The sequence below is a fragment of the Mesorhizobium sp. WSM4976 genome (genome assembly GCF_029625685.1).
Lineage (GTDB): Bacteria > Pseudomonadota > Alphaproteobacteria > Rhizobiales > Rhizobiaceae > Mesorhizobium.
Genome location: NZ_JARTVT010000008.1, coordinates 1 through 114,571 on the forward strand (window position 1 = coordinate 1; position 114,571 = coordinate 114,571).

Below are 114,571 nucleotides of genomic sequence, written 5' to 3' on the forward strand. Positions count from 1 at the left end.
CCGGGCCGCGGGCCCCAAACAACATTATGTGGTGCGCCACCGCCGCGCGGGCGTTTCCCTCGCCGGTAAAGTAATTGCCGCTCCCCACGGCCTGCGCGCCCACCGCAAAACCGCGCGCGGGGCGGCCACCAGGGGCCGCCACGTCTTGTTTGACGCGTGACGTCCCCCGACCACCATGCTTTCGGCCAATCCGATTTCGATAGTCCGGGTCCTGTCAGGCATCGCATGACGCAACACGGTCCGGGAATGCTCACATGTCGCTGATCGACACCTTCTTCAATCCCGAGGTCATTGCGTCCAGCCTGCCGGCGCTGCTGCGCGGCTTCCTCAACACGCTGCTGCTCGGGGTCATGAGCATCGTCATCGGCATCGCGGCGGGGCTGGCGATCAGCCTGATGCGGCTCTACGCGCCGAAGCCGCTGCGCTGGCTCGCCATCGGCTACACTGACATCTTCCGCGCCCTGCCGGTTCTGGTGGTGCTGATCCTGATCTACTACGCCCTGCCCTTCCTCGGCATCCGCCTGTCATCCTGGGCCTCGGCCGTGACCGCGTTCGCCATCATCATGTCGGCCTATTCGGCCGAAGTGTTCCGCTCTGGCATCGAAAGCATTCCCAAGGGCCAGTTCGAGGCGGCGCAGGCACTCGGCCTCCCCTTCATGCTCACCCTGCGCAAGGTGGTGCTGCCGCAGGCGATCCGCGTCGTCATCCCGCCAATGACTAGCAACTGCGTCTCGATGTTCAAGGACACCTCGCTCGCCTCGACGGTGGCGCTGCCGGAATTGCTCAAGGAAGCGACCAACGCGCAATCGCTCTACGCCAACCCCTCGCCGCTGATCGGCGCGGCGCTGGTCTACCTCATCTTCCTCTGGCCGATGGTGCGCCTCGTCAGCCTGCTCGAGCGCCGCTTCAAGGACGAAAAAGCGCGCTGACCGCCATCGATACCCATCCCCGTCCAAGCACTTCGCAGGAGACTGCCCCGTGAACAAGCACCAGACCGATAGCACCAGCGCCGCCGCATTCCCCGTCGAAAAGATCCGCGCCATGTTTCCCGCCTTGCAGCGGGCCGGCGACTTCATCTTCATGGACAATGCCGCTGGCGCCCAGATCCCGCAAAGCGTGCTCGACGCGGTGACCAACCATCTGGTGGCTCACAATGTGCAGCGCGGCGGCCGCTATGGCCGCAGCGTCACCGTCGACCAGTCGGTCGCGGCGGCGCGCGAGAGCGTCGCGCTCCTGATCAACGCCTACAGCCCGTCCGAAATCTGCTTCGGCATGAACGCCACCTCGTTCATCCGCCTGGTCAGCCTCGGCATCGGCCAGATGCTCGCCAAAGATAGAGACGGGGGACGCGACGAGATCATCGTCACGGACATGGATCACGATGCCAACATCGCCACCTGGCTGGCGCTGGAGCCGGCCGGCGCCAGGTTCAAATGGTGGCGCATGCGCGAGGACGGTAACCTGCATGTCGATGACCTCAAGCCGCTGGTGTCGGAGCGGACCCGCCTGATCGCCTGCACGGTGACGGCACATTCGATCGGCTCGATCGTCGACGTAGCCTCGGTGGCCAGGATCGCGCATGCCGCCGGCGCGGAAGTCTTCCTGGACTGCGTGCATTACGGCCCGCACGGGCTGATGGACGTGCAGGCTTGGGACTGCGATTATCTCGTCTGCTCCGGCTACAAGAATTTCTCGCCGCATATGGGCTTCCTGTGGGGCCGATTCGAGACTCTGAAGCGGCTGCCGACCTTCCGTGAGGATTTCATTCCGGACGAGCCGCCCTACAAGGTCGAGGCGGGCACCTTCATCTACGAGAACGTGTCGGGCATGGACGCAGCGGTGCGCTACCTGGAATCGATCGGCCGCAACTTTCTACCCGAAAACAACCGCTCGCGCCGCGACAACATCGTCGCCGGCATGAACGCCATCCGCGACTACGAGCTGATGCTGGCGCGCGAGATGATGAAAGTGCTGAAGGATTGCGGCGCCACGATCTACGGCGTCGCCGACGAGGCGCGCATCAACGAGCGCGTGCCGACTTTCTGCTTCAACATCGCCAAGCTCTCGCCGCAGCGGATCGTCGAGGAGATGGCCGCCATGCGGATCGGCATCCGCGACGGCCACATGTATGCGCCGCGGCTGATGAAGCGGCTCAACCTGTCGATGGACAGCGGCGCGATCCGCGCCTCGCTGGTGCATTACAATACGGTGGAGGAAGTGCACCGGTTTGGGGAAGCGCTGCGGGCGATCATCGCGAAGCTGTCGTGATCTTGGCCTGGCCTACTGCGTTGCCAAGGTCAATCAGCGGCTTCTGTCTCCAAAACGCCCCTTGGGGCTCGACCACCGTCAGACCGGCGAACCGCTCGATAACGGCCAGGCGATAGGCCATGATGTCGATGAAACAGTTTCGAAAACGCGGCCGTGGTCTCGTAGCCTACACGGGTCGCAATCCGTGCAATTGCCTCGTCTGTTGCTTCGAGTAGAAACGCAGCCTCCGACATCCGGCGTGCGATCAAATAGCGGTACATGGGCTGGCCGACGAGATTGGTGAAACGAGCCGAGAACGCCGAGCGACCGAGCCCTACGCGCTGCCCCAGGTCGCCAAGGGTCCAGGGCTGATCCGGTCGTTCGTGGATCAACTGAAGGGCCGGTCCTATGTGCGGGTCCGCCATCGCTCCCAGCCAACCGCCTTCTCCGGATTTGAGAGACTTGATCCAGCTTCGCAACACCTCGACGAAGAGCACCTCTGTCAGTCGCGAGAGCGCCACGTCCTGGCCGGGTCGCGCAAGCGCCGACTCGCTCACCATGCGTTGCAGAATCGCCTCGAGCCATCCGCCGTCTTCCGCGGGCTTCAGGTGAAGCAGGGGCGGAAGCAATTCCAACACGCTGCCGCGCGAGGGCCGTTCGACGGTGAAATTGCCACAGATCATCGTTGAGAGTGGCTGCGCGTTGCCTCCATGATGAACGACGCCAAGACGTCCGGGTAGCCGATCCAGATTCAGAATCGGTAACGGCTCCGTCCGCCGATCAGAATAAATCAGATGAGACTCGCCGCGTATGATGACGACAAAGTCGCCGGCCGTCATGTGGAGTTCTCGTTCCTGATCGAGCGCGAGAGTCGCTGAGCCACGGCTGAGATAATGGAATAGGGCGTAGGGGCGCGCCGGCAATGCCAAGTTCCATGGATGGCCCAACTCGAAGTGGAAGAGCAGAGTTCCGCCGAGACGAACGCGATCGAGCACTTGGGCGAGAATGTCCATCTTCGCGACGTTAACACTGATGGACGGTAGGACACAATATTCGGACGATTGAGGCCTAACGTCCGAAGGCTCCGCGCAATACGTCATCTCAAGGCGAGCCGCCGGGCTGCGCGGCGGACCATTTCGCAAATCGGCAGATGGAAGAACCGCAACTCTGCCGACACGCCTTCCCCGGACCCGAGTCGTCCGTGATCTTAACAGGAGCAATAAATGCGAAATCTTCTACTCTCTGTCGCCACCGTCCTCATGGCCGGAGCCACACTTGCCGCGCCGGCCCAATCAGCTCAACTGCCCAAGGGGGCGGCTCACAATATTGTCCTTGTCCATGGTGCTTTCGTCGACGAGACGAGTTGGAAGCCGGTTGCCGATATCCTCACGAAGAAGGGCTACAACGTGACGCTTGTCGAAAACCCGCTCACCTCCCTGGCGGCGGACGTCGATGCAACCAAACAGGCGCTTGCGAAACAGAACGGGAAGACCGTTCTCGTTGGCCACTCCTGGGGTGGGGTCGTCATCACGCAAGCAGGTGACGACCCCAACGTCTCGGCGCTGGTGTATGTCTCGGCATTCGCTCCCGACGTGGGACAATCTCTGGCGATCTTAGCCAAGAGCGGTCCGGCAACCGAAGGCGCCGCGGCGATTCATCCCGATGACAAGGGCAACCTCTACATCGATCCCAAAGTGTTTCCTTCGGCGGTCGCGGCTGACCTTCCTCCGGAAATCGCTCAATCCTTGGCAAACCATCAACTCCCGTTGAACCACGCAGCGTTCGAGGCTCCTGTCGATACAGCAGCCTGGCACGACAAGCCGACGTTCTACGTGATCAGCACGAAGGACAAGGTCATCGCACCCGAGGTTCAGAAGATATTCGCCAACAATATGAAAGCCCGGACGACGGAGGTCGCCGGCAGCCACGCCTCCCTCGTCGTCCACGCGAAGGAAGTCGCCGCGGTGATTGAAAAGGCCACGCTGGTGAAGTGACGATCCCGCTCCCGGCGCGCCTTCGTGCCGGGAGCGCCACACGTGCTGGACTAAGCCGCCTTCTTCTTCGCCAGCCTCGTCTTGATGCTGGCGATGTCGGCGCGCGGCGTCGCGGCGAACAGCGTCTTGGTGTAGGCGTGCCTGGGGTTGGAGAAGACCTCGTCGCGCGGACCGTATTCGACCGCTTCGCCGAAATACATCACCATCACGTCGTCGGCGATGTAGCGCACCACCGAGAGGTCGTGGCTGATGAAGACATAGGTCAATTGGAACTCGTCCTGCAGGTCAGCGAGCAGGTTGAGCACCTGCGCCTGCACCGACAGGTCGAGCGCCGAAACCGGCTCGTCCAGCACCAGCAGGCTCGGGTTCAGCATCAGCGCGCGGGCGATAGCGATGCGCTGGCGCTGGCCGCCCGAGAACATGTGCGGATAGCGATTGTAGTGCTCGGGTCCGAGTCCGACCTTCTTCAGCATCTTCATCGCCAGGTCGCGCCGCTCCTCGGCCGGCTTGTCGGTGTTGATCAGAAGCGGCTCGCCAAGCACATCGCCGATCTTCTGGCGCGGGTTGAGGGAACCATAGGGGTTCTGGAACACGATCTGCACCTTGCGGCGCATTTCCTTGGTGAGCCCGTCCCTGGCGATATCGACCTTGTTGCCGTCGATGAACAGCTCGCCAGACGTGGCTGGATCAATCAGCGTGATGATGCGGGCGAGCGTGGACTTGCCGCAGCCGGACTCGCCGACGATGGCCAGCGTCTTACCCTTCTCGACACTGAAGGACACGCCCTTCACCGCATGCACGGTGCGCGCGCCGCGGAACAGGCTGCCGCCGACATGATAGTCGCGCTTGATGTCCTTCCCTTCGACAACCTTGGTCATGCGCCGGCTCCGGAGGGCGCGGCCTCGAACAGCATGTCCGTGACGGTCGGCAGCCGGTCGCCGACCGCGTTCTCCGGCAGCGCCGAGAGCAGCGCGCGCGTGTAGTTGCTCTTGGGCGATTCAAACAGCGACAGCACGTCGGCCTCTTCCATCTTGCGGCCCTTGTACTGCACGATGACGCGGTCGGCGGTCTCGGCCACCACGCCCATATTGTGGGTGATCATGATCAGGCCCATGCCGTATTTGGCCTGCAGCGAGACCAGCAGGTCGAGGATCTGCTTCTGGATGGTGACGTCGAGCGCGGTGGTCGGCTCGTCGGCGATCAGAAGCTTCGGATTGCAGGCGATCGCCATCGCGATCATCACGCGCTGGCACTGGCCGCCCGACATCTGGTGCGGGAAGGAATTGAGCCGATCGGCGGGATCGGGAATGCCGACCTGCCTGAAGAGCTCGATGGCGCGCGCGCGGCGCTCGGCCTTGTCCATGCCCATGTGGAAGCGCAGCACTTCCTCGATCTGGAAGCCGACAGTGAAGCAGGGGTTGAGGCTGGCGATCGGCTCCTGGAAGATCATGGCAATGTCCTTACCGATGATCTTGCGGCGGTCGGCCGGGCTGATCTTCAACAGGTCGCGGCCGTTGAAGCTCATTCGGTCGGCGGTGACGGTCGCCGTCCATGGCAGGAGGCCCATCACGGCCAGCATCGAAACCGACTTGCCGGAGCCGGATTCGCCGACGATGGCGAGCACCTCGCGCTCGTCGACATGGAGCGAGACGCCGTCGACGGCGCGGAACGGGCCTGACGCTGTCTGGAATTCGACGACGAGGTTCTGAATGTCGAGCAGCGCCATCACGACCTCCTGAGCTTGGGATCGAGCGCATCGCGCAGGCCGTCGCCGATCAAGTTGATGGCAAGCACGGTGATGAGGATGGCGAGACCCGGGAAGGTCACCACCCACCAGGCGCGCAGGATGAATTCGCGCGCCGAGGCAAGCATCGTTCCCCATTCCGGCGTCGGCGGCTGGGCGCCGAGGCCGAGGAAGCCGAGAGCGGCGGCTTCGAGGATGGCGTTGGAGAAGGACAGCGTGCCCTGGACGATGAGCGGCGCCAGGCAGTTGGGCAGGATGGTGGCGAGCATCAGTCTGAGATGGCCGGCGCCGGCGACCTTCGCCGCCACGACATATTCGCGGCTTTTCTCGGCCATGACGGCGGCGCGCACCAGGCGCGCGAAATGCGGCTGCAAAACCAGGGCGATCGCCAGCATGGCATTGAACAGGCCGGGCCCGAGGATGGTGACCAGCACCAGAGCCAGCAAAAGCGACGGGAAGGCAAGAATCAGGTCCATGACGCGCATGATCGCGACGTCGACCCAGCCGCGGAAATAGCCTGCCAAGAGGCCGAGCGTGATGCCACCGGTGAGCGCCAGCGTGACCACGACCGCGCCGATGAGCAGCGAGAAGCGCGCGCCATAGAGCAGGCGCGAAAGGATGTCTCGGCCGACCGGATCGGTGCCGAGCAGATATTGCGTCGAGCCGCCCTCCTGCCATGCCGGGGGCCGCAGGAACGCGGTCTTGTCCTGGATGTCGGGCGCATAGGGTGCAAGCAGCGGCGCGAACAGCGCCGCCAGCACCAGCAGGATGAAGACGAACAGGCCAATGACCGCGCCGCGGTTCACCGAGAAATAGTGCCAGAAGGTCTTAAGGCCGGTGAGACGATCCGGGCTGCCGGCGGCCATCGGGGCGATTTCGGTCTGGGTCATTTATGCCGCCCTGATGCGTGGGTTGATGACGGCGTAAAGCACATCGACGATGAGGTTCACCGCCATGACGATAAGGGCGATCAACAGCAGACCCGACTGCACGACGACATAGTCGCGCTTGAAGATGGAATCGACCATCCATTTGCCGATGCCAGGCCAGGCAAAGATGGTCTCGGTGAGGATGGCGCCTGCGAGCAGCGTGCCGACCTGCAAGCCGATGGTGGTGACGACAGGGATCAGCGCGTTGCGCAGCGCATGCACGCCGATGACACGGCCCGCCGACAGGCCCTTGGCGCGGGCGGTGCGGACATAGTCTTCGCCCAGCACTTCGAGCATGGCCGAGCGCGTCTGGCGGGCGATCACCGCCAACGGAATGGTGCCCAGCACTATTGCAGGCAGGACGAGGTGGCTGAGCGCGGAGCGGAACGCGTCCCACTTGCCATGAAGAAGGCTGTCGATGGTCATGAAGCCGGTGATCGGCTTGAAGAAGAACTGCAGGCCGATGCGGCCCGACACCGGCGTCCAGCCGAGATAGCCGGAAAAGAATATGATGAGCAGGAGGCCCCACCAGAAGATCGGCATAGAGTAGCCGACAAGGGCGGTGCCCATCAATGACTGGTCGAACCACGAGCCGCGCTTGACGGCGGCGAAAATGCCGGCGGGAATGCCGATGACCATGGCAAAGATCATGGCGAAGAAGGAAAGTTCCAGCGTCGCCGGGAAGAGCGTCTTGAACTCCTCGAGAACCGGGCGCTTGGACGAGATGGAAACGCCGAAATCGCCGGTGGCGACCTCACCGACATAACGCGCGTACTGCTCCCAGATCGGCAGATTGTAGCCGAACTGTTGCTTGAGCTCTTCGTAGCGGGCCGGGGTGACGCCGTGCTCCCCGGCCATGGCCAGTATCGGATCACCGGGCAACAGCCGGACAAAAGCGAAGGCGCAGATGGTGATACCGACCAAGGTCGGGATCAGGAGGGCGATTTTGTTGAGAAGATATCGGAGCATCGTCAAATGGAAAGGGGCGGCGCCGGAATTAGCGCCGCCCCGTTCGCAATATTATTCGGCCTTGTCAACGCCGTCGAAGCGATGAATGCCGAGCGGGTCCATCTTGAAGCCGCTGACATTCTTGCGAACGACCGCATAAACCTGGCTGTGGGCCAGCAGGAAGGCGGGCGCTTGTTTCGCGAAGATCACCTGCGCCTGCTCGTAGAGCTTGGTGCGCTCGGCCTGGTCGCTGGTCTTCTTGGCCTTCTGGATCAGGTCCTCGAAGTCCTTGTCGCACCAGCTAGAGTAGTTCGAAACGCCGATGGCGGAGCAGGCGAAGAGAGTGGCGAAGAAGTTGTCCGGATCGCCATTGTCGCCGGTCCAGCCGATCTGGAAGGCGCCAGGACGGTCCTTCTTCTTTCCTTCCTCGCGATATTTCGTCCACTCGTAGTTGACGATGGTCGCCTTGACGCCGACCTTGGCCCAGTCCGCCTGGATCAGCTCAGCGGCGCGTTGGAAGTTCGGGTTATACGGGCGCACGCGGTCGGAAGCCCAGAGCTGGATTTCCTTCAAGCCGGCAGCCTCAAGCACCTTCTTGGCCTCATCCGGATTGTAGGCGTCGGTCTTCACATCCTTGTTCCACGACCACATGGTCGGCGGGATCAGGTTCTCAGCCGGCGTGGCGCCGGCATCCTGGAACAGCGACTTGATCAGCGCTTCCCGGTCGATCGCCTGGTTGAGCGCATGACGCACTTCGGGCTTGTCGAGCGGTGGGATCGTGGTGTTGTAGCTCATATAGCCGATGTTGAGGCCGGCCTGATCCATCAAGGTCACGTCCTTGTTGGCCTTGATGGTGGCGATGTCGGCCGGGTTCGGATACGGAGCCACGTCGCATTCGCCGGCCAGCACCTTCTGGATGCGGGCGGTCGCGTCAGGCGTGATGGCGAAGACCAGATCATCTATCTTCTCCTTGCCCTTGAAATAGTCCGGGTTGGCCGCGTAGCGGATGACGGCATCCAGCTGGTAGTCGACGAACTGGAACGGACCGGTCCCGATCGGCTTGGTCGAGAAGTCGGCCATCTTGCCGTCCTTCTGCAGCTGGTCGGCATATTCCTTCGACACGATCGAAGCAAAGTCCATGCCGAGATTGGCCAGCATCGGCGCGTTCGGCTCGGTCAGCGTCAGCTTGACGGTGAGGTCATCGACCTTCTCCCACTTGGCGACATATTTCGGCATGTCCATGCCGGTGTAATAATCCCAGGTGAGGTTCGGCAGATATTTGTCGCCGTTCCACGGATTCTGCTTGTTGAACTGGCGATCGAAGGAGAAGACGACGTCATCGGCGTTGAGGTCGCGCGTCGGCTTGAAATAGTCGGTAGTCTGGAACTTCACGCCCGGATGAAGATGGAAAGTGTAGACCAAGCCGTCGTCGGAAATTTCCCACTTGTCGGCGAGACCAGGCTCGATCTCGGTGCCGCCATGCTTGAACTCGACCAGTCGCGAATAGACGGTGCGCGAGGACGCGTCGAAGTCGTTACCGCCGGTCGTCGTGCCCGGATCGAAATTGGCCGGCGACGCTTCAGAGCAATAAACGAGCGTCTTGGCACTGGCCATGCCGCTGAGGACGCTTGCAGCCAGCAACGCGGCTGCAAAAGTCATTGTCTTTTTCATTGAGCACTCCCTGATGTTCTCTCAAGCCCCTCTATCAGGCTCGCGAAGGGCGCATATAAGCACCGTTTCTTCGCCTTTGGAACACCTCGCGTGCGTACCCCATGGGAAGCAGGAAAAGAATCTAGATTATGCTCAAAAGATAGAAAAAATGAGCATTATTTACTGCTCACGACATTGTTAACGACGGCATTTTTTTATTGATCGGCCGCCTTCCGAAATGGGCGGCGCGAGGCGTGCCAGCAGGGAATCGCCCCCCGCCCAGACCCTATGCGGGGAGGCGATCGCACCCCAGGATTTCGACGGCAAATCTTTCCTCGCATTGCCGCTGGGGCAAGGGTTGCACGGTCGCGGATAGTGGCAATACATAGACGATGGGCGGGGATTTCCCGGAAAATCCGTGACCGGCGTGGAGGTACGCTTCGTCTGGAAGCGGGCGCCTCAGACCGAAGGCGACAGGGAGAGACAGGTGGCAAAAGCAGCCAAGACGACAGGCCCGGCGAAAGCAAAAGCCAAGGCCGCCGAAAGCGATGCGCCCAAGGCTGCCGCCGTGCCAAAGGCGAAGGCGGCAAAGGCAGCGCCCGCCAGGCCGGCGGCAAAGCCGGCCGCCAAACCCGCAGCGGCAAGGACCAAGCCGGCAGCCACGAAGGCAGCGGCCACGAAACGGGCCACCGCCAAGCCTGTCTCGGAGGGCTTGCCGAAAGCGATCACCGAACTCACGGTCGGCCTGCCGGAAAAGCCGTGGCTGAAAAGCTATCCGAAGAACATGCCGGCGGAGATCGGCGCCCTGCCCTACAAGTCCATCGGCGAGTTCCTGGTCGGCGCCTGCAAGCAATTCGCCGGACAGCCGGCTTTCGTATGCATGGGCAAGTCGATCACCTACGCCGAACTCGAGCGGCTGTCGGCCGCGTTCGGCGCCTACCTGCAGGCTCGAGGCCTGGAGAAGGGCGCGCGCGTGGCGCTGATGATGCCGAACGTGCTGCAGTATCCGGTGGCGATGATGGCGGCGCTTCGCGCCGGCTACACGGTGGTGAATATCAACCCGCTCTACACGCCGCGCGAACTGGAACATCAGTTGAAGGATTCCGGCGCGCAGGCGATCGTCATCCTCGAGAACTTCGCCGGCACGCTGCAGGCGGTCATCGCTAGGACGCCTGTGAAGCACGTCGTCGTGACGTCGATGGGCGACATGCTGGGCGGTCTCAAGGGCGCCATCGTCAATCTCGTCGTGCGGCGCGTGAAGAAGATGGTTCCGGCATGGTCGCTGCCCGGCCATGTCAAGTTCAGCGCCGTGCTCAAGACCGGCGCGTCCATTGCCTTCAAGCCGCCCACGGTCTCCGGCGATGACATAGCCTTCCTGCAATATACGGGCGGCACCACCGGCGTCTCGAAGGGCGCTGTGCTGCTGCATCGCAACGTGCTGTCGAACGTGGCGCAGAACTCGCTGTGGGTGGAGGACGCCTATACGGTGAAGCCCAAGCCGGCGCATCAAAACTTCATCTGCGCGCTGCCGCTCTACCATATCTTCGCGCTGACGGTGAACGCGCTGATGGGCATGCAGCAGGGCGCGCAGAATCTGCTGATCCCCAACCCGCGCGACATCCCGGGCTTCGTCAAGGAACTGTCGAAATACCCGATGCACATCTTCCCCGGCCTCAACACGCTCTTCAACGCGCTGCTCAACAATGAGGATTTCCGCAAGCTGGACTTCAAGCCGCTGATCTTGACGCTGGGCGGCGGCATGGCGGTGCAGAAGGGCGTCGCCGAACGGTGGAAGGCGCTGACCGGCTGCCCGATCAGCGAAGGCTACGGGCTTTCCGAAACCTCGCCGGTGGCCACCGCCAACAAGTTCAGTTCTAGCGACTTCACGGGCACGATCGGACTGCCGCTGCCTTCGACGGAAATCGCCATCCGCGACGACGACGGCAACAACGTGCCGCTCGGCGAAGTGGGCGAGATCTGCATCCGCGGCCCGCAGGTGATGGCCGGCTACTGGAACCGGCCCGACGAGACCGCCAAAGTGATGACGAAGGACGGATTCTTCAAATCCGGCGACATGGGTTTCATGGACGAACGCGGCTACACCAAGATCGTCGACCGCAAGAAGGACATGATCCTGGTCTCCGGCTTCAATGTCTATCCGAACGAATTGGAGGAGGTGGTGGCGCATCACCCCGGCGTGCTGGAAGCGGCGGCGATCGGCGTGCCGGACGAGCATTCCGGCGAAGTGCCCAAATTGTTCGTGGTGAAGAAGGACCCGGCGCTCACGGTCGAAGTCCTGATGGCTTATTGCCGCGAGAATCTGACCGGTTACAAGCGGCCGAAATTCATCGAGTTCCGCACCGAACTGCCGAAGACGCCGGTCGGCAAGATCCTGCGCCGCGCGCTGCGGGACCAGGCTTGAGCGATAGCACGGCCAGCCTGAGGCGAGAGCCGGCGAAAGCGCGCGATCCGGCGGAGTTCATCAAGGCGAACATGCGGCTGGCGCCGGTGCCGTCAGTGCCGGAGGTCCGGCTCTATCAGGCGCATCCCGGCAGCGGCCTGCGGCGGCTGCTCGAACCGGACGATGGTGACGAAGGCGAGGCAGAGCTACAGCCGCCCTACTGGGCCTATGCCTGGGCCGGCGGCGCGGTGCTGGCGCGCTACGTCCTCGACAGGCCATCGATCGTGGCCGGGAAGCGCGTGCTCGATCTCGGCGCAGGCTCGGGCCTGGTCGGCATCGCGGCGGCAAAAGCCGGTGCGCGCGCGGTGACCGCGGCAGAGATCGACCGCTATGGCGCGGTGGCAATCCGCCTCAATGCGCAAGCCAACGGCGTCGCCATCCAGATATGCGAGGGGGATGTCACCGCGGGCCCGCCGCCGGCGATCGAGCTGGTGCTCGCAGGCGACGTTTTTTACGCGCAGGATGTGGGGCAAAGGGTGATGCCGTTCCTCGACCGCTGCCTCGCCGCCGGCATCGATGTGCTGGTCGGCGATCCGGGCCGCGCATGGCTACCCCGGCCGCGACTTTGCCCTCTCTGCGAATACCTGGTGCCGGATGTCGGCGGAAACGGCGGCGGCGAGCCGAAGCCAAGCGCGGTTTTCGCGCTTGTGGCCGAACCCGGTTAGCTCGCCGGCACGTTCACTCGCGCGGCGAGAAAATCCGGCAGGTCGGCGACGGAGTCCAGGATGACATCCGCCATCGGCGCCAGCGAGTCTCGCGTGCCCGTGCCGGAAAGGACGCCCACGGCAAGGCCGCAGCCGCCGGCGCGCGCCATTTCGAGATCGTGGCGGTTGTCGCCGACCATGGCGATCTCGCCTGGTTTCAATCCCGTCAAATCGCAAAAAGCAACGACCGTGTCGGGCGCCGGCTTGGAATTTGCGACAGCGTCATAGCCGAAGGCGGCATCGAAGAGCTGCGCAATGCCAAGCGTGGCGAGCGTCTTTTCGGCGCCGCTGGTCGAATCGTTGGTGGCAACGCCCATCCGATAGGATCGGTCGTGCAATGTCCGCAGCGAGTCGACCACACCCGGCAACGCGACCGCCATGGCCGAACCCTGCACCGAAGTGATCTCGTTGAAGCGGGAAACAGCATGCAACTGGTCCTCGTCGGACAGGCGCGGAAACCACAGTTCAACCACGTCCATATTCGAGCCCGAGGCAAAGATCGAATCGGGCTTGAAGCGCTTGCTGACGAAGTCGAATCCCGCGGCGGCGAGCAGGCGATCGGCCTTCCAGCGATCGCCTTCGGCGGCATCCATCGCCATGAAGTCCGCGACACCGAGCCAAGTTGCATTGAAGTCGACAAGCGTGCCGTCCTTGTCGAACAATATTCCCTTGATATCCGCCAACCCTCTTACTCCTTGCCGCGCAGTTGGTGGATATGAGCCACCAGTCCGGCAGTCGAGGCGTCGCGGTTTGCGGCAGTCTCCTTGCCCTCAACGACAGGCAACAGGCCCGTCGCTAGTTCCTTGCCGAGCTCGACGCCCCATTGGTCGAAGGAATTGATGTTGAAGAGAGTCCCCTCGACGAAGACGCGATGCTCATAGAGCGCGATTATGCGGCCCAATGTGCGCGGATCGAGCTTGCGGTAGAGGATGGTGAGCGACGGGCGGTTGCCGGAGAAGACACGGTGCGGCGCGATCCTATCGACATCGGCCGGCTTCATGCCCTTGGCGAGCATCTGCGCGCGCGCCTCTTCCAGCGTGCGGCCCTTCATGAAGGCTTCCGATTGCGCCAGGCAGTTGGCGAGCAGAAGATCGTGCTGGTGCTTCAGTTCTGGCTCGTGGCCGACGGCGGCAGCGAGGAATTCGACCGGGATGAAGTCAGTGCCCTGATGCAGAAGCTGGAAGAAGGCATGCTGGCCGTTGGTGCCGGGTTCGCCCCAGACCAGCGGGCCGGTCGGCGTGGCGACCGCGGTGCCGTCCAGCGTGACGCTCTTGCCGTTCGATTCCATGTCGAGCTGCTGCAGATAGGCCGGCAGGCGCGACAGGCGCTGGTCGTAGGGGATGACGGCGCGAGCCGGATATTTGCAGACGACCCGGTGCCACCAGCCGATCAGCCCCAGAAGCACCGGCAGGTTCTTTTGCAAGGGTGCTGAGCGGAAATGCTCGTCCATCTCATGCGCGCCGTCGAGGAAGGCGCGGAAGTTGCGCGGGCCGACGGAAATCATCACCGGGAGGCCGATGGCGCTCCAGACCGAGTAGCGCCCTCCGACCCAGTCCCAGAAGCCGAAGACGCGGTCCTGCTCGATGCCGAACTTCGCTACCAGATCGAGCGCGGTCGAGACAGCTGCGAAATGCTTGCCGATTGCTTCCTTGCCCAGCGCCTTCTCGACCCATTGGCGCGCCGTCTGCGCGTTCGTCATCGTCTCGACCGTGGTGAAGGTCTTTGAGGCAACGATGAACAGGGTCGTTTCCGCGGACAGGCCCTTCAGCGTGTCATGGATATGGGCGCCGTCGACATTGGAAACGTAATGCGCGCGCGGCCCGTCATGGTAGGGTGCCAGCGCCAGCGTCACCATGGCCGGGCCGAGGTCCGAGCCGCCGATGCCGATGTTGACGATGTCGGTGATCTTCTTGCCGGTGGCGCCCGCAGCCTTACCGGAGCGGATGGCGTCGGCGAAAGCGCCCATGGCGTCCAGCACAGCGATCACATCGGCCTTGGTGTCCTGGCCGTCGACCATCACGCCCTTGCCGGTCAGGTTGCGCAGCGCGGTGTGCAGAACGGCGCGGTTCTCGGTGATGTTGATCTTCTTGCCTTCAAACATGGCGGCGCGGCGCCCCGCGAGGTCGGCCGCCCCCGCGAGCTTCTCCAGCATCGTCATCGTGTCTGCGTCGACGGCGCATTTCGACCAGTCGAGCAGAAGGTCGCCGTCGGTGGCGGAAAATGTCTCGAAGCGCTTGGGATCAGCGGCGAAGGCCTCGCGCATCGAACCCTTGGCCGCCGCGCGCTGATCGCGCAAGGCGGCAAGTTGCTTGTCGAAAGATGACTGGTCCACTGGCGGGCTCCTGGCGGGTTTTTTGACCATTTTAACAAGCCGGATGTTTCCGGCGCGTGTCGGCGCGTCATTCTATTGAGCCGAATTCCATTTCGTTCAAGCGTGGCTTTGCCGCACTGCATCACGCTTTGATGAGGGCGGTATTGGGCGGTGAAGGCGTGTGGATTTCGGCGCTACGAGGCTCCGTGTCGTGGGTAACGGCGCTGCGCATCGCGCGTTGGGACGACGCCGCGACGATGCCGCGCATCGCGGGGCGACGATGCCGCGCATCGCGCCTTGATAGATCACTGGCATAAATCCCAGCGATCAGAAAAATTGATTGGCGCAACCCCTTATGCCACCCATACACTCCACTGGTCCAGCCAAGTGAAAACAGCTGGCCATCCGAGGAAGATTTCCCATGCCACAGCGCTATGACACGGCCATATGGTCCGGCCTGTTCCGGATTTCGGCCGAATCCGGCCAAACCCTCCAGGCGCAGATCCGCCAGGCGATCGTCGCGGCCATTCTCGACCGACAGATCGCCGCCTCGATGCCGCTGCCGTCGTGCCGGATTCTCGCGGAAAAACTTGGAGTTGCCCGCGGCACGGTGGTGCTGGCCTTCCAGCAGCTGGTCGACCAGGGCTTCCTTGTGGCCCGCGAGCGGCGCGGCCATTTCGTCAACCCTGACGTGCTGGCCACCCCCGCCAAGCCGCACCAGAAGGCTCCCGACCAGCAGAACGAGATCGACTGGAAGGCGCGCCGGCAGATCGCCGCCAGCGACATGCCGCCGCCGGCCAAGCACGACAACTGGATCAAGTCCTCCTATCCGTTCGTCTACGGCCAGTTCGATCCGGCGCTGTTTCCCACCGCCGAATGGCGCGAGTGCAACCGCATGGCGCTGGCAGTGCTGGAGATCCGCAACTGGGCGTCCGACATGGTGGACCGCGACGACCCGCTGCTGATCGAGCAGATCCAGGCCAGGCTCCTGCCGCGCCGCGGCATCTTCGCCAATCCCGACGAGATCATCGTCACGCTGGGCGCCCAGAACGCGCTTTATATGCTGGCTTCGCTGCTGATGACCAAGGGCTCGAAGGTGGCAATGGAGGATCCCGGCTATCCCGACGCCCGCTCGATCTTCCGGCTGGCCGGCGCCGACATCCAGGCGGTCCCGGTCGACCAGTCGGGCATCGTGACCTCGTCGATTCCCAGCGATTCCGGCTTCGTCTTCGTCACGCCGAGCCACCACTGCCCGACCATGGTGCCGCTGTCGGGGGAACGTCGGCAGGACCTTCTGGCGCGCGCCAACCGCAACAACCAGATCATCATCGAGGACGGCTATGACAGTCAGCTGCTCGACGAGGCGCCGCAGCAGGCGCTGAAGAGCCTCGATCGCTCGGGCCGCGTCATCTACGTCGGCTCGATGTCGAAGACGCTGGCCCCGGGCCTCAGGCTTGGCTACATCGTGGCCTCGGCCGGGCTGATCGCCGAGCTGCGCGCGCTGCGCCGCTTCATGCTCAGGCACCCGCCGGCAAACAACCAGCGCGCCGTCGCGCTGTTCCTGTCGCTCGGCCATCACGAGGCGCTGGTGCGCAGGCTCTCCGCCGCTTTCGACGAGCGGCGCAAGCGGCTGGTCCATGCGATTTCCGCTTTCCTGCCAGAATGGCGCTCGACTGACTCGGCGGGCGGCACATCGCTCTGGCTGGAAGGGCCGCGCGGCACCGATTCGCGCGGCCTGGCCGAAGCCGCCGCTTCGCGCAGCGTCATCATCGAACCCGGCGACCGGTTCTTCGACCGCAGCGAAAAGCCCTCTCGTTTCATGCGCTTGGGCATTTCCTCGATTTCGCTGCAGCATATCGAGCCGGGCATCCGCGAGCTCGCCACTGCCGCCGGCCGCAGGCCCGCGGCCGCCTGATCCCTACGGACTTTCCAAAAAAGAGCCGGCAGCCGCCGGCTCTTTTTGTTTGGGCGCATGCTAGCCGCTTTAGCACTCTGGCATATTCGACGGGATTGCTTGGCTCATAGGCTGTACCAATGCTGGCGGCATAGTCGGGGCCATAAGGGGACGAGGCAGGCCGATGGTGGACCAACCGCCGCGGACCGCGTCGCAAATAAAGACAAAAGGTGGAGTGCTTCCATGTCAGTGGCTCTCGAGAAGCAGGAAGCGTCGTCGGACCAGCGTTCGCGGCGTTCCGGCGGGCGCGAAGCGCGCCGCGCGATGCGGGCGGCGCCCTTGGCCGACGACATCCGCCCGGTGCGGCCGGGGCTTGAAGGCGGCAGCTACGGGCCGTTGAGCCGGAACGACCAGGAACGCATCCACGAAGCGGTGCTGACGCTGCTGGAGACGGTCGGCTTCGCCAATGCCATCCCGTCCTGCATCGAAGCGCTGACCCGGGTCGGCGGCATTTATGGCGACGACGGCCGCATCCGGCTGCCGCGCGCGCTGGTGCTGGACACGATCAAGAGGGCGGCGCGCAACTTCACCCTCTACGGCCAGGATCCGAAGCACGACATGCTGATCCAGGGCAAACGCGTGCATTACGGCACGGCGGGCGCGGCGGTGCATCTGGTCGATGTCGAGAAGCGCGAATATCGCGAATCGCTGCTGCAGGACCTCTATGACGCCGCCCGTCTCGTCGACGGGCTGGACAACATCCATTTCTTCCAGCGCACCATGGTGCCGCGCGACATTCCCGACCCGCTCGATATGGATTTCAACACGCTCTATGCCTGCGTGATGGGGACATCCAAGCATGTCGGCACCTCGTTCACCGTGCGCGAGAACGTCAAGCCGGCGCTGGAGATGCTCTATGCGATCGCCGGCGGCGAGGAGAATTTCCGGGCGCGGCCCTTCGTGTCGAACTCGAACTGCTTCGTCGTGCCGCCGATGAAGTTCGCCGAGGACGCCTGCGGCGTGCTCGAAGCCTGCGTCGAGGGCGGCATTCCGATCCTGCTTCTGTCGGCCGGCCAGGCCGGTGCCACGGCACCCGCGGCGATTGCCGGCGCCGTGGTCCAGGCGGTGGCGGAAGTGCTGATGGGCCTGGTCTATGTCAACGCAATCAAGCCCGGACATCCGGCGATCTTCGGCACCTGGCCGTTCGTCTCCGACCTCAGGACAGGCGCCATGTCCGGCGGCTCGGCCGAGCAGGCGGTGCTGACGGCTGCCTGCGCGCAGATGGCGCAATATTACGACCTGCCTGGCGGCTCGGCCGCCGGCATGTCGGATTCCAAGCTGCCCGACATCCAGGCCGGCTACGAGAAGGGCATCACCAATGTCATGGCGGGGCTGTCCGGCCTCAACCTGGTCTATGAATCGGCCGGCATGCATGCCTCGCTGCTCGGCTTCTGCCTCGAAAGCCTGATCATCGACAACGACATGCTCGGACATTGCCTGCGCTGCGTGCGCGGCATCGAGGTGACCGACGACGCGCTGTCGATCGACACCATCGCGGAGGTCTGCCTCAAGGGTCCCGGACACTATCTCGGCAACGACCAGACGCTGAAGCTGATGCAGACCGAATACTTCTATCCCGCGGTCGGCGACCGTTTCTCGCCCAAGGAATGGAACGAAAAGGGCCGGCCCGACATCCTGTCGCGGGCAATCGCGGAGAAGAAACGCGTGCTGGCCGAGCGTTTCCCGCGCCACGTCTCGCGCCTGCTCGACGACAAATTGCGCGCCCGCTTCGGCGATATGATCAAATTGCCGCGCGGCGGCATGGGCGGCTGATCTACTCCACACTCAGCCCGTAGCGCTCGACGACCTCGGCGTTGATCAGCTTGGCGTGCAGCGTCATCAGCACGATCTGCGCGTCGAAACTGTCGCCGGCCTCCAGCGCCGCCTCGATGCGGCGCTCGACCGCCAAGGTCAGTTCCCGACCATTGGCCTGCTCGAACACCTGCGGCCCGGCAACGCAATAGCCGCAGAGCTGCGCCACGGAATGATAGGCTTGTGCCGGCGGCTCATCGGGCCAGCGGTCGTTCATCAGATTGACGATGGTCAGCTTGACGCCTTCCGGCACCAGGGCTGGATGCAGATCGGCCTTGCGCAAGGCGTGGTCGAGCTGGCGCAAATCGCTCGAGCGGCCGAACACGCCGAGGAACCCAAGGGAAGAGCGCCGTTTCGCCACGATGGGTCTCCCCTTCGATAGAATCACTTGTATCTCGGATTGACGAATCCCTGAGAGTCAACGGGGTTTGATTATATTGGGTGATAGGCAACCCCCTTTGGCTATCAAAATCGCCCTTTTACGATAGACAAAGCCGATACTCTCTCATATATGCCATTCAAACGCCGTTGACTATCAAACCGAGCTGGCGCTGAGAGACAAGATGGGCAAACCGCCGCAAAACCTCGATTTTTCAGAGGCCGTCAGATATCACTACGGGCAATTTCCCCCGACGCAACTAGCATACGAGCGTCTGATCTCTCCTATTGCAGATTCCGTCGCGGCCCTCGCTCGCTACGATCAGATGCTAAAGGGGATGCACAACAGTGAAATCCTTTTGGCCCCTCTTAGGAGCCAGGAAGCTGTTGTCTCCTCTCGGATGGAAGGAACGGTTAGCACGCTAGATGAAGTGCTACGTTACGAGGCAGACCGCGAAGAAGGCGATGGTGCTGACGCTCGCAACTACCGAACTGAGGCAATTGAGGTCTTCTTATATGGGCGAGCGATGAAGCTCGCCCAGGCTAGCGTTCAAGAGGGGCATCCAATCTCTAGCTTGCTGCTACGGAACGCCCACAAGGTGCTCTTGGGATTTGGTCGCGGTGCAAGTCAGTCTCCCGGCGAACTCAAAACCGAACAGAACTATCTAGCTGACAGAACAAAGCGAAAGGTCTTCTTTATACCTATTAACCCTGAGCAACTTGGTCCAGGGATGGATAGGCTTTTTGACTTCATTCACGATGAAAAAGTTCAGATCCTTATCAGAACAGCCCTTGCACATTTGGAATTCGAAGCGCTTCACCCCTTCAAGGATGGCAATGGTCGCGTAGGCCGTATGTTAATTACGCTGATGCTTTGGCACTACAAAGTTGTCTCTGAACCTCACTTCTACGTGAGTAATTTCTTTGAAAACAACCGAGATGAATACATCGACAGAATGCGTGAAGTTTCGAAGTCTGGAGAATGGACCGATTGGGTATTGTTCTTTCTTAAGGCACTTGAAACTCAAGCTAACGAGAACCTAGCAAAAGCCGAACAGATTAGAAGCTTGTACGAACGTTTGAAGCTCGAATTTAGGGATGCCTTGGCCTCTCAATGGAGCACGACCGCTTTGGATTTCCTTTTCTCGCGGCCAGTCTTTAGGAACAACATCTTCACCGCAAAGTCAGGTATCCCAGCGCCCACAGCGCATAAGTTCTCCCGCTCTCTGGTTGAAAAGGGATTCCTAAACACGCTGGAGGAGTCGGCCGGCCGCCGCGCCGCTCTTTACTCGTTTGAGCCATTGCTGGAGCTGGTCCGGGCCTAGGCCGCCGAGGTCTAGCTTATCTGTAGGTTCCGTGGCGCTGAAACAAGGGCATGAGAAAGGGCGGCCCACCGTCGGCATGCCGCCCATTTGATATCAGTGATTGTCGCGCGGCACGCCGCTGGTATGGGCGACGTCCTGGTATTTCACCGCCGGCTTCAGCACCATGCCGGCCGAGAACTGATCGACCATGCCGCGCTGGATCTCCTGCCACGGCGTCTGGTGCTTGGGATAGTGATAGCCGCCATCGGCCTGCAGCGCGGCGCGCCGTTTGGCGATCTCCTCGTCGCTGACGAGAATGTTGGCCGTGCCCTTCTTCAGGTCGATACGGACGCGGTCGCCGGTCTTGAGCAGGGCAAGGCCGCCGCCGATCGCAGCTTCCGGCGAGGCGTTGAGGATGGATGGCGAGCCGGACGTACCGGACTGGCGACCGTCGCCGATGCAGGCCAGCGAATGGATGCCCTTCTTGATCAAGTAAGCCGGCGGCTGCATGTTGACCACCTCGGCGCCGCCAGGATAGCCGACAGGACCGGCACCGCGCATGAACAGGATCGTGTGCTCGTCGATGCCCTGCGCCGGATCGTCGATGCGGGCGTGGTAGTCCTCCGGCCCGTCGAAGACCATGGCGTTGCCCTCAAAGGCCTCTGGATCGTTCGGATTGGAGAGATAACGCTCACGAAACTCCGGCGAGATGCCGCTCGTCTTCATGATGGCGGAATCGAACAGATTGCCCTTGAGGTTGATGAAGCCGGCATTGGCCTTGAGCGGCTCGTCGGCGCTGCGGATAACCTCGTGGTTCTCGTTGATGGCATCACGGCAATTGTCGCCCATCGACTTGCCGTTGGCGGTGATCGCATCGGGATGCGGCAGGAGCCCTGCCTTCATCAGTTCGGCGACGACCGCCGGCACGCCGCCGGCATGGTGGTAGTCTTCGCCGAGATACTCGCCGGTCGGCTGCAGGTTGACGAGCAGCGGCACGTCGAGGCCGATCTTCTGCCAATCGTCATTGTCGAGCGGCACGCCGAGATGGCGGGCGATCGCGTTGAGGTGGATCGGCGCGTTGGTAGAGCCGCCGATCGCCGAATTGACGACGATGGCGTTCTCGAAGGCTTGGCGTGTCATGATATCCGAGGGCTTCAGGTCCTCATGCACCATGTCGACGATGCGCTTGCCGGTCTCGTAGGCGATCTGGCCGCGCTCGCGATAGGGCGCCGGGATCGCGGCCGAACCGGGGAGCTGCATGCCGAGCGCCTCGGCCAGCGAGTTCATGGTGGTGGCAGTGCCCATGGTGTTGCAATAGCCGGTCGACGGCGCCGAGGAGGCGACGATGTCCATGAACTCGTCATAGTTGATCTCGCCCGCAGACAGGCGCTGGCGCGACTCCCAGACGATGGTGCCGGAGCCCGTGCGCTTGCCCTTGTGCCAGCCATTAAGCATCGGGCCGACCGACAGCGCTATCGCCGGAATGTTCACGGTGGCTGCGGCCATCAGCAGCGCGGGCGTCGTCTTGTCGCAGCCGATGGTCAGCACGACGCCGTCGAGCGGATAGCCGTAAAGCACCTCGACGAGGCTGAGATAGGCGAGGTTGCGGTCCAGCGCGGCGGTGGGGCGCTTGCCGGTCTCCTGGATCGGATGGCACGGGAACTCGAAGGGGATGCCGCCCATCGAGACGATGCCTTCGCGCACGCGCTTGGCAAGCTCGAGGTGGTGTCGGTTGCAGGGCGAAAGATCGGAACCGGTCTGCGCGATGCCGATCAGCGGCTTGCCTGACATCAGCTCGGCGCGGGTCAGTCCATAGTTCAGATAACGCTCGAGATAGAGCGCGGTCATGCCCGGATTGTCGGGGTTGTCGAACCACTCCTGCGAGCGAAATTTCTTCTTCGTGGTGGGGGCGCCTGCCATGGTGGTCTCCGTATTTGTATGACAAATCGATAGGACAACGCGCGAGCGCAAGCAAGAGGCAGACGCTGCCGGGACCCGGACTTTGGTGCGATAGACTTGTTCCAGGCCGCGCGCTACGACCAATCGACAACAGCAATCCGGGAGGTCTTGATGGCTTTGGTGATCGAAGGCGAGGAGCGGATCGCCGCACCCGTCGAAAAGGTGTGGGAGGCCCTCAACGACCCGGAAATCCTGAAAGAGGCGATTCCCGGCTGCCAGAGCCTGGAAAAGAGTTCGGACACCGAGATGGCGGCGACCGTGGTGCTGAAGATCGGGCCGATCAAGGCGACCTTCAATGGCGAAGTGACGCTGAAGAACCTCAAGCCGCCGCATTCCTACACCATCCAGGGCGAAGGCAAGGGCGGGATTGCCGGTTTCGCCAAGGGCGGCGCCGACGTGACGCTGACCGAGGATGGGCCGGATGCGACGGTGCTCAAATACGCCGCCAAGGCCGAGGTCGGCGGCAAGATCGCGCAGCTCGGCAGCCGGCTGATCCAGTCGACATCAAAGAAGCTTGCGGGGCAGTTCTTCTCGACGTTCGGGGAGAAGGTCGGCGCCTGACCCTGCCCTCGAGGACTACTCGAACACGATGCTCGGCACGGCGGCTTCGGCCGCGCCGCGCTCTTCCTGGACCCGGTCCCAGACCTTCGAGGCGATGTCGCGATAGATCTTTGCTTCCGCGCCCTCCGGCTTGGAGGCTACGACCGGCGCGCCGGCGTCCGAGCTTTCGCGGATTCCCATTTCCAGCGGCACCTCGCCGAGGAAGGTGACGCCGAGGCGCTCGGCCTCGCGCCGCGCACCGCCATGGCCGAAAATGTCGTAGCGCTTGCCGGTGTCGGGCGCGAGGAAGTAGCTCATGTTCTCGACGATGCCGAGCAGCGGCACGTCGACCTTCTTGAACATATTGAGGCCCTTGCGGGCGTCGATCAGCGCCAGGTCCTGCGGCGTCGAGACGATGACTGCGCCGGCGAGCGGCACCTGCTGGGCCATGGTGAGCTGGGCGTCGCCGGTGCCGGGCGGCATGTCGACCACAAGCACGTCGAGCGGACCCCAATCGACCTCGCGCAGCATCTGCGTCAGCGCCGACATAACCATCGGGCCGCGCCAGATCATCGGCGTCTCCTCGTCAACGAGGAAGCCCATCGACATGACCTTGAGGCCATAATTCTGCATCGGCTTCAGGATCTTGCCGTCGACCGTCTGCGGCCGGCCATGGATGTTGAGCAGCCTCGGCATCGACGGCCCATAGATGTCGGCGTCGAGCACGCCAACCTTCAAGCCGTTGGCGGCGAGGCCAAGCGCCAGGTTGACAGCGGTGGTCGACTTGCCGACGCCGCCCTTGCCCGAGGCGACCGCGATGATGGCGCCGATGCCGGGCACGCCGCGCTTGCCGTGGCTTTGCGACGCGGGCGCGTGCGGCGCGGGACGCTGCGGCTGCGGTGCGGCAGGACGCGAAGCGGCCGGGCGCGCCGGAACCGCCGCTTCCATGCCGCCGCCCTTCTTCTCAGCCGTCAGCGCGACGACGGCGCTGGCGACGCCGGGGATGGCCTTCACCGCGCGCTCAGCCGCGGCGCGCAGCGGTTCCAGTTCCTGGGCACGCGCGGCGGGGACGGTAATCGAGAAGAAGACCTTGGAATCGGCGATAAATATCTCCGAGACCATGCCGAGATCGACGATGTTGCCGGTGAAGTCCGGCCCGTTCACCGTCTTCAGGCGCTCGACGACGGATTCCTTGGTAATGGACATGAGCTTTTTCCCGGGCGTTTGCGGGGTCAGATAATGCAGTTCCGGGCGAGAACCAAGCTTCGGAACGACATGTGCGGCGACATGCCTTCAAAAACTTGCACGCCCTGTCGGGTTTCGCGTGCGCCTTCCGTCTTCCAGACAGATGCATCCGACTGCGCAAGCTGCAGTCGCCGGAAGACGGCGCAACCCTATTTTCCCGGTTTCCGGCGCGGCGGCCCGAACGGAGCAGCCTGCAGAGAAAGGAGACACTCATGCTCGCAAACAGCAACGCCACTGCCAATATCGCGGTGAAGGACCTGGAAAGGGCCAAGGCGTTTTACGAAGGTACGCTCGGCCTCAGCCAGGTTGACGACATGGGCGGCGAGCTGATCGTCTATAAAAGCGGCGACACGCTCATCAACGTCTACCATTCGCAGTTCGCCGGCACCAACAAGGCGACGGCGGTGACGTGGGCGGTCGGCGACCAGATCGGCGCGATCGTCAAATCGTTGAAGTCGAAGGGAGTCACTTTCGAGCGTTACGACATGCCGGGGCTGACGCTCGAGGGCGACATCCATGTCGGTCACGGCATGAGGGTCGCCTGGTTCAAGGATCCCGACGGCAACATCCTGAACCTGGTGGACAAATAGCCCCGCTACGAGGTTGACCGCCGGCGATCACCCGGCCAACTGTGTGACGAAATAGGTCAACGCCGAAATCGCCGCCGTCGCCGGCAAGGTGATCACCCAGGCGACGACGATGTTGCCGGCGATGCCCCAGCGCACGGCGGAGACGCGGCGGGCGGCGCCCACGCCGATAATGGCGCCGGTGATGGTGTGAGTGGTCGAGACCGGAACACCGAGCCAAGTGGCCGCGAAAAGCGTGATGGCGCCGCCGGTCTCGGCGCAAAAGCCCTGCATTGGGTTCAGCCGCGTGATCTTCGATCCCATCGTGTGCACGATGCGCCAGCCGCCAAGCAGCGTGCCCAGCGCCAGCGCCGACTGGCAGGTTAGGACCACCCACAGCGGCACGTAGAAGCTCTGGCCGAGCATGCCTTGCGAATAGAGCAGCACGGCGATGATGCCCATGGTCTTCTGCGCGTCGTTGCCGCCATGTCCCAGCGAATAGAGCGAAGCGGAGAAGAACTGCAGCACGCGAAACGTGTTGTCGACCGCGAACGGCGTCTGGCGCACGAACAACCAGGAGACCAGGAGAACCAGGACCAGCGCGAGCACGAATCCAGTCGCCGGCGAGAGCACGATGGCCGCGACCGTCTTGCCGAGCCCCGACCAGACGATGGCGCCGGTCCCGGCCTTGGCGACGCCGGCACCGACCAGGCCGCCGATCAGCGCGTGCGAACTGCTCGACGGAATGCCGGCGACCCAGGTGACGATGTTCCAGACGATGGCGCCGACAAGCGCCGAGAAGATCACCGCCGGCGTGACGATGCTGGCGTCGACAATGCCTTTCCCCACCGTCTCGGCAACATGCAGGCCGAAGAACAGGAAGGCGATGAAATTGAAGAAAGCCGCCCAGAACACCGCGTAATGCGGCCTGAGCACCCGGGTGGAGACGATCGTCGCGATCGAATTGGCGGCGTCGTGCAGTCCGTTGAGGAAATCGAAGAACAGGGCCACGGCGACGAGGCCGATCAGCAGCGGAAGAGCGATCGTGGCGTCCATCGCCTAGACGTTCTCGATCACGATGCCGCTGATCTCGTTGGCGACGTCCTCGAAGCGGTCGACCACCTTTTCCAGCTGGCTATAGATTTCCGAGCCGATCAGGTAAGCCATCGGGTCACTGCGGCCGTGATGCCTGAACAGATCCTTGAGGCCCTGCTCGTGCAGGTCGTCGGCGCGGCCTTCGACGCGCATGACCTCCTCGGCGATCGCGTTGAGGCGCGCTGCGTTGGCGCCAACCTTGCCGAGCAGCGGGATCGCCTCCGCGACCAGCCGGGCAGCCTGGACGATGACGCCACCCATATCCCGCATCAGCGGGTCGAACTCTTTCACCTCGAACAGTTTCACCGTCTTGACGGTCTTGTGCATCATGTCGATGGCGTCATCCATCGACTGGATCAGGTCCTTGATGTCGCCGCGATCGAAAGGGGTGATGAAGGAGCGTCTGACCGCAAGCAGGACCTCGGCAGTGATGCCGTCGGCCTCGTTTTCGAGATCGACGATTGTCTGGCACCAGCGGTCGATGTCCTCGCCGTTGAGAAGATGCTGAAGGGCTTCGGCGCCCCCGACCACGGTGCGTGAATGGCGTTCGAACAGTTCGAAGAAGCGATCCTCGCGCGGCAACAGCTTGCGAAACCAGCCCAGCATCTCGTCCTCCTCAATCCGCCCTACCCACATAGCGCCATGTGCGGCGCGGGAAAACTGATAGCCGGCTCAAAAATGTGGACGATGTCCGATTGCGCGTGCGTCTTGCGCGGCAAGGCGATTTCCCCGACCCTGAGCAAAACCGTGGTGGATCGGTATTACATGATCGACAAACTGGAGTTCTTCCTCGCGCTGGCCAAGGAAGAGCATTTCGGCCGGGCGGCGGAGGTGTGCGGCGTCACTCAGCCGACGCTGTCGGCCGGCATCAAGCAGCTCGAGGAGCAGCTCGGCGTCATGCTGGTGCTGCGCGGCTCCCGCTTCCAAGGGCTGACACCGGAAGGCAAGCAGGTGTTGGGCTGGGCGCGCCGCATCGTCGGCGACACAAGGACGATGCGCGAGGAGATGCGGGCGGCGCGCCACGGCCTTGCCGGTCGTATCCGAATCGCCGCCGTTCCGACGGCGCTGGCCATGGTGGCACGGCTGACGACGCCGTTTCGCGAAAAGCATCCGGGCGTCACCTTCTCCGTCCTGTCGCGGACCTCGATCGAGGTGCTGTCGCTGCTCGGCAATTTCGACGTCGATGCCGGCATCACCTATCTCGATAACGAGCCGCTCGGTCGCGTCACCAGCGTGCCCCTCTATGACGAGCGCTACCAGTTGATCACGGCGATCGGGAACCCCTATTCCGATCGCGACAAAGTGACATGGGCCGAAATCAGCCAGTTGCCGCTTTGTCTTCTCACCCCGGATATGCAGAACCGCCGCATCATCGACCAGCATCTGGCGGAAGCCGGCGTGCAGGTGCGGCCCACGTTGGAATCCAACTCGATGATCGTGCTGTTCTCGCATATCCGTACCGGCAAATGGTCGTCGATCATGCCGCTCAACCTAGCGGAAACATTCGGCTTTTCCGAACCGATCCGGGCCATTCCGATCGTCGAGCCGGACGCCAGCCACACGGTCGGTCTGGTGGCAGCGCCGCGCGAGCCGCACACGCCGCTGGTGCAGGCGCTGCTGGACGAGGCGATGGCGCTCGCAGACGATTTCCGTCGTCATCGCTAGGCTAGAGAATGCGAGCCACCGCTTTTCGATAGAGAATTTCTATCGATCGACGGGAGCGCTTTATTGATTTCGGAGGTTTCCTCTGATTTCGTAAGGACTTAGCGATATTGCGCCCTATGGATGTCGTTGCCCCGAAACCGCTCTATATTCGGAGGTGACATACATTGGCCGCCACGACCAGGGAGGGCGCTGCGTGACCATGCAGGCCGCAAGTACCGAGATCGCGTCGCGCACGGCTGCGATCATTGACGAGATGAAGGGCATCGAGGGCCCGCTGTTGCCGATCCTGCACAGCATACAGGACGAGTTCGGATACGTTCCGAAGGATGCACTGCCGGTGATTGCCGATGGGCTGAACCTCTCGCGGGCCGAGGTGCATGGCGTGGTCAGCTTCTATCACGATTTCCGCGCCAAGCCGGCCGGACGGCACGTGCTGAAGCTCTGCCAGGCCGAAGCCTGCCAATCGATGGGCTCGGATGCGGTCGCCGCCAAGGTCAAGCAGTTGCTCGGCATCGATTTCCACGAGACCACGCGCGACGGATCGGTTACACTGGAGCCGGTCTATTGCCTCGGGCTTTGCGCCTGCTCGCCTTCGGCGATGCTCAACGGCGAAGTCATCGGCCGGCTCGATGACGAGAAGATCGAAGAGATCGTCGCGGAGGTGCGTTCATGATCCCGCGCATCTATATCCCGGCAGACTCCGGCGCGCTGGCGCTCGGTGCCGAGAAGGTCGCCAAGGCGATCGAGAAAGAGCTCAAGGAGCGTGGCGTTGAGGCCAAGATCGTGCGCAACGGTTCGCGCGGCGCCTATTTCCTTGAGCCAATGGTCGAAGTGGCGACCGACAAGGGGCGCATCGCCTACGGGCCGGTGAAGCCGTCCGACGTCAAGAGCCTGTTCGACAGCGGCTTCCTCACCGGCGGCCACCACAAGCGCTGGCTGGGCACACCCGACAAGATCCCCTTCCTCGCCAAGCAGACGCGGCTGACCTTCGCGCGCTGCGGCATCAACGACCCGCTTTCGCTCGATGCCTACAAGTCGCTCGGCGGCCTGAGCGGCCTGCAGAACGCCGTCGCCATGGCGCCGGCCGATGTCGTCAAGCAGGTCACCGAGTCCGGCCTGCGCGGCCGCGGCGGCGCAGGCTTCCCGACTGGCATCAAGTGGAAGACGGTGCTGGATACCGCGAGCGACCAGAAATACATCGTCTGCAACGCCGACGAGGGCGACAGCGCCACTTTTGCCGACCGCATGATCATGGAAGGCGACCCCTTCGTGCTGATCGAAGGCATGGCGATCGCCGGCATTGCCACCGGCGCCACCAAGGGTTTCGTCTATATCCGCTCGGAATATCCGCATGCGGTGGCGACGATGAACAAGGCCGTCGCGATCGCCCGCAAGGCCGGCGTGCTGGGCCTCAACGTGCTGGGCTCGCCCAACGCCTTCGACATGGAAATCCGCGTCGGTGCCGGCGCCTATGTCTGCGGCGAGGAAACCTCGCTGCTCAACAGCCTCGAGGGCAAGCGCGGCGTGGTGCGCGCCAAGCCGCCGCTGCCGGCCATTCAAGGGTTGTTCGGCAAGCCGACGGTGATCAACAATGTGATCAGCCTGGCCTCGGTGCCGATCATCATGGACAAGGGCGCCACCTACTACAAGGATTTCGGCATGGGCCGCTCGCGCGGCACGATCCCGATCCAGATCGCGGGTAACGTCAAGCATGGCGGGCTGTTCGAGACCGCCTTCGGCCTGACACTGGGCGAAATCGTCGACGACATCGGCGGCGGCACGGCTTCCGGGCGTCCGGTGAAGGCGGTGCAGGTCGGCGGGCCGCTCGGCGCCTATTTCCCTCGCGCGCTGTTCGACACGCCCTTCGACTATGAGGAATTCGCCAAGCGCGACGGACTCATCGGCCATGCCGGCATCACCGTGTTCGACGACACGGCCGACATGCTGAAGCAGGCGCGCTTCGCCATGGAATTCTGCGCCATCGAAAGCTGCGGCAAGTGCACGCCCTGCCGCATCGGTTCGACGCGCGGCGTGGAGGTTCTGGACAAGGTCGCCGCTGGCATCGAGGCGGAGAAGAACCTCGCTCTGGTCACCGACCTCTGCAACACGATGAAATTCGGATCGCTCTGCGCGCTGGGCGGCTTCACGCCCTACCCGGTGATGAGCTCGATCACGCATTTCCCCGAGGATTTCAAGCCCGCGCCGGCGCGCGTGGCGGCTGAATAGGAGCTGGCAGATGAACATCAAGGCCGACTTCCCGACACTCATCCAGGAGATCGACTACGGAACGCCGGAGTCGAAAGCGACGAAGCAGGTCACCCTGACGGTCGACGGGCAAAGCATCACCGTGCCGGAAGGCACCTCGATCATGCGCGCGGCGATGGAAGGCGGGGTCGAGATCCCGAAGCTTTGCGCCACCGACATGCTGGACTCCTTCGGCTCCTGCCGCGTCTGCCTGGTTGAAATCGAAGGGCGCGGCGGCACGCCGGCCTCCTGCACGACGCCGGTCGGAGAAGGCATGGTGGTGCGCACGCAGTCCGACCGGCTTGACGCCATCCGTCGCGGCGTCATGGAGCTTTATGTCTCCGACCATCCGAGCGGCTGGAACGAAAAGGCGGGAACCGGCGCCAGCGAGTTCGACGCGGTGGCGAAATCGGTCGGCCTGACCGAAAACCGTTACGGCGTCGAGGGCCGCAACCACGTCAAGGAAGAAGGCGGCGTCGCGCCCGGCCATGGCTCGCTGGCGGTCGACTATATCGCCCGTGACGAATCCAACCCCTATTTCACCTATGACCCGGCGCAGTGCATCGTCTGCTCGCGCTGCGTGCGCGCCTGCGAAGAGGTGCAGGGCACCTTCGCGCTGACCATCGAGGGCCGCGGCTTCGAGTCACGCATGGTCGCCGGCATGCATGAGGATTTCATCGCTTCGGAATGCGTGTCCTGCGGCGCTTGCGTGCAGGCCTGCCCGACCGACGCGCTGCGCGAGAAGACGGTGCTGGAAAAAGGCATGCCGGAGCGCTCGGCCGTCACCACCTGCGCCTATTGCGGCGTCGGCTGCTCGTTCAAGGCCGAAGTGAAGGATGACGAGGTCATCCGCATGATGCCCTACAAGGACGGCAAGGCGAACCACGGCCATTCCTGCGTGAAAGGCCGGTTTGCCTATGGCTACGCCACGCACAAGGACCGCATCCTGTCGCCGATGATCCGCGAGAAGATCACCGATCCCTGGCGCGAAGTGAGCTGGGAAGAGGCGATCGCCCACACGGCGAAGGAATTCCGCCGCATCCAGTATCAGTATGGACGCACCGCGATCGGCGGCATCACCTCCTCGCGCTGCACCAACGAGGAGACCTACCTCGTCCAGAAACTGGTGCGGCAGGGCTTCCGCAACAACAATGTCGACACCTGCGCGCGCGTTTGCCATTCGCCGACCGGCTACGGGCTCGGCCAGACCTACGGCACCTCGGCCGGCACGCAGGATTTCGATTCGGTCGAATACACCGATGTCGCCGTTATCATCGGCGCCAATCCGGCTTCCGCCCATCCGGTCTTCGCCTCGCGGCTGAAGAAGCGGCTGCGCCAGGGCGCCAAGCTGATCGTGATCGATCCGCGCCGCACCGAGATGGTGAAATCGGCGCATATAGAGGCGGACTATCACCTGCCCTTGAAGCCCGGCACCAACGTCGCGGTGCTGACGGCGCTGGCGCATGTCATCGTCACCGAAGGCCTGTTCGACGAAGCCTTCATCCGCGAGCGTTGCGACTGGACCGAGTTCCAGGATTGGGCGTCCTTCGTCGCCCTGCCGGAAAACAGCCCGGAGACGGTCGGCAAGCTGTCCGGCGTCGACCCGGAAGTCATCCGGGGCGCCGCGCGGCTCTACGCCAAGGGCGGTAATGGCGCGATCTATTACGGCCTTGGCGTCACCGAGCACAGCCAGGGTTCGACCACGGTGATGGCGATCGCCAATCTCGCGATGGCCACCGGGAATATCGGTCGTCCCGGCGTCGGCGTGAACCCGTTGCGCGGCCAGAACAATGTGCAGGGATCCTGCGACATGGGTTCCTTCCCGCATGAGCTGCCGGGCTACCGCCATATCTCCGGCGATGCCGTGCGCGACATCTATGAGAGCCTGTGGGGCGTGAAGCTGGACGAGGAACCGGGCCTGCGCATCCCAAACATGCTGGACGCCGCGGTAGACGGTTCGTTCAAGGGCATCTACATCCAGGGCGAAGATATCCTGCAGTCCGATCCCGACACCAAGCATGTCGCCGGCGGCCTCGCAGCAATGGAATGCGTGGTCGTGCACGACCTCTTCCTCAACGAGACGGCGAACTACGCGCATGTCTTCCTGCCGGGCTCGACTTTCCTGGAGAAGGACGGCACCTTCACCAATGCCGAGCGCCGCATCAACATGGTGCGCAAGGTGCTGGAACCGAAGGCGCGCTACGCCGACTGGGAGGCGACACAGGAGCTCGCCCGCGCCATCGGGCTCGACTGGAACTATACGCATCCCTCGCAGATCATGGACGAGATCGCCAAGACGACGCCGAGCTTCGCCGGCGTATCGTTCGAACTGCTCGAGCGCGTCGGCTCGGTGCAGTGGCCCTGCAACGAGAAGGCCCCGCTCGGCACGCCGATCATGCATGTCGACGGCTTCGTGCGCGGCAAGGGCAAGTTCATCCGCACCGAGTATGTGGCGACGGACGAACGCACCGGCCCGCGCTATCCGCTGCTGCTCACCACCGGCCGCATCCTCTCGCAGTACAATGTCGGCGCTCAGACCAGGCGCACCGAAAACGTCGCGTGGCATGCCGAGGATCGGCTGGAGATCCATCCGCATGACGCCGAGGTTCGCGGCGTGCGCGAGGGCGACTGGGTGCGGCTGGCGAGCCGCTCCGGCGAAACCACGCTGCGCGCGCTGATCACCGACCGCGTCTCGCCCGGTGTCGTCTACACGACCTTCCACCATCCGGACACGCAGGCCAACGTGATCACCACCGACTTCTCGGATTGGGCGACGAACTGTCCGGAATACAAGGTCACCGCCGTCCAGGTGGCGCCGTCCAACGGCCCGACCGACTGGCAGAAGGACTATAACGAGCAGGCTCGGCAGAGCCGTCGTATCGCCCCGCTGGCGGCGGCGGAGTAGTCTTGACCGGGCGGCGCAAAGCCACGACGCAAATCTCGCGGTTGGCGCATCGCGCCGGCGGCACCGCGGCCGCGAGCCGCATGGTGCCGGAAGAGACGCCGGTGGCGTTCTCTTTTGCCGGCACCACGCATGCGGTGATGATGGCGAGCCCCGCCGACTTCGAGGATTTCGCGCTCGGCTTCTCGCTGACAGAGGGCATCATCGCCGACCCGAAAGAGATCGACGCGATCGAGGTCGAGGATCTCGGCGTCGGCATCGATATCCAGATCCGGCTGAAGGACCAGGCAAACACGCGCTTCCAGGCGCGGCGGCGCCGGCTGGCCGGGCCGGTCGGCTGCGGCTTGTGTGGCATCGAATCCATCGAGGAGGCGATGCGCTCGGTCGACGCTGTTGGTGCGTCACGACTTACGCTTCAAGCGGAAGATATAACGAGCGCCGTCCACCTTCTATCGAAGCAGCAGCCGTTGCACACCGAGACCGGCGCGGTGCATGCCGCAGGGTTCTATGTTCCCGGCAAGGGCATCGTGATGGCGCGCGAGGATATCGGGCGGCACAATGCGCTCGACAAGCTCGCCGGCGCGCTGGCCAAGGCCGGCATCGATGGCGCGAGCGGTGCGGTCGTGGTGACCTCGCGCATCTCGGTCGAGATGGTGCAGAAGACGGCCGCGATCGGCGCCTCCATCATCATGGCGGTTTCGGCGCCGACGGCGCTGGCCATCCGCACGGCGGACGCCGCCGGCATGACGCTTGTGGCGCTGGTGCGCGGGGACGATTTCGATATTTTCACCCACCCGGGACGGGTGGCTTCCGGAGTTGCCAAGCATGTCGCATGACGAAGACCACATCGCCAGCACCGCGGAAAAGCTGGTGCGCATGGCAAACCAGATCGCCACCTTCTTCCATTCGAAGCCGCGGGAGGAAGGCATTGCCGGCGTTGCAGAGCACATCAACAAGTTCTGGGAGCCACGGATGCGGCGGCAGCTCTTCGAGCTGCTCGACGGCGACGCTGAGGATTTCGACGAGTTGGTGATCGCCGCCTCGGCCAAGATCAAGCGGCCGATCTCCCCTGCGGAGGCCGACAGGAAGCTTGGGGTCACAGCCTTTCCGGCCGATATCGCCGCTTCGCAGGAATGATGTAGCGGCCGGACGGCCTTATATTCCTTTCCGCTAAAGTTTAAGCTGCCGCTATCGGCGCGGCTCTGCTATGGTCGGCGACAGGAAATCGTCTGGCCGGCGGGGTAGTTTGCGTGAGGCCGATCGAGACCAGATACGCCCGTAGCGGAGAGGTGCGGATCGCCTATCAGGTGGTCGGCCAAGGCGCGTTCGATCTTGTCTTCGTACCGGGCTTCATCTCCAATCTCGACCTGCATTGGGAAGACGAGGGCTACAGCCGCCTGCTGAAACGGCTCTCCGCCTTCTCGAGGCTGATCCTGTTCGACAAGCGCGGCACCGGGCTTTCCGATCGCGTTGACACCCACCACCTGCCCAGCCTCGAGACGCGCATGGACGACGTGCGCGCGGTGATGGACGCCGCCGGCAGCGGCCGGGCGGCGATCCTCGGCGCCTCGGAAGGCGCGCCGATGGCGATGCTGTTCGCCGCCAGCTATCCGGAGCGGACGCGGGCGCTGGTGCTTTACGGCGGCTATGCGCATTTCCACAAATGGGTGATGCCGCCGGAGCGGCTGGAGACCTTCATTGAGACGGCGGAGACGTCGTGGGGCACTGGCGCGACCTTGCCCAATTTCGCGCCGGGCCGGGTGGATGACACGCATTTTGCGCAATGGTGGGCGCGGTTCGAGCGGCTTTCAGCCAGCCCGACGGCCGCGGCGGCGCTTGCCCGCATGAATGCCGGCATAGACGTGCGCGGCATCCTGCCTATGATCAGCGCGCCGACATTGCTTATCCATCGCCGCAACGATGCCCGCGTCAATCCCGGGGCCAGCCGGTTCCTCGCGAAGAAGATCCCGCATGCCCGGCTGGTCGAGATAGCCGGGCGCGATCATCCGATCTGGACCGGCGATGTCGACCGCGTGGCCGACCTGATCGAGGAATGCCTGACCGGCGAGCCCGCCGTGGCTGACACCGAGCGCGTGCTGGCGGCGCTGCTGGTGACACGTATCTACGATACGGCGAAGCTCGGCGACCGCATGTGGAGCGAGCGCAGCCAGCGTTTCCAGGAAACCTGGCGGCTTCTGGTCGTCCGCCATGGCGGCCGCACGGCAGGCACGCATGGCGAATTGATGATGGCGCGCTTCGATGGGCCGGCGCGCGCCGTTCGCTGCGCCGCGGCGCTGCGCGAGGCGGCGCGGCAGATCGGCGTGGCAAGCGCGCAAGGCGCGCATGTCGGCGAGATCGAAACGCGCGGCCAGCCAGTCGGGCTGACGGCGCGGGTGACGATGCAGCTCGCCGCGCATGCCGGGCGCGGCGACATCCTGGCCTCGAAACTGGTCGCCGACCTCGCGGTGGGCTCCGGCCTGCGTTTCGCCGACACCGGCCGTCTCAGTCTCGACGAGTTGGATGAGCCCCTGCCGGTGGTTCTGGCGACGTCGGAGCAGCATCTGGAACCGGCCTGCCGGCCCAGAGCAAAGCCCGCCGAGCCCGCGGCGCTGACCGCGCGCGAAAACGAGGTTGTGAACTTGATCGCCGATGGCAAGAGCAATGCCGCGATCGCCGCCGAACTCGAGCTCAGCGAGCACACGGTCAAACGGCACGTCGCCAACATCTTGCTGAAGCTCGACCTGCCGTCGCGGGCAGCGGCGGCGGCTTTTTCGGCGAGGCATGCTGGCCCAGATGGGCCATAGGGGCCATGGCGCTTTCGGGGGAAGCGCCGGGGCTGCCGTAAGCGATAGGAATTCTCCCCATGCAGGCCGGGCGATGTCGCCGGAAGGGCGCTGCGGAATGGAGGATGAAATGGTGAAACTCAGTCGCAAGATCGGATTGCTGGCATTTGCCGCAGGCGCATTGCTGGCCATTACCCCGGCGCGGGCCGAAGACGCTTCGGCGACCGCCGCCTACAAGGACATTCAGGCCACGCTCGGCACGGTGCCCGACATGTTCAAGACGCTGCCGGATGTCGCGGTGGCCGGCGCCTGGGCCGAGATCAAGGGCGTGCAGCTAAACCCGAACACCGCCCTCAACGGCAAGACCAAGGAGTTGATGGGCCTCGCGGTCGCTTCGCAGATCCCCTGCCAGTACTGCATCTATTTCCACACGCTGGCGGCCAAGGCGAATGGCGCGAGCGACGAGGAGATCAAGGAAGCCATCGCGATGGCGGCGATCGTGCGCCATTGGTCGACGATGCTCAACGGCAGCCAGGTCGACCTCGCCACCTTCAAGAAGCAGACCGACGACCTGTTCGCGGCCGTCAAGGCCAAGTCCCAGTAGACGAAATTCCTGCCCGGCGATGAACGTCGGGCAGCCCTTCCCTGTCAACAATATGGAGGACGAAATGCTGACCAAGACACAAACCGTGGACGGCACGGCGATCAAGAAGGCGATCGAAGGCCGTGACGGCAAGCTCTTGTCGAGCTTCTACAATGATGATGCGGTGGTGCGGGTGATCGACCGCAACAACCCGCCGAGCAAGCCGCGTGAAATCCGAGGCCGCGCGGCGATCAGCACCTTCTGGGACGACATCTGCAGCCGGGCGATGACCCACAAGGTCGACACCACGATCGCCAACGGCGACAGCCTCGCCTTCACCCAGGCGTGCAGCTATCCTGACGGTACCAAGGTGTTCGCCGCGGCGGTGCTGGAGCTCAAGAACGGCCGCATCGCGAGGCAGACCGTGGTGCAGGCCTGGGACGAGTGAGGCGGCCATGTTCAGCGCGAGGTGGCAGATCGACGCCAAGTTCGGTCACAAGCAGACCGTGATCGACCTGATGAGGAAATGGGAGCGCGAGATCGGTGCGCAGGTTGGTATTGCCGAACTGAAATTCCAGATCATGACGGGATCAATCGGCGCGCGCGAGGCGACGATCGAAACGCATCACCAGGTAGAAACGCTTGCCCAGCTCGAGGAGTTCTTCACCAAGATCGGCAAGATCGACGCGCACGCCAAATGGGGCAAGGAGATGGAGCCCTATGTCGTCTCGGGCACCAGCCAATGGACGATCTTCCGGATCGTGGAGTAGCGGCCAGCTACACCCCATCCACGGGGCGAAGATGTCGTCAGACAGGTGGGGTCCGCGCCGCGCCTTATCGGCCCTTCGGCCACCTTCTCCCCTTGAAACGGGGAGAAGGTAAGACCGACGACGCTACATCAATCCCAGCTGCTTGTAGAAGCCAAGCGCGTCGTAATAGTCGCTCTGGGTCGCGATCTTGCCGTCCTTGATGGAGAACATCGAGGCGCCGGTGAAGGAGAATTTCTTGCCGGTCGCCGCGGTGCCGTCGCCCCAGGCGCCGGTATTGGTACCGGAGAACTCCCATTCGAAGGAGACGCGGTCGCCATCGACGAGTGGCTTGCCCTTCATCGTCCAGACCGCGTCGGGAACGGCCTTCAGGAAATTGTCGATGACACCGGTCTTGGCCGCGTCTCTGCCCTTTACGGGCTTGCCAACGGAAGCGTCGTAATAGGTGACGTCGTCGGCGAAGTAGCCGGCTGCTTTCGTCGAATCATGGCCGTTCCAGGCCGCGACATACGCTTCGACCACCGATTGCGCAGTATCGGCCGCGAAGGCTGGAGCCACGGCGACAAGCGTGGCGGCGATAGCTGCTGATGCCAGAAACTCCCGGCGGTGCATTGTTGCGTTCCTCCCTGGTTGCATGCTTGCCTTCCTGTTTTAGCCGTGCGCGACCATCACGTGGCGGACGGCGGTGTAGTCTTCCAGCGCGTAGAGCGACATGTCCTTGCCATAGCCGGACTGTTTGAGGCCGCCATGCGGCATCTCGTTGGTCAGCATGAAGTGGGTGTTGATCCAGGTGCAGCCATATTGCAGGCGAGCGGCGGTCGCCATGGCGCGCGAGACGTCCTTGGTCCACACCGACGAAGCAAGGCCGTAGTCGCTGTCGTTCGCCCAACTCACCGCCTCGTCGACGTCCGCGAAGCGGGTGATGGAGACGACCGGGCCGAACACCTCGCGGCGCACGATCTCGTCTTCCTGCAGCGCCCCGGCCACGACCGTCGGCTGGTAATAGAAGCCCGAGCCCTCGCCCGGCTTGCCGCCGGTGGTGATCTCGATGTGATTCAGCTCCGATGCGCGTTCGACGAAGCTCGAGACGCGGTCGCGCTGGCGGCGCGAGATCAGGGGGCCGATCTCGTTCTCGGTGTCGTCCGGCTGGTTGTATTTGATGGTCGAGACGGCGGAAGAGAGATCGGCGACCAGCCTGTCGTAGATCTTCTTGCCGGCATAGATGCGGCAGGCGGCGGTGCAGTCCTGGCCGGCATTGTAATAGCCGAAGGCGCGCAACCCCTTGACGACCGCGCCCAAATCGGCGTCGTCGAAGACGATGACCGGCGCCTTGCCGCCGAGTTCCAGATGCGTGCGCTTGACCGACTTGGCGGCCGCCTGCAGCACTTTCTTGCCGGTGGCGACATCGCCGGTGATCGAGATCATGTTGACCTTCGGATGGTTGATGAGCGTGTTGCCGACGCTGTCGCCGCGGCCGAGCACGACATTGACGACGCCCTCGGGCAGGATCTCGGCGAGGATCTTCGCCAGCTTCAGCGAAGTCAGCGGCGTCTGCTCGGACGGCTTGAAGACGACCGTGTTGCCGCCGCCGATCGCCGGCGCCAGCTTCCAGGCCATCATCATCATTGGATAGTTCCAGGGCGCGATCGAGGCGACGATGCCGACAGGGTCGCGCCGCACCATCGAGGTGTGGCCGGCAATATATTCGCCGGCCACCTGGCCGGGCATCGAGCGCACCGCGCCGGCAAAGAAGCGGTAGCAGTCGATGATCGCCGGAATCTCGTCATTGAGCACGGCATTGATCGGCTTGCCGCAGTTCAGCGCCTCAAGTGCCGCGAACTCCTTCGCCTCGGCCTCGATGCGATCGGCGATCTTGAGCAGATAGGCTGAACGCTGCGCCGGCGTAGTGCGCGACCAGCCGACGAAGGCTCGTTCGGCGGCACCGACGGCCGCCTCGATCTGCGCCGGACCCGCCTCAGGCAAGTTCAGGATCGTAGCGCCAGTCTTTGGATTGAGGATCGGCTCCTCGGTTTCGGTGCCCTTCTCGAATTTCGAGCCGATCAGCATCTGGGTATCCATAGGGTTTCTCCCTGATTAGGAGCGAATAGGGAGTAGCGAATAGCGAATAGGGAGATCGACAGCGGAACCCTATTCGCTACTCGCTATTCGCTACTCGCTGTTTTCATTTTCCACTTCCCGCGATCTGGTCGCCGTCGCGGGTCAGGTAATAGGCAAAGAGGATCGGCAGCAGCGTCATCAGCACGACGACCATGGCCACGACATTGGTGACCGGGCGCTGGCGCGGACGGATCAGCTCCTCCAGCATCCAGATCGGCACCGTCTGCTGCTGGCCGGCGGTGAAGGTGGTGACGATGACCTCGTCGAAGGACAGCGCGAAGGCGAGCATGCCGCCCGCGAGCAGCGCCGTGGCGATGTTCGGCAGCACGACATGGCGGAAGGTCTGGAAACCGTCGGCGCCGAGGTCCATCGAAGCTTCGATCATCGAGCCCGAGGTGCGGCGGAAGCGGGCGACGGCGTTGTTGTAGACGACGACCACGCAGAAGGTCGCGTGGCCGAGCACGATCGTCCAGAACGAGAAGGGAATATCGGCCAGCGAAAAGGCCGAGCGCAGCGCGATGCCGGTGATGATGCCGGGCAGCGCGATCGGCAGGATAACCAAGAGCGAGATGGCCTCGCGGCCGAAGAAGCGCGTCTGCGACACGGCGGCGGCGCAGAGCGTACCGAGCACCAGCGCGATCGCCGTCGAGATGGCGGCGACGCGCACCGACAGCGACAGCGCGTCCCAGACGTCCGGACGGTTCCATGTGACGGCGAACCATTGGGTGGTGAGCCCAGGGGGCGGCCAGACGAAGCTCTTCTCCTCTGTCGTGAAGGCGTAAACAAAGATCAAAAGGATCGGCAGGTGGAGGAAGAGCAGCCCGCAGGCGGCGGCGACCTTGAGGCCGAGCGGAGCACGTTGACCACGGTCAGAGCGCATCGAAAGCCCCCATGTGCTTGGCGCCCCAGAGATAGAAGCCCATGATGACGATGGGCACCACGGTGAAAGCGGCGGCCAAGGGGATGTTGCCGGCGGTGCCCTGCTGTGAATAGACGGCCTGGCCGATAAACAGGCGCGAGGTGCCGATGATTTGCGGGATGATGTAGTCGCCAAGCGTCAGCGAAAAGGTGAAGATCGAGCCGGCGACGATACCTGGCAGCGCCAGCGGGAACAGTACGTTGCGGAAGGTCTGTCCGGGCGAGGCGCCGAGATCGGACGAAGCCTCGACCAGATTGCCTGGGACGCGTTCGAGTGCGGCCTGCACCGGCAGGATCATGAAGGGCAGCCAGACATAGACGAAGACGATGAAGGTGCCGGTAAAGGACACCGAGAGCGAGTTGCCGCCGACGATCGGCAGCGACAGCCAGGCGTCGAGCAGCCAGAGCAGGTTCAGCTTCGCCAGCAGCCAGGTGAGGATGCCTTCCTTGGCGAGGATCAGCTTCCAGGCATAGATCTTGACCAGGTAGCTCGACCACAGCGGCAGCATGACGCCAAGATAGAACAGCGCCTTCCAGCGCCCGCGCGCATAGCGCGCCGCGTAATAGGCGATGGGGAAGGCGATGATCGCCGAAGCTAACGTAACGAGCGCCGCCATCGTCACCGTGCGCAGAATGATGTCGAGATTGGCGGCCTGCAGCAGATCGCCATAGGTCTTCAGCGTGAACTCGCGGTTGATGAGGCCGGAGAACTCATCGATCGAGAAGAAGCTCTGCAGAAGCAGCGCGAAGAGCGAGCCGATATAGACGATGCCCAGCCACAGAAGCGGCGGGGCGAGCATCAGTGTGAGCAAAAATTTCGGACGGCGCCAGAAGAGGTCGGAGAGCGCGCCGCGCATGCCGCCGCTGCCTGGCAGGATGGCGGGAGTGGGGTGGGATTGAACAGCGGCGATGGTCATGGCGCCACCGCGTGTTGAACGGGATTATGGGAGAGGCCGCGATCCTTCGCCCTCGCGCAAACCTTCGTCATGCCGGCTCGTCCATCAGATGCAGGCTTTCGCGGTTGAAGGTGAGCATCACCGCCTCGCCTTCCGCCGGCAGCGCCGTTCCCGCCGGCACCACCGCGTGCAGCCGCAGCCCTTCGGCATCGAGCGCCAGCCTCGTGGTGGCGCCGAGATAATTGGTGCCGACCAGGCGCGCGGCGACGCCGTCGCCGCTGGTCGCGCTTGAAACGCGGATCGACTCCGGGCGCAGGCTGCCCCAGCGATGCTGGCCGGAATAGCGTTGGACGAAATCCGGCGGCAGCACGTTGGACGAGCCGACGAAATCGGCGACGAAGCGCGTGTTCGGCCGCTGGTAGATATCTTCCGGCGTGCCGACCTGCATGATCCTGCCGTCGTTGAACACGGCGACGCGATCGGCCATGGAAAGCGCCTCGCCCTGGTCGTGGGTGACGAAGACGAAAGTGATGCCGAGCACCTTCTGCAGCGACTTCAATTCCTCCTGCATGTTCTCGCGCAGCTTGAGGTCGAGCGCGCCGAGCGGCTCGTCGAGCAGAAGCACCTTGGGCTGGTTGACCAGCGCGCGGGCGAGCGCGACGCGCTGGCGCTGGCCCCCGGAGAGCTGACCGGGACGGCGCGCGCCATAGCCCGGCAGTCTAACGAGGGAAAGCGCTTCCTCAGCAGCCTTCAGGCGCTCGGCCTTGCCGACGCCCTTGACCATCAGGCCGTAGGCGACGTTCTCGAGCACGTTCAGATGCGGGAACAGCGCATAGTCCTGGAAGACGGTGTTGACGTTGCGGCGATAGGGCGGAACGCCTTCGGCGCGCTCGCCGAAGATGGAGATGGAGCCCGCCGTCGGCTGCTCGAAACCGGCGATCAGCCGCAGGCACGTCGTCTTGCCGGAACCGGACGGCCCAAGCATGGCAAAGAACTCGCCCGGCGCGATCTCCAGATCCACCGCGTCGACGGCACGCACGCTGCCGAAATGGCGCGAGACTTGTTTGAAGGAAACGGCAGAGGTCATGGGCCCTGTCAGTTCAGTTGCGGGGTCAACCGAGGACGAGTTCGCGCGACGCGCTGCCTCCTTTTCTGGGAGGCCGCGGCAAAGTCGCGGGTGGGGAACCCCACCCGACGCTACGCATCGACCCTCCCCCCAAGGGAGGGTAAGCGGAATCACCGCCCTCCGATGACGCCGATATAGTCCGACACCCAGCGGTAGTAGGGCACGCACTGGTCGTTCTGGCTGGCGCATTTCGACACCGGCGTCTTCCAGAACTTGATCTTGTCGAAATTGTCGTAGCCGTTGGTCTTGCAGCCTTCGTCGCCGAGCAGCTCATTGCCCTTGCAGGCAGCGGGCACGACCGGCAACGAGCCGAACCAGGCGGAGACGTCGCCCTGGACCTTCGGCGACAAGGAATGCTCGAGCCACATATAAGCGCAGTTCGGATGGGCGGCGTCGGCCTCCATCATGGTGGTGTCGGCCCAACCGGTGACGCCTTCTTCCGGCACAGTCGAGGCAACCGGCTTCTTGGCGGCGATCAGTGTGTTGACCTGATACGGCCAGGAGCCTGAAGCGACCACGCCTTCGTTCTGGAAATCGTCGACCTGGATCGCGGCATCATGCCAGTAGCGGCCGACCAGCGTGCGCTGGGTGCGAAGGAGAGCGAGCGCCGCCTTGTACTGGTCCTCGTTCAGCTCATAGGGGTCCTTGATGCCGAGTTCCGGCTTATGGAACATCAAATAGTTGGCAGCGTCGGCGATGTGGATCGGGCCGTCATAGGCCTGGACGCGGCCCTTGTTCGACTTGCCGTCAGGCAGCTTCATTTCCTCGAAGACGACGTTCCAGCTCTTGGGCGCTTCCTTGAAGACCTCGGTGTTGTACATCAGGATGTTCGGGCCCCACTGGTAGGGAACGCCGTAATGCACCTTGTCGACGGTGAACCAGGGCGCATCCTTCAGCCGGTCGTCGACGGTCTTCCAGCTCGGGATCAGATCGGTGTCGATCGGCTGCACGCGCTTGCCGGCGACGAGGCGCAGCGAAGCATCGCCTGAAGCGGTGACCAGATCGAAACCGCCCTCGTTCATCAGCGACACCATCTCGTCCGAGGTGTTGGCGGTCTTGACGTTGACCTTGCAGCCGCTTTCCTTCTCGAAAGCCGTCACCCAGTCGTAATTCTTGTCAGTCTCGCCGCGCTCGATATAGCCCGGCCAGGCAACGATGTTGACCTGTCCCTCGCCCTTGCCGAGTTCCTTGACCTGGGCCATGGCCTGACCGGAAAAAGTCAGCGCGACAGTGAGCGCCGTGCACGACTTCAGGAATGCATTCATCATCATCTCCCATTTTGGCGCATGACCCCGAAAACCAGTTCGGTTTTCGGAAATGATCATGCGCAAACCACAAAGGGTCGGAGCTTCATGCTCCGACGGCAGCGCTCTCAGGGCGCGGCTTCGTTCCCTGGACGAAAACTGCTGTGAAAAATCCGGTTTCGCAAATTCATTTATCAGAAAGCCGATATCGATTTTTCCGATATCAGACCACCTTCAGCCCAGCGCGGTGACCAGCCAGCAGGCGGCAATGAAACGAGCCTTTCCGTCCGCCACGAAAGGCTTGAATGCAGCAGGCAAGGCCGCGGTGATCTTTTCGGCCGTCGCCTGGTCTACCTCGCGCAACGCAGCGCCGACCGGCCCCAGCCGGGTGGCATATGTCATCAGATGATCCTCGGCGATCTGACACGGCACGTCCGCCTGTTCGACTTTGACTGACGACCAACCGCTCGCCTTCAAGAATCCGCCTTACCCTGGCGCCGTCGGCAAAGGCAAACTGTCCCGGCGCATCTGGGTCTGGCACGGGTGCCTGCGGCAGGAAGGGCGCGGCCGCTCGCGCTGCGGTCGTCATGAAATCATTCTCACGCGGACCGCGCCAAGCGACAAAGGCGAGTTTGCCGCCGCGCCTTGCGGCTCCCCTTATGTTGGCGAACGCCGCCCCGGGATCGTCGAAGAACATGACGCCGAAGCGCGAGACAACAGCATCGAAGCGCCCGGATTTGAACGCATATGCCTGGGCGTCGCCGACCTCGAAACTTGCGTTCGCCACCGCTTCCACCCGCGCGCGCTCCGTTGCCCGGGCGACCAGCGGCCGCGAGATGTCGAGTCCGACACATCGGCCGCCATTGCCGACGCGGCGCGCCATCGCCAGGGTCGTGGCGCCGGCGCCGCAGCCGATGTCCAGGACGTCGCCCCCTTTGCCGGGATCACCGGCATCCACCACCAGGCTCGCCAACGGCGCCAGCACGCCGTCAAGGATGGGCTGCATCTCGACCCAGGCCTTTCCGCTGGCGTCGTTCCAGAGAGCGGCTTGCTGTGTGTTCGGCTGCACGGATTGCGGCATAGCGGACCTCGCTCTCAGTTGCCCTCATCGGTCGGTGCCGGCACTCTACGAGTTCAGGCTGGCCGTTTCACGCATTTCCTGGAATTGCTTCAGCGGCGGACCATGCGCTGCGACTGGGCGAGGCCGATGAAGTCGCGCGCGGCCTGCGGCAGGCCGGAGCCGCGGCGCCAGACCGTGCCGACCTGGACCACCGGCAGCGAGCCGGAAATATCGCGCGATTCGATGCGGTCGCCTTCCAGCGACCAGGGCCGGTATACGAGGTCGGGCAGCAGCGCCACGCCGGCGCCGGTGGCGACCAGGCTGCGCACCGCTTCCACCGAACGTGTGCGGAAGGCGACATGGGGTCTTGCGCCGATCGCCGACAGCAGCTTGCCGGTGTTCTCCTCGATCTCGTCGACGGTGAGCATGATCAGCGGCTCGGACGCGATGTCGCCGATCGAGATGATGTCGGCGCTGGCGAGCCTGTGGCTGAGCGGGATCCACAGCCGGTAAGCCGAGACTTCGAGGATTTCCGACTGCAGCGCCGTGCGGTCGCGAAGGTTGGACGTGACCATGACGGCGATATCGAGCTTGCCGCCGACCAGAAGGTGCTCGAGATAGTCGCCATTGTCCTCAATGGCCGAAACCTCGACGCCGGGATAGGCGCGACGGTAGCGGGCGAGCAGATCGGACAGCACATAGCCGGCGACCAGCGAAGTGACGCCGAGCTGCAGGCGGCCGCCGGCGACAGCCTGATCGCTGGAGAAGGAACGGCGCGCGTCGGAGACATCGGCCAGGATCTTGGTCGCGTGGCGCAGGAACTGATGGCCTTTGTGGGTGATGTTGAGGCCGCGCGGATGGCGCTCGAAGAGCTCGACGCCGAGGTCGCTCTCCAATTCCTTGATCGCCTCGGTGACCGAAGACTGCGAGATGGAGAGATTCTGCGCTGCGCCCGAGACGGTGCCCTGCTCGGCCACGGCGACAAAGAACTGCAATTGGCGGATGGTGAAGGCCATGGCTGGACTAAACACCGGGGCGCGCGGTTCTGGGAAGGGGCCAAGTCCAAAACTTGACGGCACCAAGATTCGTAACTAATTAAGTTACATGAAGCGCAACAGTCGATTGTCCTCGACCCTGCATCTCCTCGTCCACATGGCCGAGGCGCCCGACCGGGTGCGGACCTCCGAAGAGCTTGCCGGCTTCATTCACACCAATCCGGTGGTGGTGCGCCGCACCATCGCAGGCTTACGCGAAGGGGGCATCGTCATCTCGTCGCGCGGCCATGGTGGCGGCTGGCAGCTCGGCCGGGCGCCGGACAAGATCTCGCTGGCCGAGATCAGCGCCGCGCTCGGCGAGACGCTGTTGCCGTTCAGCACCGAGCCGGAAAGCCCTGGATGCTTGGTCGAGCAGGCGGTGATCGCCGTGCTCGACGATTTTCGCCTGGAGGCGGAAAGGCTGCTCACTGAGCGGCTCAACCATATCACGCTGGCCGACCTGACGGCCGATTTCCGCCGCCGCTACGACCTGATCGGAGTATCCAGCCATGCAGTATGACGTGATCATCGTCGGCGGCAGCTTTGCCGGCCTCTCCGCGGCCATGTACGCGGCGCGGGGACGGCGCAAGGTGCTGGTGATCGACGCCGGGCGGCCGCGGAACCGCTTCGCCGAACACTCGCATGGCTTCTTCGGCCAGGACGGGCGGCCGCCGTCGGACATCCTCGTCGACGCCAGGGCACAGCTGCTTGCCTATCCGACTGTCACGATGATCGAGGGCTGCGCCAGGCGGGCCGCTACTGCCGGGACCGGCTTCGAGGTCGAGATGGATGATGGCGAGGGTTTCGGCGCGACGCGGCTGGTGCTCGCTACCGGCGTACGGGACGTCCTGCCGGACGTTCCCGGACTGGCCGCGCAGTGGGGCAAGACGGTGCTGCATTGTCCCTATTGCCATGGCTACGAGGTGGCCGGCGGGCTGCTCGGCGTGCTGGCGACCGGGCCGATGTCGCTACACCAGGCCGAACTGATCTCCGACTGGGGCGACGTCACGCTGTTTGCCGACGGGCTATTCGAACCGGACGCGGACCAGGCGCGGGCTCTGGAGAAGCGCAACATCCGCTTCGAGCCGGAGAAAGTGAGCGAGGTGGAGGACGACGGCTCCGGCGGCTTGGTCGTCAGGCTCGACGGCAATCGCAGCGCAAGCGTGCGCGCGCTGTTCACCGCGCCGCGCAACGTGATGACAAGTCCGCTCGCCGAGCAGTTGGGCTGCGCCTTCAACGAAGGCCCGCTCGGCCAAGCGATTGTGGTGGACGACAAGCAACAGACGTCGGCGCCCGGCGTCTTCGCGGCCGGAGACGCGGCGCGCCTGATGCACAACATAGCCTTCGCGGTGTCCGGCGGCGCCATGGCCGGCGTCGCGGCGCACCAGTCTTTGGTGTTCGGCTAGCTGCTTCCTGTTCCCCTGGGGCGAAGTCAGGCCGTCGCGATGGCCAAGCGCGCGCCGGCCTGGCTCAGCGCGGCGGCTATGTCGGGCGGCGGCAAGTCGGTGGCCAGCTCGGAGAAACCGTCGAAGCCGCACACCCTGACCAGCCCCTGGCGGCCGAACTTGGTATGGTCGGTGACGACCAGTGAGCGCTGGCCGCGCGACAGCACCATGCGGGCGAACTCCGCCTCCTCCAGCTCGTAGTCGGTCAGGCCGGCAGCGGCATCGACCGCGCCTATCGAGATCACCGCATGATCGACCGAAAAGCGGCTGACGAACTCGATTGCCGAAATGCCGAAAGCCGCGCCTGAATCGCTGCGCAGCTCGCCACCCGCCATATAGACCTTGTTGCCGTTCACCGTCGCCAGCGTGCGGGCGATGTCGGAGGAATTGGTGACCACGGTCAGCCGGCGGTGCCCCAACAGCTCGCGCGCGAGGAAGGATGTGGTCGTGCCGGTGTCGAGCATGATCGCTTCGCCATCGCGGATCGTGGCCGCGACCATCCTGGCGATCAGGCGCTTGGCTTCGGCATTCTCGCGCATGCGCCGCTCGAACGGCGCCTCGCCCACCATGGAGGCAAGGCCAACGGCGCCATGCATCTTCACCACCGACCCGTCATCGGCGAGTGGCTTGACGTCGCGCCGCACCGTTTCCAGCGAGACGCCGAGACGTTCAGCAAGGCTGGCTATGCTGATCGTGCCCTCCTCCTTAAGGAGCCGCAGGATTTCGGCATGCCGTTTCGAATGGATCATGTGCCTGTCCGGGTTTTTGCCCGAATTTAAGGCTTTGACAACGCTTTGAAAGGAGTTGCTTATATTTTCGGGCAAAACACCCAAAAAGGGTCACAGCTTTTGATTGACAGCCCTACCACCACGGCATGAGAGTGGTTGCAAGTGACAGGGCTCGGAGCTGCCGCGGGAGGGTGATGGCAGAGCCGCGACCTAGCGACCAGATCGTCTGGAAACAGCCAAGCGGGAGCTTTTATCGAATCCGCGGGGGCGGATGCCGGGATCCTAAGCCTGGCCAAGGGGCTCGTCGGTGCGGTGCGGGATACCGATCCTGGCGTCTCGCACCGACGAGGTTTTTTCATTTCTGTCTGATCGTCGTTTTCCGTCGGACCGGTTGAGGTCAAAGCGAAACTGTGAGTGCCAAAGACCGCATCCGCGCCTTGCCCTGCTGGAACGGCAGCATCGAGATCGAGCCGCTGCCGGGCGGCCTCAGCAACGCCAACTTTGTCGTCACGGATGCCGCGGGGCGGCATGTCGTGCGCTTCGGCCAGGATTTTCCGTTCCACCATGTCTTCCGCGAGCGCGAGGTGATGACGGCGCGGGCCGCGCATGCGGCTGGCTTTGCGCCGGCCGTGCACTATGCTGAGCCGGGGATACTGGTGACGGAATTCCTGGGCGCCAGAACCTTCCTCGCCAAAGACGTGCGGGCAAATCTTGACCGTGTCGCGGCGTTGCTGCGCTCGTTTCATCGCGAGATGCCGAAGCATGTCTCCGGCGCGGGCTTCATGTTCTGGGTCTTCCATGTCATCCGCGACTATGCGCGCACGCTGGACGAAGGCGGAAGCCGCAAGAAGGGCGAACTGCCGCGCTACCTAGCCCTGGCCGACGAGCTCGAGCGGGCGCAAAAACTGCTGCCCATCGTCTTCGGCCACAACGATCTTTTGCCGGCCAATATCCTGGACGACGGCAAGCGTCTGTGGCTGATCGATTTCGAATATGCCGGTTTCAACACCGCGATGTTCGACCTTGCCGGCACCGCCTCCAACGCCGACCTGAGCGATGAGGAATCCTTCGCCTTCCTGACCGCCTATTTCATGAAGGAGCCGGACAGCGAGATCCGCCGCTCGCATGCCGCGATGCAATGCGCCTCGCTGTTGCGCGAAGCGATGTGGAGCATGGTGTCCGAGCTTTATCTCGACGCGCCCGGCATCGATTATGTCGCCTATACCGAGGAAAACCTCGTCCGGCTCGACGCGGCGCTGGACAGCTACCGGACGAAATACGGGACGAGATCATGACTTTGCCAAGCCACGCCGGGATCGTCGTCATCGGCGGCGGCATCATCGGCTGTTCCACGGCCTATCACCTGGCGCGCGACCACAAGGCCGACGTCGTGCTGCTCGAGCAAGGCAAGCTGACCTCGGGCTCGACCTGGCACGCCGCCGGCCTGGTCGGGCAACTGCGCTCGTCGGCCTCGATCACGCGCGTGCTCAAATATTCGGTCGAGCTCTACAAGGGCCTCGAGGCCGAGACCGGCCTGGCGACCGGCTGGAAGATGACCGGGTGCCTGCGGCTGGCGACGAACGCAGACCGCTGGACGGAATTCAAGCGGCTGGCGACCACGGCCAAAAGCTTCGGCATGGATATGCAGTTGCTTTCGCCGGCCGAAGTGAAGCGCATGTGGCCGCTGATGGAGACCGGCGATCTCGTCGGCGCCTCGTGGCTGCCGACCGACGGGCAGGCAAGTCCTTCAGACATCGCTCAGTCGCTCGCCAAGGGCGCGCGCATGCATGGCGCGAAACTGTTCGAGGACGTGCGCGTCACCGGCTTCACGATCAAGGACGGCCGCATCACCACGGTGCGGACTTCAAAGGGCGATATCGGCTGCGACAAGGTGGTGAACTGCGCCGGGCAGTGGGCAAGGCAGGTCGGCGCGATGGCCGGTATCAACGTGCCGCTGCAGCCGGTCAAACACCAGTACATCATCACCGAGAAGATCGAAGGGCTGGCCAACAACGCGCCGACGATCCGCGACCCGGATCGCCGAACCTATTTCAAGGAGGAGGTCGGCGGGCTGGTGATGGGCGGCTATGAGCCCAACCCGCAGGCCTGGGCAACCGGACTTCCCGGCGGGGACGTGCCCAACGACTGGGAGTTCCGCCTGTTCGACGACGATTACGATCATTTCGAACAGCATATGAGCCAAGCAATCGCGCGCGTGCCGGCCCTCGCCCATGTCGGCGTCAAGCAGATGATCAATGGGCCGGAGAGCTTCACGCCGGACGGCAACTTCATCCTCGGCGTGGCGCCTGAATGCGCGAACATGTTCGTCGGCGCGGGTTTCAACGCCTTCGGCATCGCGTCGGGCGGCGGCGCCGGCTGGGTGCTGGCGCAATGGGTGGTCGACGGCGAGGCGCCGCTCGACCTGTGGGTGGTCGACATCAGGCGCTTCTCCGGCCTGCACCGCGACCGCGACTGGGTCCGCGACCGAACGCTGGAAGCCTATGGCAAGCACTACACGGTCGGCTTCCCGCACGAAGAGTATCTCTCCGGCCGGCCGCGCATCGTCTCGCCGCTCTATGAGCGGCTGAAGACGCACCGCGCCGTGTTCGGCTCCAAGCTTGGCTGGGAGCGGCCGAACTGGTTCGCGCCGGATGGCGCAGCCGCCGAGGACGTCTATTCGATGGGCCGCCAGAACTGGTTCGGCCCGGTCGGCGACGAGCATCGGCATGTGCGAGAGAAGGTCGGCATCTTCGATCAGTCCTCCTTCGCCAAATATGAGCTGACTGGTAGCGACGCGTTGAAGGCGCTCGACTGGATCTGCGCCAACGACGTCAACAGGCCGGTGGGACGGCTGACCTACACGCAGCTCCTCAACACGCGCGGCGGCATCGAGGCGGACCTCACCGTGTCGCGGCTTGGCGAGGAGCGGTTCTACATCGTCACCGGCACCGGCTTCCGCACGCATGACCTGTCCTGGATAAGCGACCATATCGGCTCCGGCCTCGACGCCAGGCTGAAGGACGTCACGGAGGAGTTTGGCACGCTGTCGCTGATGGGACCACGCGCCCGCGACGTGCTGTCGGCGGTGACCGATGCCGATGTCTCGAACGCCGCCTTCCCGTTCGGTCATGCGCGCGAAATCCAAATTGCCGGTCATAGCGTAAAGGCACTGCGCGTCACCTATGTCGGCGAGCTTGGCTGGGAGCTGCATGTGCCGATCGCCGCCACCGGCGAGGTTTTCGATGCGCTTATGACGGCGGGCAGGGCACACGGCATTCGGCCCGTCGGCTACCGGGCGCTGGAGTCGCTGCGGCTGGAAAAAGGTTATCGCGCCTGGGGTTCCGACATCACGCCGAACGACACGCCGCTGGAAGCGGGCCTCGGCTGGGCGGTGAAGCTTCGTAGGAACACTGACTTCGTCGGACGCAAGGCGCTGGAGAAAGCGACCGGCAAGCCGCCGACAAAATGCTTTGCCGGCTTCACGGTGGACGACCCGGAGGTCGTGCTGGTCGGGCGCGAGACGATCCTGCGCAACGGCGAGCCGGTGGGCTACCTCACCAGCGGCGGCTACGGCTACACGGTGGAGAAGAATATCGGCTATGGCTATGTGCGCAATGCCGACGGCGTCGGCGAAAAGTTCCTCGCCTCCGGCGACTACGAGCTGGTGGTCGCGATGGAACGCACGCCGGCAAAGATCCATCTCGAGGCGATGTACGACCCGGCCGGCGCGAAGATAAAGGCTTGACCGCCGGGCCGGTCAGTTGACGCGCAACACCAGGCCCCGGCTCGGAACGGGATCGGTTTCGCCGGGCATCGAGGCGTAGGGCCGCGTCTCTTCGAGGCGGCTTATCGCGCCGCACGCTTCCATCTCGGCGATGCGCTCCGCAAAACCGGCATCCCACAGCGTGTTCTTGACCGTCAGCACGATGACGCCGCCTGGACGGCAGATGCGGATCAGCTCGTCCAGGCCCTCGACCCCGACATGGCCCGAGGTGAAGACGCCCGCCGAAATGATGCCGGCATAGGCCGCGTCGGCGAAGGGTAGCGTGTCGCCCATCGCCAGGCGATGCAGAGCCGTGTAGACGCCCTTGGCACCGGCCTTGTCCAGCATGCCTTGCGAGATGTCGAGCGCCTCGACCCTCGGATAGCCGGTGATGGCCAGCCATTCGCCGATCAGGCCGGTGCCGGCGCCGGCATCGAGCAAGGGCTCGGCGCCACGCGGCAGGTGGCGGGCAAGGAGCGCCAGGCAGATCGTGGGATGGCGATAGCCGGCGGCCGACATGTCAGCGTCGTAGGTCTCGGCCCAAATGTCATAGACTGCGGCGACTTCGTCCGGCCGCTTCGCCGCGTAGGCCGCGTTTAGTGAGCCGCTGTGCTTTCCGTCCGTCATCGTCGCCCCTCGAAGCCGATTCATGTGCAAAGGATCATAGCCAAGCCGCCAAAACTGTGGAACCGTCCGGGCGACGACAATAGCGTGAAAGGGGCCGCGACATGACCGACAAGCTGCGCGCGGCTCTCGCGGCCGTTCCGGTGCTGGCGGGCTATGAGGGACCGCTGGAGCGCTTGGGCGGCCTGACCAACAGGGTCTACAGGGCGGGTGATGTGTGCCTGCGCATCCCCGGCAAGGGCACGGAGGAATATATCAACCGCGCCAATGAGGCGGTGGCGGCGCGCGAGGCGGCCAAGGCCGGCGTCAGCCCGGAGGTGCTCCATGCCGACCCGGCGTCCGGCCTGATGGCGACGCGCTTCATCGCCGACGCCGAGACGATGTCGCCGGAGAAATTCAAGGCGCGGCCGGGCAGCCCGGCGCGGGCTGGCCAGGCCTTCCGAAAGCTCCACTCCTCGGGTGCGGTGTTTCCCTTCCGCTTCGAGCCGTTCGCGATGATCGACGATTATCTCAAGGTCCTGTCGACCAAGGACGTGGCGCTGCCCGCCGGCTATCACGACGTGGTGCGCGAGGCGGGTGCGGTGCGAGCGGCGCTTGCCGCGCACGCCATCCCGCTTACCGCCTGTCATTGCGATCCGCTTTGCGAGAACTTCCTCGATACGGGCGAGCGGATGTGGATCGTCGACTGGGAATATTCCGGCATGAACGATCCGCTGTGGGATCTCGGCGACCTCTCGGTCGAGGGCAAGTTCGATGAGGGCCAGGACGAGGAACTGATGCGCGCCTATTTCGGCGGCGAGGCGCGGCCGGTCGAGCGCGGCCGCGTCGTCATCTACAAGGCGATGTGCGATCTTTTGTGGACATTGTGGGGGTTGATCCAGCTCGCCAACGACAACCCGGCCGACGATTTCCGCGCCTATGCCGACGGCCGCTTCGGCCGCTGCAAGGCGCTGATGGAGACGGCGGAGTTTTCGCGACACATCGCCGCTGTGCGCGCTGGCTGACCTCTTGACGCAATTCCGGACCGAGGGGCACGGCAAACGCCGAGCCTAACCATTCATGCTTCCCTGGAATTGCCTAATTGACGCCCTTCGGCACGTTCTCGGGCGGCACCACGGCTTCCACCACCTTCTGACGGTGGAAGATGAAGATGCCGGCAAGCACGACGATCGCCGAGCCGGCCAGAATACGCGGGCTTGGCATATCGCCGAAAAACACCAAACCGAAGATCACTGCCCAGAGGAGGAGGCTGTAATGCAGCGGCGCAAGCGTCGAGGCCGGTGCCAGCTTAAGCGCCCGGGTGATCATCAGATGAGCCGCGCAAGAAACGACGCCGAGCAAGAGCATGGCGCCGAAATCGAGCGCCGACGGCGTGCGCCAAGCGCCGATGGTGAGCGCCCCGCCGACAACGAGCGTGCCGATGGTCTGCCAGGTGACCAAGGTGGTGTCGCTGGTGCCGCGCAGGAGGCGGCCGAAGATGATGGCGAAGCCGAAGGCGATGCTGCCCACGAGCGCGAACGCTGACGAGAGCGAGAAAGCTGCCGAGGAGGGCTTCAGGATGATCAGCACGCCGCAGAAGCCAACCAGGATCGCCAGCCAGCGGCGCCAGCCCACCCTTTCACCGAGCAGCAGGTGCGAGAGCGCGGCGACATAAATAGGCCCCGCCATGTAGAAGCTCATAACGTCGGCGAGCGGCAGATAGACCACGGCAGCGTAGAAAAGCCCGGTGTCGAGCGTCGTCGCCACCACGCGCAGGAGCTGCAAAACCGGCCTTTCCATCTGGAACAGCCTGCCCGCGCCCTGGCTGGCGATCATCGGGCCGAGTACGGCGAAGGCACCGATCGAGCGGATCAGCACCACCTGGCCGACCGAGAAGGAAGCGACCAGCCATTTGCCCATCGCATCGTTCAGCGCGAACATGAAGTCGCCCGCCAGCATCAAGAGGATGCCGGCGAGCAGCATATTCCTGATGTTAAAATTGCGCGCAACGGACTTGGCCATGCCGGCTCCCTAGCCCCAAGCAGCCGGTTTGACGAGAGGAATCGAGGGAAATCGACAAGACCAGGGACGGGAATCGGCTAACCGGCCTTGTGGCGCCTGTTCACCTGCGCGGGCCGTCCGGGGATCGATAACCGTGTTTCCTGTCTGGTCCGCTCCGCCACGACCTTGCCCCTGGCGATGACACAGAGGCGTTCCGGGCGCAGGCGAACGGCCTCGATGGCGCTGCCGGCATCGAGCACGACAAGGCTGGCGCGCTTGCCGACGGCGAGGCCGAGATGGTCCAGCCCCATGATGGCGGCATTGACGTTGGTGACCATGTCGAAGCAGCGCGCCATGTCGGCCGGGCTCGACATCTGCGCGACATGCAGACCCATGAAGGCAACGTCGAGCATGTCGGCCGTTCCCAACGAATACCAGGGGTCAAGCACGCAATCCTGGCCCCAGCCGACGCGGATGCCGAGCGCCAGCATCTCCTTCACACGGGTGAGGCCGCGCCGCTTCGGGAAAGTGTCATGACGCCCCTGCAGCATGATGTTGATCAGCGGGTTGGGGATGGCTGAAACACCGGCCTCGGCGATGAGCGGCAGGAGCTTCGAGACGTAGTAATTGTCCATCGAATGCATGGAGGTGAGGTGGGAGCCGGCCACCCTGCCCTGCAGGCCGAGGCGCTGCGTTTCACAAGCGAGCTGCTCGATATGGCGCGACAGCGGATCGTCGGTCTCATCGCAGTGCATGTCGACCATCAGGCCGCGTTTCTCCGCGATCTCGCAAAGCTCGGTGACCGACCGGGTGCCGTCGGCCATGGTGCGCTCGAAATGCGGAATGCCGCCGACGATGTCGACGCCCATGTCGAGGGCCCGGACCGTGTTCCTGAGCGCTGTCGGCGAGCGATAGAGGCCATCCTGCGGAAACGCCACCAGCTGCAGGTCGATATACGGCGCGACGGCTTTCTTGACGTCGAGCAGGGCTTCCACCGCGAGCAGCCGGTCGTCGCAGACATCGACATGGCTGCGGATGGCGAGCAGCCCCATCGACACCGCCCAGTCGCAATAGGCGAGCGCGCGCTCGCGCACGGCCTCATGCGTCAGAAGCGGCTTCAGCTCGCCCCAAAGCGCGATGCCCTCGAGCAGCGTGCCAGACGTATTGATTCGCGGAATGCCGTAGGACAGCGTTGCGTCCATGTGGAAATGCGGATCGACGAAGGGCGGCGAAACAAGATTGTCGCGGGCGTCGATCTCCATCGGCGAGGCCCCTGGCAGGTTCGGTTCTATGGCCCGGATGGTTTCGCCGGCGATGCCGATATCGGCAACCCTGCCATCCGGCAGCGTGCCGCCGCGCACGATGAGGTCGAAATCCATCTGTCGTACCCTCGCAAAACCTGGCAATCATCGTGGCCGAAAAGACAGCATCGCGCAGCCTTTTCTCTCCCCGGCGGCCGAAAGGTTCCATCGCGCCGCAACTCGCTCTATAAGCCGCCTCGCGCCCTCGTGGCGAATCCGAAATTCCTTGCAAGTCAGACACAGGATCGGCCGTTGTTTCGCTTCTTCCGCTTGACGGAGAACCAGCGCCTCGTCACGAGGCTCGTGAAAGAATCCTTCCACGAACATAAATTCGGCTATGCGGCCGCCATACTGTCCATGCTGGTGGTGGCCGCCATGACTGGCGCCAGCGCCTGGATCCTGCGCGAGATCACTAACGAATTCGTTGTTTACAAAAGGCTCGACCGCGTCAATCTGATTGCGGCCGGGGTTGCGGCGATCTTCCTGCTCAAGGGTTTCGCCACTTTCGTCCAGGCCTATTTCATGAGCCGCGTCGGCAACGCGATCATCGCTGACCGACAACGCAAGATCTACGATCGCATCCTGGCGCAAGGCATCGAGTTCTACCATTCTACTTCGTCGGCCGACCTGATCGCCCGCATGACCAACAACGCGCAGGCGGCGCGGAGCGTGCTCGATCTCGTCGTGACATCCTATGTGCGCGACCTGGTGACATTAGTCGTCCTGGTCGGAGTCATGATCTGGCAACAGCCGGCGCTGTCGCTGATCTGCTTCGTCGTCGGGCCGGTGGCGATCTACGGCGTCAACCGCATCCTGAAGCGCGTCCGCAACATCGCTGCCCTGGAGTTCCGCTCGCTTGGCCAGATCGTTCACGTCATGCAGGAAACGGCGATCGGGGTACGCGTCGTCAAGTCCTTCAACCTTGAAAGCGCGATGCGAAAGCGCATGTACCAAGCCGTCTCGGACGTCGAGAACCGCGCCAACAACATCGCCACGCTGGAGGCCGCCACCAGCCCGGTGATGGAAACCATTGCCGGCCTGGCAATCGCCGGCGCGGTGTTTATCAGCGGATTCCTTGTGCTGCAGGGTGGGCAGATGCCGGGCAACATCATGGCCTTCATCGCATCGCTGCTACTCGCTTATGAGCCGGCAAAACGGCTGGCCAGGGTACGCATCTCGCTCGAGACCGGCATTGTCGGCGTGCGCATGATGTTCCAGCTCGCAGACCGGCCGCTGACGCTCGCGGAAAAGCCCGGCGCGAGGCCGTTGCAACCTGGACCGGGCGAAATCCGCTTCGACAATGTCAGCTTCGCCTATCCGGAAAGCCCGCCGGTGTTCGAGGACTTCAGCCTGACGCTCAAGGCCGGCAAGATGACGGCGCTGGTCGGCCCGTCCGGCAGCGGCAAGTCGACGATCCTGAACCTGATCATGCGCATGTATGACCCGCAGACCGGCAAGGTTATGTTCGACGGCCAGAATATCTCCTTCGCGACGCTCGATTCGCTCAGGAAGAAGATCGCCTATGTCAGCCAGGACACGTTCCTGTTCGCCGGCACGATCATGCATAATATCCGCCTCGGCCGGGAGGATGCGACCGATGAAGAAGTGATCGCCGCCGCCAAGGCCGCCAATGCGCATGATTTCATCAGCGCCACGGCCAAGGGCTACGAGACGGAGGTGGGCGAGAACGGCTCACTTTTATCCGGCGGCCAGCGCCAGCGCATCTCGATCGCGCGCGCCATGCTGCGCAATGCCGAGATCCTGTTGCTCGACGAAGCAACCAGCGCACTCGACGCCGAATCGGAAGCGCTGTTCCGCGACGCGCTGCAGCAACTGACGGTCGGACGCACGACGATCGTCATCGCGCACCGGCTGTCGACCGTGCACCAGGCCGACACGATCGTGGTCCTGGAAAAGGGCAAGGTGCTGGAAAGCGGCCCGCACAAGACGCTGCTCAAGCAGGGCGGGCTCTACCAGAAACTCTACGAGTATCAGCTGATGCCGTAGGGTGCCTTTTCCTTCCCCCTTGTGGGGGAAGTGGAGCCCAACTTACTCCGGCACTTTCCTGACAGCGCCCTTGTCGGCGCTAGTGGCGAAGGCTGCGTAGGCGCGGAGCGCGGTCGTCACCTTGCGCTTGCGCTTTTCGGCCGGCTTCCAGGCGTCGGCGCCCTTGCCATTCATCGCCGTGCGCCGCGCTTCGAGCTCGGCGTCGCTGACGGCGAGGCGAATGGTGCGATTCGGGATGTCGATCTCGATCGTATCGCCTTCCTGGACCAGGCCAATGGCGCCGCCCTCGGCGGCTTCCGGTGAGACATGGCCGATAGACAGACCCGACGTGCCGCCGGAGAAGCGGCCGTCGGTGATCAAAGCGCAGGCTTTGCCGAGGCCCTTCGACTTCAGGTAGCTGGTCGGGTAGAGCATCTCCTGCATGCCAGGGCCCCCACGCGGTCCTTCATAGCGGATGACGACGATATCGCCGGCCTTGATCTCGTTGCCGAGGATCGCCTTGACAGAGGCATCCTGGCTTTCGAAGACGCGGGCCGGGCCGGTGAATTTCAGGATCGACTCGTCGACGCCGGCGGTCTTCACGATGCAGCCGTCGAGCGCCAGATTGCCCTTGAGCACGGCAAGGCCGCCATCCTTCGAGAAGGGCGTCTTTGCCGAGCGGATCACGCCCTTTTCGCGGTCGAGATCGAGGTCGTCCCAGCGGCGGTCCTGGCTGAAGGCGACCTGGGTCGGCACGCCACCGGGGGCGGCGCGGAAGAAGTCGCGGACATTCTCGGCCGAAGTGCGGGCGATGTCCCAATGGTCGAGCGCTTCGCCAAGCGTTGCCGTGTGCACAGTCGGCAGGTCGCGATTGATCAGGCCGGCCTGGTCGAGCTGGCCGAGGATAGCCATGATGCCGCCGGCGCGATGGACATCTTCCATATGGACGTCGGACTTGGCCGGCGCCACCTTGCAGAGCACCGGCACCTTGCGCGACAGCCGGTCGATGTCCTCCATGGTGAAGTCGACCTCGCCCTCATGGGCGGCGGCGAGGATGTGCAGCACCGTGTTGGTCGAGCCGCCCATGGCGATATCGAGCGCCATGGCATTCTCGAAGGCACCCTTGGAAGCGATGCTGCGCGGCAGGGCGCTTTCGTCGTCCTGCTCGTAGTAGCGCTGGGCGAGATCGACGGCAAGGTGGCCGGCCTCGACGAACAGGCGCTTGCGGTCGGCGTGGGTTGCAAGCGTAGAACCGTTGCCCGGCAGCGACAGGCCCAGCGCCTCGGTCAGGCAGTTCATCGAATTGGCGGTGAACATGCCCGAGCAGGAGCCGCAGGTCGGGCAGGCCGATCGCTCGATCACCTTGACGTCCTCGTCGGAGATCTTGTCGTCGGCGGCGGCGACCATGGCATCGACCAGGTCGAGCGCCTGCGCCTTGCCGGCCAGCACAACCTTGCCGGCCTCCATCGGACCCCCGGAGACGAAGACGGTCGGGATGTTGAGACGCAGCGAGGCCATCAGCATGCCGGGAGTGATCTTGTCGCAATTGGAGATGCAGACCATGGCGTCTGCGCAATGCGCGTTGACCATGTATTCGACGGAATCGGCGATCAGCTCGCGCGACGGCAGGGAATAGAGCATGCCGTCATGGCCCATGGCGATGCCGTCGTCGACGGCGATGGTGTTGAACTCCTTGGCGACGCCGCCGGCCTTCTCGATCTCGCGCGCGACCAACTGGCCGAGGTCCTTCAGATGGACATGGCCCGGCACGAATTGGGTGAAGGAATTGACCACGGCGATGATCGGCTTGCCGAAATCACTGTCCTTCATGCCGGTGGCGCGCCACAGGCCGCGGGCGCCGGCCATGTTGCGGCCATGGGTGGTGGTGCGGGAACGATAGGCAGGCATTCGATTGTCCTTGCTGGCTGGCCACGCCGATGCGCGGCGGGCGGCGCTCAAATTTTAGTCGGCAGCGGTTATAGCGACCATGATCTGGCCTTGCCACAATTTTGCGCTGCGCCAGGATTCTTCAGGAGAATGCGAAATCGCTGTCGGATCGCGCCTTATCTATCCGTCCTTGAGGCAGACGGTAGGAACGGCACAAGCCGCCGACCCGCCGTTGAAGATGGAACCAACCCGAACAAGTCCGAGGAGCATGACATGCAAAAGATCACCACCTGCCTGTGGTTCGACGGCCAGGCCGAAGAGGCGATGAATCACTACGTCTCCATCTTCAAGAATTCGAAGGTGCTGAGCGTTCTGCGTTGGCCCAAGGGTCACGCCAATGAGGGCAAGGTGCTGATGACCACGTTCGAGCTCGACGGCGTGCCGTTCCAGGCCCTCAATGGCGGTCCGTACTTCAAGTTCAACGAAGCGATGTCGCAGTCGATCGACTGCAAGACGCAGGAAGAGGTCGACTATTTCTGGGAGAAGCTCACCGAGGGCGGCGAGCCCGGCCAGTGCAGCTGGCTGAAAGACAAGTTCGGCGTCTCCTGGCAGGTCGTGCCGGACCAGCTGCCGAAACTGCTTCTGGATCCGGACAGGGCCAAGGCCGGCCGCGTGATGTCGGCGATGATGCAGATGGGCAAGATCGATATCGCCAAGATCGAGGAAGCCGCCCGAGCGTGAGCGAGGCTTTCAGCGCCAGCGCCGCCCCTCATCCGCCTCTTGGGCACCTTCTCCCCGTTGAACGGGGAGAAGGGAAGGCCGCGCCTATGCCGCCTTGTCGCGGACCTGGTAATCCTTGACCGCGGTGAAGCGGATCGCCTTCCAGCGCTCGGCCTCGTAATTCAGCGAGAAGGCGTGCTGGGCCAGAAACACGGGATCGTTGTCGAGGTCGCGGGCTATGTCGCCGCGATGCGAATCGATGAAACGCTGTACCTCCGCCTTGTCGTCGGCCGAGATCCAGCGGCAGACGGAGAAGCGCGACATCTCGAAATCCACCGGCAGGGTGTATTCGATGTTGAGCCGCTCCTTCAGCACGTCGAGCTGCAGCGCGCCGACGACGCCGACGATAGCCGGCGAACCGTCCTCCGGCGAGAACAGCTGCACGACGCCTTCCTCGGCCATCTGGTGCAGCGCTTCCTTGAGCTTCTTGGCCTTCATGGCGTCGCCGAGGCGCACGCGACGCAGGATTTCGGGCGCGAAGTTCGGCACGCCGCGAAACAGGATCTCCTCGCCCTCGGTCAGCGTATCGCCGATGCGCAGCGTGCCGTGGTTGGGGATGCCGACGACGTCGCCCGCAAAGGCCTCGTCGGCGGTGACGCGGGTGCGGGCGAAGAAGAACTGCGGCGCGGACAGGCTCATCGGCTTGCCGGTGCGCACCAGCTTGGCCTTCATCCCGCGCTCCAGCTTACCCGAGCAGACGCGGACGAAGGCGATGCGGTCGCGATGGTTAGGGTCCATGTTGGCCTGGATCTTGAAAACGAAGGAGGTCATCTTCTCCTCCGTGGCCTCGACCAGCCGTTCGTCGGCTTCCTGGGCGCGCGGCGGCGGGCCATAGGCGCCGAGCGCCTCGATCAGGTCGCGAACCCCATAATTGCGCAGCGCCGAGCCGAAATAAACGGGCGTCAGATGGCCTTCGCGGAAGGCGTCGACGTCGAGCGGACGGCAAGCTTCCCGCGCGAGCTCCAGCTCCTCGATGAAGTCGTTGCGCTCGTTTTCCGGCAGCAAGCCCGCAACCCGGTTGGAGTCCGGACCGTTGACGGGCGTGCGTTCCTTCTCGTCGTCGCTCCTGCGCACCGCGTTCTGGGCCAAATGGTAGGTGCCCGAGAACGTCTTGCCTCGGCCGATCGGCCAGGTGACGGGCGCCGTGTCCAGCGCCAGCTTCTGCTCGATCTCATCCAATATCTCGAACGGATCGCGGCTCTCGCGGTCCATCTTGTTGACGAAGGTGATGATCGGGATGTCGCGCAGCCGGCAGACCTCGAACAGTTTCAGCGTGCGCGGCTCGATGCCCTTGGCGGCGTCGATGACCATGACGGCCGAATCCACCGCCGACAGCGTGCGGTAGGTATCATCCGCGAAATCCTCGTGGCCGGGTGTGTCGAGCAGGTTGAAGACGTTGTCGTCATACTCGAAAGTCATCACCGACGTGACGACAGAGATGCCGCGCTCGCGCTCGATCTTCATCCAGTCGGACCGGGTCTGGATGCGGTCCTTCTTGGCCTTGACCTCGCCGGCAAGCTGGATGGCGCCGCCGAACAGAAGCAGCTTTTCAGTAAGCGTGGTCTTGCCGGCGTCGGGGTGGGCGATGATCGCGAAGGTGCGGCGGCGCGCAACCTCTTCAGGTATGGTTTCGGGCATATCTTCAAGGAATTCCGTGTGACAGGCGGCGCTTCTACCAGCGCGGCGCCGGCCTGTCGACATGGGTGGCAATCCGGGCGCTCTTGAGATGATCGGCGCGCGATGGCATCAGAGAGGCTCCTTTGGACGAGGCTACAGCATGGGCAGCGAAAAACACGTCATCGTCATCGGCGCCGGGATCATCGGTGCTTCGATCGCCTGGCATCTGGCGAAAGCCGGCGCGCGGGTGACGGTCGTTTCCGACAGCGGCGCCGGCGGTGTCGCAACACCCAATTCCTTTGCCTGGATCAATGCCAGCTGGGGCAATCCCGAGATTTATTTCCGACTGCGCATCCGCGCCATGGCCGAATGGAAAAGGCTGGCAAAGGACGTGACCGGACTGCCGCTCGCTTGGTGCGGCGGCATTTGCTTCGACCTGCCGCCGGCCAAGCTCGAGGCGTATGCGGCCGAACACTCGTCATGGGGTTATGGCATCGAGCGCGTCGACGCCAAGCGGGCGGGAGAGATCGAGCCCAACCTTGTCGCGCCCCCCGATTTCGCCGTCCATGTCGCGGAGGAGGGCGTCGCCGAGCCGGTGCCGACCTCCAAGGCGCTTCTGGCGGACGCCGAACGGCTAGGCGCACAGGTGGTGGTTGGAAACGTGGAAAGGCTGGCGCTTGCCGGCGGAAAGGTCGCGGGCGCGATCGTTTCGGGCGAAACCATTGGCGCGGACGAAATTGTCGTTGCGGCGGGAGCGGGCGCGTCTGCCATCGCCGCGACAGCCGGCATCAAGCTGCCGCTCGACACGCCGCCGGGCCTGATCGTGCATTCCCGCCCCTACAGGAAATTGCTCAACGGGCTGGTGCACGCAGAAAGACTGCATATGCGCCAGACAGCCGAGGGCCGCATCATCGCCGGCTCGGATTTCGCCGGCGGCGATCCGGGCGAGGACCCGGAAGCCGCGGCACGTGACCTGTTCGTGACGATGAAGGCAGCCTTGCGCGACGCGGATGGACTGGAGCTCGATTTCCACACCGTCGGCTACCGTCCAACGCCGGCCGACGGCTTCCCGATCGTCGGCCGAGCCGATGGCGTCGGCGGCCTCTACATCGCCGTCATGCATTCGGGCATCACGCTGGCGCCGGCCGTCGGCCTGTTTGCCACCCGCGAGATCCTGCAGGGCGAGCGCGATGTGCTGCTGGCGCCTTATGGACTGGAACGCTTTGCGCGATAACGGAGCGACCACCGCCGCCGCCGAACCTCAGCCAACCAGAGCCAGTTGCCCAGCCGCCGGCGCGAACGGACGGATGCTGGTGCCGTCCCTCGTCATGGTGACGAAGCTCGAAGACGGGATTGCCTGCCAGTCACCGCCGTCGCGGTCGAAAGGCTCCGAGACGATGCAACGACCAGCGCGCCTGGCGAAGGCGCCGGTGTAGAGCGTCGGCGCATGACCGTCGGTGGCATGGCGCACGGCGTAGAGCGTTTCGCCATCGGAAAAGGCCGCGGTCAGTTTCAGGGCGGGCTCGATGCCGGCGCGGCGCGAGGCTTCGACGACGCGGCTGGTCGCCCGCGACACCGCGCCATGCGGGTCCGTCGCCAGCCCCTGATCGATCATCAGGAGGAAGAAGAGCTCGGAGTCGGTGGTGCCCTCGCGCTGATCGAAGACTTCGTCGGAGAGCGAATTCTCCAGCGCGCGACGTATCTTTTCAAAACCGCCGATCTGGCCGTTATGCATGAAGGACCAGCGGCCGGAAATGAACGGATGACAGTTCATGCGGCTGGTGGCGCCGCCGGTCGAGGCGCGGACATGGGCGAGGAACAGGCCGGATTTGATCTGCCGGCAGAGGCTTTTCAGGTTGGGGTCTGACCAGGCCGGCAGGATGTCTCGATAAAGGCCTGGCTCGGGGCGGTCCCCATACCAGGCAAGACCGAAGCCGTCCCCATTGGTCGGCGACTTGGCTTCTTGGGCGCAGTGGCTCTGGGCGATCAGCGAATGGCAGGGCGCGGTGATGATGTCTTCGAGGAAGACCGCTTCACCAAGATAGGCCGCCCACCGGCACATCGCGTTCCACCATTCCTAAGCGCGATCCATCAAAGCCTGAGGCTCCTTGACCGCGTGCGGACCTCTGTTGTGCGTGCGCTCATAGAGCTCGCGAACGATTCGGCTGGCCGTAGTTTCGAACATAAATGGCAAGAAAGCGTGAACGAGCGCTGCGCCCGCCGCCATCGACAGGCGCGAGCAGAACCAGGCAGCGAAGGCCATGTGGCCGAAATAGCTCTCGCCGACCTTGGCCGGGTGAGCGGTGAAGAGTGCCGTAAACGGTGTCGTCATGGTGGTCCCTCCTGCCGGGATAATCGCCGCTTTCTGGGCAACCTGCCACACGGCAAAGGTTCATCGATCTCAAATTGTCCTTGAATATTTGATAATTTTGGGACATTCATCCCATTATGTCCCACGAACTCGATGCAATCGATCGAAGATTGCTGGCTGAACTGCAGCGCGACGGCACGCTTTCGGTCGACCAGCTGTCGGAGCGGGTGGCACTGTCGCGCAACGCCTGCTGGCGGCGCGTCAAAAGGCTTGAAGAAGACGGCATCATTACCGGCCGTGTCGCGCTGGTCGATGCCGAGAAGCTGGGCCTCGGCCTATCCGTCTTCATCCTGGTTCGGACCTCCGATCATGACCCGGACTGGCTGCAGAAGTTTCGCGCGGCGGTGACCGGCTTTCCCGAGATCACCGGCGTCTATCGAATGTCGGGCGATCTCGACTATGTGCTGAGGGCCCGCGTCGCCGACGTGAAGGCCTATGACCGCCTCTACCAGCGGCTGATCGCCAAGGTGGCGCTGTCGGACGTCTCGGCCTCCTTCGTCATGGAGGAGATCAAGGAGACCACCGTCGTTCCGCTGGAACTGCGGTAGATTGACCGAAAGAGACCAACATCCCTGGGCGAAGCAGGAGCGAAGCTCCGTCGCGGAGACCTGGGATCCATTCCGCGACCTCAGCCTAGGAGTGGAGCGGAGCAGAATTCCGCACCGTTGCGACGCTCGCAGGTCACGGCATTCCTCGGGTCTGCGCCGCGTCGCTTCGCTCCTTGCTCCGCCCGTGGATGACGAAGCGATGAGTGTCTTCGCCAATCGCTAAACTAGATGGAGAGGTCATAGTCACGCCAGAAAGAAAGACGTTGATAGCATACTGGGCGAGTTGACCGAATCGCCGCTCGCGCCGATAGGATCGATTTCATGCGCACGGCTGTCCATTCTTCCTCCGTCATCGGCCCCACCGTCGGTTTCGTCAGGCTTCCGCATGGCGAAGGCCTGCCTCTGCCGGCCTATGAGAGCGCCGGCGCGGCCGGCATGGATTTGCGGGCCGCGGTGCCGGAAGACCGGCCGCTGCTTATCCTGCCGGGAAAGCGGGCCTTGGTGCCGACCGGGCTCGTCCTGGAAATTCCGGAAGGCATGGAAGGCCAGGTGCGGCCACGCTCGGGCCTTGCCTTCAGGCATGGCCTCACCGTCCTCAACTCGCCCGGCACCGTGGACAGCGACTATCGCGGCGAGGTGAAAGTGCTGCTGATCAATCTCGGCGATGAGGATTTCGCGGTAACGCGAGGCATGCGCATCGCCCAAATCGTCTTCGCCGCCGTGACCCAGGTTAGGGTCGAGGAGCGGGCGCTCGCCGGCGGCACGACGCGCGGCGCCGGCGGTTTCGGGTCCACCGGCACCGCCTAATGCAAGTTCCAAAGCTGGTCATTTTCGACTGCGACGGGGTCCTGGTCGATACCGAGAACCTTGCCAACCGGCGTCTCGCCGAATGGCTGAGCGCCGCCGGCTTTACGACCAGCTTCGAATATTGCCGCAAGAACTTTTCAGGCCGCAGCATGGTCTCGGTGCAGAAAGAGATCGAAGAGGCGACCGAGGTCAGGCTCGGTGCCGACTTCGTCGAGCGCTGGAATGCCGGCCTGCCGGATCTTTTTTCGCACGGCGTAGAGGCGATCCCCTATGTGCGCGAGTTCGTCGAAGCAGTCCGCGCGGCCGGCATCGCCTATTGCGTCGCCTCCTCGGCTCGAGTCTCGAAAATGCACATCACGCTCGGCCAAACCGGGCTTTTACCGCTGTTCGAGCACGCCATGTTCTCCTCGACCATGGTCGGGCGCGGCAAGCCGTTCCCGGATCTCTTCCTGCATGCCGCAAGGACCACGGGCTTCGCGCCGGCCGACTGCATTGTCATCGAGGACAGCGTCGCGGGGACGCAAGCCGGCATCGCCGCCGGCATGCGCGTTTTCTCCTATTACGCCGATCCGTTCTCGGACCGCGATGGCCTGGCGGCGGCTGGCGGCATCCTGTTCGACAACATGCGGGAACTGGCAAAGCTGGTGCCGATCCGCTGATCTTGCCCTGGCTGCGCGCTTGCGGACTCCGTGCTAGCGTGCGGCCTGGGGGTGTTTTCGATGATTTCCATTCTATCCCGTCTCATGCTCGCATGCCTGCTGCTGCCTTCCATGTGGACGGCCGCACACGCCCAGGCAGTCAGCTATCCGGAACTAAGCAGCGCCGTCCCCGGACATCAGGACGTCACCTATCTCGACCTCGCCAAAATGATTGTGCCTGACCTGCAGGCCGGCGATGGCGGTTTCTACAAGGGCAGCGCGCCGATCGAGATGCGCGACATACTCGGCGACGACGAGGGTGGATCGCCGCCCGAAGCCATCAATCTGCCGAACGCTGCGGTGCTGGCCATCAAGGCCGGCGGCAAGGAGCGGCTGACGATGCTTTTCGACCTCGGCGAGGCGCAGGACAGCGCCGAAGGATTCGCGGTGCTGGCGCTCTACGACCTCGCCGGCAAGCCGAAGCTGCTCGACGCCGTCAATGTCGGAACCGACCAGAGCACCTACTTTCGCGATCCCGGCAAACTCGCGGTCGGTGCCGGCGACGACGCGCTCATCACCATGAGCACGCATTTCAATTCGAACCAGGGCTATGTCGGCACGATCCTGATCCTGGTCCGCAACGATCGATTCGAACCGATCGACCAGATCAACACATTCGACGAGAATGTCTGCGCCTACAAACGCACGCAGGACCTTTCCTTCCAGACGCACCGCGGTGAAAAAACCTATGCGGCGATCAAGGTGACCGTGACCGACACCACCAAGCCCAGTGGCGAAAGCTGCGAGGAGCCGGCGCCCAAGGCAGTCTCGCACGAGATTTCCGTCACCTATTATTGGGACAAGGCCGGATCGCGATACGTTCGGAATTCCGACGCATTCGAGAAATTGTCAGCAGAAAACGCCAAACGGTTCTGAGCCAGCCGCATTCGTTTGCCCGGTTCGAGCGGCCGCGATAACTTCCCTGCACAACCCCGCTCATGATTGAGGATCCGCCATGGACAAGGGCAAGATTTTCCGCGATCTGCACGCCTCCACTTTCGTCATGCCCAACCCTTGGGACGTAGGCACGACCAAGCTTCTGGCATCCTTCGGTTTCAAGGCGCTGGCGACGACCAGCGCCGGCTTCGCCTTCTCGCGCGGCCTGCCGGACGGCGCCGTGACTTTCGAGGCCATGATCCATCATTGCCGCGAAGTGACGGCGGCAACCGACCTGCCGGTTTCAGCCGACCTCGAACGCGGCAAAGGGGACAGCCCCGAGCAGGCCGCCGAAACAATCTTCGCGGCGGAAGCCGCCGGGCTCGCCGGCTGCTCGATCGAGGATCATACCGGCGACCCCGCGAACCCGATCTACGATTTCTCGCTCGCGGCCGAACGCGTCGCGGCCGCCGTCGAGGCGGCCCGGGCGCTCAAGCATGATTTCGTCTTCACCGCGCGGGCTGAGAATTTCCTTTGGGGCAAGACCGACCTCGACGACACGATCAAGCGGCTGCAAGCCTTCGAGAAGGCCGGCGCCGACGTGCTTTATGCGCCGGGGATCAGCGACGTTGAAATGGTGCGCACCATCTGCTCGTCGGTGAGCCGGCCGGTCAATGTGATGGCCCGTCCGGGCTTCACCGTAGCCGACCTCGCCATGGCAGGCGTCAAACGCATTTCTCTCGGCCCATGGCTGACCAATTTCGCCTACGGCATGCTGGAGACGGCGGCGCGCGAGATCCAGCAGGACGGCACTTTCGGCTTCACCAGGGCGGCGATGCCGTTCGGCAAGCTGCAGGCGCTGTTCCGGGAGGGCAAGGAGCAGGACTAGAACAGTTCCAGGAAAAGTGTGGGCGGTTTTCCGCCCGGATTGCGTCAAAACAAGGAGATAGAGCGGTTCGCCGTTTCCGTGAAACGGTGAAACGCTCTAGACCGGTTCCCGCGCCGAAACCCCCTTGTGCAGATGCACCATCATGGCGGCCGCGAAGAGCGGCGTCAGCAGGTTGAGCAGCGGCACGGCAAGGAACAGGCCGATGACCAGCCCGGCCAGGAACACCGTGCCGGCATATTTGCGGCGCAGCGCCTTGGCGTCTGCCTCGGGGCGAAAACGCATGGCGGCGAATTCGAAGAACTCGCGGCCGAGCAGATAGCCGTTGACGATGAAGAAGGCCGCGATGTTGATGCCGGGCAACAGAAGCAAAAGCAGCGCCACGACGTTGCCGAGGACGACCACGCCGAAGAATTTGATGGCCAGCGCAAGCGAATGCGGCGCCGGCACGGCGCGGCCGGGCGGATCGTTGGGATAGTCGGTCCGCTCGACCACTTCGGCAATATCATCGAGAAACAGGCCGGCGACGATCGCCGTCACCGGCGCGATGAGCAAGGCCAATCCCACAGCCAGGACGATGCCGGCGATGATGGCGCTGAGCCACCCGGCCCAGGACGGCAGACCCGGGAGCAGCGTCTGCAGCCATGGCCAGGCCAGCCATTCGAGCAGGCTTTCCAGGCCGACCCACAGCGCCAGCAGAGCGAGCAGGGTCAGCCCCAGCGTCTTCAGGAAGACAGTACGGAATTCAGGCGAGAACAGCTGGCTGGCGGCGGCGCGGGCAGCATCTAGGATCACGGCAGGTTCAAGCTCTCGTCGAGAAATGACGCCCCCGAGATAGGCGGCGAGGGAAAGCGGCGCAACTGCAAGGCGAGATCGTCGCCCTACCGTTCAGGCTTTTCCCGGGAGCGCTCCTGCCCGCCGGGCGGGAATAGTCATTGCCGCAACGCCGGCGACGACAAAACCCATGCCGACCCAGGCGGCCGGCCCCAGGTTTTCGCCCATGAAGACGGCGCCGATGCCGACGCCGATCGGCACGCGCAGATAGGCCTGCGAGGTGGTGCCGACCGAGCCCAGCGTGTGGATGAGGCGAAAATAGATGACGAAGGCCAGCGCCGTCGAAAAGACCGACAGGCCGAGCAGAGCCAGGATCGATGCCGCCGACGGCGCAAGCGTCCAGGGCCGGTCGACAATCAGGCTGAGCGGCACGAGCATCGCCGCGCCGAAAAGCATCGAGCCCGCAGCGGGTATCATCGGATCGAGGCCCTTGAAGCCGCGCCCGAAGATAGCCGCCCCGGCATAGGAGACCGTCGCGATGACGATCGCAAGCTGCGCCCACAATTGATGGCCAAGCCCGCCGAGCGCCTCAGTGCCGATGATGAGGCAGATGCCGACGATGCCGGCGCCGACACCGATCAGCTTGCGCGCCGTTACGGGCTCGTGGCGCGTGATCAATGCCGTCAGCAGGAAGGTGAAGATCGGCGACGTCGCGTTGAGGATGGTGGCAAGGCCGGCATCGACCGAGCGCTCGGCGGCGGCGATCAGTGTGAACGGCACGACGCTGTTGAGGCAGGCCTGGAAGGCGAAGCGGCGCCATGTCGCTGCTTCGGCGGGCATGGCAAGGCCGCGCCAGCGAATGACGGTAAGCAGAACGGCCCCGGCGATCAGCGTCCGGGCGGCGATGAAGCTGACAGGCGGGATCGTCTCGACGCCGATCTTGATGAAGGTGTACGAAGCACCCCATAGCACCGCCAGGACGCCGAGCAGCGCGAGGTCGGCGGACAATTCGGTCTTTTCGGACATTTCTGCGCCTTCCGTCTGCGGAAACAATCCGCTTCTAGCCGATGGCGGCGCGGAAATGTTTCGATCGCCGCGAAACCATAGCGGCGAGGGCAGCGGCCGATATGGGCCAGTTCGATTCGAATGCTGCCGCAGCCGGCGAACAACCGGCGCCCAGGCCGCTAGCGCGGAAGGCGATCGCGATTTTCGGGGTAGGCAAAGCAGCGGCAACTCGCTAGACCCGCGCCCGGCCGGCATGCCAGATAGCCGGGTGGGTTCTTGGCGGAGATTTTGATGCCGGAATATGACGTGCTTTGCATCGGCAATGCCATTGTCGACATCATCGCGCAGTGCGACGAGGCTTTTCTCGAGACCAACGGCATCATCAAGGGCGCGATGAACCTTATCGACGCCAGGCGCGCCGAACTGCTCTACAGCCGCATGGGGCCGGCGATCGAGGCTTCCGGCGGCAGCGCCGGCAACACGGCGGCCGGCGTCGCCAGCCTCGGCGGACGGGCCGCCTTCTTCGGCAAGGTGTCAAACGACGCGCTGGGCGACATCTACACGCACGACATCCACGCTCAGGGCGTGGCCTTCGATACCAGGCCGCTCGCGGGCCAACCGCCGACGGCACGCTCGATGATCTTCGTCACGCCCGACGGCGAGCGTTCGATGAACACCTATCTTGGCGCTTGCATCGAGCTTGGGCCCGAGGATGTCGAGGCCGACAAGGCGTCCGGCGCCAAGGTGACATACTTCGAAGGCTATTTGTGGGATCCACCGCGCGCCAAGGAGGCCATCCGCCAGACCGCCAGGCTGGCGCACGCCGCCGGCCGCGAAGTGTCGATGACGCTGTCGGATCCCTTTTGCGTCGACCGCTACCGAGAGGAATTCCTCGAGCTGATGCGCTCAGGCACCGTCGACATCGTCTTTGCCAACAGTCACGAGATCAAATCGCTCTACCAGACGGCTTCCTTCGAGGAGGCGCTCGCCGCCATCCGCAAGGATTGCAAGATAGCGGCCGTCACCCGTTCCGAAAAAGGCTCGGTTATCGTGCGCGGCGACGAGACCGTCACCATCGAGGCAACGAAGATCAATGAGCTGGTCGACACGACCGGCGCCGGCGACCTCTATGCCGCCGGCTTTCTCTACGGCTACACGACCGGACGCAGCCTCAAGGATTGCGGCGATCTCGGCTCGCTGGCCGCCGGGCTGGTGATCCAGCAGATCGGCCCGCGCCCGCGCCTGAGCCTGCGCCGCGAGGCCGAGCAAGCCGGACTGCTTTAACCGGCCGAGGCAAATTGCATAATGGCGCCATACCGTTGCGTCATCGCGAGCAGGCTCGGAAGAGGCCTGTTTGTCGCGCCTCTGTCACAGAGCGCTCCTACACGCAAAGATAGGGCGTTCCGCGACTGACATTTCGGCACGCCAAACCAGGGGTGTGAGATGCAAGCCAGCAATCTGCCGGGCCGCGGTGTCCTTTGCCGCCGCAATTTGTGCTTTCCACGATAGAATTTGAGCAACCGCCGGCGCCTGGGGGAGGAGCGCGGGCCACAAGACGGACGCATGACCAGACTTCAGACCCCGCCCGAGGGGATTTCGCAAGAGACCTTGGCAGGCCTAGTCACCGAAGCCGTGCAGCAGGCATTGATGCAACAAGGTGTCCTGATGGACGCGCAGGCCTTGGCTTCAGCCAGCGCGCTCGCAGGCAGCGTGGCGGCCGCCCTTCCCTTCCTGCCGCCGGCGCAGCGCCATGCGATCGATTCCTTCAAGGGCGATTGGACCGCGCTCGTCTCCGAGTTCTTCCGCACGGTGCCGGACAGAATCGCAAGCGGAAGTCCGACGGTGTCCGATCAGGCTTCCAGGCGCGTGCCGCCTGAGACTGCAAGGCTTCAAAATATCGCGGAACGCGCGGCCGATCTTCAATCGATGCTGCTCGAGGATTGGGCCGGCGAGGTCGCCGGCTCGACCTATCTGGAAGAGAAGCTTCGCATCCCGCGCTCGACACTGCATCGCTGGCAAAGGCGCGGCGAGGTCGTCGCGTTGCGCAAGGGCGGCCGCAAACATGTCTTCCCACTGGCCCAGTTCGTCGACGGCAGGCCGGTCCTGGGAATCAGCGACGTGCTGTCGGTGATCGGCAATCCGAGGCTTGCCTGGTTCTGGCTGACCCGCCCCGCGCCCGAGCTTAATGGCCGCGTCCCTATCGAGATGTTGAGGGAAGACATGGTCGCGGACGTGGTCCGCGCCGCGCGGACCGTGTCCTGAGCGGGCCCGGCGATACGTTTTCCGCGCAACCGGCGCATAGCTAGCCGAATAATTAAGTGTCATATAACTGTAATAATTGGCACATTTGGCACATTATCAGGATTCCTTGGCGTTTCGATTGTATAAATTGTGCAATTTGTCCCAATTTTACAAATATATGACGTGATATTTGGGCAACAAGACCTTTATAAGAGTCAAAGAAGCCGCCTTTCCGACATAATCTCTGTTGTGCGCGACCGCCGATTAAGTCATGTCCAGAGCGAAGAAGCAGCGCCGGTGCGCGTACTTTTTCAACGATGGGGACGGGGGTGGCAGAAGCCGAACGGCGTGTCAGGCCTGTCTTGAACCTTTGACTGGAGATTCAAGAAAATGAACATCAAGAGCCTTCTTCTCGGCTCCGCTGCGGCCCTGATCGCAGCTTCGGGCGCCCGCGCCGCCGACGCGGTCACCGTCGCCGAGCCGGAACCGGCCGAATACGTGAAGATCTGCGACGTCTATGGCGCCGGCTACTTCTACATCCCCGGCACCGAGACCTGCCTGCGCATCGGCGGCTACATCCGCTATGACGCCGGCTTCGGCGATATCGGCTCCTTCGACGGCGCGCGTGCTCTCGACGTGCGCACCGGCAAGAACCAGGGCACCTGGCTGAAGAACACCCGCTTCAATTTGAAGACTTGGACCGCCCAGGAAACCGAACTCGGCACGTTGAAGACCTACACCGAAACCCGCTTCAATTTCGGCGACACCGCCAAGAGCGGCCTTGGTCCCGATTCCAATGGCGGCGTCGGTGCCTATAACAAGCCGGTCACGCTTAACTTCGCCTGGATCCAGCTCGGCGGCCTGCGCGTCGGTAAGGATGAAACCCCCTATGACCAGTTCATCGGCTATGCCGGCAACGTCATCCAGGACACCATCATCCCCTACGGCATCAAGGACACCAACGTCATCAGCTACTACTTCGATGCGGGCAGCGGCTTCTCCGGCGTGGTCTCGCTGGAAGAAGGTTCCGGCAAGACCGGCACGATCGACAGCTATGTCCCGCACGTCGTGGGCGGCTTGAAGTACAAGCAGGACTGGGGTGCGATCACCGGCGTCGTTGCCTACGACAGCAACTACGAGGAAGTGGCCGGCAAGGTTCGCCTGGATGTCAACGTGACCAAGGAATTGTCGCTGTTTGGCATGTTCGGCTACGGCACCGACAGCCACCTGACCGATCCGTCCAACGTCGTGGCCGCTGGCGGCCGCGGATTCTACAAGCCTTGGGCCGGTAAGTGGGCTTTCTGGACCGGCGGTACCTACAAGTTCACCGACAAGGCCGCCTTCAACCTTCAGGTGTCGGGAGACCAGGACAAGAACTACGCGCTGGCGGCCAACGTCGCCTACACGATCGTTCCTGGTTTCACGATCACGCCCGAAGTCGACTACTTCCATTACGGCCGCTTCGGCGAATCCACGCCGTTCAGCAACTGGACCAAGGCCGACAAGAAGAACAGCTGGGGCGGCATCGTCCGCTTCCAGCGCAATTTCTGATCGAACCTAACGACCTAAGAAAAGGCTCGCGGCATCGCCGCGGGCCTTTTTTTTGCTTTTGGTTCGCGAAAAGCCTGCGCGTTGGCCCGCTCGTCAATTCCCCGCCGTATAGGCCGCGATCGCCGCCATATTGACGATGTCGCTATCCTTGGCGTTGAGCGAGACGATCTGGACCGGCTTGTTCAAGCCGACCAGCAGCGGGCCGATGACGGTCGAGCCGCCGAGCTCCTGCAGCATCTTGGTCGAGATCGAGGCCGAGTGGAACGCCGGCATGATCAGCACATTGGCTGGGCCGGTCAGCCGGATGAACGGATATTGCGCCATGGCGCGGGGGTTCAGCGCCACGTCCGCCGCCATCTCGCCGTCATACTCGAAATCGACGCGGCGCTTGTCGAGGATGCGCACCGCCTCCTGCACGCGTTCGGAGCGCTCGCCATGCGGATGGCCGAAGGTGGAGTAGGCGAGCATGGCAATCCTGGGCTCGTAGCCCATGCGGCGGGCGAAACCGGCGGCCTCCTCGGCGATATCGGCGATCTGCTCGGCATTCGGCATGTCGTGCACCGCGGTATCGGCGACAAGAACGGTACGGCCTCGCGCGAGCACGATCGACACGCCGATGACGCGATGGCCGGGCTTGGCGTCGATGATGCGGCGCACGTCGTCGAGTGCCGTCGAATAGTTGCGGGTGACGCCAGTGACTATGCCGTCGGCGTCGCCCAGCGCCACCATGCAGGCGGCGAAATGGTTGCGGTCGTTGTTGATCAGCCGCTGGCAGTCGCGGAACAGGAAGCCTTTCCGCTGCATGCGCTCGTAGAGATAGTCGGTGTAGATACCGTTGCGGCGCGACAGCCTGGCGTTGATGATCTCGAGGCCCTGCTTGTTGAGATCAATGCCGGCATTCCTGGCATTGTCCTTGATGACGTCGTCGCGGCCGAGCAGGATCGCAGTACCGAGCTTCTGGTTCACATAGGAGACGGCGGCGCGCATCACCTGTTCCTCCTCGCCTTCGGCGAAGACGATACGCTTGGGCTGGCGGCGCACGCGGTCGTAGATGCGCTGCAAGGTCGAGGCGATCGGGTCGCGGCGGGCGGACAGTTCCTGCGCATAGCGGTCGAGGTCGAGAATCGGCTTGCGGGCAACGCCCGATTCCATCGCGGCCTTGGCCACCGCGAGCGGGATCGCGGAGATCAGGCGCGGATCGAACGGCACCGGGATAATGTAGTTGGCGCCGAATTTCGGCCGGTTGCCCTGATAGGCGGCGGCGACATCGTCCGGCACGTCCTGGCGCGCCAGCTCGGCCAGCGCCCTGGCGGCCGCGATCTTCATCGTGTCATTGATGGTGGTGGCGCGCACATCCAGCGCACCGCGGAAGATATAGGGGAAGCCCAGGACATTGTTGACCTGGTTGGGGTAGTCCGAGCGGCCCGTGGCCATGATGGCGTCGGTGCGGATCTCGCCCACTTCCTCCGGCGTAATCTCCGGATCGGGATTGGCCATGGCGAAGATGATCGGGTTCTTTGCCATCGACTGCACCATGGCGGTGGTCAGCGCGCCCTTGGCGGACAGGCCGAGGAAGACATCGGCGCCGTCCAGCGCCTCGCCGAGGCTGCGCGCCTCGGTCTTGACCGCATGCGCCGACTTCCATTGGTTCATGCCCTCGGTGCGGCCCTGATAGACGACGCCCTTGGTATCGCACAGGATGACGTTCTCCGGCGCAAAGCCCATCGCCTTCATCAGTTCGATGCAGGCGATACCGGCGGCGCCCGCGCCGTTGCAGACCATCTTGGTGGTCTTCATGTCGCGGCCGGTGATCTCCAACGCGTTGATTAATCCGGCGGCCGAGATGATTGCCGTGCCGTGTTGGTCGTCATGAAAGACGGGAATATCCATCAGCTCGCGCAGGCGCTGCTCAATGATGAAGCACTCGGGCGCCTTGATGTCCTCGAGGTTTATGCCGCCGAAGGAGGGCCCGAGGAAGCGCACGCAGTTGATGAACTCGTCGGCATCTTCGGTATCGACTTCAAGGTCGATTGAATCGACATCGGCGAAGCGCTTGAACAGCACGGACTTGCCTTCCATCACCGGCTTGGAGGCCAGAGCGCCGAGATTGCCGAGGCCGAGGATGGCGGTGCCGTTCGAGATGACGGCGACCATGTTGCCACGCGTTGTATAGTCGAAGGCGCGGCTCGGATCCTCGGCGATGGCACGCACGGGAACGGCGACGCCCGGCGAATAGGCGAGGCTCAGATCGCGTTGCGTCGCCATCGGCTTGGTGGCGACGATCTCGAGCTTGCCGGGCCGCCCCATGGCGTGGAATTCCAGCGCCTCTTCGGGACTGACGGAGGGGCCGCTGCTTTCGGTTTTCCTAGCCATGATGCCTGACGTTTTCCTCACCAATTCGCGCTCTTGAGGCGAGCGCATTGTTTTGAACTACCGCTTAAGGCCATACTCGGCCGCTGTAAACCGCCAGCGATTGCGTGACGGCGTTCCTCCGCGGTCGCGGCGACAGTCAAATCTTGCCCGATGAGATCGCGACAATCTCGCGCAGGTGATCGCGCACCGAGGCCCAGCGCGTCAGCCCGGAGGTGCCGGCGAACGGCCATTCGGAGAAGGGCGGATCATCGCTTCCCATGCGTCGCTTAAGCGCCGAGAGATAGGCCATCAGTTCCAACCGTTCCGCCCTTACCCTTTCAAGCGTGCGGCCGCGAATCTCCTCCCGCGGTATGGCGCGGTCGCGGAGCCGCTCGACCGCGCGGCGGATCGCGGTCGGCTCCGGCTCGGCGACAATGCAGTAGTCCGGATCGAAGTAGACGTCGCGGCCGCCGATGCTCGGTGTCGATACGATCGGCAACCCGGCCAGCAAATACTCCATGCTGGAATACATCGCCCCTTCCACCGCCGACAGGCAGAGCCCGACCGCGGCCTGGTTGTAGACGCGGTTGACCTCGGCGGAGGTCAGCCGGCCGGGCAGGCCATCAAGGAGCGGATTGGCGATGCTGTGAAGCGGCGATTGCGCCTGCAGGCGGCGAATGAAGGCGCGGTCGCCGGCCGGCGGCAATTCGCCGATCGAGGACGTCACATGGACCAGTCTTTCGATCTCGAAGGCGAGATAGTGCCGCTTGGTGTGCGAGATGCGACCGTTGTAGACCGCATCGTACTCGACCGGCACGTCCTGGAGCGGCCGGAAGACGTCTTCCGAGATCATCAGATTGTGATTGGAGAAGATTGCATTGCCGCCAACGCCTCCAATCAGGCGTCGCTCTTCCTCTGTGTTGCAGAGAAAGATCAGCTCGTGCTTGGGGCAAACCCTGGCGAACCAGGAGAGATCCTTGCGTATCTGCTCGACGACGGCAGGCCGTTCCAGCGTCCAGTTCGGCATCAGAAGGAAGGTAGCGCGCCGTGGCGCGAGGCGTCGGCAGAAGGCGGCGAGCGCGTAGAGCGGGCGCCTGCCGCCGACAGGTACATAGAGGATCAGCGGATCGCGGCTGAATATGTGGAGCGGCATGTCGATGCCGCCATCGAGGCCCGAAAGCAGCCCGCGCGCCGGAAGGATGAAGGGTAACCGTATCCGCGTCCACGCCTTGATTTTGGTTCTGGTTCGATTGGCTCGGTTAGTGGCAAGAAGCCGAATACGGCCGAGCGGTGAGCCGGCGGGGCCGACCATCTCCTCGAACGTCTCGTGTCCGTCCTGCTTCATCGCCCCACCATTTTCTCATGGGCCCGGACGATCCATATGTCGGCCGACGGCATGAGGCAACATGCCTTGCGCACCCTGTCGTGCTGATGGCGCAACTGCCCAGTCTTCCCCTGCTTTTCGCGCCGACGGCATTAAAACGGGCTGCCAGTTCTGCTAGCGTCCGGGCATGAACATCCACATGCCGATAGATACCGACGCCCAGGAGACGACGACGCCTGCGCCCGCCACCGGCGGCGTCACGCCGATGATGGAGCAGTATATCGAGATCAAGGCGGCGAACCCTGACTCGCTCCTCTTCTACCGCATGGGCGATTTCTACGAGCTGTTCTTCGATGATGCGGAGAAGGCAAGCCAGGCCCTCGGCATCGTTTTGACCAAGCGCGGCAAGCATCAGGGCCACGACATTCCGATGTGCGGCGTGCCGGTACATGCGGCGGACGACTATCTGCAGAAGCTGATCGCCCAAGGTTTTCGCGTTGCCGTCTGCGAGCAGATCGAGGATCCGGCGGAAGCCAAGAAACGCGGTTCCAAATCGGTGGTGCGGCGCGACGTGGTGCGCCTGGTCACGCCGGGCACCATCACCGAGGACAAGCTGCTCGCGCCCTCGGAATCGAGTTTCCTCATGGCGCTCGGCCGCGTGAAGGGCGGCGGCGCGGCAAGCCAGGCGAGTTTCGCGCTGGCCTGGATCGACATTTCGACGGGTGCCTTCCGCGTTGCCGAGACGAGCGCCGAGCGGCTGCTTGCCGACATCTTCCGCGTCGACCCGCGCGAATTGATCGTCGCCGAACCGGTTTTCCACGATCCGGAGCTCAGGCCGATCTTCGATGTGCTCGGCCGGATTGCCAACCCGCAGCCGCCTTCGCTGTTCGATTCGGCCTCGGCCACGGGCCGGATCGCGCGCTTCTTCGAGGTCGCGACGCCGGACAGTTTCGGCACCTTCTCGCGCGCCGAACTGTCGGCGATCTCGGGCGCCATCGCTTACGTCGAGAAGACGCAAAAGGCCGAACGGCCGCCGCTGTCGCGGCCCGAGCGCGAGGAGCAGGGCGCGACGCTGTTCATCGACCCGGCGACGCGCGCCAATCTCGAATTGCTGCGCACGCTCTCCGGCAGCCGCGACGGCTCGCTGTTCAAGGCGATCGACCGCACTGTGACCGGCGGCGGCGCGCGATTGCTCGCCGACCGGCTGATGGCGCCGCTGACGGACCCGGCGGCGATCGCGGCCCGACTGGATTCGGTCTCATTCTTCCGCTCCGAAACGCGGCTTTGCCAAGGTTTGCGGGCGAGCCTCAAGAGTGTCGCCGACATGCCGAGGGCACTGTCCAGGCTGGCGCTCAACCGCGGGGGGCCGCGCGACCTTGGCGCGCTGCGCGCCGGCTTCGAGGCGGCCGGCGCGATCGCCGAATTGTTCGCCACGGCCGCCCTGCCTGCCGAGCTCGGCGCGGCACTTTCCGCGATCAAGGCCTTGCCCGAGGCGCTCGCACGCCATCTCAGCGAAGCGCTCGACGACGAGCTGCCGCTGGTCAAGCGCGACGGCGGCTTCGTGCGGTCGAGCTACAATGCCGAGCTCGACGAGATGCGGGCGCTGCGCGACGAGTCGCGAAAGGTGATCGCCGGGCTGGAGCGCTCGCTGATCGAGGAAACCGGCATCCGCTCGCTGAAGATCCGGCACAACAATGTGCTCGGCTATTACATCGAGGTCACCGCCAACCATCACTCGATCATGACCGGCAGCGACACCGCCAAGGCGCGCTTCATCCATCGCCAGACCATGGCCAACGCCATGCGCTTCACCACGACGGAACTGGCGGAACTGGAATCGAAGATCGCCAACGCCGCCGACCGGGCGCTGAGCATCGAGCTCGCCGCCTTCGATCGGCTGACGGCGGAAGTGGTGGGCGAGGCCGACCGGATCCGCGCCGGCGCCGAGGCGCTTGCGGCTCTCGATGTGTCGGCGGCGTTGGCGCTTCTTTCCGAAAGCGAGGGCTGGTGCCGGCCGGTTGTCGATGCCGGCCTCGCCTTCGAAATTGTTGGCGGGCGCCACCCGGTGGTCGAACAGGCGCTCAGGCGTTCCGGCGAAGGACCGTTCGTCGCCAATGATTGCGATCTCTCGCCCGAGGGCGGCGCCAAGGCCGGCGCGATCTGGCTGCTCACCGGTCCCAATATGGGTGGTAAGTCGACATTCCTCAGGCAAAACGCCTTGATCGCCATCCTTGCCCAGACCGGCTGCTTCGTGCCGGCGCAAAGCGCCCATATCGGCGTTGTCGACCGGCTGTTCTCGCGCGTCGGCGCCTCGGATGATCTCGCGCGCGGCCGCTCGACCTTCATGGTCGAGATGGTCGAGACGGCGGCGATCCTCAATCAGGCGGGCGAGCGGGCGCTGGTGATCCTGGATGAGATCGGCCGCGGCACGGCCACTTTCGACGGGTTGTCGATCGCCTGGGCCGCGGTCGAATACCTGCATGAGAAGAACCGCTGCCGGGCAATCTTCGCCACGCATTTCCACGAGATGACGGCGCTGGCGGGCAAGCTCCCCCGGCTCCACAACGTCACCATGCGGGTCAAGGAATGGGAAGGCGATGTCGTCTTCCTGCACGAGGTTGGCAAGGGCGCGGCCGACCGTTCCTACGGCGTGCAGGTGGCGCGGTTGGCCGGCCTGCCCGAAGCCGTGGTGGCGCGTGCCAAGGAAGTCCTGCATCAGCTGGAAGAGGGCGAAGTTTCGGGCAAGACCAACCGGCTCGTCGACGATTTGCCGCTGTTTTCGGTGGCGGCGAAGCGCGAAGCCCCGAAGCCGGCGAAGAGCGATGCGCTGGGCGAAGCGCTTGGCGCGATCAATCCCGACGAGATGACGCCGCGCGAGGCGCTGGAGGCGCTCTACCGGCTAAAGGGGCTGGCGACGAGACAGTAAACCGGAAGTGTGACATTGACTCATTGTACCGTTCGGTACAGTGTGGGTTTGCGATGATCCAAACCGACAGGAGATTTCAATGAGCCGCCCGCCCTTGCCGCCCTTCACGGCCGAGACAGCGGCGCAAAAGGCGCGCCTTGCGGAGGATGCCTGGAACAGCCGCGACCCGGAACGGGTTTCGCTCGCCTATACCGAGGACAGCGTCTGGCGGAACCGGGCCGAATTCATATCGGGGCGCGGCGAGATCGTCGGTTTCCTCAAGCGCAAATGGGCGCGCGAGCTGGACTATCGCCTCATCAAGGAGGTGTGGACCTGGAACGAGAACCGCATCGCCGTCCGCTTCGCCTATGAGTGGCGCGACGACAGCGGCCACTGGTTCCGCTCCTACGGCAACGAGAACTGGGAGTTCGACGAAGCCGGGCTGATGCGCCGGCGCGTGGCTAGCATCAACGACCTGCCGATCGCCGAGAGCGAACGGAAGTATCACTGGCCGCTCGGCCGCCGGCCGGATGACCATCCGGGTCTGTCGGAACTCGGGCTTTAGGCCGTTGCGGCGCATCGCTCCGGATCGCGACCAGTTGCTGGGGATCATTGCGGAAGTCTTCCGCGAGCACGGCTATGAGGGCGCCAGCCTTGTGCTGATCGGCGAGGCGACGGGGCTTGGCAAGGGAAGCCTCTACCACTTCTTTCCCGGCGGCAAGGAGGAGATGGCCAGGGCCGTCATTGCCCATATCGACGGATGGTTCGAGGATCATGTGTTCGCGCCGCTGCGCGACGGCAACGATCCCCGTGGCGGGATCGAACAGATGCTCGCCGCGACCGACAGCTATTTCCGCTCGGGGCGCCGGGTCTGCCTCATCGGGGCCTTCGCGCTGGATCGATCGCGCGATCTCTTCGCCGGCCAGATAAGAGGCTATTTCGGCCGGTGGGTCATGCATCTCGCCAATGCGCTGACGCGATCCGGTCATCGATCGACCGAGGCCGCAGAGCTGGCGGAGGAAGCCGTCGCCGCCATTCAGGGGGCGCTCACGCTTGCCCGTGCCGCCAATGACGCCGACCTGTTTTCCCGCGCCTTGCGAAGGATCCGCAAGCACATCGGCATCCCGGTGAGCGGCTAGATCATTTCCAGGCCCCGCTTGCGCGTCGGCGGCGGGAAGGCGCGGTCGAGATCGGCGAAATCCTTAGGCGCCAGCTTGATGTCGAGCGCGGCGGCATTCTGGCGGACATGCTCCTGGCGGACGGCCTTTGGAATGGCGATGACGCCAGGCTGCGCCATCGCCCAGGCGAGCGCGATCTGCGCGGCGGTGGCGTTGTGCCGGGCAGCAACGGCCTCCAGCCGGGCATTGCGCGCCAGCGCACCCTGCTCCACCGGCGAATAGGCCATCAGCGGGATGCCGCGCTCCGCGCACCATGGGGCCAGATCGAATTCTGGGCCGCGCCGCGACAGGTTGTAGAGCACCTGATTGGTCTGGACATTGCCGCCGGACGGCAGACCGACAAGGTCTTCCATCTCGTCGGTGTCGAAATTGCTGACGCCCCAATAACGGATCTTGCCTTGAGCCTTCAGGCTCTCGAAGGCCTCCACGGTTTCGGACAGCGGCACGCTGCCCGGCCAATGCAGCAGATAGAGATCGATCCTGTCGGTGGAAAGCCGCTTCAGGCTGGCCTCGCAGGCGCGCTCGACGCCAGCGCGCGAGGCGTTGGAAGGAAGCACCTTGGAGACCAGGAAGGTCTCGTCGCGGCGCCCGGCGATCGCCTCCGCCACCACCTCCTCGGCGCCGCCGCTGGCGTACATTTCGGCGGTGTCGATCAGCGTGATGCCGAGATCGAGCCCGAGCTTCAGCGCCGACACCTCATCGGCACGGCGGCGGCGGTCCTCACCCATCTTCCAGGTGCCCTGGCCCAGCAACGGAACGCCCTCGCCGGACGGCAGCTTGAGGGTTCTCACTGTTGACGGCATGACTTTCTCCGCGTGGGCCCGGATCGCAGCACAGCCAAAACCGGAAATCCAGACCAGAGCTGCCTGGCCGCCTGGATTCCCGGAGTGGGTTAGAGCCGTTCAGCGTTTCGCGGAAGCGCCGAACCGCTCTAAGGATTTGTTTCTATGTAATTCCGGCGGAAATCCGCTACACACTTTTCCTGGAATTGCTCTACTTCGCCGGGTGCTTGGCGAGCCAGTCTTTCATTTCCTTGATCTCGGCCTCCTGCGCCTTGACCACGCCTTCGGCGAGCTTGCGGATTTCCGGGTCCTTGCCGTTGGCGATCACTACCTTGGCCATGTCGATCGCCCCCTGATGATGCGGGATCATGCCGCGGACGAAGTCGACATCGGCATTGCCGGTGTATTTGATCGCCATGTCCTTGTGCATCTTCTTCATCGCCGCCTCATAGCCCGTGGTGGCCGGACTCTGGGCGCCCATCGCCATCTTGGACATGTCATGCTTCATCTCCTCGGACGAGGCCGGCACGCTTTCGAGGAAGACGGCAAGCAGCATTCCGGCAGCCATCAAAAGCAGCACGATTTTCTTGGCCAGGGTCATTCAAGGTCTCCTTGTGATTGAGGTTCGTATCTGGGGGCTTCGTTCAGAGTTTCAACGTCCTCAGCCGCAAAGCATTGGTAATGACCGACACCGACGACAGGCTCATCGCCGCCGCCGCTATCATCGGCGACAGCAACGTCCCGGTGAGCGGATAGAGCACGCCGGCCGCGACCGGCACGCCGAGCACGTTGTAGAGGAAGGCGAAGAACAGGTTCTGGCGGATGTTGCGTATCGTCGCCTGGGCCAGCGTGCGCGCCCTGACGATACCGTTGAGGTCGCCCTTGACGAGCGTGATGCCGGCGCTTTCGACCGCGACATCGGCGCCGGTGCCCATGGCGATGCCGACATCGGCGCCAGCCAGCGCCGGCGCATCATTGACGCCGTCGCCGGCCATGGCCACGCCAGCGCCGCCCGCACGCAGTTGCTCGACCAGCGCGCCCTTCTCATCCGGCAGCAGGCCGGCGCGGACCTCATCGATGCCGAGCTTGCCGGCGATCGCTTTTGCCGTGCGCTCGTTGTCGCCGGTTGCCATGATGATCCTGAGACCCCTGTCATGCAGGGCCTTGATCGCCTCGGCCGTCGTTGCCTTGACGGGATCGGCCACGGCCACGATGCCGGCGAAGCCGCCGTCGACGGCCACAAACATGGCCGTCTTGCCATCGGCCTGCATCGCCTCGGCATTGGCCGCCGGCGTTTCGACGCCGAGGTCCGCCATCATCGCCGCATTGCCGAGCGCGACCTTCCGACCCGAAACCGTGCCCGAGACACCCTTGCCGGTGACGGCCTCGAAACCGACGGCTTCGACCAGCTTCAGGCCGCGCGCGGCGGCGCCCTCGACGATCGCCTCGGCCAATGGATGTTCCGAGCCCTTTTCGAGCGCGGCGGCAAGGCCCAGCAGCTCGTTCTCGTCGATATCTCCGGCCGGCACGACATCGGTGAGCCGCGGCTTGCCTTCGGTCAGCGTGCCGGTCTTGTCGACGATCAGCGTGTCGACTGAGGCGAAACGCTCCAGCGCCGCCGCTTCCTTGATGAGCACGCCGGCATGCGCGCCGCGTCCGGTCGCCGTCATGATCGACATCGGCGTCGCCAGACCAAGTGCGCATGGACAGGCGATGATCAGCACCGACACAGCCGAGACGATGGCGAAGATCAGGCTCGGCTGAGGACCGAGGAGCGCCCAGGCGATGAAGGCGATAGTGGCGACCAGCACCACGGCCGGGACGAAATAGTAGGACACGCGGTCGGCCAGCCCCTGAATCGGCGCGCGCGACCGCTGCGCCTTGGCGACCATCTCGACGATGCGCGACAGCGTGGTTTCGGCGCCGACTTTCTCGGCGCGCATGACCAGCGAGCCGTTCTTGTTCAGCGTGCCGCCGGTAAGCGCGGAACCTTCCGTCTTTTCGACCGGCAGCGGCTCGCCCGTAATCATCGATTCATCGATCGCCGAGCGACCTTCCAGCACGATGCCGTCGACGGGAACGGCGTCGCCCGGACGAATGCGCAGACGGTCGCCAGTCTGGACGCTGTCGAGCGGCACATCCTTCTCTGAACCGTCGACGCCGATCAACCGCGCCGTCTTCGGGGCAAGGTCGAGGAGCGCGCGAATGGCCGAGCCGGTGCGCTCACGGGCGCGCAGTTCCAGCACCTGGCCCAGAAACACAAGCGCGACGATGACGGCAGCAGCCTCGAAATAGACCGGCACGGCACCGTCATGACCGCGGAACTGATGCGGGAAGATGTCCGGAACCAGGGCGGCGACCACGCTGTAGAGATAGGCCGCGCCGACGCCCAGCGAAATCAGCGTCCACATATTGGGGCTGCGGTTGACAACCGAGTCCCAGCCGCGATGGAAGAACGGAAACGCCGCCCAAAGCACCACTGGGCTCGCCAGCGCCAGCTCTACCCACGTCTTCGTCCGGCCATCGATGAGATTTTCGAAGCTGAGGCCCAGCATCGGCGCCATAGCGAATATCAGGAGAGGAACGGAAAGCGCCGCGCTGACCCACAACCGGCGCGTGAAGTCGACCAACTCGGGATTCGGGCCTTCGTCGCCGGTCGGCACGCCCATCGGCTCCAGCGCCATGCCGCAGATCGGACAGGAGCCGGGCTTGTCGCGGATGATCTCGGGATGCATCGGGCAGGTGTACTGCGTGCCCCTCGGCATCGGCTGCGGCTCGGGCCGGCCGGCAAGGTATTTTGCCGGCTCCGCCTCGAACTTGCCTCGGCAAACGGCGGAGCAGAAATAGAAGCCCTGGCCATCATGGCGCACAAAGTGCCTGGCGCTGGCGCGGTCGACGCTCATGCCACAGACAGGATCGGTGGCGGTCAGGTAGCTCTCCGGCTCGACAACGAATTTCGTGCGGCAGCGCTCGCTGCAGAAATGGAAGGTTCGTCCGTCATGCTCGGCCGTCGGCTTGCCGGCCGCCGGATCGACCGTCATGCCGCAGACAGGATCGCGAATCACCGCTTCGGCCGCGGTCCCTGCAGTTTTCCCGGAGCAGCAGGACGCGCCATGCGAGTGATGATGGTTGTGGTCGGAATGGGTCATCAGCAATACCTCGGAATTCTCCAATTGAGGCGGAGGTAGTCCTTCCAGTTACTGGAAGGTCAAGGGCCGATTTCGACTTTTGCGAAAATCGGCTGGGCGATTGCGGATTACGCCTCCGCGCGACGCCAAATCGCATCCGCCGGCCCCATACACAGCGCCGCGAAAACGCGCTATAGACGCCGCCGAATGGCAAAGATCTCCCTGAAACTCCACGAAATCATCGATGGCGACGCTTTGCGCCGCGACTTGACGGCGCTGACGTCGGCAAGCGCCGGCGACGGTTCGAGACCGGCGGTTCGCGCTACTGTCCTCCAATTGCTCAAAGCCAGGCTGGCGGAGGGGCGCACGATCGCCGAGGCCATGCTCAAGGAGGATGGCGGCGGCAATGCCTGCGCCGAGAGGCTCTCGCATCTGATGGATGAGCTGATCCGGGCGCTCTATGATTTCGCCGCCACCCATGTTTACCGTGTCAAGAACCGTTCGGTGGCCGAGCGCATGGCGGTCGTGGCGGTTGGCGGATACGGCCGCGGCACGCTGGCGCCTGGCTCCGACATCGACCTCTTGTTCCTGCTGCCCTACAAGCAGACGCCGTGGGGCGAGCAGATCGTGGAGTACATGCTCTACATGCTGTGGGACATGGGTCTGAAGGTCGGCCACGCCACCCGCAACATCGAGGAGTGCCTCAGGCTGTCGCGCAGCGACATCACGATCCGCACGTCGATCCTCGAGGCGCGTTTCCTGTGGGGCGAACAGAAGCTTTATGAAGAACTGCTCACCCGCTTCGACCACGAGGTGGTGCGCACGACCGGGCCGGAATATGTGCAGGCCAAGCTGGCCGAGCGCGACGAGCGCCATGCCAAGGCCGGCGAAAGCCGCTATCTGGTCGAGCCCAACGTCAAGGACGGCAAGGGCGGGCTGCGCGACCTGCAGACGCTGTTCTGGATCGGCAAATACTTCTACCGCGTGCGCACCGGCGAGGAACTGGTCGAGAAGGGCGTCTTCACCCAAGCCGAGTATCGCGAGTTCCAGAAGGCCGAGGATTTTCTGTGGGCGGTGCGCTGTCACATGCACTTCCTCACCGGCAAGGCGGAGGAGCGACTGCATTTCGACATCCAGCGCGAGATCGCCGAACGTCTGGGCTACACGACGCATCCCGGCCTGTCGGCCGTCGAGCGTTTCATGAAGCACTATTTCCTCGTCGCCAAGGATGTCGGCGACCTCACCCGTATCTTCTGCGCGGCGCTCGAGGAAGAGCAGGCCAAGCATGTGCCGGGCTTCAACCGCATCTTCCTCACCTTCCAGCGACGCAAGCGCAAGCTTGCCGGCACTAGTGATTTCATTGTCGACAACCACCGCATCAACATCGCCGACGACGGTGTGTTCGAACGCGACCCGGTCAACCTGCTGAGGTTGTTCTGGTTCGCCGACAAGCATGGACTGGAGTTCCATCCTGACGCGCTCAAGCTGCTCACCCGCTCGCTCGGTCTGGTCAACAAGTCGCTCCGGCGCGACGAGGAAGCCAACCGGCTGTTCCTCGACATATTGACGTCGGACCGCAACGCCGAGCTCAATCTCAGGCGCATGAACGAGGCCGGGCTGCTCGGCAGGCTGATCCCCGACTTCGGCAAGATCGTCGCCATGATGCAGTTCTCGATGTACCACCACTATACGGTGGACGAGCACCTGATCCGCTGCATCGGCGTGCTGGCCGAGATCGAGCGCGGCGATGGCGAGAAGATTCACCCGCTGTCTCATTCGCTGATGCCGGGGCTGAAGAAGAGCCGCGAGGCGCTCTACGTCGCGGTGCTGCTGCACGACATCGCCAAGGGCCGGCCGGAAGACCATTCGGAAGCCGGCGCCCGCATCGCCCGACGGATCTGTCCACATATGGGGCTGTCGGCGGCCGATACCGAGACGGTCGCGTGGCTGGTCGAAAACCACCTCGTGATGTCGATGACGGCGCAGACGCGCGACCTCAACGACCGCAAGACGATCGAGGATTTCGCGTCGATCGTGCAATCGGTAGAGCGGCTGAAGCTGCTTTTGATCCTCACCGTCTGCGACATACGCGGCGTCGGGCCGGGTGTGTGGAACGGCTGGAAAGGGCAGCTGCTGCGCACGCTCTATTACGAGACCGAATTGCTGCTGACCGGCGGCTTCTCCGAAGTGTCGCGTGCGCAACGCACCGCCGCCGCGCGCGAGCGGCTGGCCGAGGCGCTTTCGGCCTGGCCGGCCAAGGAGCGCAAGCGCTATGTCGCGCAGCACTATGAGAACTATCTGCTGACGGTCGATCTCAATGACCAGTTGCGCCACGCCGAATTCATCCGTGAGGCGGATGCGGCGGGCAAGAAGCTCGCGACCATGGTCAAGACGCATGAATTCGAGGCGGTGACCGAGATCACCGTGCTGGCGCCGGACCATCCGCGCTTGCTTTCGATCATTGCGGGTGCTTGTGCCGCGGCCGGCGGCAACATCGTCGACGCGCAGATCTTCACCACTTCCGACGGGCGCGCGCTGGACACCATCCTGATCTCGCGCGAATTCGACCTCGACGAGGATGAGCGGCGCCGCGCCGAGCGCGTCGGCCGGCTGATAGAGGATGTGCTGTCCGGCAAGAGCTGGCTGCCCGAGATGATCGAGAAGCGCACCAAGCCGAAGCGTGGCGCGAAGGCGTTCAGGATTCCGCCGCGCGCCGAGATCCGCAACACGCTGTCCAACCGTTTTTCGGTGATCGAGGTCGAGGGGCTGGACCGGCCGGGCCTGCTGTCCGAGATCACGGGGACGCTCTCCGACCTGTCGCTCGACATCGCCTCGGCGCATATCACGACCTTCGGCGAGAAGGTCATCGACACGTTCTACGTCACCGACCTGACCGGACAGAAGATCGACAGCCCGACGCGCACGGCCACCATCCACAAGCGCCTGATCGATACGCTGGAAGGCAATTCGTCCGAACGCAACGGCAAGGCCAAGGCGGCGGCCGAGTGACCATCCATTTGACGCAATTTCCCTGGCAGTCGTTCCTAGCATGAGCCTCGTCAAGAAATTCGCTACCGTCGCCTCCGGCACGCTGATGAGCCGCGCGCTGGGTTTCGGCCGCGAGATGCTGATGGCGGCGGCACTCGGCACCGGGCCGGTCGCCGACGCCTTCAACGCCGCCTTCCAGTTCCCCAACACCTTCCGCCGGCTGTTCGCCGAAGGCGCCTTCAACGCCGCTTTCGTGCCGCTCTTCGCCAAGGAGATCGAGCAGCACGGCAATGAGGGCGCCAAGCGCTTCTCGGAGGAAGTGTTCGGCGTGCTGTTCTCGGCGCTGTTGGCGCTTACGATCGCCATGGAACTGGCGATGCCGCTGATCGTGCGCTACCTGGTGGCGCCGGGCTTTGCCGACATTCCCGGCAAGTTCGAGACGACCGTCCGGCTGGCGACGATCATGTTCCCGTACCTGATCTGCATGTCGCTCGGCGCCATGATGGCCGGCATGCTGAACTCGCTGCGCCGCTATTTCGCGGCGGCGATCGCGCCCGCCTTCCTCAACATCATCCTGATCAGCGTGCTCGCCTATGCCTGGTATCACGGGCTGGGCGCGCATGATGTCGGCTTCGGCCTATCCTGGGGCGTGCTGGCGGCGGGCATCGTGCAGCTTGCCATCGTCTGGATCGCGGTTCGCCATGCCGGTATCTCGATCGGTTTCCGCAGACCGAAGATGACGCCCAACGTCAAGCGGCTGCTGATCCTGGCGCTGCCGGCGGCGATCACCGGCGGCATCACCCAGATCAACCAGCTGATCGGCACGGCGATCGCCTCGGCGCAGAACAGCGCGGTTTCGTCGCTCGCCTATGCCGACCGTATCTATCAGCTGCCGCTCGGCGTCGTCGGCGTGGCCGTCGCCATCGTGCTTCTGCCGGAACTGTCGCGGGCGCTGAAATCGGGCAACCTGGTCGAGGCCGCGAACCTGCAGAACCGCTCGGTCGAGTTCACCCTGTTCATGACGCTGCCGGCCGCCGCCGCGCTCTGGGTGATGTCGGAGCCGATCGTCCGGCTAGTCTATGAGCGCGGAGCATTTGCCGCCAACCACTCGACGCCGATCGTCGCCTCGATCCTGGCAATCTTCGGCCTCGGCCTGCCGGCCTTCGTGCTGATCAAGGCATTCACGCCAGGCTATTTCGCGCGCGAGGACACGCGAACACCGATGATCTTCGCGGCCATTTCGGTGGGCGTGAACGTGGCCACGGCGCTCACCCTGTTCCCGTCCATGGGTGCGCCGGGCATCGCGGTGGCCTCGGCCCTCGCGGGCTGGGTCAACGCGCTGATGCTGCTCGCCATGCTGATCAGGCGGGGACATTGGGGCCGCGACATCCCGCTGCTGAAGCGCATTCCCCGGCTGGTGCTGTCGGCCGTGATCATGGCGACCGCGCTTTATTTCGCGGAGCACTACTTCGCCGGGCGGCTCGGTCCCGGCTCGCCGCTGGTGGTGAAGGCGACGACGCTGCTCGCGCTGGTCGGCGGCGGCGCCGCGCTCTACTTCATCGCCGCCTTCGGCACCGGCGGCGCCGACTTCGGTATGATCCGCAGGAACGTGAAGCGGGGTGAGGCGAAATCTGCGCCGCGGGAATCGAATACCGGCCTGGACGAATAACTCGAGCTGGCTTGCGGCAACACCAGTCTTGATCCCGCAACCGCCTTCGTTCATAAGCGCGCCGTCGAAAGACTTTCGCCGCGCGCGAAACGGCCCTCCACAAGCCATGAGGAACTCATGTCCGCCTTCAAGCCACTCGTCTTTTCGGGCGTCCAGCCGACCGGTAATCTGCATCTCGGCAACTACCTCGGCGCCATCAAGAAATTCGTCGCCCTGCAGGAACAGTCCGACTGCATCTATTGCGTCGTCGACCTGCATTCGCTGACGGCGCAGCTCGTCCACAAGGACCTCGGCGACCAGACCCGCTCGATCACCGCGGCGTTCCTCGCCTCCGGCATCGACCCGAAGAAGCACATCGTCTTCAACCAGTCGCGGGTCATCCAGCACGCCGAGCTTGCCTGGATCTTCAACTGCGTGGCGCGCATCGGCTGGATGTACCGGATGACGCAGTTCAAGGACAAAGCTGGCAAGGACCGCGAGAACGCCTCGCTCGGCCTGCTCGCCTATCCAAGCCTGATGGCCGCAGACATCCTGCTCTACCGCGCCACCCATGTGCCGGTAGGCGAGGACCAGAAGCAGCATCTGGAGCTTACCCGCGACATCGCGCAGAAATTCAACAACGACTTCTCCGAGAAGATCGCGGCCCTTGGCGTCGGCATCGAAATGCAGGTCGGCGAGGAGACCGTGAACGGCTATTTCCCGATCACCGAACCGGTCATCGGCGGTCCGGCCGCGCGCATCATGAGCCTGCGCGACGGTTCCAAGAAGATGTCGAAGTCGGACCCGTCGGACCTGTCTCGCATCAACCTGACCGACGATGCCGACACCATCTCGAAGAAGATCCGCAAGGCAAAGACCGATCCGGAGGCCTTGCCGAGCGAGCTGGACGGACTTGCAAGCCGACCCGAGGCGGAGAACCTCGTCGGCATCTATGCCGGCCTCGCGGAAATCTCGAAGGAAGACGTGCTGAAGGAATATGGGGGCCAGCAGTTTTCCGTGTTCAAGCCGGCCCTAGCCGACCTTGCCGTGGAGAAGCTTGCGCCGATTGCTTCCGAGATGCGCCGCATCGAGGGCGATCGCGCCTATGTCGACGCCGTGCTCAAGGACGGTGGTGACCGAGCCCGCGCAATCGCCGAGGGCACGATGAAGACGGTGCGCGACATCATCGGCCTGCTGCAGGACACTGCAGGACTGACCGACCGGTCTAAGTAGTTGTTTCGACGCAATTCCTGACGGAAAACCGCTTCACACTTTCCTGGAATTGCTCCAGGACCATCGCCACGCCGGCCGGCGGCTTGCCGCCGGTCCGTGGCGGTGGCAGATTGCGGCCGAATTGATACCGAGCAGATAGACATGGTTTCCAAACGCCTCAGCCGCGAAGCCGGCCATCGCCGCAAATTCCTGGCTATCATCGACGACACGCCCGAATGCGAGCGCGCCGTCGCTTACGCCTCGAAGCGGGCACAACACACCAGCGGCGTCCTGGTGCTGCTCTATGTCATCGAGCCGGACGACTTCCAGCACTGGCTGGGCGTGGAGAAGATCATGCGCGAAGAGGCGACGGCCACGGCGCGCGCGGCGCTCGACGGCTACGCCAACAAGGTGCGCCAGTGCGTCGGCATCGAGCCGGAACTGGTGGTGCGCGAAGGCAAGCCAACCGACGAGATCCACAAGCTGATCGAGGAAGACCAGGACATCGCCATCCTGGTGCTAGCGGCCGGCGCCGGCAAGGAAGGCCCTGGGCCGCTGGTCAGCGCGGTGGCCGGCAGGGCTGCGGCTTTTCCCATTCCGGTGACGGTCGTGCCGCAGAATCTGTCGGACGAGGAGATCGACAGCCTAGCCTAGGCTGCCTCAGTCCAAGATACCCGCCGACCTGGCCACCTGAGCACTTCAAAAGGCGCGGCAGACACTGTAAAAACATTCCACCAGCCAGCCGTTCCTGCGACGCGTTTCGCTTGAATGTCCAGCCGATAGAGCCTATTTAGAACTATTCCAAACTATCGGCCCAGGAAGGGCCTGGAGATACCCATGTTCATCCAGACCGAATCGACGCCGAACCCGGCGACGCTGAAATTCCTGCCGGGCAAGGAAGTGCTGCGCGAAGGCACAGCCGATTTCCGTAACGCCGAGGCCGCCGCGGAGGCCTCGCCACTGGCCGGCCGCCTGTTCGATATCCCGGGCGTCACCGGCGTATTCTTCGGCTATGACTTCATCACCGTGACCAAGGACGGCCCCGACTGGCAGCATCTGAAGCCGGCCATCCTTGGCGCGATCATGGAACACTTCATGTCCGGCGCCCCAGTCATGGCCGCGGCCGCCCCTGCGACGGAAGCGGGCGATAGCGGTGAGTTCTACGACAAGGCCGACGAAGAACTGGTGCTGACCATCAAGGAACTGCTCGATACGCGCGTGCGCCCCGCGGTTGCCCAGGACGGCGGCGACATCACGTTCCGCGGCTTCGAGAACGGCACGGTGTTCCTGCACATGAAGGGCGCCTGCGCCGGCTGCCCGTCGTCGACGGCGACTTTGAAGCACGGCATCCAGAACCTGCTCCGGCATTTTGTTCCCGAAGTGCAGCAGGTCGAGCAGGTCGCCTAACAGTTCCACACCGCCGACGGCTCGGCGGAGCGAATTCTTTCTAAAGCGCGTCGCGATCTTTCAGATTCGCTCCATGCGCTTTGGGTTTTGATTTTACGCATGTCTTTATCCCGAAACCGGTTCCCACTTTCGGGAGACATGCTTCAATCCAAAAACAAAAAACCGGGCCCCAACAGCCCGGTTTTCTGTTTTCAGGACGTCTTGTTGTTGCCTAGACGGTCCGCCTGCGAAACTGTTTCTCACCTACATCACGATGACCTTGGCGCCGACCGACGTGCGGTCGTAGAGGTCGATAATATCCTGGTTCATCAGGCGGATGCAGCCCGACGACATCGCCTTGCCGATCGAGAACCATTCCGGGCTGCCATGCAGGCGGTAGCCCATGTCGCCACCTTTGTTGAAGAGATACATGGCGCGCGCGCCGAGCGGGTTCTTCAGGCCCGGTTCCATGCCGCCGGCGAACTTGGCGAGCTCGGGCTGGCGCTTGATCATCGGTGCCGGCGGCGTCCAGGTCGGCCATTCGCGCTTCAGCGCGATATGGGCGGTGCCGTGCCACTCGAAACCCTCGCGGCCGACGCCGATGCCGTAGCGCATCGCCATGCCGTCGCCCTCGATGAAGTAGAGGAACTTGTTCTGGGTATCGACGATGATGGTGCCAGGCTTCTCCGAGGAGTCATACCGCACTTCCTGGCGGTGATACTTGGCAGGCACCTTCTCGATGGGGATGCGCGGCAGCTGATAGCCGGCATCGGTCATCGCGCCATAGTTGTTGGTGAACAACTGCCCGCCGATGGTGCTGCAGCCGCTGATCGCGGTCGACAGCGCAAGGGCGGCGAGGATTGCAAACGACTTCAAGCGCATGAATAGGTCCGACGCCCCGTCTCGGTGCAGCGGCACGAGTCGGCCGCTTTCTTGCCATCATTCATGCTGGCATTTCTTTTGCTTGCCAAGCGCGCAACGCCTATATCCAAGGCCTTACGTGCCGGTAAGTGCCGAACTGCGGCATTTCCGCAACAGGCCTCACAGGATTGTGAAGCAAAATCAATGGGGCGGCTTCAAGGCCGCCTGGGAAACGAGGAGAGCGCCATGAATGTCGGAGACGCCGCCGAGCGTTCCGGCCTGCCGGCCAAGACAATCCGCTACTATGAGGAGATCGGCCTTCTCCGTCCGGCGCGGGCCGGGAACGGCTATCGCGACTACTCCGGCGAGGACATCCACCGGCTCGCCTTCCTGCGCCGTGCGCGCAATCTTGGCTTCTCAATCGACGATTGCAGGCAGCTTATGGCGCTCTATCAGGACCGCGACCGCGCCAGCCACGACGTGCGCGAGATCGCCGCCGCCCATGTCAGGGCGATCGAGGAAAAGGTGCACGAATTGCAGTCGATGCGCTCGACGCTGCAGAAGCTGATCCACGCCTGCCATGGCGACGACCGGCCGGACTGCCCGATCCTGGACGACATGGCGGGAGCGGCCTGAAGTCGGGGCGGTCAGCGCCTCCAGAAATCGCGGTGCGGCGCGAGCAACTCGTCCGCGATTTCGGGGAACGGACCGAAGACCTCGATCTTCTTCTGGCCGGAAGCGAATACGGTGCGCGAGGCGAGGTTCATCGTCGGATTCTCCTCGTGATCGCCGGTAAGCGCCAGGAGATCGGTCTCCTCGAAGCCATAGACCAGCCGGCCGATATTCGCCCAGTACATGGTGCCGGCGCACATCGCGCAAGGCTCGCCGGTCGTGACCAGCGTGCATCGCCACAGGAACTCCGGCTCGTAGGCCGCAGCAGCGCGGCGGGCGAGCTCGGTCTCGGCATGGCGCACCGTGTCGAGATTGCCCTGCCGCATCAAAACGCCATCGTCCGGCCCGACCAGCACGGAACCGAAAGGGTGATGCCCATGCGCCGCCGCCTCGCGCGCGACGGCGTCGGCGGAGCGGAGGTGGGCAAGCATCCGATCACGGGTCATGGCAGATCCTTCATGCCAAAATCCAGCCGATGGGCGGCTTACTGAGCTAACATTGCTACCACGGAGAAGGATTTAGCAAGCGATGACCTTCATCCGAACGAGGTTGACTAGGCACTGATGCATTTTTTGAGGCGCCAGGATCTGAGGGCGGGACGGTGACGCATCGGTCTGCAAAACCGACGTAATGGGTTCAATTCCCGTTCACACTCTTGGTTTGTAAAATATACAATCGCCCGCTTAAAGGCGATTATCTGGTTGACAAACCTAGACTGCGATAGGAATACGGTCCTGACAGGCCGGCACTACCCCAAGTACGCGTCGCATGGTAAGGACCGCTGATGCGTGTCTGCATATTGGCGGCAATAGCTGCTTGGCTTCCTATGGCTGCGGCGAATGCTTCCGGAATCGCGCCCGCAAAGCTGGTAGAGAACTACATTGACCTCTCCGCCGAAAATCCAGAGCTGTCCAAGACACTCCTAGTGCCAGATGCAACCGCCATCATATTTGACTACGGGGTGCCTTTGGCTGCGAATTTTCCAGAGTTCGTTAAACTTCTTCCGGGGTCGGGCTGTTCAAAGCCACTTATTCAGACCGAGGGAAAAGCCGGACCCGGCACCAGCGTTGATGCAGACGCTGTCATTGTCAGAGTTGAATGGCAATGCACCAAGCCAACGGAGTCCGTGCTTGCATCAAACGTGTTGCGCTTCATGGTGGCCCAGCAAAAAATAGCAATGGTAGTTTTTGAAGACCCGCCCGGCTATCCGCCTAAGTTGAACAGTGGGGACGCTACCCAGCCGTAGGAACCCCAGCGTTGAGGGATCGGCGCTAGTCCCTGGCCTGGCCCTTCTTGCGCCGCGCCAGTTCAGATTTCGGATTATACTTTAGGAATGTTCCGAGCTTCTTACGCAATGCCGCCTCGGTCATACCCCGTCCCCCCTATGCAAAGAGCAGGAAGATGCCAGCAAACAACAAGACACAAGGAAAAATTTGAGGACGCCGCTCGCGAGCTAAAAACCGACCAATCCGACGAAGCCTTCGAAGCCGCCCTCGGCAAGATCGCCCACGCGCCCAAGCTCACCAACGAGCAGATAAAGGAACTGGCGCGCCGGAAGCGTGAGTCTGGCGAGGACTAAAGCCCCAGCGCCGATCCCCCTCAGCGCTGGGGCTTTTCCATTCCTCTACGGGCTGGGTAGCGCCCGCCAAAGGATGCGCCGTTCATCCAGTGGTTTGGGGTTGGGTAGAAATATGAATATATGCAGCCGATGACGATCAAGACGACACCATGGGATTCTGCCGAATTTCTCGACAGCGAGGAAGCGATAGAGGCCTATCTTGAAGCCGCCCGCAAGGCGGGTGATGAGGTGCTTCTTGCACTGGCCATGAAGAACGCGGATCGCGCCCGAGAGCGCCTTAAGAACCATGTCTATTTGGGTGATAGGATAGACAATTGGTTTGCGGGTATGGAGCTAGCGTTGTTGTTGAGCGCGATAGCCGTTGCGCTGCTCATCGCGGCCTATTCGCCGGATGGCTTTTGGCCTGGGCTTTGGGAAACATTGAAGCAGTTGAACGCCTATCACTGAGTTGCCGGCCTGCCAGGACCATATTCCTATAGCACTCTTGGTTGTCAACCAGATAATCGCCCCGCTTAAAGCGGGTTCAAACCGTGAACAAGATCTGGCATGGTGCCTCCCATGCCCATCGTTTCCCCGATTCCCCTCAACCCTTTGATCGACGGCCGCCAGTCGGAGCGGGCCATGCTGGTGCGGCGCGGCGTGCAGCGGCTGCTGCGCGAAATGGGCGCGCATATGCTGCCGGAGCTGTCGCTCGCCACCGGGCGGCGCGCCGATCTCGTGGCGCTGACCAGGCAAGGCGACATCTGGATCATCGAGATCAAATCCTCGATCGAGGATTTTAGGGTCGACCGCAAATGGCCGGACTACCGGCTGCATTCCGACCGCTTCTTCTTCGCCACCCATCCCGGCGTTCCAGCTGACATCTTTCCCGAGGAATGCGGCTTCATCCTTTCCGACGGCTATGGCGCGGAGATCCTGCGCGACGCGCCGGAGCACCGCATGGCGGCCGCGACGCGCAAGGCGCTGATGCTGCGGATTGCACGGGCAGGCGCCGCGCGGCTCTTGGCAGCCGAGCTTGCCGGCGTCGCCGTGCCGGCGCTGGATGGCGAGAGCGAGTAGCTCCTCCCGAGGGTTGCGTACCGGCGTCTTGCCATCGAAGTCCGGCGTCGCTCAAAGCGCCCCCCCGCCAGCGGCCGACAAGAATTTTCGGCCCGCACCGATGATTTTCGTCCATCTCGATTGTCTTCACCTACAGGCGCGTCCGGATGGCCGGCGGCCTGGACAAGAGGTGATCACATGAAACCATTGCAAAATCAGAATGTCGTCGTCGTTGGAGGCAGCCGGGGCGTCGGCCGCTCGATCGTGGAAGCCGCGCTTGGCGAGGGAGCGACGGTGCTTGCCGTAGCCCGAGGCGCCGCCGACCTGAAGCAGCTTGCCTGGGAACGCCCGGGCCTGAAAACCCTCAGCATGGACGCGACGACGGAAGCCGCGCCGCAGGCGGTTTTCGAAGCGCTGGAACCCGATGTGCTGGTGGTCTGCGCGGGCGCGCTCGCTCCTTCGGCGCCGATCCAGGAGCAGAGCTGGGAGGTCTTCTCGACCAACTGGGAGATGGACGTCAAGACGTCGTTCCTGTTCTGCCGGGAGGCCCTCAAGGGCCGATTGAAGCCCGGCGCCCGCGTGCTGCTGATCGCCAGCGGCGCCGCCATCACCGGCGGACCGCCGAATTCCGGCGGCTATGCCGGCGCCAAGCGCATGCAGATATTCCTGGCCGGCCATTGCCAGAAGGAATCGGACCGGCTCGGCCTCGGCCTGCGCTTCATGGCGCTCTCGCCGGCCCGCATCATGCCGGGTACCGGGGTGGGCGATCGCGGCATCGACGGCATTGCGGCATATATGGGCATCCGTCCGGCCGATTTCCTGGCCAGCATGAGCGACATGCAGACGCCGGCCGATGTCGGGCGGGCGGTGATCCAACTCGCGACCGGCAAGCCGCAGGGCAGTTCCTTCACCGTGACCGGCAGCGGTCTTGCGGCGGCGGCATGAGGCGCGCAGGATGCCGACCGAATCCAGCTCTCCGGGCGCCGCATGACTGATGCTTCCGACCCTATCAAGCCTCTGGGTTGGCCAGGCCGGCCGGCCCTCGACCGGCTGGCCTTCGAGCGCCTGAGCGTCGCCCACCGCCGCGAGCTGAAGCTCCATTGCTACCGGATGATGGGCTCGCTCAACGAGGCGGAGGATCTCGTCCAGGAGACGCTCCTCAAGGCCTGGCGCGCGCGGTTGCAATTCGACGGACGCGGCTCGGCGCGCGGCTGGCTCTACGCGATCGCCACCAAGAGCTGCCTCAACGCGATCAAGGCACGATCGTCGGCGCGGCGCATTCTCGAACAGCCCGGACGGCCGTTCTCCGAAGGTGGCGCGACCGGCGGCCCAACCGCGGAGCTCGCCTGGCTGGAGCCGTATCCGGATGCGGAGTTGCCGGACATTGCCGACGACAGGCCTGGTCCGGAAGCGCGCTACGAGACCCGCGAGGCCGTGCGGCTCGCCTTCGTCGCGGCGATCCAGCTGTTGCCGCCAAGGCAGCGCGCGGCCCTCCTGCTCTGCGATGTGCTTGGATGGTCCGCCATCGAGACCGCGCAATTGCTCGGTGGAACCCCGGCCTCGATCAACAGTGCCTTGCAGCGGGCCCGCGCGACGCTTGGCGGGCACTACACACGAGACCTCCCGCCGCGGCGATCAGAGCCCAGTTCGGACGAGGGCCTGCTGGTCGAACGCTATATGCAGGCTTGGCAGGCCAACAATCTTGATGGGCTCGTCGACCTGCTGCGTGAGGAGGCCGTCTACCACATGCCGCCGTGGCGGGAATGGTACTTCGGGCGTCCGTCGATCGGCGCTTTCCTGGGAAGCGTCTGGGGCAATTTTGCCGGCTATCGAGCGGTGGCCGTCGGCGCCAACGCCCAGCCGGCCGTCGGCGTTTACGCGCTTGGCCGCGAGGATTCCAAGTGGCGGCCGCATTCGCTGCACGTCATCGAAGCCGCCGACGGCAAGATCGCCTCGCTGACGATCTATGTCCCGCCGCTCGGTCCCGCCTTGTTCGCTGCCTTCGGCCTGCCACCGGAACCTTTCGTGCCCTGAGGGATCAGCACGGGTCCTCTTCGGCGCCGGCCGCTGGCGCCGTCAGCAGCACGGCGGCGCCCAGCAGCGCGGCAACCAGCGAGCCCGCGAGGATGCCGACCTTCACCGCGTCCTGGAGCGCCGGGTCGCCGGAGAAGGCGAGCAGGCCGATGAACAGGCTCATGGTGAAGCCGATGCCGCACAGCAGCGAAATGCCCAGCATATGGAGCCAGCGGGCATTGGCCGGCAGTTCCGCGAGGCCGAAGCGGATGGCGAGCGCCGAGGAGCCAAAAACGCCGACCAGCTTGCCAAGAACCAGGCCAGCGGCGACGCCCAGCGTCAGCGGCTCGACAAGGGCCGCAAAGCTCAGGCCGCCGAGCGAGACGCCGGCGTTGGCGAAGCCGAAGATCGGGATGACGAGGAAAGGCACGAGCTTGTGCAGGCCGTGCTCCAGCCGGTGCAGCGGCGAATGTTCTGAATCGTGGCTGATGCCGGGAAATCGCTCCAGCGGGATGGTTAGCGCCAGCGCGACGCCGGCCAGCGTCGCATGCACGCCCGACTTCAGCACCAGCACCCACAAGACGACGCCAAGCAGGAGATACGGCCAGAGCTTCATGGCCCGCATGCGATTGAGCACGACCAGCAGAGCGATCACGGCGAAGGCGGCGGCCAGATAGGCGAGCGACAGGCCGCTGGTGTAGAACAGCGCGATGATGATGACGGCGCCGAGATCGTCGATGATGGCCAGGGCGGTGAGAAAGACTTTCAGCGAGGCGGGCACGCGGCTGCCGAGCAGCGAAAGCACGCCGAGCGCGAAGGCGATGTCGGTGGCGGTCGGGATCGCCCAGCCGGAAAGCGCTGGCTGATTGTCGCGGTTGATCAAGACATAGACCAGCGCCGGCACCGCCATCCCGCCGGCGGCGGCGATGCCGGGCAGCACACGGCGCGGCCAGGTCGAGAGCTGTCCGTCCAGCATCTCGCGCTTGATCTCGAGCCCGACCAGCAGGAAAAACACCGCCATCAGCCCGTCATTGATCCAGTGGGAAACACTCAGCGGCCCGAGATAGGCGTGGAGGACGGCAAAATAGGTTTCGGCCAAAGGCGAGTTGGCGACGATCAGCGCCAGCGCCGCCGCCGCCATCAGGATGATGCCGCCGGCGGCCTCGCCGTCGAGGAATTCGCGCAGGATCGAAACCGGTCGCAGCTTCTGGTCCTGCATGGCCTCTCCCTCGTTGGCTTTTTCGGCTGCGACCGGACTAGCCCGCTGCGCGATGAACCGCAACCCGAGGCGCGGAGCAAATCCCGCCTGCGTTCAGCGCGGCGCCCGCTTTGCTAATATCCGCTGCAGAGTGCGGCGGTGCATGTTGAGGCGGCGCGCCGTCTCGGACACGTTGCGGTCGCACATCTCGTAGACGCGCTGGATGTGCTCCCAGCGCACGCGGTCGGCCGACATCGGGTTTTCCGGCGGCGCCGCGCGTTCGCCCGAGGTGCGGGTGAGCGCGGCGAAGACGTCGTCGGCATCGGCGGGCTTCGAAAGATAATCGATGGCGCCGAGCTTCACCGCCGTCACCGCGGTGGCGATGTTGCCGTAGCCGGTCAGGATGATGGCGCGGGCGTCGTCGCGCTTTTCGCGGATGGCTGCAACGACATCGAGGCCGTTGCCGTCGCCGAGACGCATGTCGACCACCGCATAGGCCGGCGGATGCGCGCGCGCCTTGGCGACAGCCTCCTCGACGCTTTCCGCCGTCTCGACCACGAAGCCCCTGGTTTCCATGGCCCGGGCGAGCCGAGTGAGGAAGGGCTTGTCGTCCTCGACGATGAGCAGCGAGGTGTCCTCGCCCTCAACCATTGCGCCAGTCGTCTCGTCTCCGCTCATCTTATCGGTATCCTGCTGACCAAAAGCACTTCGCATCGAAAGAATTCTGCCGAATATGCCTTAAGTCCGTGTTTCCGGGCATGTCGCCTTCCAAACGCTGCACCGTTTCGGGCGATATGCCTTACTTTTACGCAGATACAGTCCCGCAGCGGCAATGTCCAATTTTTACAGCCGGCAACAGAGCTGCCGTGCGGCAGTCGCAGCCCTTCGTTCGCCATTCGCGATCTTGCACGGTCGGCTATGGCGAATTTGCCGGCCCCAACCGCTTCACCCCTTTCCGGGAATTGCTCCAAAGTGTGTTGAGTCTCAACGCAACTTACGCATTGTCGAACATGGTGGCGGAGGCCTGATCCTGGTTGAGGAAGACGCCACGCGGCCAGACGACCTGGACCACCGCGCCTTCGCCGAGCCCGCTCGAATTGCGGAAATCGATGGCGGCTCCCGATCGTTCCAGCAAGGTCTTGGCGATGAACAGCCCGAGCCCCAGGCCGCCACCGGCCTCCGAGCCCTGGCGCGTCGACATATAGGGCTCGCCGATGCGGTCGATGATCTCGGCTGGAAAACCCGGCCCATCATCGGTGATCGAGAAGACGACCTTCTCATTGTCCCAGCTCCAGCTGACGGTGACCGACTTGCGGGCGAAATCGACGGCGTTCTCTACCAGGTTGCCAAGCCCGTAGATGACGCCTGGGTTGCGCTGGCCGACCGGCTCGGGGCCGATGCGCTCGCCGGGCCGCAGCCGGATCGAGATGCCGAAATCACGATGCGGCGCCGTCACCTCCTCGATCAGCGAGGTGAGCGGCATGCGCGACAGATGCGCTTCGCCTTCAGAGGAAAGGCTGGTCAGCCGCTTCAGGATCTCGCGGCAGCGTTCGCTCTGCGAACGCAGGAGCTTGACGTCCTCGCCGTATTTCGGGTCCTTGCCGAGCGCCTTTTCCATCTCCTTGGCGACGACGGTGATGGTGGCCAGCGGCGTGCCGAGTTCGTGCGCGGCGGCGGCAGCCAGCCCGTCCAGTGCCGAGAGATGCTGCTCGCGCTGCAGCACCAGTTCGGTGGCGGCCAAAGCATTGGCGAGCAGGCGCGCTTCCGCCGCAACACGGAAAGCATAGATCGCGGTGAAGGCGATCGAGGCGAACACAGCCATCCACATGCCGGCGACATAGATGAAGGGCATTGGCAGCGGCGCGTCTTCGTACCAGGGCAGCGGCAGGTGGAAGAACACAAGCAGCGTTGCCGACAGCATGACGAGGGCGCCGAGAACGGCGGTCATCCGCAGCGGCAAGGACGCCGCCGAGATGACGACAGGCACGGACAGCAGCACCGAGAATGGGTTGGTCAGGCCTCCAGTCATGTAGAGCAATCCGCTGAGCTGCAGGCCGTCGAAGGTCAGGATGGCGAAGGCCGAGAGCGGGGTGAGCCGATGCGCGGCCGGATAGCGGAAGGTAAGCCACAGATTCATCCACGCCGACAAGGCGATGAGCGCGAAGCACATCGAGACCGGCAGCGGGAATTTCAGCCCGTAGGCGACGACAAGCACGGTCAGGCTCTGGCCGACGATGGCCAGCCAGCGCAGGCGGACCAGCGTGTTGAGCCGCAACCGCTGGCTTGGCTGCGAATCAGGCGCGCGCAGGATGTTGATCATCGCCAAGGATTACAGCCGCAGGAGGCGAAACGATAGAGCATCGTCTTTGCCTGATGCACGTCGTTCTCCCAAAACCGCTACGCACTTTTGGGGAGACATGCATTAAGTCCCACGCGGCTTGGCACGGCTGGTGGCGGCGGCCAGCAGCGGGTTTTCCGGCCAGACGTGTTTTGGATAGCGGCCGCGCATGTCGGTGCGCACATCCGCCCAGGAGCCGCGCCAGAAGCCGGGCAGATCGCGTGTCGTCTGGATCGGCCGGTGCGCCGGCGACAGAAGCTCCAGCGTCAGCGGGACCGTGCCGTTGGCGATGGAAGGATGCCGGTCGAGGCCGAACAGCTCCTGCACGCGGATCGCAAGCACCGGCCATTCGCCGTCATAGCGGATCGGCACATCGCTGCCGGACGGCGCGTGGAAATGGGTCGGCGCCAGCGCGTCGACCTTGCGCTGCAGGTCGTGCGGGACCAGCGCCATGAGCGCCGAGGACAAAGTCGCAGGCTTAATGGCCGCGAAAGAGGCGTCGCCGGAGAGAAACGGCAGGAGCCAGTCGTCGAGGCGCTCGACAAGCGCTTCATCCGAAACCTCTGGCCAGGGCGCTCCCAGGCCGCGATGCAGCCAGCCGAGCCGCAGGCGGAGCGCTTCCGCCTCCTTGCCCCAGTCGAGCAGCGACAGGCCGTGCTCGCGCAAGGCATCTATCATGGCGCGGTCGGCGTCGGCGCCGGACGGCGCCGGCAACATGCGCTCGGAAAGCGTGATGGCGCCGAGCCTGGCGGTCTCGCGCATGCGCACGGCGCGGCGCTCGCGGTCGAAGCTCGTCTCGCGCCTGGTCTCGATGCGATCGGCAAGCGCGGCGCGGATATCGGCTTCGCCGACCGGGGCGGCGGCGGTGATGCGGGCGTTCTGCGCCTTGCCCTGCAGGTCGGCGACGACCAGCCAGGTTTCACTGGCCAGCGGATCGGCGGCATCGACCATGGCGCCCGAGCCATTGGCGAGCACGAATCGTCCGCGCTCGCCGCGCGCCCGGGCCACGCGATCCGGCCAGGCGTGGATGAGGAGGGCGCCGGCAGAGACCGCCTCGCCGCCCTGCCCGCCACCGGCCTGCCTGGCCAAACGCTCGGCGAGCTGCCTGGCGGCATTGGCGCGAGGGGATTTCTCGCCGCGAAACCGGATGAGACGCCGCTCCAGATCGGCGCTGTCGCCGCCCAGCCCGCGCTCGGTCAAAAGCACGGCAAGCGTCGCCGCTTCGAGCGCACGGCCGGTTTTCGCCGTTTCGGCCACCATATGCGCCAGCCGAACCGGCAGCGCCAGCTTGCGCATGGCGGCGCCTGCTTCCGTAAGCCGTCCTGCCTCATCGATGGCGTGCAACGCCTTGAGCAGAACCCTTGCCTCGTTGAGCGCCGGGGCCGGCGGTGGATCGAGGAAGGACAGGCTCGACGGATCGGCGACACCGAAGGCGGCGCAGTCGAGCAGCAGACCGGACAGGTCGGCCTCGAGGATTTCCGGCGGCGTGAAGGCGGGCAGCGACGCGGTCTGCGCGGCCCGCCACAGGCGCACCGCTACGCCGGCTTGCGTGCGCCCGGCGCGGCCCGCGCGCTGGTCGGCCGAGGCCCTGCTGACGCGCACCGTCTCCAGCCTGGTCAGTCCGCTCGCCGGCTCATAGCGCGGCAGGCGCGACAGGCCGGAATCGATGACGACGCGCACGCCGTCGATGGTGATGGAGGTCTCGGCGATCGAGGTTGCCAGCACCACCTTGCGGCGGCCGGCCGGCGCCGGCCTGATCGCCTGGTCCTGCGCCTTGTTGTCGAGCTGGCCGTAGAGCGGAACGATGTCGGTGTCGGCGGCGACGTTGCCCTGAAGCCGCTCGGCGGTGCGCTCGATCTCGCGCTGTCCGGGCAGGAAGGCGAGCACGCTGCCTTGCTCGACGGCCAAGGCCGCGCGTACGGCCTTGGCCGTCGCGTACTCGATCGCCGTGCCGGCCGGCCGCTCATCGTAGCGGATCTCGACCGGATAGGCGCGGCCCTCGCTTTCGATCACTGGCGCCCCCGACAAAAGCGTCGCCACGCGCGCGCCGTCGAGCGTCGCCGACATGACCAGCAGGCGCAGGTCGGGACGCAGCGCGCCCTGCACGTCGAGCGCCAGCGCCAGGCCGAAATCGCCATCCAGCGACCGCTCGTGGAATTCGTCGAAGATCACCGCCTTGACGCCCGGCAGCTCCGGATCGTCCAGGATCATGCGCGAGAGCACGCCTTCGGTGACGACCAGGATTCTTGTCCGCGCCGAGGTCCGGTTTTCCATGCGCATGGCGTAGCCGACCGTGCCGCCCAGTTCCTCGCCGAGCAGCTCGGCCATGCGGCGAGCGGCGGCGCGGGCGGCGAGCCTTCGCGGCTCGAGCAGCACGATGCGGCCCTGCCTGAGCCACGGCGCGTCGAGCAGCGCCAGCGGCACAAGCGTCGTCTTGCCGGCGCCGGGCGGCGCCACCAGCACGGCGCTGCTGCGCCGCGCGAGCGCTTCGCCGAGTGCAGGCAGAACGGCTGTGACCGGAAGCTCCGGCAAGGATTTCGTCGTCATGTCGCCCGCATATCAGCGGTCGCGGTCGCCATGCAACGTATGCCCGCTCAAAGCCTGGTGCGCGAAAACGGGTTCCAGCGCACGGTGCCGAGCCTGACCTCCTCGCGCACCATGGTCAGCAGGCCGGATGCGCCGACCACCGCCAGGCCGACCAGCGACAGCCAGTCGGGATATTCCCGGAAGAAAAGCGCGCCGAGGATGACCGCCCAGACGATCTGCGAATAATGCGTCGGCGCGATGCGGTTCGCGGGCGCGTATTTGACCGCGAGCAATTGCAGCAGTTGCCCGCCGGCGGTGAAGAGGCCCGCCATCATAAGCCAGACTAGTTGCCCGAAATTGGGGAGCGAGAACGACGTGGCGGCCGCGCCGACGCCGTTGAAGACAAGGCCGTACCCGACCAGCGCGCCGAGGATCGTCGTGCGTCTTTCCTGCTGGGCGAGCGAGCGCATCAGAATGACGCTGATGGCGGCGAGGAAGGCATTGGCGAAGGCGGCGAGATGGCCGAGATGCAATTCGCGAAAGCCCGGCCGCACCACCAGCATGACGCCGACAAAGCCGGCGACGACGGCCAGCCACCGCCAGGGACCGACCTTCTCCTTCAGGATGACCGTCGACAGAATGGTGACGAGCAACGGCGCCAGGAAGATCAGCGCGTAGACTTCCGCCAACGGGATGGTGGTGAAGGCAAAGACGCTGAGCACACCGGAAGCGATGCCGGCCAGTGCACGCGCCTGCACCGCCCATGGCCTTTTGGTGCGCCAGAAGTCGCGCCAGCGTTCGTCCCCGGGTTTGGTGAAGAATAGAAAGCAGCCGGCAAACAAGGTCGAGAAAAAGCCGATCTCGAATACGGTGAACTGCCCGCCCAGGCTCTTGATGACAGCGTCGCTGAACGAATAGCTTGCATAGGCGATCAGGGCGAGCAGGATTCCGTTCGGCATACCATTTCCGGGAGAGAAGACGTGAAGATACTGGCGCTGGGCGCCCATCCCGACGACATCGAGATATTCATGTTCGGTACGCTGGCCGCCTATGCCGCGCAAGGCGCAGAATTGACTTTTGCGATAGCCACCGATGGTGCCAAAGGCGGCACGGGCGACCCCAAGGCGCTCGCCCGACGGCGGCGCGGGGAAGCGGCCAAGGCTGCAGGCCTGCTGAGCGTCGAGCCCCGCTTCCTCGATTTCCCCGACGGTGCGCTCGTTGCCGATGCCGCGTTCATCGCGGCGCTGAAGGCGCTGATCGGCGAGGTGAAGCCCGACCTCGCGATCACCCATGCGCCCTACGATTATCACAGCGACCACCGCGCGCTGTCCGACGGCGTGCGCATCGCGGCGTCCTTCGCCGTGCCGGTGCTGCATGCCGACACCCTCGGCGGCACCGGTTTTTCGCCGACGCATTATGTCGAGATCTCGCAGCATTGGGACATCAAGGCTGAAGCGATCCGCGCGCACCAGTCGCAAGGCCCGGAGCATTATGTGCACAGGGCGCGCCTTCAGAACGAGTTTCGCGCCGGCCAGTGCAATGGCGCGCCCGGCGCGCTGGCCGAGGCCTTCCGCTTCGAGCCGATTTTTCCCTTCGCCGACATACGCGCGCTCCTGCCGCCGGCGCCGCCGATCCGGCCGGTGACGGCAAGCCCCAGCCCTGCCACTGGGGCCAGCTGACCGGAGGCGGATACAGGCCCGGCGATCATTTCTCAACGATTTCAATGACGCGTTTTGCCATGCTGCGGCGCAGCAACGAATTCGCTTGCGTTGTTTAGTAAAAAGAGCATCACTAAACAAATTACTAAACATCAGCAGCGCATCGCGCCTCATGTTTAGGCCCTCGGAGGAGCGAGGGTTGAGGGGCTCTTGAAACCGTCATCCGGACGCGTTTCGCAAATGGGAGGTAAGGCATGAAATCGACCTTGAAACTGGCGTTGGGACTGGCCTCGGCGATCTTTGCGTCGACAGCCGTCTCGAATGTCGCGCATGCGGAAGACTTGACGCTGTGCTGGGCGGCCTGGGATCCGGCCAACGCGCTCGTGGAACTGTCCAAGGACTTCACCAAGCAAACCGGCATCGGCATGAAGTTCGAGTTCGTGCCTTGGACCAATTACGCCGACCGCTTCCTCAACGAGCTCAACTCGCATGGCAAGCTGTGCGACCTGATCATCGGCGACAGCCAGTGGATCGGCGGCGCCGCCGAGAACGGCCATTACGTCAAGCTGAATGACTTCTTCGACAAGGAGCATATCAGCATGGACGATTTCGTGCCGGCGACCGTGGTCGGCTATTCCGAATGGCCGAAGAACACGCCGAACTACTGGGCGCTGCCGGCCATGGGCGACGTCGTCGGCTGGACCTATCGCAAGGACTGGTTCTCCAAGCCCGAGCTGCAGAAGGAATTCAAGGAGAAATATGGCTGGGAACTTGGGCCGCCCAAGACCTATGACCAGCTGATGCAGATCGCCGAATTCTTCCAGAAGCGGCAGATCGACGGCAAGGCGGTCTATGGCGCCTCGATCTACACCGAGCGCGGCTCGGAAGGCATCACCATGGGCGTCACCAACGTCCTCTACGACTACGGCTTCGACTACCAGAATCCAAAGAAGCCCTATGAAATGCAAGGCTTCGTCAATTCGGCGGACGCGGCCAAGGGCCTCGAATTCTACAAGAAGCTATATGATTGCTGCACGCCGCCCGGGTCGTCGAACGTCTACATGGGCGAATCGGCCGACGCCTTCAAATCGGGCCAGGTTGCCCTGCACATGAACTTCGCCTTCACTTGGCCCGGCCTCTACAAGGACGAGAAAGTTGGTGGCGACAAGATCGGCTTCTTCGCCAACCCCGCCGGTCCGAAGGGGCATTTCGCCCAGCTCGGCGGCCAGGGCATTTCTGTGGTCTCCTATTCCGACAAGCAGGAATCGGCGCTGAAATACATCAAGTGGTTCGCCAATAAGGACGTGCAAGCCAAATGGTGGGCGCTGGGCGGCTACTCCTGCCTCAATGCGGTGGTGAACGACCCCAAGTTCCCTTCCAGCCAGCCCTATGCATCGACCTTCCTGGAATCGATGGCCATCGTGAAAGACTTCTGGGCCGAGCCGAGCTACGCCACGCTTTTACAGGCGATGCAGAAGCGCGTTCATGACTATGTGGTGGCCGACAAGGGCACCGCGCAGGAAGCGCTCGACAGTCTGGTCAAGGACTGGACGCAGACCTTCCAGGACGATGGCAAGATGTAAGGCTCCTCCCGAGCCAACCGCAGCGTCCCGTGCCGCCCTTGGCACGGGACGCAGTTCAGATAAATTCCATTGTCGAGACTTGACGTGACCGAAGCAGGACTAACCATGCTCAATCGGACTGCGGACAACGTTGCCCGGGCGACCCCGGAGCCGTTGGCCAAGAAGATCCGGGGCATCAGCGACAAGGGCCTCGCCTGGCTGTTCATCTCGCCGACGATCCTGTTGTTGCTTGCCATCAACATCTTCCCGCTGTTCTGGGCGATCTATCTCTCCTTCACCAATTACCGCGCCAACCGGCCCAACGAGGTGGTGAAAAATCTCGGGCTCGCCAACTATCAGCGCATCCTCGGCGACCAGGATGTCTGGATCGCCATGCAGACTACGGCGCATTTCGTGTTCTGGACGATCCTGCTGCAGACGGTGATCGGCTTCACGCTGGCCTGGCTGATCGACCGGAAGTTCCGCGGCCACGCCTTCTGGACCACCATCATCCTGGTGCCGATGATGCTGTCGCCGGCGGTGGTCGGCAACTTCTGGCGCTTCCTCTACGAGCCGCAGATCGGGCTGTTCTCCTACGTCATCTCCTTCGTCACCGGCATTCCGCCGACGAATGTGCAGATGCTGTCCAATGTCGAGCTGGCGCCGTGGGCGATCATCATCGTCGACACCTGGATGTGGACGCCCTACGTGATGCTGATCTGCCTCGCCGGCCTGCGCTCCATCCCCGAATACATCTATGAAGCGGCCGAGGTCGACCGCGCCTCCAACTGGCGGCAGTTCTGGTCGATCACACTGCCGATGGCGCTGCCCTTCATCATGCTGGCGGTGCTGTTCCGCGGCATCGAGAACTTCAAGATGTTCGACATGGTCAACCTGCTCACCGGCGGCGGACCCGGCTCGACAACGGAGGTCGCCTCGATCACGCTGAAGCGGCAGGCCTTCGAAAGCTGGCGCACCGGCTATTCCTCGGCCTTCGCCATCATCCTGTTCGTCGCCGTGTTCGGCCTCGCCAACATCTACGTCAAGGCGCTCAACAAGGTGAAGCAGAGATGAGCCTGACCACCGCCCATTCCGTCGTAGCACCTTCGGCAAACTCGAAGCGGATCGCCGGCGTGATCATCGTCGCCTATGCGCTGATCTCGATCGTGCCGCTGCTCTGGATCTTTGCCACCAGCTTCAAGACACCGCCGGATTCGATCGCCTATCCGCCGAAGCTCGTCTTCCAGCCGAGCCTGGAGGGCTACTGCAACCTGTTCACGACGCGCACCAGGCAAACGCCGGAATACATCAATTCGCTGGGGCCGGCGACCGGACTCTGCGACGCGACCGTGCGCAAGCGCAACATGGTGATCGCCGGGCCGTCGAACTTCCTGCCGCGCTTCGTCAACTCGCTGATCATCGCCTTCGGCTCGACCTTCTGCGCCGTGTTCCTAGGCACGCTCTCGGCCTATGGCTTCTCGCGCTTCAAGGTGCCGCTTGCCGACGACCTGTTGTTTTTCATCCTGTCGACGCGCTTCATGCCGCCGATCGCGGTGGCGATCCCGATCTACCTGATGTACCGCGAGCTCGGCCTCTCCGACACAGCGCTCGGCATGATCCTGCTCTACACTGCGGTCAACGTCTCGCTGGCGGTCTGGCTGCTCAAGGGCTTCATCGACGAGATCCCGCGCGAGTATGAAGAGGCCGCGATGATCGACGGCTATACGCGGCTGCAGGCCTTCTGGCGCACGGTGCTGCCGCAGGCGACGACCGGCATCGCCGCGACCGCGATCTTCTGCCTGATCTTCGCCTGGAACGAATATGCGTTCGCAGCGCTCTTGACCTCCGGCACGGCGCAGACCGCGCCACCCTTCATCCCGACCATTATCGGCGAAGGCGGCCAGGACTGGCCGGCAGTGGCCGCCGGCACAACCATCTTCCTGGTGCCGATCCTGGTCTTCACCATCCTGCTCCGCAAGCAATTGCTGCGCGGCATCACCTTCGGCGCGGTGCGCAAATGATTGATGTGGGAACAAGTCGACCCCCGCTCCGTCGAGCTTCGCTCCACACCTCTCCCCCGATGGACGGGGAAGAGGAAGGGCGCGAACTTCATTCAGCCTGGCTCCCTTCCTCTCCCTCCGGAGGGGGCAGAGGTGGCGCTGCGAAGCAGCGACGGAGTGCGGGAACCACGTGGCAACCATCTCTCCCCTCGAACGGGGAGAAGGAAGGGAGGAACGCATGAGCCGCACTGTTGTCTCCAAGCGCTCCTCTTGGCCACGCTGGGCCAGGCGCGGGCTGATGGAAAACGTCGCGACGGCGATCATCGCGATAGGCTTCCTGATGCTGTTCCAGCCCTTCGCGCTGTCGCTCTACACCTATTCCTTCATCACCATGCTCGCCGGCACGGTCATGTTCATCATCGTCTCGAAATTCCCGGAATAGAGATGGCCGAGATCCGTGTTCAGAACCTGAGGAAGGCCTTCGGCGCCTTCGTCGCCGTGCAGGATTCCAATTTCGTCGTCGAGGACGGCGAATTCTTCGTCATGCTCGGGCCATCCGGCTGCGGTAAGACGACGACGTTACGCATGATCGCCGGCCTCGAGCTGCCGACCGGCGGCAAGATCCTGCTCGGCGGCGACGACGTCACCATGCGCCGGGCGCGCGAGCGCGACATCGCCTTCGTCTTCCAACTCTTCGCGCTCTACCCGCACATGAATGTGCGGAAGAACATTGGCTTTCCGCTCTTGGCGCAGGGCATGCCGGCGGCCGAGATTCGAAGCCGTGTTGAGGAGACCGCCAGGCTGCTGCGCATCGATCACCTGCTCGACAAATCCGTCTCCGGTCTGGCCGGTGGCGACCGCCAGCGCGTCGCGCTCGGCCGCGCCATCGTGCGGCGGCCAAAATGCTTCCTGATGGACGAGCCGCTCGGCACGCTCGATACCGAATTCCGCGACCTGATGGTGCATGAGCTGCGCGAGCTGCACAACCGCATCCACGCCACGACCGTCTATGTCACGCACGACCAGATGGAAGCGATGTCGATGGCCGACAAGATCGCGGTGATGAACCACGGCGTCATCGAGCAGTTCGGCACGCCGCGCGAGATCTACGACCGGCCGGCGACCATGTTCGTGGCCGATTTCATCGGCTCGCCGCCGATGAATTTCCTGAAATTCGGCGGCGGGCTCGCCAAGGGCGCGAAGGAGATCGTCGTGCAGGGTGCCAAGGTGGCGGTGCCGGAAGTGCGCGAAGACATCGCGCCCGCCGACATGGCGCTCGGCATCCGGCCCGAGCACATCCGCTTCGACGACGGCTCGAAGCTGCGCGGCGCGATCTACGGCACCGAGTATCTCGGCACCACGCAGATCGTCGCGGTGGAGACGGCCGACGGCATTATCAAGGCGCGGGTGCCGGCGGGCATCCATCTCAGCCCCGGCGAGCAGGTCGGGCTGACGCTGAGCAGCACGCGGCTGTCGCTGTTCGAGAAGGGCTCCGGACGCGCGGTCAGAACCGCCATGCATGATCAGGCAGCGGAGGCGCGCCATGGCTGATGTCCGTATCCAGGGCGTGACCAAGAGTTTCGGCGATACCGTCGCGATCAACGATCTCGACCTCGCGATCAAGGACGGCGAATTCGTCGTGCTCCTCGGGCCGACCGGCGCCGGCAAGACGACGACGCTGAGGCTGATCGCCGGGCTGGAGCGGCCGGACAGCGGCACGATCCATATCGGCGGCCATGATGCGACGACGCTGTCGCCGGCCGAGCGCGACACCGCCTTCGTCTTCCAGCAATATTCGCTCTATCCGCATCTTTCGGTGTTCGACAATCTCGCCTTTCCGCTGCGTTCGCCGGCGCGGCGGTTTCCGGAGGAAGCGGTGCGCCGCCGCGTCGAGGACGTCGCGCGTATGGTGCGCATCGACCACAAGCTCGACAACCGCTCGACGAAGCTGTCGGGCGGCGAGATGCAGCGCGTCGCCATCGGCCGCGCGCTGGTGCGCAAGCCGGCGATCTACCTGATGGACGAGCCGCTCTCCTCACTCGACGCCAAGCTGCGCGCCGATCTCCGGCTCGAGCTGAAGCGCATCCAGTCCGAGCTAGGCGCCACCATGCTCTATGTCACGCATGACCAGATCGAGGCGATGACCATGGCCGATCGCATCGGCATCCTCGCCGACGGCGTGCTGGTGCAGATCGGCACGCCGCGCGCGATCTATTCCGAGCCGGCGAACCTGCATGTCGCGGCTCGCCTTGGCCAGCCGGCGATCAACCTGTTGCCGGCCGGGCTCTTGCCCGACGGCGGCGCGCCGACCGGAACGAAGACGATCGGCGCCCGCACCGAGCATCTTGCGATCGAGAAGGCAACGAACGGTCATGCCGACGGCGTCGTCGACTGGGTGGAGCATCTCGGCGACCAAAACCACCTGCATGTGACGGTGGGAACGAAGAAGCTGGTGACGCTGACCGATCCCGACACGGCGCTCGCAAAGGGGGACAAGGTGGCGATCCGCTACATCGCGCCGCTTTATTTCGGCTCGGACGGGCAGAGACTGATGTAGCCGAGACGTCCCAATATATTCGCACACCGATTGACGGCCGCAGATACGGACTGGACGAAATCCATGAAGCACTTTTTCAACCGCAAGGACACCATCGTCACCGAAGCGTTAGACGGCTTCCTCGCCACGGCGGGATCGGGCGCGCTGGCCCGCCTCGACGGCTATCCCGAGATCAAGGTCGTGCTGCGCGCCGACTGGGACAAGACGAAGGTGGCCGTGGTTTCGGGCGGCGGCGCCGGGCACGAACCTTCGCATGCGGGCTTCGTCGGCGCCGGCATGCTGACGGCGGCCGTTTCAGGCGAGATCTTCGCTTCGCCCAGCGTCGAGGCGGTGCTGGCGGCGATCCGCGCCACAACCGGTTCTGCCGGCTGTCTGCTGATCGTCAAGAACTACACCGGCGACCGGCTCAATTTCGGACTGGCGGCGGAAAAGGCGCGTGCCGAAGGTCTCGCGGTCGAGATGGTAATCGTCGCCGACGATATTGCCCTTCCCGACATCGCGCAGCCGCGCGGCGTCGCCGGCACGCTGTTCGTGCACAAGATCGCCGGGCACCTGTCGGAATCCGGCCATGACTTGGCATCGGTTGCCGCGGCGGCCCGCGCGGCGGCCAAGGATATCGTTTCGCTTGGCATCTCGCTTTCCTCCTGCTCGATCCCTGGGCAGGCGCATGAGGAGCGCTTCGGCGCCGACGACGGCGAGCTCGGCCTCGGCATCCATGGCGAGCCAGGCGTCGAGCGCATCGCCCTGGAGGCCGCCAGCAAGCTGGTCGCCATCATGGCGGAGCGCCTCGCGGCGCGGCTCGATACTGGCAGCCGTTACGCTCTGCTGATCAACAATCTCGGATCGGTGCCGCCGCTGGAAATGGCGCTGATCGCATATGCCGTGCTGTCTTCGTCGCTGGCCAAGGCGGTGGCGCTGACGATCGGGCCTGGGCACCTGATGACCGCGCTCAACATGAACGGCTTTTCGCTGTCGTTGATCAAGCTGGATGCGGAACGCGAGGCGGCTCTGGTGGCGCCCGTCGGGCCGCATGCCTGGCTGCCGGCAAAACCGGTTCGCCAGCCGGTCGTGGTGGCGATGTCAAAGCCCGCCATCGGCACAGCCACAAAGCCCGCCAGCCGTCATGCGGCCGCGGAGCGGCTGATCAGAGCCGTTTGCCAGAAGCTGATCGCGCTCGAAGAGTCGCTCAACGCGCTCGACGCCAAGGCTGGCGACGGCGACACCGGCTCGACGGTTGCGACCGGAGCGCGCAGCATCCTCGAACGCATCGACACGCTGCCGCTTGCCGATAGGGCCGCAGCCGCCGCCGCGATCGGCGATACGCTGGGCACCTCGATGGGCGGTTCCAGCGGCGTTCTGTTGTCGATCTTCTTCACCGCAGCCTCGCAAGCGCTCGGCAGCGGCGCGCCGCTCGGCAAGGCCTTGCTCGCCGGGCTCGAGCGGATGACCTTCTATGGCGGCGCACGGATCGGCGACCGCACCATGGTCGATGCACTGGAGCCGGCGCTGAAAGCCCTTGACGCGAGCGGGCTGGAAGCCGCGACAGAAGCGGCGCGGCAGGGCGCCGAGGCGACCGCCGCGATGCAGAAGGCAAAGGCCGGCCGCTCCGCCTATATCGGCAGGCAACTCGACACTGCGGATCCGGGCGCGTTCGCGGTCGCCGAGGTTTTCGCTGCCGTGGCGGCGTTGTTCGCCCCGGCATGAAGGACGGACAATGGCCGCATCCGATTTCTCCAGACTGATCGCGGCGGCCGCCGATACGATCGCGGCGCATGCCGAGGAACTGACCGCGCTCGACCAGGCGATCGGCGACGGCGACCACGGGCTGAACATGAAGCGCGGCTTCGAGGCGGTGCGCGCCGAGGCCGACGCCTTCGCGGCCAAGCCGCTGCCCGAGGCGCTGAAAGGGGTGGGCACCAAGCTGGTGATGACCGTGGGCGGCGCTTCCGGTCCGCTGTTCGGCACGTTATTCATGGCGCTCGGCAAGGAATTGCCGGCAGCACCCGATCGAAGCGGCCTAACCGCGGCGTTCGGCAAGGCGATCGAAGCGGTCGCGGCGCGCGGCAAATCACAGCCGGGGCAAAAAACCATGCTCGACGTGCTGCAGCCGGTGTATGAGGCGCTGGCGCAAGGCAAGACTGCAGGCGAAATCGCCGACGCAGCCGACAAGGCGGCGGAGGCCACGGTGCCGATGAGGGCGCTGCGCGGGCGCGCTTCCTTTCTCGGAGACCGCTCGATCGGGCATATGGACGCCGGAGCGCGCTCTACCGCGCTTCTGGTGCGCGCGGTCGCCGGAGCGATAGAGGGTAATTGATGAGCAATGTCGGGATCGTCATCGTGTCGCATTCGCCCCTCGTGGCCGAGGGCACGGCCGACATGGTGCGCCAGATGGTGGGTGACGAAGTGCCGCTTGCATGGTGCGGCGGAAACGGCCATGGCGGGCTCGGCACCAGCGTCGAGGCGATCATGGGCGCGATCGACAAGGCCTGGTCTGAAGCGGGCGTCGCCATCCTGGTCGATCTCGGCGGTGCCGAGACCAACTCGGAGATGGCGGTCGAGATGATCGGAGAGCCGCGCTCGCACAAGATCGTGGTCTGCAACGCGCCGATCGTCGAGG

The 114,571-nt window shown here is 64.1% G+C and carries 104 protein-coding genes and 1 tRNA gene (1 of these 105 cut by a window edge); 62 read left to right on the forward strand and 43 right to left on the reverse strand.

Annotation, left to right across the window (positions count from 1 at the left end; translation table 11 throughout):
* The first annotated feature begins 254 nt into the window (after positions 1-254).
* A complete protein-coding gene (locus P9272_RS11350; protein ID WP_128256976.1) occupies positions 255-929 on the forward strand; it encodes an amino acid ABC transporter permease in 675 nt (224 codons plus the stop codon).
* Between the two features lie 49 nt (positions 930-978).
* On the forward strand, positions 979-2,268 hold the full coding sequence (locus P9272_RS11355) for a cysteine desulfurase-like protein (protein ID WP_278160611.1): 1,290 nt from the start codon (positions 979-981) through the stop codon (positions 2,266-2,268).
* A gap of 29 nt (positions 2,269-2,297) precedes the next feature.
* On the opposite strand, the gene P9272_RS11360 is transcribed toward P9272_RS11355, so the two are convergent.
* The gene (locus P9272_RS11360; protein WP_278160612.1) at positions 2,298-3,260 is read right to left on the reverse strand and encodes an AraC family transcriptional regulator; all 963 of its coding nucleotides are present in this window, start codon (positions 3,258-3,260) and stop codon (positions 2,298-2,300) included.
* Between the two features lie 210 nt (positions 3,261-3,470).
* On the opposite strand from P9272_RS11360, the gene P9272_RS11365 reads away from it, so the two are divergent.
* Entirely contained in the window at positions 3,471-4,241 is a 771-nt protein-coding gene (locus tag P9272_RS11365; RefSeq protein ID WP_278160613.1) for an alpha/beta hydrolase, read from the forward strand.
* Positions 4,242-4,291: 50 nt separating this feature from the next.
* Here P9272_RS11365 and P9272_RS11370 read toward each other — a convergent pair whose 3' ends face one another.
* From P9272_RS11370 to P9272_RS11390, 5 genes are read right to left on the reverse strand one after another with little or no spacing between them, the layout of a single operon-like run.
* Entirely contained in the window at positions 4,292-5,119 is an 828-nt protein-coding gene (locus tag P9272_RS11370; protein WP_278160614.1) for a dipeptide ABC transporter ATP-binding protein, read from the reverse strand.
* Entirely contained in the window at positions 5,116-5,967 is an 852-nt protein-coding gene (locus tag P9272_RS11375) for an ABC transporter ATP-binding protein (protein WP_128256981.1), read from the reverse strand. Before P9272_RS11375 ends, P9272_RS11370 begins: the two co-directional genes overlap by 4 nt.
* Entirely contained in the window at positions 5,967-6,875 is a 909-nt protein-coding gene (locus tag P9272_RS11380) for an ABC transporter permease subunit (protein ID WP_108703060.1), read from the reverse strand. The genes P9272_RS11375 and P9272_RS11380 overlap by 1 nt, the downstream gene beginning before the upstream one ends.
* Complete coding sequence (locus tag P9272_RS11385; protein ID WP_128256982.1) at positions 6,876-7,883, reverse strand: ABC transporter permease subunit; 1,008 nt, start codon at positions 7,881-7,883, stop codon at positions 6,876-6,878. It abuts the gene before it with no gap.
* A 51-nt stretch (positions 7,884-7,934) separates the two neighbouring features.
* The gene (locus P9272_RS11390) at positions 7,935-9,533 is read right to left on the reverse strand and encodes an ABC transporter substrate-binding protein (protein ID WP_128256983.1); all 1,599 of its coding nucleotides are present in this window, start codon (positions 9,531-9,533) and stop codon (positions 7,935-7,937) included.
* Positions 9,534-9,999: 466 nt separating this feature from the next.
* Between P9272_RS11390 and P9272_RS11395 the strand changes: the two genes are divergently transcribed.
* Both P9272_RS11395 and P9272_RS11400 read left to right on the forward strand, forming a co-directional pair.
* Positions 10,000-11,934, forward strand: coding sequence for a long-chain fatty acid--CoA ligase (locus P9272_RS11395; RefSeq protein ID WP_278160616.1), 1,935 nt, complete (start codon positions 10,000-10,002; stop codon positions 11,932-11,934).
* A 71-nt stretch (positions 11,935-12,005) separates the two neighbouring features.
* Positions 12,006-12,638, forward strand: a complete 633-nt coding sequence (locus P9272_RS11400) for a 50S ribosomal protein L11 methyltransferase (RefSeq protein ID WP_128257165.1) — start codon at positions 12,006-12,008, stop codon at positions 12,636-12,638.
* On the opposite strand, the gene P9272_RS11405 is transcribed toward P9272_RS11400, so the two are convergent.
* Both P9272_RS11405 and pgi read right to left on the reverse strand, forming a co-directional pair.
* Positions 12,635-13,360 (reverse strand): HAD family hydrolase, encoded by a 726-nt coding sequence (locus tag P9272_RS11405; RefSeq protein WP_278160617.1) that lies wholly within the window; start codon positions 13,358-13,360, stop codon positions 12,635-12,637. The genes P9272_RS11400 and P9272_RS11405 overlap by 4 nt on opposite strands.
* Positions 13,361-13,365: 5 nt before the next feature.
* The gene (pgi, locus tag P9272_RS11410; RefSeq protein WP_278160618.1) at positions 13,366-15,009 is read right to left on the reverse strand and encodes a glucose-6-phosphate isomerase; all 1,644 of its coding nucleotides are present in this window, start codon (positions 15,007-15,009) and stop codon (positions 13,366-13,368) included.
* A 400-nt stretch (positions 15,010-15,409) separates the two neighbouring features.
* On the opposite strand from pgi, the gene P9272_RS11415 reads away from it, so the two are divergent.
* Both P9272_RS11415 and P9272_RS11420 read left to right on the forward strand, forming a co-directional pair.
* Complete coding sequence (locus P9272_RS11415; RefSeq protein ID WP_278160620.1) at positions 15,410-16,903, forward strand: PLP-dependent aminotransferase family protein; 1,494 nt, start codon at positions 15,410-15,412, stop codon at positions 16,901-16,903.
* Between the two features lie 222 nt (positions 16,904-17,125).
* Positions 17,126-18,715 carry a trimethylamine methyltransferase family protein gene (locus tag P9272_RS11420; protein WP_278160621.1) on the forward strand — a complete coding sequence of 530 codons (1,590 nt, stop codon included), beginning with the start codon at positions 17,126-17,128 and terminating at the stop codon, positions 18,713-18,715.
* 1 nt (position 18,716) lies between these two features.
* On the opposite strand, the gene P9272_RS11425 is transcribed toward P9272_RS11420, so the two are convergent.
* Entirely contained in the window at positions 18,717-19,115 is a 399-nt protein-coding gene (locus P9272_RS11425; RefSeq protein ID WP_278160622.1) for a hypothetical protein, read from the reverse strand.
* A gap of 202 nt (positions 19,116-19,317) precedes the next feature.
* Between P9272_RS11425 and P9272_RS11430 the strand changes: the two genes are divergently transcribed.
* Positions 19,318-20,457 (forward strand): Fic/DOC family N-terminal domain-containing protein, encoded by a 1,140-nt coding sequence (locus P9272_RS11430; RefSeq protein ID WP_278160624.1) that lies wholly within the window; start codon positions 19,318-19,320, stop codon positions 20,455-20,457.
* Positions 20,458-20,550: 93 nt separating this feature from the next.
* Here P9272_RS11430 and P9272_RS11435 read toward each other — a convergent pair whose 3' ends face one another.
* A complete protein-coding gene (locus P9272_RS11435) occupies positions 20,551-22,356 on the reverse strand; it encodes an IlvD/Edd family dehydratase (protein WP_278160625.1) in 1,806 nt (601 codons plus the stop codon).
* A 150-nt stretch (positions 22,357-22,506) separates the two neighbouring features.
* On the opposite strand from P9272_RS11435, the gene P9272_RS11440 reads away from it, so the two are divergent.
* Positions 22,507-22,956: a carbon monoxide dehydrogenase subunit G gene (locus P9272_RS11440; RefSeq protein WP_112128119.1), complete on the forward strand. Its 450-nt coding sequence runs from the start codon at positions 22,507-22,509 to the stop codon at positions 22,954-22,956.
* A gap of 15 nt (positions 22,957-22,971) precedes the next feature.
* Here P9272_RS11440 and P9272_RS11445 read toward each other — a convergent pair whose 3' ends face one another.
* Positions 22,972-24,141, reverse strand: coding sequence for an Mrp/NBP35 family ATP-binding protein (locus P9272_RS11445; RefSeq protein ID WP_278160626.1), 1,170 nt, complete (start codon positions 24,139-24,141; stop codon positions 22,972-22,974).
* A 251-nt stretch (positions 24,142-24,392) separates the two neighbouring features.
* On the opposite strand from P9272_RS11445, the gene P9272_RS11450 reads away from it, so the two are divergent.
* The gene (locus P9272_RS11450; RefSeq protein WP_278160627.1) at positions 24,393-24,770 is read left to right on the forward strand and encodes a VOC family protein; all 378 of its coding nucleotides are present in this window, start codon (positions 24,393-24,395) and stop codon (positions 24,768-24,770) included.
* A gap of 27 nt (positions 24,771-24,797) precedes the next feature.
* Here the strand turns inward: P9272_RS11450 and P9272_RS11455 are convergent, their stop codons facing one another.
* Together P9272_RS11455 and P9272_RS11460 are read right to left on the reverse strand one after the other, a co-directional pair.
* Positions 24,798-25,802: an inorganic phosphate transporter gene (locus P9272_RS11455; RefSeq protein WP_128256994.1), complete on the reverse strand. Its 1,005-nt coding sequence runs from the start codon at positions 25,800-25,802 to the stop codon at positions 24,798-24,800.
* Positions 25,803-25,805: 3 nt separating this feature from the next.
* Entirely contained in the window at positions 25,806-26,447 is a 642-nt protein-coding gene (locus P9272_RS11460; RefSeq protein WP_128256995.1) for a DUF47 domain-containing protein, read from the reverse strand.
* 159 nt (positions 26,448-26,606) lie between these two features.
* On the opposite strand from P9272_RS11460, the gene P9272_RS11465 reads away from it, so the two are divergent.
* The 10 genes from P9272_RS11465 to P9272_RS11510 all read left to right on the forward strand — a co-directional run bounded on the left by P9272_RS11465 (position 26,607) and on the right by P9272_RS11510 (position 36,788).
* Positions 26,607-27,506, forward strand: coding sequence for a LysR family transcriptional regulator (locus P9272_RS11465; RefSeq protein ID WP_128256996.1), 900 nt, complete (start codon positions 26,607-26,609; stop codon positions 27,504-27,506).
* A 193-nt stretch (positions 27,507-27,699) separates the two neighbouring features.
* On the forward strand, positions 27,700-28,179 hold the full coding sequence (locus tag P9272_RS11470) for a formate dehydrogenase subunit gamma (protein WP_128256997.1): 480 nt from the start codon (positions 27,700-27,702) through the stop codon (positions 28,177-28,179).
* The gene (locus P9272_RS11475; RefSeq protein WP_278160628.1) at positions 28,176-29,732 is read left to right on the forward strand and encodes an NADH-quinone oxidoreductase subunit NuoF; all 1,557 of its coding nucleotides are present in this window, start codon (positions 28,176-28,178) and stop codon (positions 29,730-29,732) included. The genes P9272_RS11470 and P9272_RS11475 overlap by 4 nt, the downstream gene beginning before the upstream one ends.
* A gap of 10 nt (positions 29,733-29,742) precedes the next feature.
* Positions 29,743-32,655 carry a formate dehydrogenase subunit alpha gene (gene fdhF / locus P9272_RS11480; protein ID WP_278160629.1) on the forward strand — a complete coding sequence of 971 codons (2,913 nt, stop codon included), beginning with the start codon at positions 29,743-29,745 and terminating at the stop codon, positions 32,653-32,655.
* A gap of 2 nt (positions 32,656-32,657) precedes the next feature.
* A complete protein-coding gene (fdhD, locus tag P9272_RS11485; protein WP_278160630.1) occupies positions 32,658-33,488 on the forward strand; it encodes a formate dehydrogenase accessory sulfurtransferase FdhD in 831 nt (276 codons plus the stop codon).
* The gene (locus tag P9272_RS11490; protein WP_128257001.1) at positions 33,478-33,789 is read left to right on the forward strand and encodes a formate dehydrogenase subunit delta; all 312 of its coding nucleotides are present in this window, start codon (positions 33,478-33,480) and stop codon (positions 33,787-33,789) included. The genes fdhD and P9272_RS11490 overlap by 11 nt, the downstream gene beginning before the upstream one ends.
* A 113-nt stretch (positions 33,790-33,902) precedes the next feature.
* On the forward strand, positions 33,903-35,456 hold the full coding sequence (locus P9272_RS11495; protein ID WP_278160631.1) for an alpha/beta fold hydrolase: 1,554 nt from the start codon (positions 33,903-33,905) through the stop codon (positions 35,454-35,456).
* Between the two features lie 109 nt (positions 35,457-35,565).
* Complete coding sequence (locus P9272_RS11500; protein ID WP_278160632.1) at positions 35,566-36,039, forward strand: carboxymuconolactone decarboxylase family protein; 474 nt, start codon at positions 35,566-35,568, stop codon at positions 36,037-36,039.
* A gap of 64 nt (positions 36,040-36,103) precedes the next feature.
* The gene (locus tag P9272_RS11505; RefSeq protein WP_128257004.1) at positions 36,104-36,466 is read left to right on the forward strand and encodes a nuclear transport factor 2 family protein; all 363 of its coding nucleotides are present in this window, start codon (positions 36,104-36,106) and stop codon (positions 36,464-36,466) included.
* A gap of 7 nt (positions 36,467-36,473) precedes the next feature.
* Complete coding sequence (locus P9272_RS11510) at positions 36,474-36,788, forward strand: hypothetical protein (RefSeq protein WP_278160633.1); 315 nt, start codon at positions 36,474-36,476, stop codon at positions 36,786-36,788.
* 123 nt (positions 36,789-36,911) lie between these two features.
* Here the strand turns inward: P9272_RS11510 and P9272_RS11515 are convergent, their stop codons facing one another.
* The 8 genes from P9272_RS11515 to P9272_RS11550 all read right to left on the reverse strand — a co-directional run bounded on the left by P9272_RS11515 (position 36,912) and on the right by P9272_RS11550 (position 45,163).
* Positions 36,912-37,397 (reverse strand): ester cyclase, encoded by a 486-nt coding sequence (locus P9272_RS11515; protein WP_278160634.1) that lies wholly within the window; start codon positions 37,395-37,397, stop codon positions 36,912-36,914.
* A 39-nt stretch (positions 37,398-37,436) separates the two neighbouring features.
* On the reverse strand, positions 37,437-38,864 hold the full coding sequence (locus P9272_RS11520) for a gamma-aminobutyraldehyde dehydrogenase (RefSeq protein WP_128257007.1): 1,428 nt from the start codon (positions 38,862-38,864) through the stop codon (positions 37,437-37,439).
* A gap of 103 nt (positions 38,865-38,967) precedes the next feature.
* Entirely contained in the window at positions 38,968-39,783 is an 816-nt protein-coding gene (locus tag P9272_RS11525; RefSeq protein ID WP_278160635.1) for an ABC transporter permease, read from the reverse strand.
* Positions 39,773-40,678 (reverse strand): ABC transporter permease, encoded by a 906-nt coding sequence (locus P9272_RS11530; protein ID WP_278160767.1) that lies wholly within the window; start codon positions 40,676-40,678, stop codon positions 39,773-39,775. Before P9272_RS11530 ends, P9272_RS11525 begins: the two co-directional genes overlap by 11 nt.
* Positions 40,679-40,805: 127 nt before the next feature.
* Complete coding sequence (locus tag P9272_RS11535; RefSeq protein ID WP_278160636.1) at positions 40,806-41,804, reverse strand: ABC transporter ATP-binding protein; 999 nt, start codon at positions 41,802-41,804, stop codon at positions 40,806-40,808.
* A 149-nt stretch (positions 41,805-41,953) separates the two neighbouring features.
* Complete coding sequence (locus P9272_RS11540; protein ID WP_128257011.1) at positions 41,954-43,108, reverse strand: ABC transporter substrate-binding protein; 1,155 nt, start codon at positions 43,106-43,108, stop codon at positions 41,954-41,956.
* A gap of 202 nt (positions 43,109-43,310) precedes the next feature.
* A complete protein-coding gene (locus P9272_RS11545) occupies positions 43,311-44,168 on the reverse strand; it encodes a class I SAM-dependent methyltransferase (protein WP_278160637.1) in 858 nt (285 codons plus the stop codon).
* An 89-nt stretch (positions 44,169-44,257) separates the two neighbouring features.
* The gene (locus P9272_RS11550; RefSeq protein ID WP_128257013.1) at positions 44,258-45,163 is read right to left on the reverse strand and encodes a LysR substrate-binding domain-containing protein; all 906 of its coding nucleotides are present in this window, start codon (positions 45,161-45,163) and stop codon (positions 44,258-44,260) included.
* An 88-nt stretch (positions 45,164-45,251) separates the two neighbouring features.
* On the opposite strand from P9272_RS11550, the gene P9272_RS11555 reads away from it, so the two are divergent.
* Entirely contained in the window at positions 45,252-45,701 is a 450-nt protein-coding gene (locus P9272_RS11555) for an Rrf2 family transcriptional regulator (RefSeq protein WP_278160638.1), read from the forward strand.
* Positions 45,691-46,587, forward strand: a complete 897-nt coding sequence (locus tag P9272_RS11560; RefSeq protein ID WP_278160639.1) for an NAD(P)/FAD-dependent oxidoreductase — start codon at positions 45,691-45,693, stop codon at positions 46,585-46,587. The genes P9272_RS11555 and P9272_RS11560 overlap by 11 nt, the downstream gene beginning before the upstream one ends.
* Before the next feature lie 26 nt (positions 46,588-46,613).
* Here the strand turns inward: P9272_RS11560 and P9272_RS11565 are convergent, their stop codons facing one another.
* The gene (locus P9272_RS11565; protein ID WP_278160640.1) at positions 46,614-47,375 is read right to left on the reverse strand and encodes a DeoR/GlpR family DNA-binding transcription regulator; all 762 of its coding nucleotides are present in this window, start codon (positions 47,373-47,375) and stop codon (positions 46,614-46,616) included.
* Between the two features lie 389 nt (positions 47,376-47,764).
* Between P9272_RS11565 and P9272_RS11570 the strand changes: the two genes are divergently transcribed.
* Together P9272_RS11570 and P9272_RS11575 are read left to right on the forward strand one after the other, a co-directional pair.
* Entirely contained in the window at positions 47,765-48,649 is an 885-nt protein-coding gene (locus P9272_RS11570) for a phosphotransferase family protein (protein ID WP_278160641.1), read from the forward strand.
* Positions 48,646-51,099 (forward strand): FAD-dependent oxidoreductase, encoded by a 2,454-nt coding sequence (locus P9272_RS11575; RefSeq protein WP_278160642.1) that lies wholly within the window; start codon positions 48,646-48,648, stop codon positions 51,097-51,099. Before P9272_RS11570 ends, P9272_RS11575 begins: the two co-directional genes overlap by 4 nt.
* Before the next feature lie 12 nt (positions 51,100-51,111).
* Here P9272_RS11575 and P9272_RS11580 read toward each other — a convergent pair whose 3' ends face one another.
* The gene (locus P9272_RS11580) at positions 51,112-51,744 is read right to left on the reverse strand and encodes a class I SAM-dependent methyltransferase (RefSeq protein WP_128257019.1); all 633 of its coding nucleotides are present in this window, start codon (positions 51,742-51,744) and stop codon (positions 51,112-51,114) included.
* A gap of 101 nt (positions 51,745-51,845) precedes the next feature.
* On the opposite strand from P9272_RS11580, the gene P9272_RS11585 reads away from it, so the two are divergent.
* Positions 51,846-52,745, forward strand: coding sequence for a phosphotransferase family protein (locus P9272_RS11585; RefSeq protein WP_278160643.1), 900 nt, complete (start codon positions 51,846-51,848; stop codon positions 52,743-52,745).
* Between the two features lie 73 nt (positions 52,746-52,818).
* Here P9272_RS11585 and P9272_RS11590 read toward each other — a convergent pair whose 3' ends face one another.
* Both P9272_RS11590 and P9272_RS11595 read right to left on the reverse strand, forming a co-directional pair.
* Positions 52,819-53,742, reverse strand: a complete 924-nt coding sequence (locus P9272_RS11590) for a DMT family transporter (RefSeq protein ID WP_278160644.1) — start codon at positions 53,740-53,742, stop codon at positions 52,819-52,821.
* A 77-nt stretch (positions 53,743-53,819) separates the two neighbouring features.
* Complete coding sequence (locus P9272_RS11595) at positions 53,820-55,100, reverse strand: amidohydrolase family protein (RefSeq protein WP_128257022.1); 1,281 nt, start codon at positions 55,098-55,100, stop codon at positions 53,820-53,822.
* A 174-nt stretch (positions 55,101-55,274) separates the two neighbouring features.
* Between P9272_RS11595 and P9272_RS11600 the strand changes: the two genes are divergently transcribed.
* Positions 55,275-57,029, forward strand: a complete 1,755-nt coding sequence (locus tag P9272_RS11600) for an ABC transporter ATP-binding protein (protein WP_278160645.1) — start codon at positions 55,275-55,277, stop codon at positions 57,027-57,029.
* A 42-nt stretch (positions 57,030-57,071) separates the two neighbouring features.
* Here the strand turns inward: P9272_RS11600 and ilvD are convergent, their stop codons facing one another.
* A complete protein-coding gene (gene ilvD, locus P9272_RS11605) occupies positions 57,072-58,916 on the reverse strand; it encodes a dihydroxy-acid dehydratase (protein ID WP_128257024.1) in 1,845 nt (614 codons plus the stop codon).
* 252 nt (positions 58,917-59,168) lie between these two features.
* Here ilvD and P9272_RS11610 point away from each other — a divergent pair, with 252 nt between their 5' ends.
* Positions 59,169-59,636, forward strand: a complete 468-nt coding sequence (locus P9272_RS11610; RefSeq protein WP_278160646.1) for a VOC family protein — start codon at positions 59,169-59,171, stop codon at positions 59,634-59,636.
* 84 nt (positions 59,637-59,720) lie between these two features.
* Here P9272_RS11610 and P9272_RS11615 read toward each other — a convergent pair whose 3' ends face one another.
* Positions 59,721-61,313, reverse strand: a complete 1,593-nt coding sequence (locus P9272_RS11615) for a peptide chain release factor 3 (protein WP_278160648.1) — start codon at positions 61,311-61,313, stop codon at positions 59,721-59,723.
* Between the two features lie 139 nt (positions 61,314-61,452).
* Here P9272_RS11615 and P9272_RS11620 point away from each other — a divergent pair, with 139 nt between their 5' ends.
* Complete coding sequence (locus tag P9272_RS11620) at positions 61,453-62,526, forward strand: FAD-binding oxidoreductase (protein WP_278160650.1); 1,074 nt, start codon at positions 61,453-61,455, stop codon at positions 62,524-62,526.
* Between the two features lie 27 nt (positions 62,527-62,553).
* Here P9272_RS11620 and P9272_RS11625 read toward each other — a convergent pair whose 3' ends face one another.
* Positions 62,554-63,354, reverse strand: a complete 801-nt coding sequence (locus tag P9272_RS11625; RefSeq protein ID WP_128257028.1) for a class II glutamine amidotransferase — start codon at positions 63,352-63,354, stop codon at positions 62,554-62,556.
* 15 nt (positions 63,355-63,369) lie between these two features.
* Positions 63,370-63,624, reverse strand: coding sequence for a DUF6356 family protein (locus P9272_RS11630; protein WP_278160651.1), 255 nt, complete (start codon positions 63,622-63,624; stop codon positions 63,370-63,372).
* 116 nt (positions 63,625-63,740) lie between these two features.
* Here P9272_RS11630 and P9272_RS11635 point away from each other — a divergent pair, with 116 nt between their 5' ends.
* The 5 genes from P9272_RS11635 (at position 63,741) to P9272_RS11655 (ending at position 67,481) form a co-directional block, all read left to right on the forward strand.
* Positions 63,741-64,211: an Lrp/AsnC family transcriptional regulator gene (locus P9272_RS11635; RefSeq protein WP_278160652.1), complete on the forward strand. Its 471-nt coding sequence runs from the start codon at positions 63,741-63,743 to the stop codon at positions 64,209-64,211.
* 321 nt (positions 64,212-64,532) lie between these two features.
* Positions 64,533-65,018 (forward strand): dUTP diphosphatase, encoded by a 486-nt coding sequence (dut, locus tag P9272_RS11640; protein WP_278160653.1) that lies wholly within the window; start codon positions 64,533-64,535, stop codon positions 65,016-65,018.
* Entirely contained in the window at positions 65,018-65,677 is a 660-nt protein-coding gene (locus P9272_RS11645; RefSeq protein WP_278160654.1) for an HAD family phosphatase, read from the forward strand. The genes dut and P9272_RS11645 overlap by 1 nt, the downstream gene beginning before the upstream one ends.
* A 60-nt stretch (positions 65,678-65,737) precedes the next feature.
* Positions 65,738-66,592 carry a hypothetical protein gene (locus tag P9272_RS11650; protein WP_278160655.1) on the forward strand — a complete coding sequence of 285 codons (855 nt, stop codon included), beginning with the start codon at positions 65,738-65,740 and terminating at the stop codon, positions 66,590-66,592.
* A 79-nt stretch (positions 66,593-66,671) separates the two neighbouring features.
* Positions 66,672-67,481, forward strand: coding sequence for an oxaloacetate decarboxylase (locus P9272_RS11655; protein ID WP_278160656.1), 810 nt, complete (start codon positions 66,672-66,674; stop codon positions 67,479-67,481).
* Between the two features lie 96 nt (positions 67,482-67,577).
* Here the strand turns inward: P9272_RS11655 and P9272_RS11660 are convergent, their stop codons facing one another.
* Complete coding sequence (locus tag P9272_RS11660) at positions 67,578-68,273, reverse strand: sulfate transporter family protein (RefSeq protein WP_278160657.1); 696 nt, start codon at positions 68,271-68,273, stop codon at positions 67,578-67,580.
* Between the two features lie 93 nt (positions 68,274-68,366).
* A complete protein-coding gene (locus P9272_RS11665; protein WP_278160658.1) occupies positions 68,367-69,278 on the reverse strand; it encodes an EamA family transporter in 912 nt (303 codons plus the stop codon).
* Positions 69,279-69,548: 270 nt separating this feature from the next.
* On the opposite strand from P9272_RS11665, the gene P9272_RS11670 reads away from it, so the two are divergent.
* The 3 genes from P9272_RS11670 (at position 69,549) to P9272_RS11680 (ending at position 73,049) form a co-directional block, all read left to right on the forward strand.
* On the forward strand, positions 69,549-70,541 hold the full coding sequence (locus tag P9272_RS11670; protein WP_128257037.1) for an adenosine kinase: 993 nt from the start codon (positions 69,549-69,551) through the stop codon (positions 70,539-70,541).
* Between the two features lie 279 nt (positions 70,542-70,820).
* Positions 70,821-71,519: an antitoxin Xre/MbcA/ParS toxin-binding domain-containing protein gene (locus tag P9272_RS11675; protein ID WP_278160659.1), complete on the forward strand. Its 699-nt coding sequence runs from the start codon at positions 70,821-70,823 to the stop codon at positions 71,517-71,519.
* Positions 71,520-71,888: 369 nt separating this feature from the next.
* Positions 71,889-73,049, forward strand: a complete 1,161-nt coding sequence (locus P9272_RS11680) for a porin (RefSeq protein WP_128257038.1) — start codon at positions 71,889-71,891, stop codon at positions 73,047-73,049.
* A gap of 93 nt (positions 73,050-73,142) precedes the next feature.
* On the opposite strand, the gene P9272_RS11685 is transcribed toward P9272_RS11680, so the two are convergent.
* Together P9272_RS11685 and P9272_RS11690 are read right to left on the reverse strand one after the other, a co-directional pair.
* The gene (locus P9272_RS11685; protein WP_278160660.1) at positions 73,143-75,422 is read right to left on the reverse strand and encodes an NADP-dependent malic enzyme; all 2,280 of its coding nucleotides are present in this window, start codon (positions 75,420-75,422) and stop codon (positions 73,143-73,145) included.
* A 136-nt stretch (positions 75,423-75,558) separates the two neighbouring features.
* Complete coding sequence (locus P9272_RS11690) at positions 75,559-76,746, reverse strand: glycosyltransferase (protein ID WP_278160661.1); 1,188 nt, start codon at positions 76,744-76,746, stop codon at positions 75,559-75,561.
* A gap of 166 nt (positions 76,747-76,912) precedes the next feature.
* On the opposite strand from P9272_RS11690, the gene mutS reads away from it, so the two are divergent.
* From mutS to P9272_RS11705, 3 genes are all read left to right on the forward strand, one after another.
* Positions 76,913-79,651 carry a DNA mismatch repair protein MutS gene (gene mutS, locus P9272_RS11695; protein ID WP_278160662.1) on the forward strand — a complete coding sequence of 913 codons (2,739 nt, stop codon included), beginning with the start codon at positions 76,913-76,915 and terminating at the stop codon, positions 79,649-79,651.
* Positions 79,652-79,730: 79 nt separating this feature from the next.
* On the forward strand, positions 79,731-80,195 hold the full coding sequence (locus tag P9272_RS11700) for a nuclear transport factor 2 family protein (RefSeq protein WP_278160663.1): 465 nt from the start codon (positions 79,731-79,733) through the stop codon (positions 80,193-80,195).
* Entirely contained in the window at positions 80,161-80,769 is a 609-nt protein-coding gene (locus P9272_RS11705) for a TetR/AcrR family transcriptional regulator (protein WP_278160664.1), read from the forward strand. The genes P9272_RS11700 and P9272_RS11705 overlap by 35 nt, the downstream gene beginning before the upstream one ends.
* Here the strand turns inward: P9272_RS11705 and P9272_RS11710 are convergent.
* The 3 genes from P9272_RS11710 to P9272_RS11720 form a co-directional block, all read right to left on the reverse strand.
* Complete coding sequence (locus P9272_RS11710) at positions 80,766-81,611, reverse strand: aldo/keto reductase (protein WP_278160665.1); 846 nt, start codon at positions 81,609-81,611, stop codon at positions 80,766-80,768. The genes P9272_RS11705 and P9272_RS11710 overlap by 4 nt on opposite strands.
* Before the next feature lie 190 nt (positions 81,612-81,801).
* A complete protein-coding gene (locus tag P9272_RS11715; RefSeq protein ID WP_278160666.1) occupies positions 81,802-82,191 on the reverse strand; it encodes a DUF305 domain-containing protein in 390 nt (129 codons plus the stop codon).
* 43 nt (positions 82,192-82,234) lie between these two features.
* Positions 82,235-84,739, reverse strand: a complete 2,505-nt coding sequence (locus P9272_RS11720) for a heavy metal translocating P-type ATPase (RefSeq protein WP_278160667.1) — start codon at positions 84,737-84,739, stop codon at positions 82,235-82,237.
* Positions 84,740-84,925: 186 nt separating this feature from the next.
* Between P9272_RS11720 and P9272_RS11725 the strand changes: the two genes are divergently transcribed.
* From P9272_RS11725 to P9272_RS11745, 5 genes are all read left to right on the forward strand, one after another.
* Positions 84,926-87,727, forward strand: a complete 2,802-nt coding sequence (locus P9272_RS11725) for a [protein-PII] uridylyltransferase (protein WP_278160668.1) — start codon at positions 84,926-84,928, stop codon at positions 87,725-87,727.
* A gap of 40 nt (positions 87,728-87,767) precedes the next feature.
* A complete protein-coding gene (gene murJ / locus P9272_RS11730; protein ID WP_278160669.1) occupies positions 87,768-89,375 on the forward strand; it encodes a murein biosynthesis integral membrane protein MurJ in 1,608 nt (535 codons plus the stop codon).
* A 117-nt stretch (positions 89,376-89,492) separates the two neighbouring features.
* Positions 89,493-90,587 (forward strand): tryptophan--tRNA ligase, encoded by a 1,095-nt coding sequence (gene trpS, locus P9272_RS11735; RefSeq protein WP_128257048.1) that lies wholly within the window; start codon positions 89,493-89,495, stop codon positions 90,585-90,587.
* A gap of 141 nt (positions 90,588-90,728) precedes the next feature.
* Positions 90,729-91,220, forward strand: coding sequence for a universal stress protein (locus tag P9272_RS11740; RefSeq protein ID WP_278160670.1), 492 nt, complete (start codon positions 90,729-90,731; stop codon positions 91,218-91,220).
* 183 nt (positions 91,221-91,403) lie between these two features.
* Positions 91,404-91,973, forward strand: a complete 570-nt coding sequence (locus P9272_RS11745) for a NifU family protein (RefSeq protein WP_128257050.1) — start codon at positions 91,404-91,406, stop codon at positions 91,971-91,973.
* Positions 91,974-92,216: 243 nt separating this feature from the next.
* Here the strand turns inward: P9272_RS11745 and P9272_RS11750 are convergent, their stop codons facing one another.
* Positions 92,217-92,834 carry a L,D-transpeptidase gene (locus P9272_RS11750; RefSeq protein WP_128257051.1) on the reverse strand — a complete coding sequence of 206 codons (618 nt, stop codon included), beginning with the start codon at positions 92,832-92,834 and terminating at the stop codon, positions 92,217-92,219.
* Between the two features lie 225 nt (positions 92,835-93,059).
* Here P9272_RS11750 and cueR point away from each other — a divergent pair, with 225 nt between their 5' ends.
* Positions 93,060-93,449 carry a Cu(I)-responsive transcriptional regulator gene (gene cueR / locus P9272_RS11755; RefSeq protein ID WP_278160671.1) on the forward strand — a complete coding sequence of 130 codons (390 nt, stop codon included), beginning with the start codon at positions 93,060-93,062 and terminating at the stop codon, positions 93,447-93,449.
* An 11-nt stretch (positions 93,450-93,460) separates the two neighbouring features.
* Here cueR and P9272_RS11760 read toward each other — a convergent pair whose 3' ends face one another.
* The gene (locus P9272_RS11760) at positions 93,461-93,931 is read right to left on the reverse strand and encodes a nucleoside deaminase (protein WP_278160672.1); all 471 of its coding nucleotides are present in this window, start codon (positions 93,929-93,931) and stop codon (positions 93,461-93,463) included.
* 143 nt (positions 93,932-94,074) lie between these two features.
* On the opposite strand from P9272_RS11760, the gene P9272_RS11765 reads away from it, so the two are divergent.
* From P9272_RS11765 to P9272_RS11795, 7 genes are all read left to right on the forward strand, one after another.
* Positions 94,075-94,141 (forward strand) — tRNA-Cys (locus P9272_RS11765).
* A gap of 128 nt (positions 94,142-94,269) precedes the next feature.
* Positions 94,270-94,731 carry a hypothetical protein gene (locus tag P9272_RS11770; protein ID WP_278160673.1) on the forward strand — a complete coding sequence of 154 codons (462 nt, stop codon included), beginning with the start codon at positions 94,270-94,272 and terminating at the stop codon, positions 94,729-94,731.
* 138 nt (positions 94,732-94,869) lie between these two features.
* On the forward strand, positions 94,870-95,064 hold the full coding sequence (locus P9272_RS11775) for a hypothetical protein (RefSeq protein WP_278160674.1): 195 nt from the start codon (positions 94,870-94,872) through the stop codon (positions 95,062-95,064).
* A 129-nt stretch (positions 95,065-95,193) separates the two neighbouring features.
* Entirely contained in the window at positions 95,194-95,511 is a 318-nt protein-coding gene (locus P9272_RS11780) for a hypothetical protein (RefSeq protein WP_278160675.1), read from the forward strand.
* 111 nt (positions 95,512-95,622) lie between these two features.
* Positions 95,623-96,123, forward strand: coding sequence for an MmcB family DNA repair protein (locus P9272_RS11785; protein WP_278160676.1), 501 nt, complete (start codon positions 95,623-95,625; stop codon positions 96,121-96,123).
* Between the two features lie 177 nt (positions 96,124-96,300).
* A complete protein-coding gene (locus P9272_RS11790; protein WP_278160677.1) occupies positions 96,301-97,047 on the forward strand; it encodes an SDR family oxidoreductase in 747 nt (248 codons plus the stop codon).
* Positions 97,048-97,089: 42 nt separating this feature from the next.
* Positions 97,090-98,136, forward strand: coding sequence for an RNA polymerase subunit sigma-70 (locus tag P9272_RS11795; RefSeq protein WP_278160678.1), 1,047 nt, complete (start codon positions 97,090-97,092; stop codon positions 98,134-98,136).
* 4 nt (positions 98,137-98,140) lie between these two features.
* Here the strand turns inward: P9272_RS11795 and nhaA are convergent, their stop codons facing one another.
* The 5 genes from nhaA to P9272_RS11820 form a co-directional block, all read right to left on the reverse strand.
* Complete coding sequence (nhaA, locus tag P9272_RS11800; protein WP_278160680.1) at positions 98,141-99,334, reverse strand: Na+/H+ antiporter NhaA; 1,194 nt, start codon at positions 99,332-99,334, stop codon at positions 98,141-98,143.
* Between the two features lie 93 nt (positions 99,335-99,427).
* Positions 99,428-99,991, reverse strand: coding sequence for an ActR/PrrA/RegA family redox response regulator transcription factor (locus tag P9272_RS11805; protein WP_127227806.1), 564 nt, complete (start codon positions 99,989-99,991; stop codon positions 99,428-99,430).
* Positions 99,992-100,307: 316 nt separating this feature from the next.
* Positions 100,308-101,633: an ActS/PrrB/RegB family redox-sensitive histidine kinase gene (locus tag P9272_RS11810; RefSeq protein WP_278160768.1), complete on the reverse strand. Its 1,326-nt coding sequence runs from the start codon at positions 101,631-101,633 to the stop codon at positions 100,308-100,310.
* A gap of 102 nt (positions 101,634-101,735) precedes the next feature.
* Positions 101,736-104,198: an ATP-dependent helicase HrpB gene (hrpB, locus tag P9272_RS11815; protein ID WP_278160682.1), complete on the reverse strand. Its 2,463-nt coding sequence runs from the start codon at positions 104,196-104,198 to the stop codon at positions 101,736-101,738.
* A gap of 47 nt (positions 104,199-104,245) precedes the next feature.
* Positions 104,246-105,136, reverse strand: a complete 891-nt coding sequence (locus P9272_RS11820; protein ID WP_278160683.1) for a DMT family transporter — start codon at positions 105,134-105,136, stop codon at positions 104,246-104,248.
* Positions 105,137-105,157: 21 nt separating this feature from the next.
* On the opposite strand from P9272_RS11820, the gene P9272_RS11825 reads away from it, so the two are divergent.
* The 10 genes from P9272_RS11825 to dhaM form a co-directional block, all read left to right on the forward strand.
* Entirely contained in the window at positions 105,158-105,856 is a 699-nt protein-coding gene (locus tag P9272_RS11825; RefSeq protein WP_128257063.1) for a PIG-L deacetylase family protein, read from the forward strand.
* Positions 105,857-106,089: 233 nt separating this feature from the next.
* On the forward strand, positions 106,090-107,418 hold the full coding sequence (locus P9272_RS11830) for an ABC transporter substrate-binding protein (protein WP_278160684.1): 1,329 nt from the start codon (positions 106,090-106,092) through the stop codon (positions 107,416-107,418).
* Positions 107,419-107,523: 105 nt separating this feature from the next.
* Entirely contained in the window at positions 107,524-108,471 is a 948-nt protein-coding gene (locus P9272_RS11835) for a sugar ABC transporter permease (protein ID WP_128257168.1), read from the forward strand.
* Positions 108,468-109,418, forward strand: coding sequence for a carbohydrate ABC transporter permease (locus tag P9272_RS11840; protein ID WP_128257065.1), 951 nt, complete (start codon positions 108,468-108,470; stop codon positions 109,416-109,418). Before P9272_RS11835 ends, P9272_RS11840 begins: the two co-directional genes overlap by 4 nt.
* 217 nt (positions 109,419-109,635) lie before the next feature.
* Positions 109,636-109,839 carry a hypothetical protein gene (locus P9272_RS11845; RefSeq protein ID WP_128257066.1) on the forward strand — a complete coding sequence of 68 codons (204 nt, stop codon included), beginning with the start codon at positions 109,636-109,638 and terminating at the stop codon, positions 109,837-109,839.
* A gap of 2 nt (positions 109,840-109,841) precedes the next feature.
* Positions 109,842-110,948 (forward strand): ABC transporter ATP-binding protein, encoded by a 1,107-nt coding sequence (locus P9272_RS11850; protein ID WP_128257067.1) that lies wholly within the window; start codon positions 109,842-109,844, stop codon positions 110,946-110,948.
* The gene (locus tag P9272_RS11855; RefSeq protein ID WP_278160685.1) at positions 110,941-111,954 is read left to right on the forward strand and encodes an ABC transporter ATP-binding protein; all 1,014 of its coding nucleotides are present in this window, start codon (positions 110,941-110,943) and stop codon (positions 111,952-111,954) included. The genes P9272_RS11850 and P9272_RS11855 overlap by 8 nt, the downstream gene beginning before the upstream one ends.
* A 63-nt stretch (positions 111,955-112,017) precedes the next feature.
* A complete protein-coding gene (locus P9272_RS11860; protein WP_278160686.1) occupies positions 112,018-113,658 on the forward strand; it encodes a dihydroxyacetone kinase subunit DhaK in 1,641 nt (546 codons plus the stop codon).
* A gap of 10 nt (positions 113,659-113,668) precedes the next feature.
* Complete coding sequence (gene dhaL, locus P9272_RS11865) at positions 113,669-114,268, forward strand: dihydroxyacetone kinase subunit DhaL (protein WP_278160687.1); 600 nt, start codon at positions 113,669-113,671, stop codon at positions 114,266-114,268.
* A protein-coding gene (gene dhaM / locus P9272_RS11870; RefSeq protein ID WP_278160688.1) for a dihydroxyacetone kinase phosphoryl donor subunit DhaM crosses the window boundary here: on the forward strand, positions 114,268-114,571 show its 5' portion. It continues 86 nt past the right edge of the window; only the first 304 of its 390 coding nucleotides appear in the window; it begins with the start codon at positions 114,268-114,270; its stop codon lies off the right edge, out of view. Before dhaL ends, dhaM begins: the two co-directional genes overlap by 1 nt.

Bases quoted from the DNA above. Each gene is read 5' to 3' on its own strand.
- P9272_RS11620 (WP_278160650.1), top strand. From the start codon at position 61,453: ATGGGCAGCGAAAAACACGTCATCGTCATCGGCGCCGGGATCATCGGT.
- P9272_RS11860 (WP_278160686.1), top strand. From the start codon at position 112,018: ATGAAGCACTTTTTCAACCGCAAGGACACCATCGTCACCGAAGCGTTA.
- P9272_RS11775 (WP_278160674.1), top strand. From the start codon at position 94,870: ATGCAAAGAGCAGGAAGATGCCAGCAAACAACAAGACACAAGGAAAAA.
- P9272_RS11380 (WP_108703060.1), bottom strand. From the start codon at position 6,875: ATGACCCAGACCGAAATCGCCCCGATGGCCGCCGGCAGCCCGGATCGT.
- P9272_RS11445 (WP_278160626.1), bottom strand. From the start codon at position 24,141: ATGTCCATTACCAAGGAATCCGTCGTCGAGCGCCTGAAGACGGTGAAC.
- P9272_RS11390 (WP_128256983.1), bottom strand. From the start codon at position 9,533: ATGAAAAAGACAATGACTTTTGCAGCCGCGTTGCTGGCTGCAAGCGTC.
- P9272_RS11525 (WP_278160635.1), bottom strand. From the start codon at position 39,783: ATGCGCTCTGACCGTGGTCAACGTGCTCCGCTCGGCCTCAAGGTCGCC.
- dut (WP_278160653.1), top strand. From the start codon at position 64,533: ATGCGCACGGCTGTCCATTCTTCCTCCGTCATCGGCCCCACCGTCGGT.
- P9272_RS11785 (WP_278160676.1), top strand. From the start codon at position 95,623: ATGCCCATCGTTTCCCCGATTCCCCTCAACCCTTTGATCGACGGCCGC.
- P9272_RS11745 (WP_128257050.1), top strand. From the start codon at position 91,404: ATGTTCATCCAGACCGAATCGACGCCGAACCCGGCGACGCTGAAATTC.
- P9272_RS11585 (WP_278160643.1), top strand. From the start codon at position 51,846: ATGACCGACAAGCTGCGCGCGGCTCTCGCGGCCGTTCCGGTGCTGGCG.
- P9272_RS11855 (WP_278160685.1), top strand. From the start codon at position 110,941: ATGGCTGATGTCCGTATCCAGGGCGTGACCAAGAGTTTCGGCGATACC.
- P9272_RS11520 (WP_128257007.1), bottom strand. From the start codon at position 38,864: ATGGATACCCAGATGCTGATCGGCTCGAAATTCGAGAAGGGCACCGAA.
- P9272_RS11710 (WP_278160665.1), bottom strand. From the start codon at position 81,611: ATGCCGTCAACAGTGAGAACCCTCAAGCTGCCGTCCGGCGAGGGCGTT.
- P9272_RS11575 (WP_278160642.1), top strand. From the start codon at position 48,646: ATGACTTTGCCAAGCCACGCCGGGATCGTCGTCATCGGCGGCGGCATC.
- P9272_RS11665 (WP_278160658.1), bottom strand. From the start codon at position 69,278: ATGTCCGAAAAGACCGAATTGTCCGCCGACCTCGCGCTGCTCGGCGTC.
- P9272_RS11375 (WP_128256981.1), bottom strand. From the start codon at position 5,967: ATGGCGCTGCTCGACATTCAGAACCTCGTCGTCGAATTCCAGACAGCG.
- P9272_RS11475 (WP_278160628.1), top strand. From the start codon at position 28,176: ATGATCCCGCGCATCTATATCCCGGCAGACTCCGGCGCGCTGGCGCTC.
- P9272_RS11370 (WP_278160614.1), bottom strand. From the start codon at position 5,119: ATGACCAAGGTTGTCGAAGGGAAGGACATCAAGCGCGACTATCATGTC.
- P9272_RS11840 (WP_128257065.1), top strand. From the start codon at position 108,468: ATGAGCCTGACCACCGCCCATTCCGTCGTAGCACCTTCGGCAAACTCG.
- nhaA (WP_278160680.1), bottom strand. From the start codon at position 99,334: ATGCAGGACCAGAAGCTGCGACCGGTTTCGATCCTGCGCGAATTCCTC.
- P9272_RS11595 (WP_128257022.1), bottom strand. From the start codon at position 55,100: ATGGATTTCGACCTCATCGTGCGCGGCGGCACGCTGCCGGATGGCAGG.
- P9272_RS11835 (WP_128257168.1), top strand. From the start codon at position 107,524: ATGCTCAATCGGACTGCGGACAACGTTGCCCGGGCGACCCCGGAGCCG.
- P9272_RS11680 (WP_128257038.1), top strand. From the start codon at position 71,889: ATGAACATCAAGAGCCTTCTTCTCGGCTCCGCTGCGGCCCTGATCGCA.
- P9272_RS11645 (WP_278160654.1), top strand. From the start codon at position 65,018: ATGCAAGTTCCAAAGCTGGTCATTTTCGACTGCGACGGGGTCCTGGTC.
- mutS (WP_278160662.1), top strand. From the start codon at position 76,913: ATGAACATCCACATGCCGATAGATACCGACGCCCAGGAGACGACGACG.
- P9272_RS11365 (WP_278160613.1), top strand. From the start codon at position 3,471: ATGCGAAATCTTCTACTCTCTGTCGCCACCGTCCTCATGGCCGGAGCC.
- P9272_RS11400 (WP_128257165.1), top strand. From the start codon at position 12,006: ATGCGGCTGGCGCCGGTGCCGTCAGTGCCGGAGGTCCGGCTCTATCAG.
- P9272_RS11850 (WP_128257067.1), top strand. From the start codon at position 109,842: ATGGCCGAGATCCGTGTTCAGAACCTGAGGAAGGCCTTCGGCGCCTTC.
- P9272_RS11685 (WP_278160660.1), bottom strand. From the start codon at position 75,422: ATGGCTAGGAAAACCGAAAGCAGCGGCCCCTCCGTCAGTCCCGAAGAG.
- P9272_RS11590 (WP_278160644.1), bottom strand. From the start codon at position 53,742: ATGGCCAAGTCCGTTGCGCGCAATTTTAACATCAGGAATATGCTGCTC.
- dhaL (WP_278160687.1), top strand. From the start codon at position 113,669: ATGGCCGCATCCGATTTCTCCAGACTGATCGCGGCGGCCGCCGATACG.
- P9272_RS11820 (WP_278160683.1), bottom strand. From the start codon at position 105,136: ATGCCGAACGGAATCCTGCTCGCCCTGATCGCCTATGCAAGCTATTCG.
- cueR (WP_278160671.1), top strand. From the start codon at position 93,060: ATGAATGTCGGAGACGCCGCCGAGCGTTCCGGCCTGCCGGCCAAGACA.
- P9272_RS11385 (WP_128256982.1), bottom strand. From the start codon at position 7,883: ATGCTCCGATATCTTCTCAACAAAATCGCCCTCCTGATCCCGACCTTG.
- P9272_RS11805 (WP_127227806.1), bottom strand. From the start codon at position 99,991: ATGAGCGGAGACGAGACGACTGGCGCAATGGTTGAGGGCGAGGACACC.
- P9272_RS11430 (WP_278160624.1), top strand. From the start codon at position 19,318: ATGGGCAAACCGCCGCAAAACCTCGATTTTTCAGAGGCCGTCAGATAT.
- P9272_RS11535 (WP_278160636.1), bottom strand. From the start codon at position 41,804: ATGACCTCTGCCGTTTCCTTCAAACAAGTCTCGCGCCATTTCGGCAGC.
- P9272_RS11720 (WP_278160667.1), bottom strand. From the start codon at position 84,739: ATGACCCATTCCGACCACAACCATCATCACTCGCATGGCGCGTCCTGC.
- P9272_RS11630 (WP_278160651.1), bottom strand. From the start codon at position 63,624: ATGACGACACCGTTTACGGCACTCTTCACCGCTCACCCGGCCAAGGTC.
- P9272_RS11610 (WP_278160646.1), top strand. From the start codon at position 59,169: ATGCAAAAGATCACCACCTGCCTGTGGTTCGACGGCCAGGCCGAAGAG.
- P9272_RS11450 (WP_278160627.1), top strand. From the start codon at position 24,393: ATGCTCGCAAACAGCAACGCCACTGCCAATATCGCGGTGAAGGACCTG.
- P9272_RS11515 (WP_278160634.1), bottom strand. From the start codon at position 37,397: ATGCACCGCCGGGAGTTTCTGGCATCAGCAGCTATCGCCGCCACGCTT.
- P9272_RS11740 (WP_278160670.1), top strand. From the start codon at position 90,729: ATGGTTTCCAAACGCCTCAGCCGCGAAGCCGGCCATCGCCGCAAATTC.
- P9272_RS11790 (WP_278160677.1), top strand. From the start codon at position 96,301: ATGAAACCATTGCAAAATCAGAATGTCGTCGTCGTTGGAGGCAGCCGG.
- P9272_RS11625 (WP_128257028.1), bottom strand. From the start codon at position 63,354: ATGTGCCGGTGGGCGGCCTATCTTGGTGAAGCGGTCTTCCTCGAAGAC.
- P9272_RS11635 (WP_278160652.1), top strand. From the start codon at position 63,741: ATGTCCCACGAACTCGATGCAATCGATCGAAGATTGCTGGCTGAACTG.
- murJ (WP_278160669.1), top strand. From the start codon at position 87,768: ATGAGCCTCGTCAAGAAATTCGCTACCGTCGCCTCCGGCACGCTGATG.
- P9272_RS11490 (WP_128257001.1), top strand. From the start codon at position 33,478: ATGTCGCATGACGAAGACCACATCGCCAGCACCGCGGAAAAGCTGGTG.
- trpS (WP_128257048.1), top strand. From the start codon at position 89,493: ATGTCCGCCTTCAAGCCACTCGTCTTTTCGGGCGTCCAGCCGACCGGT.
- P9272_RS11440 (WP_112128119.1), top strand. From the start codon at position 22,507: ATGGCTTTGGTGATCGAAGGCGAGGAGCGGATCGCCGCACCCGTCGAA.
- P9272_RS11830 (WP_278160684.1), top strand. From the start codon at position 106,090: ATGAAATCGACCTTGAAACTGGCGTTGGGACTGGCCTCGGCGATCTTT.
- P9272_RS11760 (WP_278160672.1), bottom strand. From the start codon at position 93,931: ATGACCCGTGATCGGATGCTTGCCCACCTCCGCTCCGCCGACGCCGTC.
- P9272_RS11845 (WP_128257066.1), top strand. From the start codon at position 109,636: ATGAGCCGCACTGTTGTCTCCAAGCGCTCCTCTTGGCCACGCTGGGCC.
- P9272_RS11435 (WP_278160625.1), bottom strand. From the start codon at position 22,356: ATGGCAGGCGCCCCCACCACGAAGAAGAAATTTCGCTCGCAGGAGTGG.
- P9272_RS11615 (WP_278160648.1), bottom strand. From the start codon at position 61,313: ATGCCCGAAACCATACCTGAAGAGGTTGCGCGCCGCCGCACCTTCGCG.
- P9272_RS11415 (WP_278160620.1), top strand. From the start codon at position 15,410: ATGCCACAGCGCTATGACACGGCCATATGGTCCGGCCTGTTCCGGATT.
- P9272_RS11360 (WP_278160612.1), bottom strand. From the start codon at position 3,260: ATGGACATTCTCGCCCAAGTGCTCGATCGCGTTCGTCTCGGCGGAACT.
- P9272_RS11420 (WP_278160621.1), top strand. From the start codon at position 17,126: ATGTCAGTGGCTCTCGAGAAGCAGGAAGCGTCGTCGGACCAGCGTTCG.
- P9272_RS11690 (WP_278160661.1), bottom strand. From the start codon at position 76,746: ATGAAGCAGGACGGACACGAGACGTTCGAGGAGATGGTCGGCCCCGCC.
- P9272_RS11555 (WP_278160638.1), top strand. From the start codon at position 45,252: ATGAAGCGCAACAGTCGATTGTCCTCGACCCTGCATCTCCTCGTCCAC.
- P9272_RS11505 (WP_128257004.1), top strand. From the start codon at position 36,104: ATGCTGACCAAGACACAAACCGTGGACGGCACGGCGATCAAGAAGGCG.
- P9272_RS11700 (WP_278160663.1), top strand. From the start codon at position 79,731: ATGAGCCGCCCGCCCTTGCCGCCCTTCACGGCCGAGACAGCGGCGCAA.
- P9272_RS11750 (WP_128257051.1), bottom strand. From the start codon at position 92,834: ATGCGCTTGAAGTCGTTTGCAATCCTCGCCGCCCTTGCGCTGTCGACC.
- P9272_RS11770 (WP_278160673.1), top strand. From the start codon at position 94,270: ATGCGTGTCTGCATATTGGCGGCAATAGCTGCTTGGCTTCCTATGGCT.
- ilvD (WP_128257024.1), bottom strand. From the start codon at position 58,916: ATGCCTGCCTATCGTTCCCGCACCACCACCCATGGCCGCAACATGGCC.
- P9272_RS11540 (WP_128257011.1), bottom strand. From the start codon at position 43,108: ATGAATGCATTCCTGAAGTCGTGCACGGCGCTCACTGTCGCGCTGACT.
- P9272_RS11780 (WP_278160675.1), top strand. From the start codon at position 95,194: ATGACGATCAAGACGACACCATGGGATTCTGCCGAATTTCTCGACAGC.
- P9272_RS11675 (WP_278160659.1), top strand. From the start codon at position 70,821: ATGACCAGACTTCAGACCCCGCCCGAGGGGATTTCGCAAGAGACCTTG.
- P9272_RS11460 (WP_128256995.1), bottom strand. From the start codon at position 26,447: ATGCTGGGCTGGTTTCGCAAGCTGTTGCCGCGCGAGGATCGCTTCTTC.
- hrpB (WP_278160682.1), bottom strand. From the start codon at position 104,198: ATGACGACGAAATCCTTGCCGGAGCTTCCGGTCACAGCCGTTCTGCCT.
- P9272_RS11350 (WP_128256976.1), top strand. From the start codon at position 255: ATGTCGCTGATCGACACCTTCTTCAATCCCGAGGTCATTGCGTCCAGC.
- P9272_RS11650 (WP_278160655.1), top strand. From the start codon at position 65,738: ATGATTTCCATTCTATCCCGTCTCATGCTCGCATGCCTGCTGCTGCCT.
- P9272_RS11655 (WP_278160656.1), top strand. From the start codon at position 66,672: ATGGACAAGGGCAAGATTTTCCGCGATCTGCACGCCTCCACTTTCGTC.
- P9272_RS11715 (WP_278160666.1), bottom strand. From the start codon at position 82,191: ATGACCCTGGCCAAGAAAATCGTGCTGCTTTTGATGGCTGCCGGAATG.
- P9272_RS11580 (WP_128257019.1), bottom strand. From the start codon at position 51,744: ATGACGGACGGAAAGCACAGCGGCTCACTAAACGCGGCCTACGCGGCG.
- P9272_RS11560 (WP_278160639.1), top strand. From the start codon at position 45,691: ATGCAGTATGACGTGATCATCGTCGGCGGCAGCTTTGCCGGCCTCTCC.
- P9272_RS11795 (WP_278160678.1), top strand. From the start codon at position 97,090: ATGACTGATGCTTCCGACCCTATCAAGCCTCTGGGTTGGCCAGGCCGG.
- P9272_RS11455 (WP_128256994.1), bottom strand. From the start codon at position 25,802: ATGGACGCCACGATCGCTCTTCCGCTGCTGATCGGCCTCGTCGCCGTG.
- P9272_RS11705 (WP_278160664.1), top strand. From the start codon at position 80,161: ATGACCATCCGGGTCTGTCGGAACTCGGGCTTTAGGCCGTTGCGGCGC.
- P9272_RS11510 (WP_278160633.1), top strand. From the start codon at position 36,474: ATGTTCAGCGCGAGGTGGCAGATCGACGCCAAGTTCGGTCACAAGCAG.
- P9272_RS11500 (WP_278160632.1), top strand. From the start codon at position 35,566: ATGGTGAAACTCAGTCGCAAGATCGGATTGCTGGCATTTGCCGCAGGC.
- P9272_RS11670 (WP_128257037.1), top strand. From the start codon at position 69,549: ATGCCGGAATATGACGTGCTTTGCATCGGCAATGCCATTGTCGACATC.
- fdhF (WP_278160629.1), top strand. From the start codon at position 29,743: ATGAACATCAAGGCCGACTTCCCGACACTCATCCAGGAGATCGACTAC.
- P9272_RS11550 (WP_128257013.1), bottom strand. From the start codon at position 45,163: ATGGCCTTCACCATCCGCCAATTGCAGTTCTTTGTCGCCGTGGCCGAG.
- P9272_RS11530 (WP_278160767.1), bottom strand. From the start codon at position 40,678: ATGCGCGGCGCGCTCTCCGACCTCTTCTGGCGCCGTCCGAAATTTTTG.
- P9272_RS11545 (WP_278160637.1), bottom strand. From the start codon at position 44,168: ATGCCGCAATCCGTGCAGCCGAACACACAGCAAGCCGCTCTCTGGAAC.
- P9272_RS11565 (WP_278160640.1), bottom strand. From the start codon at position 47,375: ATGATCCATTCGAAACGGCATGCCGAAATCCTGCGGCTCCTTAAGGAG.
- P9272_RS11725 (WP_278160668.1), top strand. From the start codon at position 84,926: ATGGCAAAGATCTCCCTGAAACTCCACGAAATCATCGATGGCGACGCT.
- P9272_RS11465 (WP_128256996.1), top strand. From the start codon at position 26,607: ATGATCGACAAACTGGAGTTCTTCCTCGCGCTGGCCAAGGAAGAGCAT.
- P9272_RS11810 (WP_278160768.1), bottom strand. From the start codon at position 101,633: ATGATCAACATCCTGCGCGCGCCTGATTCGCAGCCAAGCCAGCGGTTG.